This is a genomic window from Streptomyces sp. NPDC059247 (assembly GCF_042754005.1).
In the GTDB taxonomy this organism is placed as follows: domain Bacteria; phylum Actinomycetota; class Actinomycetes; order Streptomycetales; family Streptomycetaceae; genus Streptomyces.
In genome coordinates, this window is sequence record NZ_JBHYZW010000009.1 from 1 (window position 1) to 115,343 (window position 115,343).

The 115,343-nt window shown below is 72.6% G+C and carries 85 protein-coding genes and 3 tRNA genes; 43 read left to right on the plus strand and 45 right to left on the minus strand.

Features of this window, described 5'->3' with window-relative positions; genetic code table 11:
* Positions 1 to 168: 168 nt before the first annotated feature.
* Positions 169 to 1,695: a PQQ-binding-like beta-propeller repeat protein gene (locus ACFXGN_RS18030; protein WP_384859829.1), complete on the minus strand. Its 1,527-nt coding sequence runs from the start codon at positions 1,693 to 1,695 to the stop codon at positions 169 to 171.
* Positions 1,696 to 1,746: 51 nt separating this feature from the next.
* Complete coding sequence (locus tag ACFXGN_RS18035; protein ID WP_384859832.1) at positions 1,747 to 2,241, minus strand: DUF3145 domain-containing protein; 495 nt, start codon at positions 2,239 to 2,241, stop codon at positions 1,747 to 1,749.
* Positions 2,242 to 2,501: 260 nt separating this feature from the next.
* On the opposite strand from ACFXGN_RS18035, the gene ACFXGN_RS18040 reads away from it, so the two are divergent.
* Positions 2,502 to 3,383 carry an SGNH/GDSL hydrolase family protein gene (locus tag ACFXGN_RS18040; RefSeq protein ID WP_384859835.1) on the plus strand — a complete coding sequence of 294 codons (882 nt, stop codon included), beginning with the start codon at positions 2,502 to 2,504 and terminating at the stop codon, positions 3,381 to 3,383.
* 172 nt (positions 3,384 to 3,555) lie between these two features.
* Here ACFXGN_RS18040 and ACFXGN_RS18045 read toward each other — a convergent pair whose 3' ends face one another.
* Complete coding sequence (locus ACFXGN_RS18045) at positions 3,556 to 6,033, minus strand: beta-glucosidase (RefSeq protein WP_384860374.1); 2,478 nt, start codon at positions 6,031 to 6,033, stop codon at positions 3,556 to 3,558.
* 152 nt (positions 6,034 to 6,185) lie between these two features.
* On the opposite strand from ACFXGN_RS18045, the gene ACFXGN_RS18050 reads away from it, so the two are divergent.
* The gene (locus tag ACFXGN_RS18050) at positions 6,186 to 6,797 is read left to right on the plus strand and encodes a TetR/AcrR family transcriptional regulator (RefSeq protein ID WP_384859836.1); all 612 of its coding nucleotides are present in this window, start codon (positions 6,186 to 6,188) and stop codon (positions 6,795 to 6,797) included.
* Between the two features lie 184 nt (positions 6,798 to 6,981).
* Entirely contained in the window at positions 6,982 to 7,695 is a 714-nt protein-coding gene (locus tag ACFXGN_RS18055) for a carbon-nitrogen hydrolase family protein (RefSeq protein WP_384859839.1), read from the plus strand.
* A gap of 201 nt (positions 7,696 to 7,896) precedes the next feature.
* On the opposite strand, the gene ACFXGN_RS18060 is transcribed toward ACFXGN_RS18055, so the two are convergent.
* Positions 7,897 to 10,083 carry a M4 family metallopeptidase gene (locus ACFXGN_RS18060; protein WP_384859842.1) on the minus strand — a complete coding sequence of 729 codons (2,187 nt, stop codon included), beginning with the start codon at positions 10,081 to 10,083 and terminating at the stop codon, positions 7,897 to 7,899.
* Between the two features lie 146 nt (positions 10,084 to 10,229).
* On the opposite strand from ACFXGN_RS18060, the gene ACFXGN_RS18065 reads away from it, so the two are divergent.
* Positions 10,230 to 11,192: a LysR family transcriptional regulator gene (locus ACFXGN_RS18065; RefSeq protein ID WP_384859845.1), complete on the plus strand. Its 963-nt coding sequence runs from the start codon at positions 10,230 to 10,232 to the stop codon at positions 11,190 to 11,192.
* 354 nt (positions 11,193 to 11,546) lie between these two features.
* Here the strand turns inward: ACFXGN_RS18065 and ACFXGN_RS18070 are convergent, their stop codons facing one another.
* The 3 genes from ACFXGN_RS18070 to ACFXGN_RS18080 form a co-directional block, all read right to left on the minus strand.
* Entirely contained in the window at positions 11,547 to 12,377 is an 831-nt protein-coding gene (locus tag ACFXGN_RS18070) for an EI24 domain-containing protein (RefSeq protein WP_384859848.1), read from the minus strand.
* Positions 12,378 to 12,789: 412 nt separating this feature from the next.
* Complete coding sequence (locus ACFXGN_RS18075; protein WP_384859851.1) at positions 12,790 to 13,212, minus strand: organic hydroperoxide resistance protein; 423 nt, start codon at positions 13,210 to 13,212, stop codon at positions 12,790 to 12,792.
* A gap of 63 nt (positions 13,213 to 13,275) precedes the next feature.
* Entirely contained in the window at positions 13,276 to 14,295 is a 1,020-nt protein-coding gene (locus ACFXGN_RS18080; protein ID WP_384859854.1) for an NADP-dependent oxidoreductase, read from the minus strand.
* A 117-nt stretch (positions 14,296 to 14,412) separates the two neighbouring features.
* Between ACFXGN_RS18080 and ACFXGN_RS18085 the strand changes: the two genes are divergently transcribed.
* Positions 14,413 to 14,847: a MarR family winged helix-turn-helix transcriptional regulator gene (locus ACFXGN_RS18085; RefSeq protein WP_384859857.1), complete on the plus strand. Its 435-nt coding sequence runs from the start codon at positions 14,413 to 14,415 to the stop codon at positions 14,845 to 14,847.
* 38 nt (positions 14,848 to 14,885) lie between these two features.
* Here the strand turns inward: ACFXGN_RS18085 and ACFXGN_RS18090 are convergent, their stop codons facing one another.
* Together ACFXGN_RS18090 and ACFXGN_RS18095 are read right to left on the minus strand one after the other, a co-directional pair.
* Positions 14,886 to 15,158: a hypothetical protein gene (locus ACFXGN_RS18090; protein WP_384859860.1), complete on the minus strand. Its 273-nt coding sequence runs from the start codon at positions 15,156 to 15,158 to the stop codon at positions 14,886 to 14,888.
* A gap of 86 nt (positions 15,159 to 15,244) precedes the next feature.
* Positions 15,245 to 21,367, minus strand: coding sequence for an RHS repeat domain-containing protein (locus tag ACFXGN_RS18095; RefSeq protein WP_384859862.1), 6,123 nt, complete (start codon positions 21,365 to 21,367; stop codon positions 15,245 to 15,247).
* Between the two features lie 396 nt (positions 21,368 to 21,763).
* On the opposite strand from ACFXGN_RS18095, the gene ACFXGN_RS18100 reads away from it, so the two are divergent.
* From ACFXGN_RS18100 to ACFXGN_RS18120, 5 genes are all read left to right on the plus strand, one after another.
* Complete coding sequence (locus ACFXGN_RS18100) at positions 21,764 to 24,883, plus strand: VCBS repeat-containing protein (protein ID WP_384859865.1); 3,120 nt, start codon at positions 21,764 to 21,766, stop codon at positions 24,881 to 24,883.
* Between the two features lie 759 nt (positions 24,884 to 25,642).
* Positions 25,643 to 26,704, plus strand: coding sequence for a rod shape-determining protein (locus ACFXGN_RS18105; RefSeq protein WP_384859868.1), 1,062 nt, complete (start codon positions 25,643 to 25,645; stop codon positions 26,702 to 26,704).
* A 131-nt stretch (positions 26,705 to 26,835) separates the two neighbouring features.
* The gene (locus tag ACFXGN_RS18110; protein WP_384859871.1) at positions 26,836 to 28,635 is read left to right on the plus strand and encodes a GAF domain-containing protein; all 1,800 of its coding nucleotides are present in this window, start codon (positions 26,836 to 26,838) and stop codon (positions 28,633 to 28,635) included.
* 276 nt (positions 28,636 to 28,911) lie between these two features.
* The gene (locus ACFXGN_RS18115; RefSeq protein WP_384860376.1) at positions 28,912 to 30,105 is read left to right on the plus strand and encodes an MFS transporter; all 1,194 of its coding nucleotides are present in this window, start codon (positions 28,912 to 28,914) and stop codon (positions 30,103 to 30,105) included.
* A 194-nt stretch (positions 30,106 to 30,299) separates the two neighbouring features.
* Positions 30,300 to 31,769, plus strand: a complete 1,470-nt coding sequence (locus ACFXGN_RS18120; protein WP_384859874.1) for an acyl-CoA synthetase — start codon at positions 30,300 to 30,302, stop codon at positions 31,767 to 31,769.
* Positions 31,770 to 31,926: 157 nt separating this feature from the next.
* On the opposite strand, the gene ACFXGN_RS18125 is transcribed toward ACFXGN_RS18120, so the two are convergent.
* The 4 genes from ACFXGN_RS18125 to ACFXGN_RS18140 all read right to left on the minus strand — a co-directional run bounded on the left by ACFXGN_RS18125 (position 31,927) and on the right by ACFXGN_RS18140 (position 39,202).
* On the minus strand, positions 31,927 to 35,610 hold the full coding sequence (locus ACFXGN_RS18125) for a S8 family serine peptidase (RefSeq protein ID WP_384859877.1): 3,684 nt from the start codon (positions 35,608 to 35,610) through the stop codon (positions 31,927 to 31,929).
* A gap of 330 nt (positions 35,611 to 35,940) precedes the next feature.
* A complete protein-coding gene (locus ACFXGN_RS18130; RefSeq protein ID WP_384860379.1) occupies positions 35,941 to 37,179 on the minus strand; it encodes an MFS transporter in 1,239 nt (412 codons plus the stop codon).
* 59 nt (positions 37,180 to 37,238) lie between these two features.
* Entirely contained in the window at positions 37,239 to 37,685 is a 447-nt protein-coding gene (locus ACFXGN_RS18135; protein ID WP_384859880.1) for a GNAT family N-acetyltransferase, read from the minus strand.
* Positions 37,686 to 37,804: 119 nt separating this feature from the next.
* Complete coding sequence (locus ACFXGN_RS18140; RefSeq protein ID WP_384859883.1) at positions 37,805 to 39,202, minus strand: cytochrome P450; 1,398 nt, start codon at positions 39,200 to 39,202, stop codon at positions 37,805 to 37,807.
* Between the two features lie 871 nt (positions 39,203 to 40,073).
* Here ACFXGN_RS18140 and ACFXGN_RS18145 point away from each other — a divergent pair.
* Entirely contained in the window at positions 40,074 to 40,571 is a 498-nt protein-coding gene (locus ACFXGN_RS18145) for an NUDIX domain-containing protein (protein ID WP_384859885.1), read from the plus strand.
* A 162-nt stretch (positions 40,572 to 40,733) separates the two neighbouring features.
* Positions 40,734 to 42,398 (plus strand): prenyltransferase/squalene oxidase repeat-containing protein, encoded by a 1,665-nt coding sequence (locus ACFXGN_RS18150; protein ID WP_384859887.1) that lies wholly within the window; start codon positions 40,734 to 40,736, stop codon positions 42,396 to 42,398.
* Here ACFXGN_RS18150 and ACFXGN_RS18155 read toward each other — a convergent pair.
* Complete coding sequence (locus ACFXGN_RS18155) at positions 42,353 to 42,853, minus strand: MarR family winged helix-turn-helix transcriptional regulator (protein ID WP_384859890.1); 501 nt, start codon at positions 42,851 to 42,853, stop codon at positions 42,353 to 42,355. The genes ACFXGN_RS18150 and ACFXGN_RS18155 overlap by 46 nt on opposite strands.
* A gap of 230 nt (positions 42,854 to 43,083) precedes the next feature.
* Between ACFXGN_RS18155 and ACFXGN_RS18160 the strand changes: the two genes are divergently transcribed.
* Positions 43,084 to 43,500: an organic hydroperoxide resistance protein gene (locus tag ACFXGN_RS18160; protein ID WP_384859892.1), complete on the plus strand. Its 417-nt coding sequence runs from the start codon at positions 43,084 to 43,086 to the stop codon at positions 43,498 to 43,500.
* Positions 43,501 to 43,801: 301 nt separating this feature from the next.
* Positions 43,802 to 45,856: a phosphocholine-specific phospholipase C gene (locus tag ACFXGN_RS18165; RefSeq protein WP_384859895.1), complete on the plus strand. Its 2,055-nt coding sequence runs from the start codon at positions 43,802 to 43,804 to the stop codon at positions 45,854 to 45,856.
* A gap of 62 nt (positions 45,857 to 45,918) precedes the next feature.
* Here the strand turns inward: ACFXGN_RS18165 and ACFXGN_RS18170 are convergent, their stop codons facing one another.
* From ACFXGN_RS18170 to ACFXGN_RS18190, 5 genes are all read right to left on the minus strand, one after another.
* Positions 45,919 to 46,899, minus strand: a complete 981-nt coding sequence (locus tag ACFXGN_RS18170; protein ID WP_384859898.1) for an aldo/keto reductase — start codon at positions 46,897 to 46,899, stop codon at positions 45,919 to 45,921.
* A 109-nt stretch (positions 46,900 to 47,008) separates the two neighbouring features.
* Entirely contained in the window at positions 47,009 to 48,724 is a 1,716-nt protein-coding gene (gene cmlS / locus ACFXGN_RS18175; protein WP_384859901.1) for a chloramphenicol-biosynthetic FADH2-dependent halogenase CmlS, read from the minus strand.
* 136 nt (positions 48,725 to 48,860) lie between these two features.
* Entirely contained in the window at positions 48,861 to 50,267 is a 1,407-nt protein-coding gene (locus tag ACFXGN_RS18180; RefSeq protein ID WP_384859903.1) for a class I adenylate-forming enzyme family protein, read from the minus strand.
* Positions 50,268 to 50,957: an SDR family NAD(P)-dependent oxidoreductase gene (locus ACFXGN_RS18185; RefSeq protein ID WP_384859906.1), complete on the minus strand. Its 690-nt coding sequence runs from the start codon at positions 50,955 to 50,957 to the stop codon at positions 50,268 to 50,270.
* Between the two features lie 26 nt (positions 50,958 to 50,983).
* On the minus strand, positions 50,984 to 51,289 hold the full coding sequence (locus ACFXGN_RS18190; protein WP_384859909.1) for a hypothetical protein: 306 nt from the start codon (positions 51,287 to 51,289) through the stop codon (positions 50,984 to 50,986).
* Between the two features lie 308 nt (positions 51,290 to 51,597).
* Between ACFXGN_RS18190 and ACFXGN_RS18195 the strand changes: the two genes are divergently transcribed.
* From ACFXGN_RS18195 to ACFXGN_RS18230, 8 genes are all read left to right on the plus strand, one after another.
* Complete coding sequence (locus tag ACFXGN_RS18195; RefSeq protein WP_384859912.1) at positions 51,598 to 52,617, plus strand: diiron oxygenase; 1,020 nt, start codon at positions 51,598 to 51,600, stop codon at positions 52,615 to 52,617.
* Entirely contained in the window at positions 52,614 to 53,813 is a 1,200-nt protein-coding gene (locus ACFXGN_RS18200; protein WP_384859915.1) for a hypothetical protein, read from the plus strand. Before ACFXGN_RS18195 ends, ACFXGN_RS18200 begins: the two co-directional genes overlap by 4 nt.
* Positions 53,788 to 56,628: an AMP-binding protein gene (locus ACFXGN_RS18205; protein WP_384859918.1), complete on the plus strand. Its 2,841-nt coding sequence runs from the start codon at positions 53,788 to 53,790 to the stop codon at positions 56,626 to 56,628. Before ACFXGN_RS18200 ends, ACFXGN_RS18205 begins: the two co-directional genes overlap by 26 nt.
* A gap of 22 nt (positions 56,629 to 56,650) precedes the next feature.
* A complete protein-coding gene (locus ACFXGN_RS18210) occupies positions 56,651 to 58,243 on the plus strand; it encodes an MBL fold metallo-hydrolase (RefSeq protein ID WP_384859921.1) in 1,593 nt (530 codons plus the stop codon).
* A gap of 192 nt (positions 58,244 to 58,435) precedes the next feature.
* Positions 58,436 to 60,496, plus strand: coding sequence for an aminodeoxychorismate synthase component I (gene pabB, locus ACFXGN_RS18215; RefSeq protein ID WP_384859923.1), 2,061 nt, complete (start codon positions 58,436 to 58,438; stop codon positions 60,494 to 60,496).
* A 65-nt stretch (positions 60,497 to 60,561) separates the two neighbouring features.
* On the plus strand, positions 60,562 to 61,431 hold the full coding sequence (locus tag ACFXGN_RS18220; RefSeq protein WP_384860382.1) for a prephenate dehydrogenase dimerization domain-containing protein: 870 nt from the start codon (positions 60,562 to 60,564) through the stop codon (positions 61,429 to 61,431).
* Complete coding sequence (cmlD, locus tag ACFXGN_RS18225; protein WP_384859926.1) at positions 61,428 to 61,739, plus strand: 4-amino-4-deoxychorismate mutase CmlD; 312 nt, start codon at positions 61,428 to 61,430, stop codon at positions 61,737 to 61,739. Before ACFXGN_RS18220 ends, cmlD begins: the two co-directional genes overlap by 4 nt.
* A 70-nt stretch (positions 61,740 to 61,809) precedes the next feature.
* Positions 61,810 to 62,988, plus strand: coding sequence for a 3-deoxy-7-phosphoheptulonate synthase (locus ACFXGN_RS18230; RefSeq protein ID WP_384859929.1), 1,179 nt, complete (start codon positions 61,810 to 61,812; stop codon positions 62,986 to 62,988).
* 106 nt (positions 62,989 to 63,094) lie between these two features.
* Here ACFXGN_RS18230 and ACFXGN_RS18235 read toward each other — a convergent pair whose 3' ends face one another.
* The gene (locus ACFXGN_RS18235; RefSeq protein WP_384859931.1) at positions 63,095 to 64,306 is read right to left on the minus strand and encodes a Cmx/CmrA family chloramphenicol efflux MFS transporter; all 1,212 of its coding nucleotides are present in this window, start codon (positions 64,304 to 64,306) and stop codon (positions 63,095 to 63,097) included.
* A 419-nt stretch (positions 64,307 to 64,725) separates the two neighbouring features.
* Between ACFXGN_RS18235 and ACFXGN_RS18240 the strand changes: the two genes are divergently transcribed.
* Both ACFXGN_RS18240 and ACFXGN_RS18245 read left to right on the plus strand, forming a co-directional pair.
* Complete coding sequence (locus ACFXGN_RS18240; RefSeq protein WP_384859934.1) at positions 64,726 to 66,039, plus strand: cation:proton antiporter; 1,314 nt, start codon at positions 64,726 to 64,728, stop codon at positions 66,037 to 66,039.
* Positions 66,040 to 66,047: 8 nt separating this feature from the next.
* The gene (locus ACFXGN_RS18245; RefSeq protein ID WP_384860385.1) at positions 66,048 to 66,800 is read left to right on the plus strand and encodes a 4'-phosphopantetheinyl transferase; all 753 of its coding nucleotides are present in this window, start codon (positions 66,048 to 66,050) and stop codon (positions 66,798 to 66,800) included.
* Here the strand turns inward: ACFXGN_RS18245 and ACFXGN_RS18250 are convergent.
* Complete coding sequence (locus tag ACFXGN_RS18250) at positions 66,768 to 67,754, minus strand: transcriptional regulator (RefSeq protein ID WP_384859937.1); 987 nt, start codon at positions 67,752 to 67,754, stop codon at positions 66,768 to 66,770. The genes ACFXGN_RS18245 and ACFXGN_RS18250 overlap by 33 nt on opposite strands.
* Positions 67,755 to 68,363: 609 nt before the next feature.
* Between ACFXGN_RS18250 and ACFXGN_RS18255 the strand changes: the two genes are divergently transcribed.
* Genes ACFXGN_RS18255 through ACFXGN_RS18265 form a run of 3 tightly spaced genes read left to right on the plus strand, consistent with a single transcriptional unit; the run spans position 68,364 to position 70,758 of the window.
* Positions 68,364 to 68,861, plus strand: a complete 498-nt coding sequence (locus ACFXGN_RS18255) for a hypothetical protein (RefSeq protein WP_384859940.1) — start codon at positions 68,364 to 68,366, stop codon at positions 68,859 to 68,861.
* A 41-nt stretch (positions 68,862 to 68,902) separates the two neighbouring features.
* A complete protein-coding gene (locus ACFXGN_RS18260; protein WP_384859943.1) occupies positions 68,903 to 69,424 on the plus strand; it encodes a hypothetical protein in 522 nt (173 codons plus the stop codon).
* The gene (locus ACFXGN_RS18265; protein WP_384859946.1) at positions 69,418 to 70,758 is read left to right on the plus strand and encodes an MAB_1171c family putative transporter; all 1,341 of its coding nucleotides are present in this window, start codon (positions 69,418 to 69,420) and stop codon (positions 70,756 to 70,758) included. The genes ACFXGN_RS18260 and ACFXGN_RS18265 overlap by 7 nt, the downstream gene beginning before the upstream one ends.
* 231 nt (positions 70,759 to 70,989) lie before the next feature.
* On the opposite strand, the gene ACFXGN_RS18270 is transcribed toward ACFXGN_RS18265, so the two are convergent.
* Positions 70,990 to 71,472, minus strand: a complete 483-nt coding sequence (locus ACFXGN_RS18270) for an NUDIX domain-containing protein (protein ID WP_384859949.1) — start codon at positions 71,470 to 71,472, stop codon at positions 70,990 to 70,992.
* Between the two features lie 697 nt (positions 71,473 to 72,169).
* Here ACFXGN_RS18270 and ACFXGN_RS18275 point away from each other — a divergent pair.
* On the plus strand, positions 72,170 to 72,982 hold the full coding sequence (locus ACFXGN_RS18275; protein ID WP_384859952.1) for a phosphotransferase: 813 nt from the start codon (positions 72,170 to 72,172) through the stop codon (positions 72,980 to 72,982).
* Positions 72,983 to 73,029: 47 nt separating this feature from the next.
* Positions 73,030 to 73,833 (plus strand): leucine-rich repeat domain-containing protein, encoded by an 804-nt coding sequence (locus ACFXGN_RS18280; protein ID WP_384859954.1) that lies wholly within the window; start codon positions 73,030 to 73,032, stop codon positions 73,831 to 73,833.
* Between the two features lie 746 nt (positions 73,834 to 74,579).
* On the opposite strand, the gene ACFXGN_RS18285 is transcribed toward ACFXGN_RS18280, so the two are convergent.
* The 3 genes from ACFXGN_RS18285 to ACFXGN_RS18295 form a co-directional block, all read right to left on the minus strand.
* Positions 74,580 to 74,653, minus strand: a tRNA-Ile gene (locus ACFXGN_RS18285).
* 165 nt (positions 74,654 to 74,818) lie between these two features.
* Positions 74,819 to 74,891 (minus strand) — tRNA-Asn (locus ACFXGN_RS18290).
* Between the two features lie 5 nt (positions 74,892 to 74,896).
* A tRNA-Asn gene (locus tag ACFXGN_RS18295) sits at positions 74,897 to 74,969 on the minus strand.
* Positions 74,970 to 75,126: 157 nt separating this feature from the next.
* Here ACFXGN_RS18295 and ACFXGN_RS18300 point away from each other — a divergent pair.
* From ACFXGN_RS18300 to ACFXGN_RS18315, 4 genes are all read left to right on the plus strand, one after another.
* The gene (locus ACFXGN_RS18300; RefSeq protein ID WP_384859956.1) at positions 75,127 to 75,438 is read left to right on the plus strand and encodes a YtxH domain-containing protein; all 312 of its coding nucleotides are present in this window, start codon (positions 75,127 to 75,129) and stop codon (positions 75,436 to 75,438) included.
* Between the two features lie 29 nt (positions 75,439 to 75,467).
* Complete coding sequence (locus tag ACFXGN_RS18305) at positions 75,468 to 76,931, plus strand: FGGY family carbohydrate kinase (RefSeq protein ID WP_384859959.1); 1,464 nt, start codon at positions 75,468 to 75,470, stop codon at positions 76,929 to 76,931.
* Positions 76,932 to 77,027: 96 nt separating this feature from the next.
* Positions 77,028 to 78,761: an ABC transporter ATP-binding protein gene (locus ACFXGN_RS18310; RefSeq protein WP_384859962.1), complete on the plus strand. Its 1,734-nt coding sequence runs from the start codon at positions 77,028 to 77,030 to the stop codon at positions 78,759 to 78,761.
* Positions 78,761 to 80,686: an ABC transporter ATP-binding protein gene (locus ACFXGN_RS18315; protein WP_384859965.1), complete on the plus strand. Its 1,926-nt coding sequence runs from the start codon at positions 78,761 to 78,763 to the stop codon at positions 80,684 to 80,686. Before ACFXGN_RS18310 ends, ACFXGN_RS18315 begins: the two co-directional genes overlap by 1 nt.
* Positions 80,687 to 80,761: 75 nt before the next feature.
* Here the strand turns inward: ACFXGN_RS18315 and ACFXGN_RS18320 are convergent, their stop codons facing one another.
* From ACFXGN_RS18320 to ACFXGN_RS18340, 5 genes are all read right to left on the minus strand, one after another.
* Positions 80,762 to 81,778: an RNA polymerase sigma factor gene (locus ACFXGN_RS18320; RefSeq protein ID WP_384859968.1), complete on the minus strand. Its 1,017-nt coding sequence runs from the start codon at positions 81,776 to 81,778 to the stop codon at positions 80,762 to 80,764.
* Between the two features lie 118 nt (positions 81,779 to 81,896).
* Positions 81,897 to 83,786 (minus strand): DNA primase, encoded by a 1,890-nt coding sequence (gene dnaG, locus ACFXGN_RS18325; RefSeq protein WP_384859971.1) that lies wholly within the window; start codon positions 83,784 to 83,786, stop codon positions 81,897 to 81,899.
* A 13-nt stretch (positions 83,787 to 83,799) separates the two neighbouring features.
* Positions 83,800 to 85,062, minus strand: coding sequence for an NAD(P)/FAD-dependent oxidoreductase (locus ACFXGN_RS18330; protein ID WP_384859973.1), 1,263 nt, complete (start codon positions 85,060 to 85,062; stop codon positions 83,800 to 83,802).
* 164 nt (positions 85,063 to 85,226) lie between these two features.
* On the minus strand, positions 85,227 to 86,699 hold the full coding sequence (locus ACFXGN_RS18335) for a deoxyguanosinetriphosphate triphosphohydrolase (RefSeq protein ID WP_384859976.1): 1,473 nt from the start codon (positions 86,697 to 86,699) through the stop codon (positions 85,227 to 85,229).
* A 243-nt stretch (positions 86,700 to 86,942) separates the two neighbouring features.
* The gene (locus ACFXGN_RS18340; protein WP_384859979.1) at positions 86,943 to 87,629 is read right to left on the minus strand and encodes a hypothetical protein; all 687 of its coding nucleotides are present in this window, start codon (positions 87,627 to 87,629) and stop codon (positions 86,943 to 86,945) included.
* Between the two features lie 80 nt (positions 87,630 to 87,709).
* Between ACFXGN_RS18340 and ACFXGN_RS18345 the strand changes: the two genes are divergently transcribed.
* Both ACFXGN_RS18345 and ACFXGN_RS18350 read left to right on the plus strand, forming a co-directional pair.
* Complete coding sequence (locus tag ACFXGN_RS18345; protein WP_384859982.1) at positions 87,710 to 88,432, plus strand: aquaporin; 723 nt, start codon at positions 87,710 to 87,712, stop codon at positions 88,430 to 88,432.
* 51 nt (positions 88,433 to 88,483) lie between these two features.
* Positions 88,484 to 89,173: a vancomycin high temperature exclusion protein gene (locus tag ACFXGN_RS18350; RefSeq protein WP_384859985.1), complete on the plus strand. Its 690-nt coding sequence runs from the start codon at positions 88,484 to 88,486 to the stop codon at positions 89,171 to 89,173.
* Here ACFXGN_RS18350 and ACFXGN_RS18355 read toward each other — a convergent pair.
* Genes ACFXGN_RS18355 through ACFXGN_RS18375 form a run of 5 tightly spaced genes read right to left on the minus strand, consistent with a single transcriptional unit; the run spans position 89,153 to position 94,330 of the window.
* Entirely contained in the window at positions 89,153 to 89,545 is a 393-nt protein-coding gene (locus ACFXGN_RS18355) for a gamma-glutamylcyclotransferase family protein (RefSeq protein ID WP_384859988.1), read from the minus strand. The two genes, ACFXGN_RS18350 and ACFXGN_RS18355, sit on opposite strands and share 21 nt — an antisense overlap.
* Complete coding sequence (gene cutA, locus ACFXGN_RS18360) at positions 89,542 to 89,868, minus strand: divalent-cation tolerance protein CutA (protein ID WP_384859990.1); 327 nt, start codon at positions 89,866 to 89,868, stop codon at positions 89,542 to 89,544. The genes ACFXGN_RS18355 and cutA overlap by 4 nt, the downstream gene beginning before the upstream one ends.
* Positions 89,869 to 89,909: 41 nt before the next feature.
* Complete coding sequence (locus ACFXGN_RS18365) at positions 89,910 to 91,961, minus strand: ABC transporter ATP-binding protein (RefSeq protein ID WP_384859993.1); 2,052 nt, start codon at positions 91,959 to 91,961, stop codon at positions 89,910 to 89,912.
* The gene (locus ACFXGN_RS18370; protein WP_384859996.1) at positions 91,958 to 93,691 is read right to left on the minus strand and encodes an ABC transporter ATP-binding protein; all 1,734 of its coding nucleotides are present in this window, start codon (positions 93,689 to 93,691) and stop codon (positions 91,958 to 91,960) included. The genes ACFXGN_RS18365 and ACFXGN_RS18370 overlap by 4 nt, the downstream gene beginning before the upstream one ends.
* A gap of 12 nt (positions 93,692 to 93,703) precedes the next feature.
* The gene (locus tag ACFXGN_RS18375) at positions 93,704 to 94,330 is read right to left on the minus strand and encodes an NADPH-dependent FMN reductase (RefSeq protein ID WP_384859999.1); all 627 of its coding nucleotides are present in this window, start codon (positions 94,328 to 94,330) and stop codon (positions 93,704 to 93,706) included.
* A 228-nt stretch (positions 94,331 to 94,558) separates the two neighbouring features.
* On the opposite strand from ACFXGN_RS18375, the gene ACFXGN_RS18380 reads away from it, so the two are divergent.
* The 3 genes from ACFXGN_RS18380 to ACFXGN_RS18390 all read left to right on the plus strand — a co-directional run bounded on the left by ACFXGN_RS18380 (position 94,559) and on the right by ACFXGN_RS18390 (position 96,991).
* Complete coding sequence (locus ACFXGN_RS18380) at positions 94,559 to 95,326, plus strand: aminotransferase class IV (protein WP_384860002.1); 768 nt, start codon at positions 94,559 to 94,561, stop codon at positions 95,324 to 95,326.
* A 342-nt stretch (positions 95,327 to 95,668) separates the two neighbouring features.
* Positions 95,669 to 96,232, plus strand: coding sequence for a hypothetical protein (locus tag ACFXGN_RS18385; RefSeq protein ID WP_384860005.1), 564 nt, complete (start codon positions 95,669 to 95,671; stop codon positions 96,230 to 96,232).
* Between the two features lie 141 nt (positions 96,233 to 96,373).
* Positions 96,374 to 96,991 (plus strand): class F sortase, encoded by a 618-nt coding sequence (locus tag ACFXGN_RS18390; RefSeq protein WP_384860008.1) that lies wholly within the window; start codon positions 96,374 to 96,376, stop codon positions 96,989 to 96,991.
* Between the two features lie 73 nt (positions 96,992 to 97,064).
* Here ACFXGN_RS18390 and ACFXGN_RS18395 read toward each other — a convergent pair whose 3' ends face one another.
* The 3 genes from ACFXGN_RS18395 to ACFXGN_RS18405 all read right to left on the minus strand — a co-directional run bounded on the left by ACFXGN_RS18395 (position 97,065) and on the right by ACFXGN_RS18405 (position 99,958).
* The gene (locus ACFXGN_RS18395) at positions 97,065 to 97,850 is read right to left on the minus strand and encodes a sulfite exporter TauE/SafE family protein (RefSeq protein ID WP_384860010.1); all 786 of its coding nucleotides are present in this window, start codon (positions 97,848 to 97,850) and stop codon (positions 97,065 to 97,067) included.
* A gap of 37 nt (positions 97,851 to 97,887) precedes the next feature.
* Positions 97,888 to 98,169 carry a hypothetical protein gene (locus ACFXGN_RS18400; protein WP_384860013.1) on the minus strand — a complete coding sequence of 94 codons (282 nt, stop codon included), beginning with the start codon at positions 98,167 to 98,169 and terminating at the stop codon, positions 97,888 to 97,890.
* A gap of 196 nt (positions 98,170 to 98,365) precedes the next feature.
* Positions 98,366 to 99,958 (minus strand): ferric reductase-like transmembrane domain-containing protein, encoded by a 1,593-nt coding sequence (locus ACFXGN_RS18405; RefSeq protein WP_384860015.1) that lies wholly within the window; start codon positions 99,956 to 99,958, stop codon positions 98,366 to 98,368.
* A gap of 474 nt (positions 99,959 to 100,432) precedes the next feature.
* On the opposite strand from ACFXGN_RS18405, the gene ACFXGN_RS18410 reads away from it, so the two are divergent.
* The 3 genes from ACFXGN_RS18410 to ACFXGN_RS18420 all read left to right on the plus strand — a co-directional run bounded on the left by ACFXGN_RS18410 (position 100,433) and on the right by ACFXGN_RS18420 (position 103,478).
* A complete protein-coding gene (locus tag ACFXGN_RS18410; RefSeq protein ID WP_384860017.1) occupies positions 100,433 to 101,017 on the plus strand; it encodes a TetR/AcrR family transcriptional regulator in 585 nt (194 codons plus the stop codon).
* Between the two features lie 99 nt (positions 101,018 to 101,116).
* Positions 101,117 to 102,610 (plus strand): MFS transporter, encoded by a 1,494-nt coding sequence (locus ACFXGN_RS18415; protein WP_384860019.1) that lies wholly within the window; start codon positions 101,117 to 101,119, stop codon positions 102,608 to 102,610.
* Between the two features lie 103 nt (positions 102,611 to 102,713).
* Positions 102,714 to 103,478 (plus strand): SDR family NAD(P)-dependent oxidoreductase, encoded by a 765-nt coding sequence (locus ACFXGN_RS18420; RefSeq protein ID WP_384860022.1) that lies wholly within the window; start codon positions 102,714 to 102,716, stop codon positions 103,476 to 103,478.
* 11 nt (positions 103,479 to 103,489) lie between these two features.
* On the opposite strand, the gene ACFXGN_RS18425 is transcribed toward ACFXGN_RS18420, so the two are convergent.
* From ACFXGN_RS18425 to ACFXGN_RS18435, 3 genes are all read right to left on the minus strand, one after another.
* Positions 103,490 to 103,903, minus strand: coding sequence for a VOC family protein (locus ACFXGN_RS18425; RefSeq protein ID WP_384860025.1), 414 nt, complete (start codon positions 103,901 to 103,903; stop codon positions 103,490 to 103,492).
* Between the two features lie 110 nt (positions 103,904 to 104,013).
* Positions 104,014 to 104,475: a group III truncated hemoglobin gene (locus ACFXGN_RS18430; RefSeq protein WP_384860028.1), complete on the minus strand. Its 462-nt coding sequence runs from the start codon at positions 104,473 to 104,475 to the stop codon at positions 104,014 to 104,016.
* A gap of 216 nt (positions 104,476 to 104,691) precedes the next feature.
* Positions 104,692 to 105,783: a hypothetical protein gene (locus ACFXGN_RS18435; RefSeq protein WP_384860031.1), complete on the minus strand. Its 1,092-nt coding sequence runs from the start codon at positions 105,781 to 105,783 to the stop codon at positions 104,692 to 104,694.
* 219 nt (positions 105,784 to 106,002) lie between these two features.
* On the opposite strand from ACFXGN_RS18435, the gene ACFXGN_RS18440 reads away from it, so the two are divergent.
* A complete protein-coding gene (locus ACFXGN_RS18440) occupies positions 106,003 to 107,160 on the plus strand; it encodes an alkaline phosphatase PhoX (RefSeq protein WP_384860034.1) in 1,158 nt (385 codons plus the stop codon).
* Between the two features lie 59 nt (positions 107,161 to 107,219).
* On the opposite strand, the gene ACFXGN_RS18445 is transcribed toward ACFXGN_RS18440, so the two are convergent.
* The 3 genes from ACFXGN_RS18445 to dusB all read right to left on the minus strand — a co-directional run bounded on the left by ACFXGN_RS18445 (position 107,220) and on the right by dusB (position 113,169).
* Positions 107,220 to 108,233: an ArsR/SmtB family transcription factor gene (locus ACFXGN_RS18445; protein WP_384860037.1), complete on the minus strand. Its 1,014-nt coding sequence runs from the start codon at positions 108,231 to 108,233 to the stop codon at positions 107,220 to 107,222.
* Positions 108,234 to 108,965: 732 nt separating this feature from the next.
* Positions 108,966 to 111,677 carry a pyruvate, phosphate dikinase gene (gene ppdK, locus ACFXGN_RS18450; RefSeq protein ID WP_384860040.1) on the minus strand — a complete coding sequence of 904 codons (2,712 nt, stop codon included), beginning with the start codon at positions 111,675 to 111,677 and terminating at the stop codon, positions 108,966 to 108,968.
* A 355-nt stretch (positions 111,678 to 112,032) separates the two neighbouring features.
* A complete protein-coding gene (gene dusB, locus ACFXGN_RS18455) occupies positions 112,033 to 113,169 on the minus strand; it encodes a tRNA dihydrouridine synthase DusB (protein WP_384860043.1) in 1,137 nt (378 codons plus the stop codon).
* 52 nt (positions 113,170 to 113,221) lie between these two features.
* On the opposite strand from dusB, the gene ACFXGN_RS18460 reads away from it, so the two are divergent.
* Positions 113,222 to 114,664 (plus strand): MFS transporter, encoded by a 1,443-nt coding sequence (locus tag ACFXGN_RS18460; protein ID WP_384860046.1) that lies wholly within the window; start codon positions 113,222 to 113,224, stop codon positions 114,662 to 114,664.
* 213 nt (positions 114,665 to 114,877) lie between these two features.
* On the opposite strand, the gene ACFXGN_RS18465 is transcribed toward ACFXGN_RS18460, so the two are convergent.
* On the minus strand, positions 114,878 to 115,153 hold the full coding sequence (locus ACFXGN_RS18465; RefSeq protein ID WP_384860047.1) for a DUF6243 family protein: 276 nt from the start codon (positions 115,151 to 115,153) through the stop codon (positions 114,878 to 114,880).
* Positions 115,154 to 115,343: the final 190 nt, after the last annotated feature.

Below are 115,343 nucleotides of genomic sequence, written 5' to 3' on the forward strand. Positions count from 1 at the left end.
ACCACCCCACCCCGCAAACCACTATCGCGGCTTGTAGGGTGCGAGTTGTTTTTTTTATATCGCCCCGCGGCCCGCCCCCCCCCGGAGACGAACTCCCCGGGGGCGGGCCTTCCGCATGTGCGCGGCGCGGGCCGGAGGCCTCCCCTGAGGGAGGGCCTCCCGCACGGGTCAGCTCAGACCGAAGGCCGAGGGTTCGGTCTCCATCAGGGTGTGGTTGACGACCACGTGGTGGCCGCCGGAGGTGACGAGGAGTTCCGGGTAGATGGAGACCACCGCCTTCGGGTCCTCCGGGTCGCGCACCCGGCCCGGTCTGCCGGTGCCGGGGTCGAGCAGGACGACCCGCGCGTCGCTGTGGCTCTCCAGGACCGCCACGCGGCCGTCGGAGTGGGCCGTCAGCGCGGCCGTCTGCTGTTCGGAGGCGTACTCCCAGATCCTCCGGCCGTCCTTGAGGGAGTAGGCGGCGACCCGGTCGGGCACGAGTTCGCCGCGCTCGACCAGGGTGATCAGCCGCCCGTCACGGACGACGGGCTCGGCCGTGCGGCCGTCGCCCACGCCGCCGGGGGCGGAGAGCAGGCCCTCCGGCCTGGAGAGCGGGACGGTCACCGTCGGCGCGCCGGTGTCGTCGAAGCCGAGGAACGCGTGGGTGCCGCGCTTGTCCTCCTCGTCGACCGCGAGGACGACCGGGGAGACGGAGACCACGGACGCCTCGGCACCGGACTCGACGGGCAGCTCCCTGAGCCACTTCCGCGCGCCGGTGGGGGTGTCCAGGGCGACGAGCCTGGCGGCCTTGCCGCACTGCTCCACGACGAGGGTGCGGGTGGCGTCGGCGTCCACGGCGAGCACCGCACAGCCCGGGTCGAGCACCCGCCGCCAGCGCTGTTCGCCGGTCGTGGCGGACCGGCCGCGCACGGCGCCGTCCTCGGCGGTGACGGCGGTCCCGCCGCCGACCGCGATGCCCCGCTCGGTGAGGCCCTCACCGGTGAGGCCGGTGCGCCACAGGACCTTGCCGTCGGAGGCGCGGACGGCGAGGAGGGTCGCGCAGGGCTTGTCGTGGCGGCCGTACGCGATGAGGCCGATGCCCTGTTCGATGCCGGGAGACATTCCACAGAGGGCCTCACGGGCGGGCGCGGAAACGCTCCAGCGTACGGCCCCGTCGGCGGCGCCGTACGCGAAGAGCCCGTCGAGCCTGCCCTGTGCGACCGTGTCGCCGAAGGCCCAGGCGCCCACACCCGTGTCGTACTTCACTCCGACGGCGGGGACGGACCAGGCCAGCCGGGACTTCTCCCGGGCCGGTGGAGCGGACGCCTCGGGCGTCCGGTCCCCTTCGGCCCTGCCACCGCCGCCCTCGTCGTCGTCCATCGTCGAGATCCCCCAGGACCCGGCGGCCACGACAGCGAGCAGCCAGGCGACTCCCGCCGCCACCACGGAGGTCCGGCCGGAGACCGGCTTGCCGGAAGGCACCTTGTCGGGCTTGACGAGCCCGGGGGCGTCCCGCGGTGCCGTACGGTTCCCCCGCCCGGCGGCCAGAGCCGTCGCTCCCAGCGCCGCCAGGACCAGGGCACAGACCAGTGCCGCCCAGCCCTTCGGCCAGGCTCCGGCGAGGACCCCGGCCCCCAGGAAGACGGCGGCGGCGCCGAACGCGGCGCCCGCCAGCAGAACGGCGGCCGTCACCGGCGCCGAACGGTCTTGCGTCATCTTTCTCCCACCCGGCGCGCCCCCTGCCCGCCCGAGCGGAATCTACCGCTGTCAGACGACCTGGTGCAGCCAGCGGACGGGGGCGCCCTCGCCCGCGTACCGGAAGGGTTCGAGTTCGTCGTCCCAGGGCTTGCCGAGGAGCTTGGCGACCTCGTCCTCCAGTCGGGTCTCGCCCTGCGCGGAGCGCGCGAGGGCGGCCCTCAGCCGGTCCTCGGGGACCAGGATGTCGCCGTGCGGGCCGGTGACCGCGTGGAAGATCCCCAGGTCGGGGGTGGCGCTGTAGCGCTCGCCCTCGGCGGTGGCGCAGGGTTCCGCGGTCACCTCGAAGCGGAGCATCTGCCAGCCGCGCAGCGCGGAGGCCAGCTCGGAGGCGGTGCCGGTGCGGCCCTTCCAGGAGAACTCGGCTCTCCAGGTGCCGGGGGACGCCGGCTGGCGGATCCAGTCGAGCTGGACCCTCGCACCGAGGACACCCGCGACCGCCCATTCGACGTGTGGGCACAGCGCGCGCGGTGCGGAGTGTACGTACAGGACTCCACGTGTCGTCACCGGGACCTCCAGTGTGGGACGAGGGTCGCCTTTCCCCAGCGGCCTCAGTAAACAGCATCAGGAGCAGAACATCGCAAACCGTCAAAAAGGGGACAGCATGTGACGTGATGTAATTTACCGGAGCCGGTCGGCAAAGGTGCCTCTGGTTCGACGGGGGAAAAGCTACCGTGCCGCACCGTCATCGGTGTGACGTACGGTCGGTCCGGGGGCGGGTGCACACGAAGCTTTCACCCGCCAGGACGTCGAGGGAGGGGCCAGGGATGCGCGGCCGACGCCGATTCCGCACCACCGTCGCCGCCGCGACGGCGGCACTGCTGAGCGCGGGGGTGCTCTCCGGCTGCACCGCGGGGGAACCGTCGCCGGTGCGGTCCGCCACGAGACCCGCGCCGAGCCCGACGCCGCCGTGGGACGTCTCCCCGTCGTCCGTGGCCGCCGTCGGGGACTCCATGACCCGCGCCTTCGACGCCTGCGCGGTCCTGGCGGACTGCCCCGAGGTGTCGTGGGCGACCGGCACGGACGCCGCCGTGAACAGCCTCGCGCTGCGGCTCCTCGGCCCGGAGAAGGTGACCGCCCGCAGCTGGAACCTGGCCAGGACGGGCGCCCGGATGGCGGAGCTGCCGGAGCAGATGGCGGGGGCGGCGGCCCGGCGGCCGGAGCTCGTGACGGTGATGATGGGCGCCAACGACGCCTGCCGTCCCACCCCGGACCTGATGACCCCGGTCGAGGAGTTCCGGGCGTCCTTCGAGACGGCGCTGTTCCGGCTCCGGAAGGGCGCGCCGAAGGCACAGGTGTACGTGGCGAGCGTGCCGGACCTCAAGCGCCTGTGGTCCACCGGGCGGGTCAGTCCGGTGGGACGGCAGGTGTGGAAGCTGGGGATCTGCGGCGCGATGCTGGCGGACGCGGAGGACCTGGGACCTGCGGCGGAGCGGCGGCGGGCGGCGGTGCGGGACCGGGTGGTGGCGTACAACCGGGTGCTCAAGGAGGTGTGCGCCGGGGACGTGCGCTGCCGGTACGACGGCGGGGCGGTCTTCGGTTTCCGCTTCGACGGCGGGCAGCTGAGCCCGTGGGACTGGTTCCACCCGAGCAAGGACGGCCAGGCACGGCTCGCGGAGCTGGCGTACCGGCGGATCACCGCGGCGTGAGGGGCCCTGGGGAGCCCTCGTACCGGCGGCTCACCCACCGCGTGAGGGGCCCCGGGGCGGCTGTCAGGTGCCGCCCCGGGGCCGTCCGGGGGTGCCTCGGGAGGCCGGACCTTCCGGGGCTGGGGCCGGTAGGCCGGGGCCCGGGGGCGGGCCTCCGGCGGCGACCGGGAGGTCAGACCTCCAGGGTGGTGCTCAGGCGCGCGTCCGCGAGGGAGTGCGCGGCGACGACCTCGTAGGTGCCGGGGACGAGCGTCCAGTCGTTCTTCTCCTCGTCCCAGATCTCGAAGGCGCGGCGGGGCAGCGCGATCTCGGCCTCGACGGTCTCGCCGGGGCCCGCCTCGACGCTCGCGAATCCGGCGAGCCAGCGGGCCGGGCGCTCCACCGGGTCGTCGGCGGGGGCCAGGTAGAGCTGGACGGTCTCGCGGCCCGCCCGGCCGCCGGTGTTGGTGAGGCGGACGGTCGCGGTGCCGGGGCCGGTGCTCAGCTCCTCGTACGACCAGGTGGTGTAGCCGAGGCCGTGGCCGAAGGCGTACGCGGGGACGGCCGGGCCCCGGTCCCAGGCCCGGTATCCGATGAACAGGCCCTCCTCGTAGGCGAGTTGGCCCTCGACGGGGGTGACGTCGGTGACCGGGGCGTCGGCGAGGGTGCCGGGCCAGGTGGTGGGGAGGCGACCGCCGGGCTCCTCGGCGCCGGTGAGGACGTCGGCGAGGGCGGCGCCGCCCTCCTGTCCGGGGAACCAGCTGAGGAGGACCGCGGCCACGTCCTCGCGCCAGGGCAGGGCGACCGGGGAGCCCGCGTTGACCACGACGACGGTGTTCGGGTTGACGGCGGCGACCGCCCGTACCAGCTCGTCCTGACGTCCGGGGAGGGCGAGGTCCTCGCGGTCGAAGCCCTCGGACTCGACCCGTTCGGTGGTGGCCACGACCACGACGGCGGTGTCGGCGGTGCGGGCCGCCTCGACGGCCTCGGTGATCAGTTCGTCGGGGTCACGGCGGGGCCCGAGGTGGACGAAGGAGAACATGACGGCCGGGAGCGGGGCCGCGAACTCCTTGTCCAGGGTGTGCAGCAGGGAGACCTCGACGGTCTCGCCCCCGGTGAGCGTGACCCTGGCGCGCTCGACAGGGGAGCCGAAGAACGCCTCGAAGGGGTCGGTCTCGGGGCCCATCGTCTGGACGCCGTCGAAGACGGTGGTGCCCGCGACGGCGAGGGTGAAGGCGCCGAGCCCCCGGGTGCCGAAGGAGTGCTCCCCGGACTCGCGCGGGGTGAAGGTGCCGACGACCTCGATGGAGGCGAGGTTCTCGTGACTGACGCCCGCCGGGAGGTCGTCGCCGATCCACTGGACCTGCCCGTTGGGCAGGGAGCCCTCACCGAGGAGCCGTCCGGCGGCGTCGCGGCAGCGGGCGCGGAGGGTGAAGCCCTGGTCGGCGGGGGCGAGTTCGCCACTGGGGTCGGCGCCGACCGTGTAGGAGAGGCTCCCGGCGGGCAGGGCGGCGGTGAGGCCGTCGAGCGGGGAGACGACGTGCTCGGGGAAGACCTGCGCGGAGCCGCCGCCGAGGACCCGGGCGTCGCGGGCGGCGGCGCCGGAGAGGGCGACGGTTCCCGCCCGCAGGGGCAGGGCCGCGTTCTCGTTGCGGACCAGGACGAAGCCCCGGCGGGCGATCTCGCGGGCGAGGGCGTCGCCGTCGAGGGCTGCGGGGGGTTCGGCGACGACCGGCGGGGCGCCTTCGAGGGCGCCGACGCGGGCGGCGAGCCGCAGGACGTTGCGGACGGCGGTGTCCACGGCGGACTCCCCGACCTCTCCGGCGCGCACGGCGGCGGCGAGGGCCTCGCCGTAGACGGTGACGGGGCCGGGCATGGCGACGTCGAGACCGCCCAGGATGTCGCCGGTGGTGGAGCGGGCGGCCATCCAGTCGGAGACGTTGAAGCCGTCGAAGCCCCATTCGCCGCGCAGCACCTCGTTGACCAGGTGGTGGTGCTCGGTCATCGTCACGCCGTTGACCTGGTTGTAGGCGGTCATGATGCCCCAGGGGCGGGCGTTCCTGACGATGGCCTCGAAGGGCGCGAGGTAGAGCTCGCGGAGCGGGCGCGGGGCGATCCGGTTGTCGACGGTGAAGCGGTCGGTCTCGGCGTCGTTGGCGACGAAGTGCTTGACGGTGGTGCCGACGCCGCCGTCCTGGACGCCCTGGACGTAGCCGGTGCCGATGGCGCCGGTGAGCAGCGGGTCCTCGCTGTAGGCCTCGAAGTGACGGCCGCCGAGGGGCGTGCGGTGCAGGTTGACCGTGGGCGCGAGGAGGACGTGGACGCCCTTGCGGCGGGCCTCCTGGGCGAGGAGGCGGCCGGCCCGGCGGGCGAGGGCAGGGTCCCAGGTGGCGGCGAGCGCGGTCGGGGAGGGCAGGGCGACGGACGGGTCGTCGGCGGTCCAGCGGACGCCCCGGACACCGATGGGGCCGTCGGACATGACCAGCGACGCCAGGCCGATCTCCGGGAGGGCGGGCAGGGACCACATGTCCTGGCCGCCGAGCAGCCGCGCCTTGGTGTCCAGGTCGAGCCGGGCGAGCGCCGCTTCGACGGCCGCCTCGCGCACGGCGTCCTCGTCGCGCACGGCGTCCTCGTTGTTCACGATGCCCTCGCGCCCGGCGTCCTCGTTCACGTCCGTCACGTCCGTTACCTCCGCGTTGAAGTGCTGGTGGGGCCATCATGGACCCGCTTATCTGTAAACCGGTAGGTAACGTGACCTTTTCGTTATTTTCATGATGGCGTACGGTCCAGGGAGACGAGGACCTGCGGAAAGGGGCCGGGCCGATGGCACGGGCGAGGAGCGAGGAGCGCCGGGCGGAGATCCTGCGCGCCGCCCTGGAGGTGATCGCCGAGCGCGGCTACCGGGGCGCCGCCCTCGGCGCGGTCGCCGAGCGCGTCGGCCTGACCCAGCAGGGGCTGCTGCACTACTTCCCCACCAAGGAGTCGCTGCTCGTCGCCGTCCTGGAGGAACGCGACCGCTGGGACACCAGCGGTGGCCGCGACCGCGAGAACTGGCGGCTCGACCTGCTGGACTCCCTCGTCGAGTACAACGCGATGCGGCCCGGGATCGTGCAGACCTTCTCCGCGCTGCTCGGCGAGAGCGTCACGGACGGGCACCCGGCCCGGGAGTTCTTCACCGAGCGGTACGCGCAGGTGCGGGAGAACATGGCGCAGGTGCTGCGCCTGGAGTTCGGCGACCGGCTGCCGGGCGGCCTCACCCCGGAGCGGGCGGCACCGCTCCTCACCGCGGTGATGGACGGCCTCCAGTACCAGTGGCTCCTGGACCCCTCGGCGGTCGACATGCCGGGCGCCTTCCGGGACTTCCTGGCGCTGCTCGGCGGGGACGGGACGACGGAGGACGCCCCGGGACGGCCGGGGGCGGACCGGGCGGGATGAGCCTCCGCCTTCGGGCCGGGCACGGGACGAGGGAGGCCCCGGCTCCCCTCGCGGGGCCGGGCGGGACGAGCCTCACCCTTCGGGCCGGGCACGGAGCGAGGGAGGCCCCGGCTCTCCTCCCGGGGCCGGGCGGGACGAGGGAGGCCCCGGCTTCCGTCACGGGGCCGGGCGGGATGATGGGGGCATGATCATCGCCGCCACCCAGTTCGCCCCGGTCGCGGGGGACCTCGACGCCAATGTCCGGACCGTCGCCGACCTGGTGCGGGCCGCCGGGGCCGAGGGCGCCCGCGTGGTCGTCTTCGCCGAGCTCTGCCTCACCGGCTACGAGCCCTCCCTGATCCGGGACTCCCCCGCCCTGGTCCTCACCGAGGACGACCCCCGGCTCGAACCCGTACGGGACGCCTGCCGCGCGGTGTCGGCGGCGGCCGTCGTCAACGGGCCGGTGCGGACGGACGACGGACGCCCTGCGGTCACCTCGCTGGTGATCGGCCCGGACGGCTCGCTCCTCACCCGCTACGACAAGCGGCACCTGTACGGGATCGAGCGGGAGGTGTTCGCGCCCGGCGCCACCGACGGGCGGTTCACCCTCGACGGGCTCCGGTTCGCCACCGCCACCTGCTACGACAACCGCTTCCCCGACCTGGCCGAACGGGCCGCCGCCGACGGCTGCACGGCCTATCTGGCCAGCTCGGTGCTCGGCGCCGGAAACGACTCGTTCGAGACGGTCTATCCCGTACGGGCCCGGGACTTCGGCCTGTACGTGGTGCTGGGCAACGTCCTCGGCGCCAACGAGGACGGTACCGGCTGCGGCCGGGCCGGGGCCTGGGGCCCGGACGGCGCCCGCCTCGCGGACGCGGGCGGCACGGAACCGGGCTTCGTGCTGACGGAGATCGGCTGAGGCCCCACCGGACGGTCCGGGGAGGGCCCGGCACGGTGTCCGGACGTGGAGGAGCCCGGCGTGGACGTGGAGGAGCCGGGCCGCCGTGGGACATACGGCGGCCCGGCTCCATGGGAAGACATCACGGAACCCCCGGTCCGCGGTGCCTCCCCGCCCCCTTGAGGGGCGGTCTTCCGGGGGGCGTCCCCTGGGGGACGTTCCCTACGGGGCCGTCAGGCCCAGCGTGTAGGCGCCCGAGCCGCTGTACGCGTGGACCACGTACCGGTAGTAGCCCGCGGTGCCGTAGTAGCTGGTGTTCTCGTCGGCGGTCTCCGTGCCGCCCACCGCCACGTCCACCCAGCTCGCGCCGTTCCACTTCTGCAGGTACAGGTCGAAGTCGGCACCGGCCGGGCCGCGCAGGCAGCCCACGTGGGTGCCCGGGGCCGCCGCGTAGTAGTACGAGCCGTCCGGCTGCGCCTGGGCCTGACCGGAGGCCAGGGTGCCCTGGTAGGTCTTCTGGGTGTTGCCGCAGCCCGTGGGCGGGTTCGTCGAACCGACCGACAGCTGGTAGGTGACGGTGTGGGTGGCGGAGCCCGTACCGGTCACGGTGATCGGGTACGTGCCGTTGGCCGTGCCCGCCGCGACCTGCACGGTCATCGTCGACGAGGAGCCCGAGGTCACCGAGGAGGGGCTGAAGGAGACCGTGACCCCGCTCGGGGCGCCGCTCGCGGAGAGCTGGACGGTCTGCGCGCTGCCGCCGGTGGTGCTGGTGTTCACCGTGGAGGTGACCGAGGCACCGGCCTGGACCGAGCCCGAGGAGGGGTTCAGGGCGAGCGAGAAGTCCGGGGTGCTGGTGCCGCCGCAGTCGGTCTCACCGGACTGGGCCGGGACGCCGATCGCGTTCCAGGCGGTCCTCACCGCGATGCACTCGGCGCTGCCGTAGGTGTTCTTGGCGCTCGTCAGGGTCGCCTTGCGGGCGGCCAGGTGGTTCCAGGAGGACGTCTTCATGAGCAGGGCGCCCATGAAGATCTTGCCCGCCTTCTGGATGCCGATGCCGGTCACCGAGGACGGACCGCCGGAACATATGGGGCTGTTGGGCTTGCCGCCGCCCGGGCTGGAACCCTCGGCGAGCAGGTAGAACCAGTGGTTCTGCGGACCGGCCGCCGCGTGCACCTCGGTGCCCGAGCTCAACTGGGTGTAACAGTTGGGGTCGTTGTTCGCGAGGGACGGGTTGTACATGTACCGGATGGGCTTGTTGTCGCCGAGGAAGTTCAGCTTCTCGCCGACCGTGTAGTCCGGGGTGTCGTTCGGGTTGTTGGCGTAGTGCTCGGTGAGCGCGCCGAAGATGTCGCCCGTCGACTCGTTCATCCCGCCGTTCTCGTTGGACGAGCCCGCGCTGCCCGGCGTCCGGTCGAAGATCTCGTGGCCGTACTCGTGCGCCACGACGTCGATGCCGGTGAGCTGCATGGTGCCGTTCTGGTTACGGCCGTACGTGGTCTTCGTACCGTCGTAGTACGCGTTGACCTCGCTCAGACCGGCGCGCGCCGGGACCATTCCGCCCTGGCCGTTCTGGCCGTTGTAGCCGAACCACTCCTTGAGCATGGAGTGTTCCTTCTGCGCCGCGTACATGATGTCGACGCAGGCGGTCACGAGGTCGTTGGCGCCGCTGTTGCCCCACGGCGAGGAGCCCGTGTACGCGCTGCCGTTCTGGCCGCCGCACTTGAAGGAGCCCCGGGTGGTGTCCGTCATGGAGCCCGCGGCGGTGTCGATGGTGACGTTGCCGTTGTGGTAGCCGCGCCCGTCGGCGTGCAGGATCTTGTCGGTCGACCGGGCGACGGCCCCGGTGTTCGCGTCCACATAGGTGTCGAGGGCGCTCGGCGCGTTCTTCGCGGTGCGGCCGACGACCCGGGTGTGCCAGGTCAGCACGGCCTTGCCGCCCTTGAGCAGCACGGTCAGCTCGGGGGCGTCCGCGCTCTCCACGGACGCCAGCTGCGCGCGGGCCGTGGCCAGGGCGGCGGCGGAGGTCACCTTCGCCCGGGTGGAGAGCCGGAGGGCGGGCGCCGGGGCGCCGGTGACCTCGCGGACCTTCCCCGTGCTGTCCGAGACGACGACCGCGTCACCGCCGACGACCGGGAGGCCCCGGTAGGTGCGCTCGTAGGAGGCGTAGTACAGGCCGTTCGCCCACGGGGTGACGGACGTGCGGACGAGCTCCTCGTCGGCACCGTGCCGCAGCTCGTCGAGACCGCTCTCCGCGGCGTCGTCGGCGGCGGCGAGAGCCAGGGACTTGCCGTGGCCCGGGGGCACGGGCTGTGCCTGCGGGGCCGCGACGGCCGGAGCGACGAAGGCCGTCGCGAGGCTCGCCGAGAGCGCGAGGGCGGCCACGGCCGCCGTCAGTCTGGTGGGGTGCACGTCTGCTCCGATCGGGGGGTGGATCGTGGTGGGGGAGACGGTTCGTCGCGCCGAGTATGGGCGTGGACATGGCTAGTTCGGGACATCTCACGCGGCATAAGACGCGGGTTATGGTGCGCCCGCACGGCCCTGCGTACGCTGCTGAAATGCAGCTGGAGTTGAGGCATCTTGAGGCCGTCTGCCGGATAGCGGAGGCGGGCAGTCTGGGCCGGGCCGCCGGGCGGCTCGGGGTGTCGCAGCCCGCGCTCTCCGCGCAGCTCCGCCGCATCGAACGCGTCGCGGGCGGGGAGCTGTTCCTGCGCGGCAGGCACGGGGTGGAGCCCACCCCGCTGGGCGAGTTCGTCCTGTCGAAGGCCCGGCTGGTGCTCGGCGAGATGGACGCGCTCGCCGCCGGGGCGCGGGCCGCCGCCCCGGGCACCCCGCTGCGCCTCGGCTGCATCCTGCTCGTCCTCGTCGACGGGCTGCTCGGACAGCTGGAGCGGGTGATGGCCGGGCAGGACATCTCGGTGACCGTGGAGCACTCGGCGACGACACTGACCCGGCAACTGGGCGCGGGACGGTACGACGCCGTGCTGTACGGGGAGGTCAACGACCACGAGGTGACCCTGCCGGAGGGCACCACCGCGCGGACCGTGATCGCCAAGGAGCCGTTCTGCGTACGGCTGTCGGTGGCGCACCCGCTGGCGGCCAGGGAGCGGATCGCCCTCGCCGAGCTGGCCGGGGAGGACTGGATGACGCTGGTGGAGGACGACGACGGCGGTCCCGAGGCGCTGGTCGCCGCGTGTGCCCGGGTCGGGTTCGCCCCGGCGCTGCGGCACCGGGTGCCCGACCGGAAGATGCACTACGACCTGATCGCCTCGGGGCGGGCGGTCTCCCTGAGCCAGCCGACCGCCCCGCAGGCCCAGGGCACGGTGCTGCGACCGCTGGAGGGCGATCCGATCATGGGCCGTATCCGGCTGGCCTGGAACAGGGCCGCGGTGTCCGCCCGGCACGCGGAACTGCTGTACCGGGCGGCGGTCGCCGGCTATCTGGCGAACGTCGACAACAACGCGTTCTACCGGACGTGGTGGGACGCCCGCCCGGAACTGCACCCGGTAATGGAGGTCTGAGCGGGGGGGGCGGTACGGGTTCGAGTCCGGTACGGGTTCGAGTCCGGTACGGGCCTGGTCGGGTCCGGTACGGCCCCGGTCAGGTCAGGTCCGGTACTGCCCGGCCCCGGTCCGGGCGGGGTCCGGGCGGGGTCCGGTTCAGTCCGGTACGGCCCCGGTCCGGGCGAGGTCCCGTCGGGCGAGGGCGGAGCCGCCGGGACGGCGGGCCGAGCGGTGACGGCTGGGTGTCCGTACCCGGCCCGGTCCGGTACGGGCCCGGACGCGCACGGTGCGGGCGGGCCCGGGGGCCCGTCGGGCGGGCCGGGACCGGTTCGGGTCCGGTACGGGCCCGGCCCCGGTCCGGGCGGGGTTCCGTCAGGTGCGGGCGGGGCCGTCGACGGCGGGCCGGGTGGTGGCGGCCGGGTGGCCGTCGACGGCACGGTTCCGGTCGTCGTCCCCGTCGCCGGAGGTCTCCCCGCACAGGTCACGGGCCATCAGGGTGGCTCCGGCGACGGCGCCCGGCATCAGGAAGACGGCGACGAAGGGCACCAGGAAGGCGAGGGTCAGCGGAACGCCGAAGCCGAGGACGGCCGCCCGGCGCCCCCGGAGCAGCCGCAGCCGCTCCTTCAGCTCGACGCCTCTGCGCTGGAGCGCGACGGCCGCCAGCTCCTCGGTGAGGAAGAAACCAGAGACGCAGAAACCGATCACGGGCACGACGGTCTGGCCGACGACCGGGATGAACCCGCAGGCGAAGAGGAGGAGGCCGTAGAACGCCACCCTCAGCAGGACGCGCAGGCTGTCGCGGGCCGAGATCCACAGATCGCGCCAGAGCGGCAGCCCGGACTCGGGGACCTCGCCGCCCTCGCTCCGGTCGACCTCCTCGGAGAGCGACTCGTAGAACGGCTGGCCGACCAGGAGCGTGACGGCGGTGAAGGTGATGACCGCGAGGAACAGACCGAAGACGAAGACGAGGGCGGTCAGGGTGCCCCGGAAGATCCCGATCCAGGGCGAGGTCCAGTCGTCGGCGAACGGGGTGACCCAGGCGACCAGGTCGTCGGCGCCGTAACCGAGCCCGACGAGCGCCCCCGCGTACAGCACCAGGGTCACGAGTCCGGGCAGCAGCCCGAACCCCAGCCAACGTCCGTGCTGCCCGACCCACTTCTGGCCCCGCAACAGATATCTGAAACCCACCCCGAGATCACGCATGGAGGTCACTGTAGCGGTGGGACCCGAAGGCCCCCGAAGCCGTCCGACCAGCGGCCCGGGGACGGACGCCCGGCCCCGGCGAGACCACCCACGGGCCCCTGGAACCCCGGACCCGGCGAGGGCCGGAGCGAGGCCCGGCACTTCGACGCGGCGGACGACACGGTGTCCGGCCGTCCGGCCATCCGCCCGTCCGGCTGTCCCGTACGGGTCCGGGCGCCGGGACCTCGTCGGCCGGACCGTGCCGGGCCCGCGTCCGGACGCGGCGGAAGAGCCGCGCCCGCCCTGGCCCCGGCGGGAGGTCCGGGCACTCCCCCGGACGCGGCGAGGGCCGCACCCCGGGTGAGGTGCGGCCCTCGCCGGTACCGCGCGTCCGGAGCCGGACGACCGGCTCGGTTCAGACGGCGGGCTCGGTTCAGACGGCCAGCTCGACCGTGATGTTGCCCCGGGTCGCCTTGGAGTACGGGCAGACCTGGTGGGCCTTCTCGATCAGGTCCCTGGCGGTGTCCGCGTCCACGTTCGGGATGCGGGCCGAGATCCTGACGATGATGCCGAAGCCCTCGTCGTTCTTGCCGATGCCGACCTCGGCGGTGACCGTCGAGCCGGAGATGTCGGCCTTCTCGTTGCGGGCGACGACGCCGAGCGCGCCCTGGAAGCAGGCGCTGTAGCCCGCCGCGAAGAGCTGCTCGGGGTTGGTCCCCTCGCCGGAACCGCCCATGGCCTTGGGCGGGTTCACGACGACGTCGATCTTGCCGTCGTCGGTGGAGACCCGGCCGTCCCGGCCGCCCTCGGCGGTGGCGACGGCGGTGTAGAGGACCTCGGAGTGCTGGATCGGCATGACTGGTACTTCCTTCATGGTTCGCCGCGACTCGCGCCCACGATCGCGGCGGCTGAGGGAAGACTAACGCGCCAGCGAGACGATCATCTTTCCGGTGTTGTCCCCGCGCAGCAGTCCGAGGAAGGCGTCCACACCCTGCTCGATGCCCTCGGCGAAGGTCTCGCGGTGCTTGAGCTCGCCCGAGGCGAGCCAGCCGCCGACCTCCTGGACGAACTGCTTCTGGAGGCCGTAGTGGTCGCCGACGAGGATGCCCTGGAGCCGCAGCCGCTTGCCGATGATCATCGCCATGTTGCGCGGACCGGGCACCGGCTCGGTGTCGTTGTACTGGGCGATCATGCCGCAGAGGGTGGCGCGGCCGTGCACGTTGAGCGAGGAGATCGCGGCTTCGAGATGGTCACCGCCGACGTTGTCGAAGTAGACGTCGATGCCGTCCGGGGCGGCGGCGCGGAGCTGCTCGTCGACCGGGCCGTCCTTGTAGTTGAAGGCGGCGTCGAAGCCGAGCTCCTCCACGAGGAACTTCACCTTCTCGTCGGAGCCCGCCGAGCCGATGACCCGGGAGGCGCCCTTGATCCGCGCCATCTGGCCGACCTGGCTGCCGACCGCCCCGGCGGCGCCGGAGACGAAGACCGCGTCGCCCTCCTTGAAGGAGGCGACGTCGAAGAGGCCCGCGTAGGCCGTGAGACCGGTCATGCCGAGGACACCGAGGTACGCGGAGAGGGGGGCCAGCTCGGGATCGACCTTGGTGGCCTGCTGCGCGGGCACGTCCGCGTACTCCCGCCAGCCGAGGCCGTGCAGGACGTGGTCGCCGACCGCGAACCCCTCGGCGGCGGAGGCGACGACCACGCCGACGGCGCCGCCGTCCATGGGGCGGTCGAGCTGGAACGGCGGGATGTACGACTTGGTGTCGTTCATCCGGCCGCGCATGTACGGGTCGACGGAGAAGTGCAGGTTGCGCACGAGGACACGGCCCTCGGCGGGCTCGGCGACCGGTACCTCGCGCAGGGCGAAGTCCGCGGGGACGGGCCAGCCGTGGGGACGGGCGACGAGGTGCCACTCACGGCTGGACGCGGGAAGAACGGACATGAGCACGGCCTCCGGGGAGAAGCTTCGGGAAGCTTCGGATCAGAAAAGCTTCATTGACTGAAACAATCATGCGCCTGGATATTTCATGTTGTCAAGTATCTGGGTAGACTGGTGCCCATGGCCACCTCACGCACGGACCCACTGACCCTCGAAGTCGTCGAGCTGATCGGCACGGTCGTCGCGCGCTACTACGAGGAGTACGAGCAGGCGGCTGCGGAGCACGCGCTGACCGGCGCGCAGGCGCGGGTCCTCGGCCTGCTCTCGCTCGACCCGCTGCCGATGCGGCGCATCGCCCAGAAGCTGAAGTGCGAGCCGTCCAACATCACCGGGATAGTGGACCGCCTGGAGGCCCGGGGGCTGGTGGAGCGCCACCCGGACCCGGCCGACCGCCGCGTGAAACTGGCCGTCCCCACGGAAGAGGGCCGCGCCACGGCCCACCACCTCCGCGACTCCCTCAACTTCGCCCGCGAACCCCTCGGCGAACTGACGGAGATCGAACGAGCACTACTGAGGGACCTGCTGAGGCGGATGCTGGGAGAGGGCGGGACGTAGAGAAGGGAGCGCCCACCCGGGTGAAGCTCGCGACAACGTCACCCAAGAAACGCGACCACTTCAGTGACCACTCCGATGAAGCCGAGAACCGCCATCACCGAACCCACCAGCCGAATGGTACGAGGGGTAGCCATGCCACCACCCCCGGGCATTACGCCGGAAACGAATCGATAGAACGTTTCGGCACATCCCTTGAGATCGATGGCCAATGAAATTCCGATCAAAAAGAAGAGGAGAAAGAATAGCGCGGAATAAAAATCACCTCCTCCTGAATTAGATCCACCAATCGCCAACGCAAGGGACCCACGCATGTCAACCACCCAACTGCCGGTGCGAGGAGCATCACCCCTCGCACCGGCACTCAATTTCCGGAATTGAATGTTCTTTCAGAGTCGGATCAGCCTATGGTGAAGAGCCTACCCACCTTGGTTCCGTAGCTTGAGGTGAGCCCGAACTCGGCGCCTACTCCTGTACCAATACCCAAGCTTGTGGTACCGACGGCTTCCCCTCGACCGTTCCGGGTATTAATGGCCCTCTCATGCGCCGCGGAGACCGCGACCCCATAGGCCAGTGTGCCCGTTGCTCCCCAACCGTCTCCCCGCAGGTTCTCGAAGTCGGTGGCGTTACTCCCCATCATGCTGAGTGTGGTGTTGCCGCCGAAAGACGGAGCCTCGGGCCCCTTGCTCAAGCTCAGCCCCACGTCCCTCTTCCCATCCATGCGGGAAGTCGACACGATGCAGCCGCTAACCGAGACGCCCACTCCGAGTCCCACAGACCCGCTCACGCACAGCCCAGTCGTGTCCGGGTTGACGAACGGGTCCACCACCTTGTGCACCTTGTCCCCGATCTCGCTTTTGATCTTGCCCCAACGGCTCTCGCTCGCTCGCCGCTGCGCCTCGGCTTTGGCTCGGCGTTCCGCCGCTCTCTTCGCTGCCTGGGCCTTCGCCGCCGCTGCCTTCTTCTCGTCGTAGTGGAAGACCTTGTAGTTCGCGGTGTCCGCGCGGTACGACTTGTACCGCTTTCGGGATTCCGGGTCCTTGCGGGGGGTCTGGTGCCAGATCCAGTTGCCGCTCTTGTAGGTGTAGCCGACCGACATGCCTCGGTCGTCGCCCCAGCGGGTGTCGTTGTACGAGGCTCCGCCCGCCGGGCCGTCGGGGCGCAGGCCCGTCGGGTCGGCCTTGGTCAGCGGGTTGTTGTGGCCGTAGGCGTAGGCGTTCATCTGGGCCGGGTCGCCGAAGTCGATGACCGGGTCGACCGAGAGGAAGCGGCCGGTCGTCGGGTCGTACTCACGGGCACCGAGGTGCGTGAGACCCGTCGGGTCGTTCGTGCCGCCGACGAAGCCCCGGGGTCCGAAGGTCCCCGCCTGGGCCGTGCGCAGTCCGCCGAAGGGGAGCTGCTTGCGGTAGGTCACCGCGAGAGTGGCGGCGTCGATGGCGGTCAGTGCCGTGCCCTGGTGGTCGCTGACCAGGTAGGAGACGGTCGTTCCGGTGCGGACCGCGACCGTCTCTCCGCCGTGGGTGTAGTAGCGGGTGGCGGTCGTCGTCCCGCCTTCCGTCCTCTTGAGTTCGTCACCGTTCGGCAGCGTCAGCACCGTGCTCTTGTCGGCGTTCTTGGTGACGAGCCGGCCGCCGTCGGCGCCGTACAGGTAGGAGGTGGTCGCGCCTCCCTCGGTGAGGGTGGCGAGGTGGCCCTCGGCGTCCCAGGTCAGGTCCTGGACCTTGGTGCCGATGGTCCGGTTGGTGGTGTTGCCGGTGGCGTCGTAGGCGAAGGTGCTGACCCGTCCGTTGTCCGGGCCGCCGGTGACGGTGGCCTGCTGGACGGCGTGCGGGCGGTCGGCCTTCTCCGCCGGGTGGGTGTAGTCGGTCGTGGCCCCGGCGAGCTTGTCGCTCTGCTGGGTCCTGTTGCCGAGCTTGTCGTAGCCGTAGGTGAGCCAGTACGCGTCGGAACCGCCGACGCCGGTGGCGGACGGCGCCGTCGCGCAGTCGGTGGTCGCCGTCCACGCCTCGGTCAGCCGCCCGAGGCCGTCGTTGGTGAAGCACTGCCGGTCGGTGGCCGCGGTGGCGCCCTGGCCGGTGGTGCTGGTGACACCGGTGACATTGCCCGCCGGGTCGTAGGCGTACAGGGACCGGTCGACCCGCTGCGGGGCGAGGAACCTGTCCGTGGTCCGCTCGATCAGACGCCCGGTGTGATCGTCGTACGCCTGGGTCCGGAAGACCTTCTTGTCGAGGTCCTGTCCGAACTCGGTGCCGACGGGACGCCCGTAGACGTCGTACTGGACGTTGGCGACGAGGAGGACTCCGGCACGGGTGGTCCGGTAGGGCTGGTCGTCACTGTTGTAGTTGGTGACGACCCGCTCGGAGGGGATGTCGCCGACGGCCGGGTGGAGCGTCCAGTCGAGCGCCCCGGTCTGACTGTTGTAGCCGTGTGTCCAGGTGTAGGTGTCGGTCGGGGCGGTCCCCGTCCCGGGCACGGTGAGACTGGTGGACGTCGGCTGGTAGCGGTCGTTGTACCCGCCGGTCGCGGTGGTGTACTGGTCGCCGCCGTCGAAGCGGGTGCTGCTGGTGAGCTGCCCCTTGGCGACGGTGTCGTAGGCCCACTTGGAGAGCGTGGTCGTGCCGTTCTTGACCTCGGTCTTCCGGCCGAGCTTGTCGTAGACGGTCGTCAGGGTGACGTCCCTGGCGTCCTTGCCGGTGACGACCTGGCCGTTGGCGTCGTACGTCAGGACGGTCAGGCCCTTGTCGGGGTCGTCGACCTCGGTCTTCTGGCCCCGGTTGTCATAGGTGTAGCTCCAGCTGTTGCCCGACGGGTCGGTGACCGAAGTGGGCTCGTCGAACTTGCCGTAGGCGTAGTCCGTCGTCTGGGGCTGGGTCTGCCCGGCCCCGGCGTACTGGATGAGCTGGGTCGTCCGGCCGTTGGCGTCCGTCACCTTGGTGGTGGCGGTGCCGCCCTTCGGCGGGAGGACGGTGACGCGGTCGCCTTCGTAGACCGTCCTGGTCCGCCACTTCTCCTCGCCCCGGAACATCGAGACGGCTTCGGTGACGCGGCCCAGACCGTCGTAGGTGTTCTCGGTGACGTTGTCGACCTGGTGCTCCTGCTTGGCCGTGTACAGGGTCGCCGACGGGGCGACCTCTCCGTAGTACGGCGCGAAGCTCTTGTCGACCCAGCCCCGGGAGTCGTAGCGGGTCTCCGTCAGGATCGTGTGCTGGGTGCCGCCGGCGGGGGCCTGCGACTGGCGCTCGCGCAGCAGACCGTCGTACAGGGCGTACGTGGTCCGGTAGGTGCCGTCCTGCTTGAGGGTCCTGGTGGTGACGGCGTTGGGCTGGGTGGTGGAGATCCGGTACTCGTACTGCGCCGAGGGCACGGTCTCGTGGCCGGTCTTGGACCAGCCAGGCTGCCACATCTGGATCACACGGCCGAGGCCGTCGTGGACCGCGTCGGTGCGCTTGCCGTTGGCGTCGACGGACGCGACGGCCACTCCGCGCACCGGGTCGTAGGTCGTGGTCGAGGCGTGACTGAGGGCGTTCGTCACCTTCATCGAGGTGGGAATGCCCGTGTCCGGGGTGTAGGCGGTCGTGGTGGTGTTCCCGAGCGCGTCGGTGTCGGTGAGTTCACGGCCGTGCTGGTCGTAGGTGTGCTTCGCCGTGGTGAGGTACCCGGTGCCCGCCGCGTCCTGCTCGTCGATGCGGGTGACGTCGCCCTTGGTCGGCGCCGTGGTGAGCGAGGCGGCACCGTCGTAGTAGCGGCGCTCGACCGAGATCAGGTCGGCGGGCAGCTTCGGAGTCGTGCCGCAGGGCTTGGCGACGGTCCTGACCTCCGAGGGCAGCCCGAGGAGGGCGCCGGGGGCGTAGGTCGTCGTGGTGCACTCCTCGTCGCCCGGCTTCGCCGTGTCGCCGAGCCGGGACTCGGTGAGGACGTGGCCGTCGGCGTCGAAGGTCCGCTTCGTCTCGGTGGCGCGCCAGCCCTGGCCGACGGCGGTGCGGGTCTTCTCCTGCTCGCCCCCCGTGACGTACGCCTTGCGGGCGGGCAGTCCTTCGCCGCGCGTCTCCGTCGCGGTCGGCGCGGAGACCGAGGGGATGAAGCTGCTGGTCGCCTCCAGACGTCCGCCGTCGCCGTTGAACGTGGCCTCCTCGCGGGTCATGCCCGCGAACGCCTCGTGGTCGGTCGCCGGGATTCCCTCGCTGTCCTTCACCACGGCTCCGGGGATGCCCCGGAAGTAGCGGTACTCCTTCAGCGTGCGCGGAACGGGATAGGCGCCGGTCCGCACCTGGACCAGGCCGAAGCCCTTGCGGTCGCTGTAGGTGAGGTGCTGGGCCTTGGTGAACTCGTCGTCCTTGGCCTTCGTCCAGGCCATGCCCTCGGGGTAGGTGTACTCGGTCCGCTTGGCGGGCTGCCCGCCGGTGTTGTCGTTCTCGACGATCAGGTTGACCGCGTAGGCGTGGAACCAGTCGAGGTAGGGCTCGTAGTTGGCGGCCGGGGCGTCCGGCGGGGACCACTTGACCGGGTAGCAGCGCCGGGTGTTCGACGCCGGGGACGGAACGCTCGTGGCGGAGCAGTCCTGCGGCGTGTAGCCGATGCCGATGGTGCCGCCGGACTCCGTGTTGACGGCGGCGATCCGGTAACGCCACATGCCGGGCAGCGGGTCCGGCTCACCCCCCGTGGTGGCACCTACGACGCGGTTCGGGAGAGAGATCCCGCTGAAGCCGACCTGGGGCATGGTGACGGCACCCGTGCCCGTGTGGCCGGTACGCCTGATCGACTTGAGCCAGAGCGGGGCGGCGCCGCCTCCCGGTGAGGGGAAGTTCGCGTCCAGGGCCCAGCTGTCGACGGGCTTCCAGGCACTGGCGGACCAGACGTGGGTGGCGATGGTGGTGAGCTTCAGACGCGTCCAGAAGGACGGCGAGTAGCGGTTCTTGCACTCGGTCCCGGTGGCGCAGTACTGGTCGAAGGGCACGTCCGGCCAGTTCTTCGCGTTGGTCGCGTCGAAGGTGGCGCAGCCGGTGACACAGCGTTCGGAGTAGGTGAACTCCACCTTCGCGGACGGCTGGCCGTAGGGGTTGGTGTCGCGCAGCCCGTACTCGATGCGCTTCAGGTAGCCGCTGCGGTCGTACGGGGTGGACGTGGAGGCGCCGGTGTTCGGATCGACGTTGCGGCCGTAGGAGTTGGCTTCCTCGCCCCAGTAGTACGTCATGGCGTCGCCGTGCGGGTCGACGACGTGGTCGAGGTTCCAGCGCCATGCCTGCTGGCACCAGGCGTCCTTGAACGTCGCGTTGTAGCAGGGCTCGCCGGTGTGGTTGCCGAAGACGGGCACGGTCCAGGTGGAGCGGGTCTCCGTCTTGCCGGTCACCCAGGTGTCCAGCCGGTTGGCGCCGAAGTAGTACCGGGTGCCGTCCGGGGTCGTCACCTTCCAGTACTCGCCGTTGTCGTCACCGTTGTTGTCGCCGTAGTTGTCGGCGGAGGTACTGACGGCCTTGACGATCTTGGTGCCGTCGTCGGCCTCCAGGGTCCACGCCCCGGTGGCGGTGTCGCGGACGAGCTGGTTGGTACGGCCGCCGAGGTTGAGGACCGCGTTGTCCTTCTTCCAGCACAGGTCGCCGACCTTGGCGGTGGTGTTGTTGCTCCCCGCCTTGTCGTCGGTGCAGGGGATGTACTGGCGCTCGATGTAGCCGGGCTCCATCGACCAGCCGTCGCCGATGCCGCCCGGCTGGTTGTTCGTCGCGGCCGTCCGGCCGTCGAGGGACTGCGATCCGTAGGACAGCTTGAGCTGGGGGCTGACATCGCCGGGAACGTCCGGGACATCGATGTCATAGTTCCAGGAGAAGCCGCCGTTGGCGCCGCCCGCCGACCATGAGGCGGAGGGGGCGAGGGAGGTGGCCCTGAAGTCACCGGCCGAACCGGCGGCCGCGGCGGTGGCCGCGAGGACGGTGGCCCGGCCCGCCGTGGCGGACAACTTCAGCGGCGCGGTGAGGGTTCCCGCCTCGGTGTCGTTGGCCGTCGGCAGTTCCGTGCCGATGCCGCAGCCCTCCGCCGCGGGGGTGGTCAGCGCACACTCGGGCAGCGCCCGCAGCCGCAGCCGGGAGGCCCAGTCACCGCCGTACGCGTCGCGGAAGGCGTCGTAGTCCAGCTCGACGCGCACCTCGCCCGTCGAGCTCTGGAGGGGCCGCACGGAGAGCACGACCCCGTCGACGCCCAGGCGCTCGGCCGCGCCCCGGCCGAGCATGTTCACGCGCGTGCGGTCGGCGGCCTTCGCGTTCCGCTTCCACACGCGGACGCCCGGGACGCCCTCGTCGACGAGCGGTGACACCGCTCCGGCCGTTCTCGCCGACAGCGCGACGGCGGACGACCCTGCGAGGGACAGGTCCGCCGACGCTTCGGCGGGCCAGGTCGCGCGGGGCGCACGTCGCTCCGGCGCGGCCGAGGCCCGCTGCCGGTCGGCCAGCCGATTCGGAGCGACCGGCTCGACCTCCACCGGTTCGAGCCGCTTCGGAGCACCCGGCCTCCACTCGTCGACTGCCGCAGCCACGGGTCCCCCCAGCAGACCGACGGAGAGGAACCCCGCGGTCAACACCGAGACCGTTTTTATCCTTTTTCTACCTATGAGAGCCCTGCTCCCCTTGAGTGCACTCACGTGCGTTTTCTCCCCACCCCTATGGACATATGAGTCGCATAAACATCACGAACCGACGAAATCTAACAGCCGAGGTTTACTTTCTGGCCAAGTAGCTTGAAATCGCCCATGAATCAGTCAGGTCCCCATCGATATAGGGTCGAAAATGGGTCAAAGTGAAAGAAAAAACCAGGTTGATCTTCGAGAATGGAGACTGAATCAAGCCAACGGATAGTCGACTCAGATACAAAACTGCATGTTGACCAAAAACGATCTACTGTGCAGATCGACCGAATCCTGGGAGGGGACCACATGAGGAATCGGACCATCAGAAAGAGATCCGGAAGATCCGCCACCGCCGTCGTGGCCGTCGTCGCCGCCGCCGCGCTCGGCACCACGCTCATGCCTCAAGCGTCAGCTTCGAGCCCGGCCGGGGGGCCGGGGTCAGACGCGGCGACAGTCGCTGAAAGAACCGCCTCACCTGCACCGACACCCGACGAGGAGGCCAGCAGGAAGGCCAAGGAGACCGGACGGCCCGTCGAGGTGCTGGCCGACCGCACCGAGACGTCGCAGCTCTTCGCCAACCCGTCGGGCAGCTTCACGCGCGAGCAGTACGCGCTACCGCGCTGGACCCGGCAGGACAACAAGCTCGTTCCCATCGACACGGAACTGTCCTCCACCCCGGAGGGGCGGATCGCCCCGAAGGCCACCACCGTCGGCCTCTCGTTCTCCGGAGGCGGTTCCGGACCTGCCGTGAGCATCCTTCGCGATGGCCGAAAGCTTTCGCTCACTTGGCCGAATGAACTGCCGAAGCCCCGGACGGACGGCGACACCGCCACCTACCCCGAGGTGCTGCCCGGGGTCGACCTCGTGCTGCGCGCGGGCGACAACGGGTTCGGTCAGCTCCTGGTCGTCAAGACGCCCGAGGCCGCCGCGAATCCGGCGCTCGAGAGCGTCCGGTTCGCCATGGCCACGGACGGACTCAGAGTCTCCGCCGACACCCACGGCAACCTGACCGCCGTCGACCCGGCGGGCCAGGAGGTCTTCGTCGCCCCCACTCCCCGCATGTGGGACAGTTCCGCCCCGGCAGCAGCCGCCAGGTCGTTCTCCACCGCCGGAACACCGGCGCCCCCGACCGACGCCTTCGAACCCGGCCCAGGTGCCAAGGCCGCCGACCTGGGTGTCTCCCTCGACAAGGGCTCGCTCACCCTGGCCCCCGACCAGCCGCTGCTCACCGGCCGGAACACCACCTACCCGGTGTTCATCGACCCGACCTTCGCGGCCCCCGGGGCCCGCGAGGCATGGGCCCTGGCCTACAAGGCCACGCCCGGCACGGCGTACTTCAACGGCGCAGGGTGGCGGAACCCGAACGGGAGCACGGGCACCAGCGAGGCCCGTGTGGGGTACGAGAACATCACCGACGGTCTGGGCCGCTCCTTCTTCCGCATGGACTCCAACAACCTCTGGAACACCCGGAAGAAGATCAAGACCTCGACCTTCAGGATCAAGAACACCTGGTCCTGGTCCTGCGAGAACAGGCCGGTCGAACTCTGGCTCACCGGGGGAATCTCCACATCAACGACCTGGAACAGCCAGAACAACAGCACCATGTGGGCCCGGAAGCTGGACCAGCGGAACGAGTCCCTCGGCTGGGGCTCGGGCTGCCCGGCGGGCAACCTCGCCTTCGACGTCACCTCCGCCGCGACCGAGGCGGCGACGAAGAAGTGGAACAACATCACCCTCGGGCTACGGGCCACCAGTGAGACCGACGTCTACGGGTGGAAGAAGTTCGACGTGGGGACGGCGGCGCTCTCCACGGAGTACAACACGTACCCGAACGCGCCGACGAACCTGGGGAGTTCTCCGGACACCAGCACCGACGCCTGCACTTCGGGGATGGGCGTCTGGGGCATTCCGACGATCGGCTACACCGACCTCACCCTCTCGGGCACCTTCTCCGACCCGGACAAGGGGTTGGTCAAGGCGCGGTTCGGCCTCTGGCCCACCGGGTACGGCGGTCCCACCAATGAGGTCAACCAGGTGGTCGACGTCCCCTCGGGCAAGGGGGCGAAGCTGCCGATTCTCAAGGAGACCCTGAAGAAGCTCCTCGACGACGTGGGCAAGAACGGCTCGGGCAGCTTCTCCTGGCACGCACGGGCGGAGGACGGCGAACTCGTCAGCGCCTGGAGCCCCACCTGCATTTTCAAGTTCGACTCCAGCAAGCCCAGTACACCGCCGTCTGTGAAATCCGAGCTTTTCCCCGACGGCACGGAGGGCTGGCCCGAGACCACCGGGATGGCTCGCTCCGAAGGCAAGTTCCGTATGCAGAACCAGGCGGCCGAGTCGGTGTCGAGGTTCGAGTACTGGACCGACTGGGACCCCACTGTCCGCACCAGGCCAGCCGGCGGCGGGGCCATCTCCGACATCAGCCTCACTCCCCCCAGCGCAGGCAGGCACACCCTGAGCGTCCGCGCCGTGGACGCGGGCGGCAACATCTCGGACACCACGCGCTACACGTTCTACGCCAACGGAACCGGTGTTCCCGACAAGCTGGGTGACCTCAACGGGGACGGGATCGCCGACTTCTACGGCGTGCGCGCCGACGGCGAGCTGTGGTTCTACGGCGGTAGCGGCGTGGGAACGGTGGCACCCGCCGTCGTGGCGTCCGACGAGGACTTCAGCGGTGCCGCCATCACCCGGCGGGGCGACTGGACCCAGGACGGGTACGAGGACCTCCTCTCGCTCGACGCCGGAAGCGACGGGAAGACGCTGACGGTCCGCCCCAACAACGGCTTCGGTCACGCCTGCTCCGCACGTGACGAGCAGGCCGACGGCGCCTCCAAGTCCTGCCAGTACGACAAGATCGAACTCAAGGTGTTCGACAACGACAACAACAACCACTGGGCCAACGCCTCGGAGATCCTCGCCGTCGGCGACGTGGACGGGCCACTGGACACGAACGGCGACGGCACGGTCGATGTACCGGGACACCCGGACCTCCTGGTCAAGGAGGGCAACCTGCTCTGGCTGTACTTCGGGGCGGCCAACCACTACCTGGACAACCGGGCTCCCGTCCTCGTCGGTACCGGCGGCTGGGCCAACTACACCCTGGCGGCCCCGGGCGACCACGACAAGAACGGCCGCGTCGACCTGTTCGCCCGGAACAACGCCACGGGCGAACTCCGCTTCTACCCGGGCAGCGGGCCGAACGGTGAGGGTCTCGGGACCGGTTCCACGTCCTCCGTCATCGGTACCGGCTGGACCCCGGCCAACCGGCCGCTGTTCACGGCGGTGCCCGACGCCAACGGCGACGGCACCCCGGACATCTGGTCCACGACGGGCGACGGCACCCTGCACTTCTACCCGAACTCGCTGGGTTCGGGTCGCATGGTGGGCACGGGCGGCTGGAGCGGTTTCCAGGACCTGAGCTGATTCGACAGCCCCTGTCCGCAGAAGGGCAGCGGAGACCCGTAGCAGTCCCTGAACACCTATGACGGCAGGGGTCCCCGGCATCCGTGGATGCCGGGGACCTCTGCTGTTCCCTTGCCCGCACCACCACAGGAAAGGGGTGCGGGTCGGGGTGGGGGCGGTGTCGGCGGGGGCGCGGGCTCCTCAGGCTCCGGGGATGCCGGGGAGCGCTCCGGAGGGGCCGTCGTCGCCGACGTTCCCTCGGAGCACTCAGCGGCGGACGGCTCGCTCCGTCCCCGGACCCGGGCCCCCGTGCGCGGCCGGACGGCGCGGCGGCCCGACGGCGTCCAGTTCGTAGACGTGCTCGCAGTCGGGCCGTGTCGGCTCCGCCGTGCCCGGGAGGTCCGCCGGGGCGGCGGGGCGGACCGGGCCGTCCCGGGGCCGGGTATGTGGGGTTTCTCGTGGCGCAGTTGCTCGGCCGGGGGCCCGCGCGCGGTACGGGCGCGGGGGTCGTCGAGGTGGTGTCGGTACGGGTGGCAGTGGTCCATGGGGCCGCGGGCCATGTCGGGCCGTACGCCCGAAGGGAGGAAGCGGCGTGCGGATTCTGTGAGGAAATCGCAGGTCGGCGGCGGTGCGTCGTGATTCTCTCGCTTCGGTGCCCCTCGCCCCCGACGCCCCGGGCGGCTCATCCCAGCGCGCGCCGCGCGCCGGACCGCCGGACGATGCCAACAAGGACCGCGCATCACCTCGCCCGTGCCAGCACCGCACTCCGGAGGAACCGTCGTGACCGTCAGCCTTGAGCAGCTGCGTCGTTGCCATGTCGCCGTCGACCTGGGTGCCGCCCGCACCCGGGTCTTCGTCAAGGGCGTCGGACTCGTCGTCGACGAGCCGAGCGTCGCCGCCGTCAACACCCGTACCGGAGCGCTCATCGCCGTCGGCGCGCTCGCCGAGAAGATGACCGGCCGCACCCCCGACTACATCCGGGTCGTCCGCCCGGTCTCCGGCGGCACGGTCGTCGACATCGAGATGGCGCAGCGGATGCTCCGCCACCTCCTCGGCGAGAAGCTCCGCCGTCAGCTGCGCCGCAAGCCCCGGCTGCGGGCCGCCGCCTGCACCCCGCACGACAGCGACCCGCTGGCGCAGCGCGCCGCCGTCGAGACCCTCGTCGGGCTCGGGGCGCGCCGGGTGGAGCTGGTGGACACGCTGATCGCGGCGGCGGTGGGCTGCGGGCTGCCGGTCGAGCAGCCGACCGCCACCATGATCCTGGTGTGCGGGGCGGCGACGACGCAGGTCGCGGTCCTCTCGCTCGGCGCGATCGTGACGGCGGAGCGGATGCCGGTCGGCGGTGACGCCATCGACCACGCGATCATCCAGCACCTGCGCCACCACCACGAGCTGATGCTGCCCAGCCAGTCGGTACGGCCGCTCCAGCTGGCCCTCAGCGGCAACGGACTGACCCCGCAGGGCCCGGCGTGGACCGAGATCCACGGGCGGGACGTCGCCACGGGCCTGGCCCGGTCGGTGACGGTCGACACCGCCGCCGTGCGGGAGGCCATCCACACCCCGCTGACGGCGGTCCTCGACGGCATCGGGAAGGTGCTGCGGGACTGCCCGCCTGACCTGGTGGCCGATCTCGCGGACCGGGGGATCATGATGGTCGGCGGCAGCGCCCTGCTGCCGGGGCTCGACCAGATGCTGCGCGAGGCGACCGGGATGCCGGTGCACATCGCCGAACGGCCGGACGTGTGCGCGGTCCTGGGACTCGGCGCGATGCTGGAGGGCAAGGTCCAGCCGATGATCCTCGACCCGCTGGCGGAGCGCGACCCGCTGGCCGACGACGACTGAACTCCCGGCGCGGGCCCGCCCGTCGGGCCGCCCGCGGCCTCCCCCGGAGCCTCCCAGCCCCCCCTCCCGGGCCCTCCCGAGCCTCCCGGACACTCCAGGCGAAAGCTCACCATCCGCACGACAATGGGATCATGACGATCACGGACGAGGACACGGACGCGGACGCGCCCCCGGAGGGGGACACCGGCACGTCGACGGCGACGCCAGTGCCGACGCCGACGCCGACGGAAGAGCCCACGGCCGCCGAGGCCGGTCCGGCTGCCCCGCCCGCACCCGGAGGAACCACGGACACGGCACGCGACACGGCGTCGGCCACCGCGCCACGAGACGCCGCGCCCGGAGCAGCCGCGCCCAGGGAATCCGTACCCGGAGCGCCCCGGGAAGCCGTACCCGGAGTCCCCCGGGACGGCGTCGCCGACGCCGGCTCCTCCCGTCTGCCCGCGCTGCTCGAAGCCGTCCTCGGCGTCGGCACGGACCTCGAACTGCGCACCACGCTCCAGCACCTCGTGGACTCCGCCACCGAGCTGACCGGGGCCCGTTACGGCGCCCTCGGGGTGGTCGACCCGGAGGGCCCCCGGCTGACCGGACTCTTCACCTCCGGCATGACCGACGAGCAGCGGAGCCGTATCGGCCGCCTCCCCGACGGTCGCACCGGGCTCCTCGGCGCCCTGGTCCGGGACCCCCGGCCGCTGCGCCTGGACGATCTGACGGCCGACCCCCGCTCCTCCGGCGTCCCCGAGGGGCACCCGGAGATGCGGTCCTTCCTCGGCGTCCCGGTCCGGGTGCACAGCGAGGTCTTCGGGAACCTGTACCTCACCGAGAAGCGGAACGGCGGCTTCACCGAGGAGGACCTCGCGCTGCTGCGGGTCCTGGCCTCGCAGGCGGGCATCGCCATCGGCAACGCGCGCCTGTACGAGACGGCCCGGCAGCGGGAACGCTGGATCGAGGGCGCCGCTGCGGTGACCACGGCCCTGCTGACCGGCCAGTCCGCCGAGAACGCGCTGACGGCCGTCGCCGAACAGGCCCGTGTCCTGTCCGGCGCCTCCGCCGGGGTGGTCCTCCAGCCCACCCCCGAGGGCGGTATGGAGATCGTGGCCGCGTCCACCACGGACGACCCGGGCGACCTGGTCGGCACCACCATCGAGCCCGGTTCGCCCGTCCTGGTCCAACTCCTGGGCGGGGAGCCCGTCTTCATCGAGGACTCGGCGACCGATCCCCGGATGACCACCCGCGTACGGTCCCGGTTCGGCCCGTCGATGATGCTGCCGCTGCGGAGCGGCGGGCGGCTCATCGGCACCCTCGCCCTCCCCCGGCGGCGCGGCGGACCGCCCTACTCGGCGGTGGAGCGGCTGCTCGCCTCGCAGTTCGCCTCGCAGGCGGCGCTCGCCCTGGTCCTCGCGGGGGCGCGGCAGGACCGGGAGCGGCTCGCGGTGTTCGAGGACCGGGACCGGATCGCGCGCGACCTGCACGATCTGGTGGTGCAGCGGCTGTTCGCCACCGAGATGATGCTGGAGTCGACCCGGCGGCGGGCGGCCGGTTCCGCCGAGGACGACGCGCTCCTCGGGCGGGCGGTGGACGAACTGGACTCGACGATCCAGGAGGTCCGTACGACCATCTTCGCGCTCCAGCAGCCGCCCGCCGACGCGCCGACGTCCTTCCGGGGGAAGGTGCTGCGGGAGACCGGCGGGGCCTCCGCCCTGCTCGGGTTCCAGCCTTCGGTGCACTTCTCCGGCGCCGTGGACACCCTCGTCGGGGAGGCGGACGCGGGAGAGATCCTGGCGGCGCTGCGCGGGGCGCTCGCCTCGGCGCACCGGCGGCCCGGGGTCGGCGCGATCACGGTCGAGGTCTCGGTGGGCGCGGGGGGCGCGGTGGGCGCCCGGCTGCGGGTCACGGACGACGGCGCACCGCCGACGACGGTGGCCTGGCCGTAGGCCGTAGCGGCGCTCTCGCCCGCCGGGCGCGACCCCGCCACCCGCCGCAAGCCCGCCGCCGGAGGTCCGTCGCTGGAGGCCCGCCGCCGGAAGCCCGCCGCTGGAGGCAGCGACACCGGAGGCCCGTCGCCGGAGGCAGCGGCGCCGAGGACCCGTGCCGTCCGTGCTCACCCCTACGGAGCAGCCCCGCGCGCCCCGGCCCCTCCCCCGGCCTTGACTGGACGCGTGGACACCGACACCGCGCCGCCGACCGCCGCGGCCTACCGCAATCTGGTGATGGCCACCGTCGGCTTCGCGCTGACCTTCTGGGCGTGGGACCTGATCGCGCCGCTGGCGAGCTGGTACGGCGACCGGCTCGCGCTCAGCTCCTTCGAGCAGTCGCTGCTCGTGGCGGTGCCCGTCCTCGTCGGCTCGCTCGGCCGGGTCCCGGCGGGCGCGCTGACCGACCGGTACGGCGCCAAGGTGATGTTCCCGCTGGTGTCGGCGCTGACGATCGTGCCCGTGCTGCTGTTGATCGTGGTCAAGGACAGCTACGGCCTGATGCTGGTCGTCGGCTTCCTCCTGGGGCTCGGCGGCACCACGTTCGCCATCGGCGTTCCGCTGGTCAACTCCTGGTTCCCGCCCGCCAAGCGGGGGCTGGCGCTCGGGGTGTTCGGCATGGGCATGGGCGGTGTGGCGCTCTCCGGCTACTTCACGCCCAGGATCGCGAAGCACGGCGAGAACCTGCCGTTCGTGGTGGTGGCGGTCGCGCTCGCGGTGTACGCCGTGCTCGCCGCGTTCCTCATCACGGACCGGCCCGGCCGGCCGGTGCCCACCGCGTCCCTGGCGAGCAGGCTCGGCGCGGCCGGGCGGCTGCGGGTGACGTGGGAGCTGTCGGCGCTGTACGCGATCGGCTTCGGCGGGATCGTCGCCTTCGGCGTCTACCTGCCGACGTACCTGAAGACCTGGTACGAGCTGGACCCGACGGACGCGGGCACCAAGGCCGCCGGGTTCGCGCTGGTCACCGTGGTCTTCCGGCCGATCGGCGGCTGGCTCTCGGACCGGGTCCACCCGGCGCTCGTGACGGCCGCCGCGCTCGGCACGGTCGCGCTGCTCGCCATCGTCCAGGCCTTCGACCCGCCGCTGGACCCGGGCGGCACGGTCGCCCTGCTCGTCATGGCGGCCGGTCTCGGCACCGCGAGCGGTTCCGTCTTCGCCCTGGTCTCCCAGGTCACCCCGCAGGCCAAGGTCGGCTCGGTGACGGGCATCGTGGGCGCGATGGGCGGGCTGGGCGGCTTCCTGCCGCCCCTGGTGATGGGCGCGATCTACAGCGCCAAGGGCTCGTACTCGATCGGCTTCATGCTCCTGTCCGACCTGGCGCTCGCGGGCTGCGTGTACGCGTACGGGCGGATGCGCGGGATCCGCCCGGAGGGCGAGGAGCGGCCACCCGCGCCGAAGACACCGGCGGGCACACCGAGCGGGGCCGGGTAGCCCCGGGTAGACGCCCACCGTGCCCCTGTCGCCCCAGCCACCTCTGCCACCCCAGCCACCCCAGTCATCCCAGCCGCCCCGACCGCCCCGTCGAACGGCGGCCCGCCCCGCCCGCCCCGCCCGCTCCGCGACCCGCCTCCCGGCAGAATGCCTTCCGGCGACCTTCGCCCTCGACGAACCGAGGAGTACGAGCGGTGAGTGCGTTCTTCCCTGCCCTGACGGCCGGAGCCGATCCCGGCCGGATCGCCGTGCGCTGCGGCGCGGACACCCTGACGTACGGGGACCTCGCGCGGGCCGCCAGGGCCCTGGCGGACCGGATCGCGGGAGCGGACCGGGTCGCGGTCTGGGCGACCCCCGGGGCGCACACCGTGGTCGCCGTGGTCGCGGCCCTGCTCGCGGGCGTGCCCGCCGTACCGCTCAATCCGCGCACCGGTGAGCGGGAGCTGGCGCACGTCCTCGGGGACAGCGCGCCCTCCGCCGTACTGGCCGGGCCCGACGACGTCCTGCCCGCCGGGCTCGACGGGGTCCCCCGGACCGATGTGGACCTCACGTCCGCCGGTGCCGGGTCCGGTCCCGTTCCGCTGCCCGACGGGCCGGACGATCCCGAGGCCCCCGCCCTCGTCGTCTACACCTCGGGCACCACCGGCCCCCCGAAGGGCGTGCTGCTGTCCCGCCGGGCCGTCGCCGCGTCCCTCGACGCCCTCGCCGGGGCCTGGTCCTGGACGGCCGACGACGTCCTCGTGCACGCGCTGCCGCTGTTCCACGTCCACGGTCTCGTCCTCGGGGTGCTCGGTCCGCTGCGGCGCGGCGGTGAGCTGCGGCACCTGGGCGCGTTCTCCGTCGAGGGCGTGACCCGGGAACTGGGCGCCGGGGGCGGCACGATGCTGTTCGGCGTACCGACCATGTACCACCGGCTCGCGGACGCGCTCGCCGGGGACCCGGCGCTGACCGGGGCGCTGGCGGGGGCCCGGCTGCTGGTGTCCGGGTCGGCGGCGCTGCCGGTCCACGACCACGAGCGGATCACGGCGGCGACGGGCCGGACCGTCGTGGAGCGGTACGGGATGACGGAGACGCTGATGAACACCAGCGTCCTGCCGGGCGGCGGGCCGCGCCCGGGGACGGTCGGGGTGCCGCTCGCGGGCGTGGGGCTGCGGCTCGTCGACGACGACGGGTCGGTGCTCGGGGCGTACGACGGGGAGACCGTCGGCGAGGTGCAGGTGCGCGGCCCGAACCTGTTCTCCGGGTACCTCGGGCGGCCGGAGGCGACGGCGGCGGCCTTCGACGGCGACTGGTTCCGCACCGGCGACATGGCGGTACGGGACCCGGACGGCGCGGTGCGGCTGGTGGGCCGGAGGGCGACCGACCTGATCAAGAGCGGCGGCTACAAGATCGGGGCGGGGGAGATCGAGAACGCGCTGCTCGACCACCCCGGGGTCCTGGAGGCCGCCGTCACCGGCGAGCCCGACCCGGACCTGGGCGAGCGGATCGTGGCCTGGGTGGTTCCGGTGGACCCCGGGAACCCGCCGACGGACGCGGAACTCGCCGCCCATGTGGCGGAGGCGCTGGCCCCGCACAAGCGGCCCCGGGTGGTGCGCCACCTCGACGCGCTCCCCCGCAACGACATGGGCAAGATCCTCAAGAAGGCGCTTCCCGGGGCGGGTTGAGCCCGCCACGCCCCCCGGACCACCGCCCGCCGCCCGCCGCCCGCCTTCCGCTCCTCGCCGGAGAGGTCCGGGCCCCTCCGGAGAGGTCCGGGCCCCTCCGGCACGACGGAGGGGCCCGGACCCGGTGAGCGGCGGACGTGCGCGGTGCGCGGGGGCGCTACCTCACGCCGACCGCGCGGATCAGTTCCTGCTTCACCGAGCCGCCCCGGTCGTCGCGGGCCCCGGCCCGCAGCGAGACGGAGGCGGCGCCGGACGGTACGCGCAGTTCGCCGTTCCAGGCGGCGCCGTGCCGGGACTTCTCGAGGGTGACCTTCCGCCAGGTCGTGCCCTCGTCGTAGGAGACCTCCAGGGTGCCGGTGGCGATGGCGCCGGTGCCGGTGGCGCCCTCCACGTACTCGGCGAAGATCCCGACGGGGAGGGTCCGTCCGGCGCGGACGTCCCCGTTCAGGTCGGTGTCGACGTCGAAGCCGAGGTTGAGCATCGGCAGCCGGGTGGTGCGGCCCTGCGGGGTCTCGGCGGACCGGAAGGTCCATTCACCGCGGCCCTGGGTGGCGAGCCGCCAGCGCTCCGGGTCGAGCTTGGTGTCGGTGACCACCTTGTACGTGGCCTCTCCTGCGGGCGCGTCCCACGCGTAGGCGCCGGAGCTCATCCTGCGGTCGACGCGGACGCCGTCGACGTACACCTCGGTGTACTGGCTCATGGTGTCGTCGCCCCACACGTCGCCGAAGCCGGTGTGGTCGGTGCCGGAGTCGCCCCAGCCGGGGGTGTTGAACCGCAGGTCGTTGCCGGTGCGCTCCTGGCCCCAGCCGAGGCCGGTGCCCAGCCAGGGGTGCCAGACGGGGCCGAACCAGTCGAGGTCCACCCGGCTGCCGCCCCGGTAGGACGGGGTGCCGCCGCGCTGTTCGAGGGAGTCGCCGAGGTCGACGGACTCGTGCCAGCGCTGGCCGGTGCCGGTGGAGACGTACTCGGTGCGGCGGGCCGGGAAGGAGACGTACTCCTTGAATCCGAAGCCGATCGGGAAGGCGTCGGTGATCGAGTAGCGGAACTCGCCGCCCAGTTCCTTCCGCTTGGTCGGCATGTGGAACGTGGAGTCGACGGTGGCCAGTTCGTCACGGCCGGGCCGGAAGACGAGGTCCTTCCCGATGGCGCCGGGGTGCCCCTCGGAGAGGTCGTAGGTGTACGGGGTGAAGCGGGTGCCGGTGAGTTCGACGCGCTTTCCCCGGGCCGCCGCCTCGGCGAGCCGCCGGGCGTCGGCGGCGGCGACGGTGGCGACGGACAGCGGGCGCTCCTGGTAGCCGTCGGTGCCGAACCACCTCATGAGGCGGCCGGGCCGGTCGTCGGTGACGAACAGGGCCCTGGCGCCCGCGTCCTGCGCGGTCTGGGCGAGCCGTACCGGGTCGGCGCCGCCGGTGAGGCGGACGAGGACGGCCTTGCCGGTGACGTTCCTGCCGGTGTACTCGGCGGGGGTGCCGGTGCCCGCGTCGACGAGTCCGAGGCGGTGGTCGCCTTCGAGGAGGGCGGTTCCGGCCTGCGGGGTGGTGTCGGAGAGCCGGGCGCCGTCGACGCCCGTCTCCAGGAGCGGCTTGCCGAGGCGCCAGACGGTCCGGTACTCGAAGGTGCCGGTGGCGGGCCTGCGGGTGGGCGCGGCGAAGACCGAGTCGTAGGTGGCCGGGACCTGGACGGCTCCGCCGTACGCGGCGCCGTTCGCCTTCCGGTCGAACTCCATGAGGAGCTGCCGGGTCTCGGTGCGGCGGCCGACCTCGGCGCGGATCTCGCGCAGCCCCCGCCCGTCGAGGGTGATCTCGCGATCGCGGTCGAGGCTGATCTCCGGGTCGGTGAGGAAGCCGAGGCCGAGGGAGTCCGCGCCGTGGGAGCCGCGTACGTCGAGGAAGGTGTCGACGGCGTACGTGCCGGGCTTGAGCCTCAGTTTCAGGGTGCCGGACCCGTCGACCTGGGCGGGGAAGGGGTCGACGCCCTCGGTGAGCTGCTGGACGGTGAGGGAGGCGGCGGCGGGGGCGCCGTCGCGGTCCTTCACGTGGACGGTCAGGGTGTGGCGCTCCTCCTCCTTGACGAGGCCGAGGGCCGTGTGCGCGACCGGTGTGCCGTCCGCGGCGGCGGTGATCCGGCCGGTCGACCGGCCGACCGGTGCCTTCGTCCCGTCACCGGTGACGGTGGTGCTCGCGGTGCCCCCGGCGGGGACGGTGAGGGTGGTGTCGGCGAGGGTGGCGGTCCCGGCGGGCATTCCCTCCACGGCGAGGTCCAGCCGGACGGCGCTGTCACCGGAGTTGGCGTAGGTGACGGTCCGGGTGACCGGCTCGTTCCGCTCGTACGGCCAGGAGACGAAGCCGAGGTCGGCGGAGCCGGTCGCGGTGAGCCGCGCGGAGATCGCGGCGGGCACGTCGACGCGTCCGGCGCCGAGCGCGTACGGGGAGGCGTCGAGGGTCTTCGAGGAGGACATCAGCGCGTCCTTGAGGCGGGCGCCGGTCCAGTCGGGGTGCCGCTCGGCGAGCAGGGCGGCGACGCCCGCGATGTGCGGGGTGGCCATCGACGTCCCGCTCATGGCGGTGTAGAGGCCGTCGCCGGGGGCGAGCTGGGAGCGGGCCGCGAGGATGCCGACGCCGGGCGCCGACAGATCGGGCTTGAGGGCCTGGTCGCCGTAGCGGGGGCCCTGGCTGGTGAAGTACGCGGCCTCGTCGGCGGAGTCGACGGCGCCGACGGTCAGCGCGGAGTCGGCGGCGCCCGGCGAGCCGATGGAGCCGGGCGCGCCGGAGTTCCCCGCGGCGATCACGAAGAGGGCGCCGGTCTCGGCGCTGAGGGTGTTGACGGCCCGGGCCATCGGGTCGGTGCCGTCGCTGGGCTCCCGGGAGCCGAGGCTCATCGAGACGATCTTCGCGTCGATGTCCTTCGCGGCCCACTCCATGCCCGCGATGATCTGGGACTCCGAGCCGGAGCCCTCGTCGCTGAGGACCTTGCCGACGGCGAGGACGGCGCCGGGGGCGACGCCCTTCTCCTTGCCGTCGGAGGCGGCGCCGCTGCCGCCGACGGTGGACGTGACGTGGGTGCCGTGCCCGTCGCGGTCGGCGACCTCCTGGCCCTCGATGAAGGACCGCGACTCGGCGACCCGGCCGGCCAGGTCGGGGTGGGTGAGGTCGGCGCCGGTGTCGAGGACGGCGACCTTGACGCCCTTGCCGGTGAGCCCTGCCTCCCAGGCCCTCGGGGTGCCGATCTGGGCGTTGGAGTCGGCCATGGCGGCCTCGACCCGGCCGTCCAGCCACACCTTGCCGGGGGCGGCGGCGGTCCGGGCCGCCCCGGTGGCGGTGAAGGCGTCCCAGAAGGCGGCGGGGTCGGTGACGGTGACGGCGGCGCCGCCGACGCTGGGCAGCGGGCGGACGGTCTCGGTGCCGCGCGGGGCGGCGGCGCGGGCGCCCCTGCCGTAGGTGACGATCAGCGGCAGATCGCCCGTCACGCCCTGCTCGACGAGACCGGTCACGTCGAAGAGGCGCGGGTCGAGCGCTCCGGAGGCCAGGTAGGGGCGGGCCTCGTCGGGGACGACGGTGACCCGGCCGTCCGTGATCCGGCTGCGTATCGCGCCGGTGGCGCCCTCGGCCCGGTCGACGGTGACGGTCCGCCGCCCGTCGCCGAGTTCGGTGAGGGTGACGCGGTCGCCGGTGACGAGGGTGACGGTGGCGCTGCTCGCCGCCGCCCTCTTGAAGGTGTCCGGTACGGAGGGGGCGGTGGTCCCGGCGGCGGCGGTCTGCCCGGCCGAGAGCATCACGAGGGAGACGCCCGCGGCGAGCAGGGCGGCCCTGCCTCTGCCGAAGGGTGTGGACCTCGACGTCATCGTTCGAACTCCTCGCGGACCCGGGGTCGGGGGTGTTTCCGGGTGCCGCGAGGAGTCTTGGCCAGCGGGGCGGGAGTTGACGCCTGTCGCCCCTGGCGGTTATGTGCCGTGGCGGTCAACCGCCAGACGGGGAAGGGCGGTTCGGGCCGTACGGGGGTTTTCGGGGCCGCACGGGACCGTCCGGGACCATACGGCCGCCGAGCCGGACGCCCCAGGCACGGCCTGCCCGCCTGCCCACCCACCTGCCCGCCCGCCTGCCGGGTGCCTCACGGGGCCGGGTGCCTCACGGGGCTGGGGCCGGGGCCGGGCACGCCGCGACCGGTCCCGCCGTCACGGAGTCGGGTCGAGCGCGTCGTACCGCCGGAAGCCGCGCGCGTACAGGGAGAGGGCCCCGACCGCGAGGACGCAGGCGATCCCGCCGCCCGTGATCGCCACGGCGGGCGAGGTCAGACCGGCGACGGAGCCCGCGAGGAAGTCCCCGAGCCGGGGCCCTCCCGCGACGACCACGATGAACACGCCCTGGAGTCTGCCGCGCATCTCGTCCGGCGCCGCGACCTGCATCATCGTGTTCCGGAAGATCATCGAGACGGTGTCGGAGTAGCCCGCGACGGCGAGGAACAGCAGCCCCAGCCACAGGTTCCGGGTGAGCCCGAAGACGGCGATGGCGGCGCCCCAGCAGGCGACGGCGATCAGGATCGCCTGCCCGTGGTGGCGGACGCGGCCCTGCCAGCCGGAGAGGACCCCGCCGAGCAGCGCGCCGAACGCGGGCGCGGCCACGAGGAGTCCGGCGGTCCTGGCGTCCCCGCCGTACCAGAGGACGGCGATGGCCGGGAACAGGGCGCGGGGGTGGGCGAGGATCATCGCGCAGAAGTCGGAGAAGAACGTCATGCGCAGATTGGGGCGGGTGGCGAGGAAGCGCAGCCCGTCGAGGACGGAGGCCCGTCGCCCGCCGGTCCGTTCGGGGAGCATCGACGGCAGCCGCCACATCGCGTACAGGCTCGCGGTGAAGGCGACCGCGTCGATGAGGTACGCGGTCTGGTACCCGGCGAGGCCGACGATCAGGCCGCCGAGGCTGGGCCCGACGAGGGTGCCGAAGGTGGTGACCATCGAGTTCAGGGCGTTGGCGGCGCGCAGCTGCTCGGGCGGCAGCAGCCGGGGGATCATCGAGGAGCGGGCGGGTGCGTTGAGCGCGGCGCAGACCGCCTGGAGGGCGACGATCCCGTACAGGAAGCCGACGTGGTGGAATCCGGCGAGCGCGGCGGCGGCGAGCGCGACCGACAGGACGGCGGAGCCGCAGGCGCTGGAGAGGCCGAGCTTGCGGCGGTCGACGGTGTCGGCGACCGCCCCGCCGTACAGCCCGAAGACGACGAGCGGGACCAGCGAGAACAGACCGACGAGCCCGACGGAGAAGGTCGAGCGGGTGATGTCGTAGACCTGGAGGGAGACGGCGAGCGTCGTCATCCCCTGGCCGACCCAGGAGGCGGCGCTGCCGAACCAGAGCCTGCGGAAGTCGGGCGAGGTCCGCAGCGGGGTGAGGTCGGCGAAGAGCCTGCGGCGGCCGGGGTCCACGGGTTCCGGGACGGGCCCCTCCGGCCGGGAGCCGGGTCCCGGGGGCGGCTGGGTGGCGGTCACGCGATGTCGTACCGCAGCTCGGGGCGGTCCCAGTGGACGTGTCCGGTGGGTCGTACCGTTCCGGTGCGGACGGCTCCGGTGCGCAGGTAGAACTCCTCGGCGGGCGGGTGCGCGACGACCCGTACGGTACGGAGTCCGGCGGCCCTGGCCCGGTCGGTCATGTGCTCCATGAGGAGCCGTCCGACGCCGAGGCCCTGGACGCCGTCGGCGACGAACGCGAGGTCCAGCTCGGCGTCCTCGACGAGCAGCGCGTAGAACCCGACGACCCGGCCGTCCGCGTCGGTGGCGACGAAGACGTGGTGGTGCTCGATGTAGGTGCCGCCGACCTGGTACCCCTCGACCATCGAGGCGTAGTCTCCGCGATAGGCGCCGGAGGTCCGGACGAGCCGGGTGAGCCTCGGCGCGTCCTCGGCGGTGGCGCGCCGGACAGTGAACTCGGACATGGGGCGAGTATAGGGGCGTTCTGGGATTTTGATCCTTACGTTTTGATGAACGCGGGGCCCTGACCTGCCGCTGTACGGCCACCGGCCCCCGCTGTACGGGCCTGGCGCCGATGCCCCGGCTACCCGGCGGACCGCCCCTCCGGCTCCCGCTCCCGTCCGGGCTTCCCCGTTCTGGCGGTGAGCAGCATCCGCTGGGGGCCCGGGGAGAGCACGATGCGCGGGACCGGGCGGGGCGGGCGGGCGGAGACCGGGGTCAGCCGCCAGCGGGCGGCGACGGCGGCGAGCGCGAGGGTGGCCTCGGCCGTGCCGAAGGCGTCGCCGACGCATTTGGTGGCGCCGAGCCCGAACGGCAGGAAGGCCTCGCGCGGGACCTCGCCCGCGCTCCACCGGTCCGGGTCGAAGCGCGCCGGGTCACGGTGCAGATCGGGCCGCCGGTGGACCAGGTACAGACAGCACAGGACCGTTCCACCGGCCGGGACGGCGACTCCGGGAGCGAGTTCCACCGGGCGGACGGCGGTCCGGGCGACGGCCCAGGCGGGCGGGTAGAGCCGCAGCACCTCGCGGACGACGTCACCGGCGTACGGCAGCCGGGGCAGATCGGCCCCGGTGGGCGGACGGCCGCCGAGCACCGCGTCGGCCTCCGCGCGCAGCCGGGCGCGGGGCCCGGGGTGGTCCGCGAGGAGCCGCAGTCCCCAGGCGACGACCGAGGAGGTGGTCTCCGCACCGGCCAGGACCAAGGTGGCGGCCTGGTCGCCGAGTTCGCCGTCCGAGAGCGGCCGTCCCCGGTCGTCGCGGGCGGCGAGGAGCAGCGAGAGGGCGTCGTCGCGGTCGGTCCCGGCCGCCCGGTGGGCGGTGACGAGGGCGCCGACCCCCGCCCGCCAGACGGCGAGGGCGCGGCGGTAGCGGCGGCGGGCCGGGGAGGGCACCAGGTCGACGGCGGGGGCGACGACCCGGGTGTAGACACCGCGCAGCAGGACGTCGAGGGCGGCGCGCAGTTCCTCGGCGGCGGCGGGGGCGAGACCGGCGGAGAACAGGGCGCGCAGGGCGACGGCGGTGGTGAGCCGGAACGCCTCCTCGGTGACGTCCACGACCGCGCCGGACCGCCAGCGGTCGGTGAGGGCCCGGATCTCGGCGGTCATGACGGCGGTGTGGCGGTCCATGAACCGGCGGTGGAAGGCGGGTTGGAGGGTCCTGCGCTGCCAGAGGTGTTCGGCGTGGGGGCAGGTGGCGAGTCCGTTGCCGAGGACGGCGCGGACCTTGTCGTAGAGGACGCCGTCCCGGTCGAAGCCCCGGTGGTCGGTGAGGACCCGGCGGACGAGCGCGGGTTCGCTGACGACATGGACGGTACGGGGGCCCATGCGGACCCGGACGACGTCCCCGTGCGCGGGGAGCGAGCCGAGGAAGTCCAGGGGGCGGGTGACGAGGTACGGGAGGTGCCCGAGGAGCGGCCAGGCGCCGGGGGCGAGGGGCCCTTCGCCCCCCGAACACCCTTTCCCCTCAAGCCTCTTGGAGCTCACCGGATGCCCCCGGCTCCCCCTGCGGACACCGGGGCGCCGAAGCCCCGGGAAGGGTCTGGAGATCGCACGGGACGCTACGATACGTCATCATGCGATTGCGAAGTGTGACGGTCGGTGTGTCGGGGGGTACGCCGACGGGCCCGGCCGGTGACACGCGGGGCCGTGGCCACGGGGGCGTGGCCGACCCCTTGCGCGGCGGTACGCCGAGCGGTGGCCCCGGCATACCGCCGCTCGGCGTAGGGCCCGGCGGAACCCATGGCGCGATGCCGCCTGGCGGTACGTCCGGCGGAACCCATGGCGTGCTGCCTGGCGGTACGTCCGACGCCCTGTCCGGTCGCGGGCCCGGCGGGACCCACGACGGCGAGTCCTGCGGCCCGCCCGGCGGAACCCGTGGCGTGCTACCTGGCGGAACCCGTGGTGTGCTGCCTGGCGGTACGCCCGACATCCCGTCCGGTCGCAGGTCCGGCGGGACCCGCGACGGCAGATCCGGCCGTACGCACGGCGGACCCCACAGCGTGACGCCCGGCGGTACGTCCGGCACCGTGTCCGCCGACGCGCCTCCCGGTTTCCCCGGTGGTGGTGCCGTGGTGGCCCGGGGTGTCTCCGGAGGGCCTCCGGACCGTCCGTCGTCGCGGCCGACCCCCGCCCTGGGGCGGTTCACCGGATTCCGCCGGGGCGGACGGGACGCGGCACCGGCCACGGAGCCCCGCCGGACGCGCGGGGCGCCGGACCCGGGGGGCGGCCGGTTCGCCGAGCGCCCCCACCGGGCCCGGCGACCGGCCGACGCCGGGAGGACGGCCGCCGGGGGCGTCCCGGTGTACGGCACCGGCCCTCGCCCCGCGCGTCCCCGCCCGCGCGTGCGTGCGCGGACGTGAACGCGCACGCCCACGAGTGGATCGACTACGTGGACCCCGGGGACCGGGTCGTCGCCCAGGGCCGCAGGACCGCCCAGCCGCCCGGACTGCTCCGCCGGTACGCGGCCACCGTCTGCACCGACCGCGCGGGCCGGGTCCTCCTCTACCGCCGGATGCCCACGGCCGAGGCCTACCCGGACCACTACGACGTACTGGTCGGCGGGGCGGTGCGGACCGGCGAGGGATACCGGGCGGCGGCCCTGCGGGAGTTGCGGGAGGAGCTGGGCTGGGAGCCGGTGGACGGTCTCGCCGAGGCGTACCGGGTGCGCGTGGACGACCCGCACGGCGCCTGCTTCCTGACGGTCCACCGCTGGGTGGCCGACCGGCCGCCCCGGCCCGCCCCGGACGAGGTCGCCTGGTGCGGTTTCGTCGCCCCCCTCACGATCGCCACGGGCGGCTACGCGCCCCTGGTCCCGGCCGGAGCGGACGCGGTGAGACGCCTCTTCCCCCTCTGACCCGCCCCCTCACCCCGTACGGGCGAAACGCCCGCGAACCACACCGGCCACCGCAGACCGCAGACCGCAGACCGGCCACGGCACCGCACCGCATCCCCGCACCCCCGCACCCCGCGAAGAACACCCCCACGAAGAACACCCGCACATGAAGGACACCCGCACATGACGCACTGCGCGCCACCCTTGGCGGGGGCACCCCTCGCCGTCCCCGGGACCCGGTCGGGGACGGTGGCCGCGGACGGCCGCCTCGACCGCGCGCGGGCCCGGCTCGCCGGACGCCTGATGGCGGCGGCGGGAGCCGACGGGCTGCTCCACGCCCCCTGCGACAGCCGCCTCCTGGAATCGGCGCTCGCGCTGCGGCTGCTCACCGTGACCGGCACCGACCCGGACGCCCAGGAGCGCCTGACCCGTCGGCTCAAGACCGCCCTGGACGAGGGCGCGCCGGACCCGCTGCAGGAGGCGGCGGCCCGCGCGGCGATGGGCGAGTACGTGGACGGGCCGGCCGCGCTGACCCGGCTGCTCGGCGGTTTCGACCACTTCACGGCCGGGCGCAAGCGTCTGATGTTCCAGATCGTCCTGGCCGAGCTGGGAGCGCACCCCTTCCCTCGGCTCCCCTCCCCCGGCCGGGCCTTCGACGCGCGCGGTCAGCAGCACTGGCTGATCACGGAGATGGCCGCGCTGAAGGTCCTCCACGCCTTCGGCACCGGTTCGCCCCGGCTCGTCACCGAGGACGACTGGCGGGCGCTCGCCCCCTCCGCGCTGCCGGGCCCTCCCCCGTACGGCAACCATCTCGCCCGGATGCTCGCGCTGCTCGCGCTGCGGCACCGGTCCCGGTACGCGGCGGCGGTACGGGCGCGGGCGCGGGACCTGTGGAGGGAGCTGCGCGCGGACGGCGGGCTGCCGTTCATCACCGGCATGGACGTCTTCGCGACGGCGACCGGCGGGCTCGCCCTGGCCGGGGCGGGAGCGCCCGCGCCCACCCTCCGGGCCCTGGCGTCCGCACTGACGAGCCATCAGAACCATGACGGGGGCTGGGGGTTCGAGCGGGGCGTCACCCAGAGCGACGTGGACGACACCTCGTACTGCGTGGAGTTCCTGCGAGCGACGGCCCCGGAGCGGTGCGGCGCGGAGGTGGTGGCGGGCGAGCGGTACCTGCTGGCGCGGCACGGCGGGGACGGCGGCTTCCCCACCTTCGAGCCGGGCACCGCGTCGGAGGTGGCGATGACGGCGGCGGCGGTGAACGCGCTGGCTCCCGAACCCGCGTACCGGCGGGTGGTGGCGGACGCGGTCCGGTTCATCACGGACCGCCAGGAGGCAGCCGGGCCCTTCGAGCGGAGCTGGAGCCTCAACGAGAGCAACGCCCTGTTCCGCGCGGTCCTCGCGTACGACTCCTTCCTGGCCGCCGCGCCGGGCCACCCGGCGCTCGCCGGGGTCGCGCGGGCCCGGACGCGGGCGGTGGCGCGGCTCGTGGACACCCAGAACGCCGACGGCGGCTGGGGGCACGTGCCGAGCGACCCGAGCGACCCGATCAGCACCGCGTACGCGCTGATCGGGGTCGCCAGGACACCCGCACTGCCGTCGGCGGTGGGTGCGACGGAACGGGCGGTGCGCCACCTCCTGGACCGGCAGCTCCCCGACGGCGGGTTCGTCTCGCGTCCCGACCAGGCCGGTCCGAGGCCCCTGGCGTATCACGTGCCGCTGCTCACGGACGTCTGCGTACTGCTCGGCCTGAACCACGCGCGCGCGTCCGTCGCACCGGCCGGTCCACGACGGTGGGCCGGTCAGCCGCCCGAGGCGCAGGGGGCGGGGCCGTCCGGGGCGGAGTGATCGGAGCGGTCCAGCCGGGCGGTCAGCTCGTCGAGGCGGTCGCGCAGGTCACGGACCTCTTCGAGGCGCAGACCGGTGGCCGCCGCGATGCGGCGGGGGACGCCGAGGGCCCGCTCCTTGAGGGCGGCGCCCTCTGCGGTGGGGCGGACGGTGACGGACCGCTCGTCCTCGGGGCTGCGGCGGCGCTCGACGTGTCCGGCCGCCTCCAGCCGCTTGAGCAGCGGCGACAGGGTGCCGGAGTCGAGGCGGAGGCGTTCGCCGATGCCCTTCACGGGCAGTTCGCCGTGCTCCCAGAGCACCAGCATGACGAGGTACTGGGGGTAGGTGAGCCCGAGGTCCTTGAGGGCGTCGCGGTAGACGCCGTTGAAGGCGCGGGTGGCCGCGTGCAGCGCGAAGCAGATCTGGTGGTCGAGCCGGAGGAAGTCCTCGTCCGGGACCGTGGCGGGCGTCTCCATGCCGCCAGGATACGCGAGACCCTTCACCCACGATTGAGTTGTGCACAATTGAATTGTGCGCTATCAATAGAGGGCGGGCACGACAGAGGGCCACCGCGACCGAGGTCACCGCGCGGGCGGGCCACCGCACCGGAGGGTCACCGCTTTCCGGACCTCCCGGACCTCACGGACCTCACGGACCTCACGAATCTCCCGAACCTTCCGGACCTCCCGAGGACAGGACGAGAACCATGGACGCCATCTACACCGCCGTCGCCACCGCCAACGGCCGCGAGGGCCGCGCCGTCAGCTCCGACGGCCACATCGACCTCGCCCTCGCCCACCCGCGGGCGCTCGGGGGCGACGGCCGGGGCACCAACCCCGAGCAGCTCTTCGCCGCCGGATACGCGGCCTGTTTCGCCAGCGCCATGCAGCTGATCGCCCGCCAGGAGAAGATCGACGTCACCGACGCCTCGATCACCGCGGAGGTCACGATCGGCAAGGACCCCGCCGACGGCGGCTTCGGCCTCGCCGTCGTGATGCGCGCCGAGTTCCCCGAGCACCTCCAGGGCGAGGCGGGCCGCGCCCTCCTGGAGAAGACCCACGCCTTCTGCCCGTACTCGAAGGCGACCCGGGGCAACATCGCGGTCGAGCTCGTCGTCGAGTAACCCTCCCCGCAGCCGCCCCCGTTCGTACGAGAGCCCCGACGCGCCCCCGCGCGCCGGGGCTCTCCGGGGACCGGAGGCCACGGAGGCCCCGAGAAGGGACGAGACGCGAGGGGCGGGAGGGAGCAGGAGAGGCGGGAGGGGCGGGCGCACGAGGGGTTCGTCCGCCGTACGCCGGGCAGTCATGGGACGGCCGCCGGGCAGTGGCCCACGGGCGCTGTCCTTGGGGCGCCCGCCGGGCAGACGCCCGGCCGTCCCGCGCGCACCCGCCCCGTACCCGTACCCCCTCCGGAGGAGTCCCCCCATGGCCGCACTCGACCGTCGCCGCTTCCTCCAGCTCGCGGGCGGAACGGCCGCGTTCACCCTCCTGTCGGAGAGCATCGCGCGGGCCGCCGCGATCCCGGCGCAGGGCTCCACCGGCACGATCCAGGACGTCGAGCACATCGTCGTCCTGATGCAGGAGAACCGTTCCTTCGATCACTACTTCGGCGCGCTGAAGGGCGTGCGCGGCTTCGGCGACCCCCGGCCGGTGACCCTGCCGAGCGGGAACCCGGTGTGGCACCAGTCCGACGGCAAGAAGGTCACCCTCCCCTTCCGCCCCCCGAGCGACCGCCTCGGCATGGAGTTCCTCCAGGGCCTCAACCACGACTGGGCGGGCGGCCAGAAGGCCTTCAACAAGGGCCGCTACGACCAGTGGATACCCGCCAAGACCCCGGCCACGATGGCGTACCTCACCCGCGAGGACATCCCCTTCCACTACGCCCTCGCCGACGCGTTCACGATCTGCGACGCCTACCACTGCTCGTTCATCGGCTCGACCGACCCGAACCGCTACTACCTGTGGAGCGGTCACACCGGCAACGACGGGACGGGCGGCGGCCCGGTCCTCGACAACGCCGAGGCGGGCTACGGCTGGAAGACCTACCCCGAGCGCCTGGAGGCGGCCGGGATCTCCTGGAAGGTCTACCAGGACATCGGCGACGGCCTGGACGCGGCCGGTTCCTGGGGCTGGATCGACGACGCCCACCGGGGCAACTACGGCGACAACTCGCTCCTCTACTTCACCAGTTACCGCGACGCCCGGCCCGGCGACCCGCTGTACGAGAAGGCCCGCACCGGCACGAACGCCAAGGCGGGCGAGGGCCTCTTCGACCGGCTGCGGGCCGACGTCCAGGGCGGAAAGCTGCCCCAGGTCTCCTGGATGGCCGCCCCCGAGGCCTTCTCCGAACACGCCAACTGGCCCTCGAACTACGGCGCCTGGTACATCGCACAGGTCCTGGACGCGCTCACCTCCGACCCGGACGTGTGGGCCCGTACCGCCCTGTTCCTCACCTACGACGAGAACGACGGCTTCTTCGACCACGTCGTCCCGCCCTACGTCCCCGGCTCCGCCGCCCAGGGCCTGTCCACCGTGGCGACCGGGCTCGACCACTTCCCCGGGAAAACCGGCCGCGTCGCCGGACCGTACGGCCTCGGCCCGCGCGTCCCGATGATCGTCGTCTCCCCCTGGTCCACCGGCGGTTACACCTGCTCCGAGACCTTCGACCACACCTCGGTCATCCGCTTCGTCGAGCAGCGCTTCGGTGTCCGCGAGCCCCAGATCTCGCCCTGGCGGCGGACCGTCTGCGGCGATCTGACCTCGGCGTTCGACTTCACGCGCACGGACACCTCGGCCGCCGTGCTGCCGCCGACCGCCGGTTACCGCCCGCCGGACGGGAACCGGCACCCCGACTTCCCCGCCACCGCCCCCGCGACCGGGTCCATGCCCCGGCAGGAGCCCGGCGCCAAGCGGACCCGCCCCCTGAAGTACGCGCCGTACGCCGACGGCGCCGCCGACACCACGGCGGGCACCTACCGCCTCACCTTCTCCGGCGGCCCCTCGGCGGGCGCGCAGTTCCACGTGACCTCGGCGAACCGCACGGACGCCCCCTGGACGTACACGACGGAGGCGGGCCGGACGATCACGGACACCTGGAACACCACGTACTCCAAGGGCCTCACCGACCTCACGGTCCACGGCCCCAACGGCTTCCTCCGCCGCTTCCGCTCCCCCGGGAGGACGGCGGTCCCCGAGGTCACCGCCCGCCACGACGCCACCACCGGCGACCTCGGCCTGACCTTCACCCACACGGGCCCGGCCACGACCGTGACCGTCACCCACGCCTACGCGAACGACCGGTGGACCCTGCGGATCCCCCAGGGCGGGACGGTCACCCACACCGTCCCGCTGGCCTCCTCGTCCCGCTGGTACGACGTGACCGTCACGTCCCCGGCGGCCCCGGACTACCTCCGTCGCCTCGCGGGCCACGTGGAGACGGGCGCGCCGGGCACGACGGACCCGGGAATCCTCACGTACTGAGGGCCGGGCCCCACGAGACGTACTGAGGGCCCGGCCCTACGAGACGGGCTGAGGGCCCGGCGCTACGAGCGGTCCATCATCAGCATCTGCTCCTCCGTGTGGTGCCCGCCCTCGGCGGGCGGGAGGGCGTCGAGCCGGGCGAGCAGTCCGGGGTCCAGCCGGACCCCGGTGGCCGCCGTGTTCTCCTCGACGCGGGCGGCCCTGCGGCTGCCGGGGATGGGCACGACGTCCTCCCCCCGGGCGAGCAGCCAGGCGAGGGCCACCTGCGCCGGGGTGGCACCGGCCTCGGCGGCGACGGCCGCGATCTCGTCGGCGATCCGCAGGTTCCGGGGGAGGTTCTCCGCGGTGAAGCGCGGATTGTCCGCCCGGAGGTCGGAGGCGTCGAAGCTCCCGGCGGAGCGGACCGCGCCGGTGAGGAAGCCGTGGCCGAGCGGCGAGTACGCCACGAACCCGATGCCCAGTTCCCTCAGGACCGGCAGCACGGCCTCCTCCGGGTCCCGGGTCCACAGGGAGTACTCGGACTGGACCGCGGCGACCGGGTGGACGGCGTGCGCGCGGCGGATCGTGGCGGGCCCTGCCTCGGAGAGGCCGATGTGGCGGACCTTGCCCTCGGCGACGAGGTCGGCGAGGGCCCCGACCGTCTCCTCGATCGGGACGCCGGGATCGACGCGGTGCTGGTAGCAGAGGTCGAGGTGGTCGGTCCCGAGCCGCCGCAGCGAACCCTCCACGGCCGCGCGGACGTTCGCCGCACCGCTGTCGAGCCTTCCCGGGCCGCCGCCCGCGTGGGAGACCAGGCCGAACTTCGTGGCGAGCACCACCTGGTCGCGCCGGCCTCGGACCGCCCGGCCGACGAGCAGTTCGTTGGTGTAGGGCCCGTAGATCTCGGCGGTGTCGAGGAAGGTCACCCCGAGGTCGAGGGCCCGGTGCAGGGCGCGGACGGATGCCGCGTCGTCGGTGCCGGATCCCGTGTAGCCGAAGGACATGCCCATGGTCCCCAGGCCGATCCTGGAGACCTTCAGGCCCCCTATGCTCGTGTGCTTCACCGGGCCGCCTCCTTGGGGCGCGAGGGTGGATGGGACCGCCGGGGCACCGGCCCCTCCGGCCGGAGGGGGCCGGTGCGGAGGGGCGGTGCCCCGGCGGCGGCGGGGGGCGTCAGACCTCGTACTCGACGCCGACGCCGCCGAAGTGGAGCCGGCCCTGGACGAGGACCCGGTCGCCCCGGTCGTCGTATCCGGTGAGGAGACCCGACTCCATCAGCCGGACGACGATCTGGGTGCTCAGCTCCTGCCTGCCGACGGCGCCGAGGCGCTTGACGAGGGTCTTGTAGCCGAACTCCTCCTCGGCGAGGTCCTGGAAGACCTGCCGGGCCTCCTCGTCCATCGGGTACTGGGCCATGTCGGTCCCGTCCCCGTTGGCCAGGACCTCCCGCTGCTCCAGCCGGAAGCCGAGCGGCTCGACCCGGTAGTGCGGCTTGAGGACGGCCTTGCCGCCGGTCCACCGGAAGCGGCTGATGCTGTTCAGCTGCTTGGTGAGGTCGCTGATCCAGCGGACCCGCGCCGGGTTCAGCTCGCTCTCGCTGAACTCGTCGCTGAGTTCGGGGCGCTGGTGGCGGCCGATGGAGATCATCGTGGACGCCCGGTCCCGGAAGGACGTCACCGTGCCGCCGGAGTCCTCGGGGCCGTTGCCCACCAGGCTCTCGAACCACGTCCTGCGGGTCAGCCGGTCGTCGTCGGACTCGGTGATGCGGCGCTTGCGCCAGAACTCCGAGTCGGGCTCGGTGAAGGAGGCGAAGGTGTAGAAGGAGGCGAGGAACTGGTGGTACTGCTCGTACGCCTCGCGGTAGGTGCGGTTGTACCAGGCGTGCACCGCGTCCCGCTCCTCCCCGTGGTGGGTGATGCGGTCGATGGCGGCGGCGGCGGAGACGGCCGACTGCGAGGCCAGGTGCACGCCCTGCGAGAACAGCGGGTCGGTGAAGCAGGCGGCGTCACCGCAGAGGAAGAAGCGGTCGGCGGAGAACACCTCGGTGTCGTAGGACCAGTCCTGGACGATCCGCACCTCGTCGACCTGCTCCGCGCCGTCGAGGATCTTCATGGCCTTGGCGCACTTCGCGAGCGTGGCCGAGTAGAAGGCGTCGGCGCCCTGTTCGCGCACCTCGGCGGACTTCGAGCGGTCCACGACGAGTCCGACGCTGTACAGGTCGCCCTTGAGCGGGATCATCCAGACCCAGCCGTCCTCGAAGGTGATCGAGTACGTGGTGCCCTTCAGGTCCCCCTCGAAGGGGTCCTTCAGCTTGAAGTACGACCAGACCGCGAAGTTCCGGTAGAACTCGTCGTACTGGCGCACGCCGAGCTTGCGGGTGAGGGGACCTCCCGAGCCACCGGCGTCGATGACGAAGTCGCTCTCGACGACGACGCTCTCGCCGCCCTGCCGCACCGTCAGGACCACCCGGTCCGGGTCGGACAGGTCCACGTCGGTGACGGGGGTCTCCTCGTGCACGGTCACGCCCCGGCTGCGGGCCTCGTCGAGGAGGAGCTTGTCGAACTGGCCGCGGTTGACCTGGACGGCGTGGTCGAAGACCCAGGGCGTGACCTTGGGGGCGGCGAAGGAGAAGGTCCAGGGTGCCTGGTCCTGGCCCCAGAGGAAGGTCGCCGAGGGCTTCTTGACGTAGTTCTGCGCGTCGATCCGCTCCTGGAGACCGAGCCGGTTGAGGATCGACATCGTGCCGGGCAGCAGCGACTCACCGATGCGGTACCGGGGGAAGGCGGACCGCTCGTAGATCGTGACGTCGTGGCCGAGCTTGTGCAGGGTGAGGCCCGCGACACTGCCGGCCGGCCCTCCACCGATGATCGCCACCTTCGATCGTGCCATCACGTACTCCTTGGGACGGGGACGGGCTGACGGGACTCCGGGCCGGGGCGGCACGGAGCCGGTTGGGAACGGGGCGCCGCCGGACGGGACCGGCGCGCGGGTGCGGACGGGGGGAGGACGCGGACGGGGAGGGTGTTCACTCTCCGTCGGCGCTCGGCCGGGACCGCAGCTTCTTCATGCGGTCCGACATCCCGATCGTGTCGACCACATTGATCTTCGAGGGCATCTTGAACGGTTCGACCCGGCCGGAGAGGAACTCCGTCACGTGCCTGCGGAGCTCCGCACGGGTGAGCGGGCCCCGGGGTTTGACGTCCACGCAGACGGACTGGCCGGTGATCGCGTTCGGGCTGCCGTACACGACGCAGTCCTCCACGAGGGGACTGCCCATGAGGACCGACTCGAGTTCGAGCGGGAGGAGCTTCTCGCCGCCGACGTTGATGATCTCCTTGGCGCGTCCCTTGATCCGGAGGTAGCCGTCGGCCGCCTCCTCGACCAGGTCGCCGGTCCTGAACCAGCGGTCCTCGGTCAGCGAGTCGTCGTCGTAGTTCAGATAGCCGAGGAACTGCGTCCGGCTCCTGAGCTGGAGTTCGCCGTCGACGACCCGGTGCTCCACCCCGGCGCCGGAGATCTTGAAGTACGTGCTGCTCGACGACTCGCTGGTCGTGGTGGCGATGCCGGTCTCGCTGGTCCCGAAGGTCTGGAGGAGCCTCACCCCGGGGAAGGTCCGGTGGACCCGTCGGAGCAGTTCGTCGGACATCGGCTCGGTGCCGTACGTGATCAGCCGCAGGCTGCTGAGGTCGTACGTGCGGTGGTAGCCGCCGACCATCATCAGGTTGAGGTAGGTCGGGCTGGTGGGCAGGACGAGGATCCGGTGGCGTTCGATCAGGGCGCAGATCTCGTCCGGGGTGCGCTGCCGGGGAAGGACCGCGGTCCCGCCGACGAGGAGGGTGCTGAGCAGCGAGTTGATGCCCCCGATGTGGTCGAACATCAGCACCATGAGGATGTTGAGGGCGTTCTCCCGGCGGCGGGGCCGCTTCTCCAGCTTCTGGTCGACGAGGACGTCCAGGTTGTGGAGGATGACCTTCGGCGCGCCGGTGCTGCCGCTGCTGAGCAGGACGAGTCCCGCCGCTCCCGGGTCGCCGAGCCTGTCGTGCACGGTCCCGGGCCCTTCGGCGGTGTCCGGGCCGGTGGTGGCCGCCGGTTCCGCGAGGTCCTGGATCTCGACGCCGCTCTCGGTCGTCCTGACCAGGTGTCCCGGACGGCAGTGCTCGACGAGGGTGTCGAGGGTCGTGCCGGTGAGCGTCACCACCGGCACGACGACGTTCCTGCCCAGGTGGAGCGCGAACAGGGTCGCCACGGAGTCCAGCGAGTAGTCGCCGTGGACGACGACGGTCTCCCGGGGCCTCACCCCGTGCAGCGCCAGCCGCTCCCTGAGGGCGCGGATCCGCTTCAGGAGCTGCGCGTACGTGACGGCGGTCCCGTGGTCGAACAGCGCCGTGCGTGTGCCGAAGTCCTCGAACCTCCGCACCAGTTCGTCACGCATTCAGTGCACACCCCCAAGGTAGAGCGTCTCGCCGGTGATGAACTCCGACTGCCGGCCGATCAGGAATTCCACCGGCCCCACGATGTCGGCCGTCGTGCACTGCCTGGATATCGCCTGGCGCTCGATCAGCACATCGATCTTGGACCGGGGGACCGTTCTCGTGAGGACGGTGTGGACGGGCGGAAGCCCTATTCCGTTCACCCTGATCCCGAACGCGGACAGCTCCTTGCTCATCACCCGTACGAGCTGTTCGACCGCGCTTTTGCTTGCTGAATAGGCGAGCTGTCCTTCGAGGGCCCAGGGAACGGCGACCGTGGAGACGTTCAGGATCGCGGAACTCTGCTCCGTCGATTTCCGTAACAGTTTGACGGCCTCTCGGCAGCAGTTGAGGACCGCGAAGAAATTGATGTCGAAAATCTTCCGGGAGGTCTCGTCGGGCATCGTCATGAAATGGTTCATCGTCGACGTCCCCGCGTTGTTGACCAGCGCGTCGAGCCTGCCCTGCTCCCGCCGCACCCGCCGGAACATCTCCCTCGTCGCGCCGGGGTCCGCGAGGTCCGCCTCGTGGTGCCGGTACCGGGGGTGCTCGATGGTCGCGGGTCTTCTGCTGCACCCGACGACCTCGTGTCCGGCCTCCAGGAAGTGCTCCGCGAGGGCCTTGCCTATGCCGGTCCTGGTACCGGTGATCATGAGGATCATCAGAGTGATGACCTGCGCTAACCGTGTACGCCGGCGAGTTCGAGCTCCTCCTCGACGAAGCCGATCAGCCTGCGGACGCTGCTGAACGGGCTCACCCGGCGGGACACCGCCTTCTCCGACGTGAGCGAGACGTCCGCGCCGAACTCGTCCTCGATGTTCTCCTCCACCAGCGAGAGGAAGGCCACCAGGTACATCGACTCGAAGACACCGGAATCACCGTACAGACACAAGTCGAGCACATGATCGGTGGGAATCTTCTCCTCACGTGTCAGATTGATCTCGTCGAGCGCCGCCACGACGACCTTCTGGATTCGATCCGTCACTTTCAGACCTCCGCCCAGCATTGAAGAAAGAGCCGATCCGGTCGGCAGCCGGTCGGCACTCCGACCCGACGCCTGGATTTTTATGTCATAGGCCCTTGGTCGGCGCAAGGCCGTTCAGACCTGCCGGACCACGGTGAGTCCTGCGAATCCCCCTCACCTCTGAGGGTGTTCAACTGTCCCGCTCATTCAGTTGCACACCGCGAAGGACTGCACACCCTTGCGGGTGGCGGTGGATGTCCACAGACTTCACCAACGCCGGTCCCGGAAAGGGCCGAGCCCGCAAAGGGAAGAGATGGAAGGGATGGGCCATGCGTGACCACACGGACGAGAAATCCGGCGCGGCCAGGCACGACGAAGGGCACGTCCGGATCGGCGGGCTGCCGGCCTTCGACCCGGACGACCCCGCCGAGAACGCGGTCATCGACCGGCTCGTCGGAAACTGGCACCGACGCGCGGCCGTGAAGCGCGAGGAACCCGACGTCTACGCCCTGTTCGACCCCGAGCGCCCGGACTTCCGGGACGACATGGTCCCCTTCCGGGCCCACCCGGTCTGGGAGCGCCTCTCCGACGAGGCCCGGTCGCGCCTGCTGAGCTGGGGCTGGGTGGCCTACAACCGGAACACGGTGCTGATCGAGCAGCGGATCGCCAACCCGGCGTTCGAGCTGGTCATCGGCGGCGCGTACCCCGGTCTCGGCGGCCAGCAGCTGGAACTCGCCGTCGCGCAGGCCATGGTGGACGAGCAGTACCACACGCTCATGCACATCAACGGCAGCGCGGTGACCCGCCGGATGCGCCGGAGCGACTTCTCCGACCGCGTGCTGCCGGACTCCCACATCACCCTGGTCCACCAGGAGCACCTGGACCGCTGCGAGGAGCCGTGGCAGCGGAACCTCACCACGCTGGGCTTCGCGACGGTCGCCGAGATCTCCATCAACGCCTACCTCGACCTGCTCGCCGACGACCAGCGGATCCAGATCGTCAACTCCACCACGGTGAAGCTGCACAACCGCGACGAGTACTGCCACGCCTCCATCTCCGGGGAGATGATGAAGCAGGTGTACGAGGCCCTCCCGGCCGACCGCCGCCGCTTCCTCCTGGAGAAGGTCGTGGCCGGTCTGGAGGCGTTCGTCGCACCCGACTTCGCCACCTGGGAGACGATCGCCGCGTTCGAGGGCGTCCCCGGCTGGGAGAAGGCCGCCGCCGAGGTGCGCGAGGCCCAGGGCGGCACCCATCTCGTGCAGGACCACTCGGGGATCCACACCCTCCTGACGGAGATGGACGTCCTCGGCGAGGTCGAGTTCGGCTGGGGAACGACGGTGACCCCGTGACCTCCGGCTCCTCCGGCACCACCGTCCGCGCAGGTCTGCGCCCCGGCGCGGTCGCCGTCCGCGACATCTACGGATTCCTCGCCGACCTCGGCATGGACTGCGACGTCAACCCGTGCACGGCCTTCGCCGGGACCGTGGACCCCGGGCGGATCTCGGACGCCGCGGGCTGGCGGGAGTTCGTCGCCCGGCTCGGTCTCACCCGGGCGCTGTCGGACCTGGTCGAGGTGGCGGAGGAGGACGTGGCCGTCACCCTCGAAGCGGGGCCGGGGCCGGTCGGGGGCGCCCCCGACGACCTGGCCGACCTGGCCGACCTGGTCACCGCCCACCACAACAGCCGTCCCCTGGCGCTCGACGAGGCGGTGCACCTCGCGTACTGGCCGCGGGCGAACGGCGAGTACGTCGTCTTCGTGAAGTTCAGCCATCTGATCGTCGACCTGATCGACGTGGTGGACCTGCTCCAGCGCATCAGGGCGTATCTGCGCGGCCAGGCCCCGCAGGCCAGGACCGGCTCCCGCTACCGTCACCACGAGCGGACCACGAAGCAGTACGCGGCCCTGCCCGCGGCCGACCCCGAGGAGGTCACCCGGGCCCTCGGCGAGCTGCCCACGCCGGGCCGCAAGGGCATCCCGACGATCTCCGCGTCGGTGGAGGAGTGGCTCCCGCTCCGTGAGGGCGTCACCTTCGACGAACTGCTCAGCGCCGTCACCGCCGCCCTGCTGCCCACCCTCGGCGGCGGAATGGTCCTGCAGTACCCCTACTCCCGCTGGGAGTTCGCGACCAAGGGCGGCTACTACGTCGAGATCAAGCCGCTCGTCGTACCGGCCGGGCCCGCCACGGCGTACACCCCGGAGCACTTCGCGGAGACCCGGCAGGCGCAGGAGTCCCTCGGCCGGTTCACCATGTCCGACCTCGGCACCTTCGCCAAGGCGTTCGCCAGTGGCCGGATGCCCCGGATCGTCGTGTCCGACACCACGTTCATGCGTCCGGAGCCGGACCTGTGGCGCTGGGTCCCGGTCCGCAGCGCGCGCGTCTTCGAGGACCTCAAGTTCCTCGCCGACCGGTCGTGGCCGGGCCCGCCGCTGTTGCGTATGCAGTACAAGCGCGGCTTCCTCACCCCGGAGACCGCGGCCGACATCCTCCACCGACTCGACCAGCGAATGGGAGCACGTGGTGAAACTGCCGGATCTGCTGACTGACCTCTTCCGGCGCCATGGTGGACGGACCGCGCTGCGGACCGCCGGGCGGAGCTGGACGTACGAGGAACTCGACCGGGTCACGGGCGCGCTCGCCGACCGGATCGACCGCGAGTGCCCCGCGGGCCGCCGGGTCCTGGTCGCCGGGGAACACACCGCGGAAGCCGTCGTCTGGGCCCTCGCCGTGATGCGCAGCCACGCCGTCCACACGCCGATGAACCCCGGCCTGCCCGCCGACCGGTTCGAGGAGTTCGCCCGGGTCTCGGACGCGGCGCTCCTCGTCTGCTTCGACCGCGAGGCGCTGGTGCGGGCGGAGAAGGCCGGTGTCCCGGCCCTGCACGCCGGTGACGTGGGCTGGCCCACCGGTCCCGGGCCGGTGGACGACCCCGCCGGACCGGCCGGGGAGGGCCGCTCCCGCGTCGCGTACTCCATCTTCACCTCGGGCTCGACGGGCGACCCCAAGCTGGTCGACGTCGGACACGGCGGTCTGCTCAACCTGTGCCGGTCCCTGCGGCGGCTGCTCGACATCACACCGGACGACGAGGTCCTGCACTTCGCGTCGCTGTCGTTCGACGCCTCCATCAGCGAGATCCTCGGCACCCTGTACGCCGGGGCGACGCTGGTCGTCCCGGTCCGGGACCAGGCCTCGTGGCTGGGGTCCGTCTCACGGCACCTCGCCGCCCACGGCTGCGACCTGGCCATGCTGTCGCCGTCGGTCTACGCGCGGCTCGACGAGGAAGCCCGTCGGCGCATCCGGAAGGTGGAGTTCTGCGGCGAGGCCCTCGGCGAGAACGAGTACCACAAGGCGGCCCGGTACAGCCGGGTGTTCAACGCGTACGGCCCGACCGAGGCCACCGTCTGCTTCTCCCTGGCCGAACTGACCGAGTTCACACCGAGCATCGGCACTCCCGTCGACGGCTTCCGCGCCCTGGTCCGCGACCCTGACACGGGCGCCCTCGGCACCACGGGCACCGGTGAACTCGTCGTCGTGGGCGACGGGGTGGCGCTGGGCTACGCGGGCGGGAGTCCCGACGAGAACAAGGTGTTCGAAACGGTGGACGGTTCCCCCGCCTACGCCACCGGGGACGTCGTGGTCCTCGCCGACGACGGCCACCTCGTGTACGTCGGGCGGACGGACGAGCAGGTCAAGCGCCTCGGACACCGGGTGAACCTCGCCCATGTCGAGTCCACGCTCGCCCACCGTCTGGACCGGGAGGTGACGCTGGTCCGGCAGGGCGCCACGATCCTGCTGGTCACGGCCGTGGGCGGCGACGTCACCGAGGAGTCGCTGATGGGCCGGATCAGGACCCTGGTCCCCGTCTGGGAGGTGCCCGACCGGGTCGTGCTGGTCGACGCGCTCCCGCTGACCTCCGGCGGCAAGCCGGACCGCCGGGCCCTGCGGGAGCGGCTCGCGTCCCCCGTGGCCGCCGCTGACGGGGACACGGCGGAGCTGCGGAGGGTGCTCGACGTCGTGACCGCCGTCCTGGGCCAGGAGATCGGCCCGGACACCTCGATCTTCGACGCGGGCGGCAGCTCCCTCGCCATGATCCAGATCCAGGTCAAACTCTCCGAGACGTACGGCGAGGAGGCCGTCGAGGCCGCGTTCGCCGCGATGGACTACGACTTCGCTCCGGCCGCCTTCCTGCGCCATCTGCGCGGCGAGGCCGCCGCCCCGGCGGAGTCCGCCGTCGAGACACTGCTGCGCCGGGTGGTGTCCGAACGCGACGCCCTGCGCGCCGAGCTTCCGGCGCTTCTGCACGACACCCGGCACGAGCCGGCGCCGTGGGCCGGGGACAGCGGCCGGATCGTGCTCCTCACCGGCGCGTCCGGCTTCATCGGGGGGCACGTCCTCGACCGGCTGCTCTCCGTCGGCCGTCCCGTCCTGGTCGTCAGCACCGGCTCCCCCGACGGGGTCCTCGCCGGGCACCGCACCCGGTTCGGGCGGGAGGCGGCCGACTACGCCGGGGTGCGGGGGATCACCTACGAGGAGCTGGCCCGGTGGGTGGACCGGCGGCGCGGCCCCGTCCTCGACGCGGTGGTGCACTGCGGCTACCAGGTCAACCACCTGCTGCCGCTCGACAGCCAGATGGGCGGCAGCGTGCGCAACACGGCGCTGGTCGTCCGGGCCGCCGCGGCGCTGGGGGCCCGCTCCTTCGCCTTCCTCTCGGCCGCTTCGGCCGGGACGGAATTCCTCCCCCTGTCGGCCGGGACCCTCACCTCGGTGGGCGACCCCTACTCGCGGTCGAAGCTGATCAGCGAGGAGTACATCGACACCCTGACCGCCCTGGGGTGCGCGGTCTCCCACTACCGGCCCGGCCTGGTCTACGGACACCGGCCCGAGGACCACGACCACCTCAAGGACGACTGGTTCACGGCCCTGATCGAGACCGCGCGCCGGATCGGTACGATGCCCCGGCTCAGCGGCCACGTGCCGGTCTGCGACGTCGGCGCGCTGGCCGGGACCCTGCTCAGGGGTCTGGACACGGCCCCGGGCAGGGACGCCGGATCCTCGGTCGTGGTCCACCGCACGTACGCGCTGGACGAACTGCTGTCCCACACCGGGCTCACCGAATCGGACGTCCTGGAGCCCGCGGAGTGGTTCGAGCGGGTGCGGAGCGCCGGAGAGGTCCCGGCGCCGCTGCTCGCCGCCATGCAGGCGGCGCTGAGCGGGCCGGGCTGGCCCTCCGCCCGTCACGAGGTCGACCACGACATCCTCGGCCTGCTCCTCGGCTCCGTGCGGGCGCCCCGCGCCGGGGACGGCGCGGAGAGCGCCGTGGGGGCCGGGAACCACGTCGTCCACCCGTCGTCGTCGCGCTAGCGGGAACGGAGCCCTTGCCGACATGCGCTACTCGCTGCGTCAGGACGTCGCCGTCGAGCCGGTCATCGCCGGCTGGTACGGCTGGTCGTACCTGCTGCCGCCCCAGACCCTCGCCCGCTTCGTCCACAACCGGTTCACCCGCATCGTCGAGAGCTACCTCGACGCCCCCCAGGTCCACGCGGCGGCCGTCCGGCAGCGCCGGATGCACGGCGGCCCCTGGATCCACGCCCACGAACACCGCGAGGCCATCGAGACCTGGTACCGGGACACCGCTCCCCGGCGGGCGCTCCTCGATGAACTCTTCGAGGCGATCCGGCAGTTGGAGGAGGACATCCTGCCCGGCCGGAACGGCGAGTGCCTCGATCCCGTCTACCAGGAGCTGCCCCGGGCGCTCGCCGGACGGGTGGAGGTGTTCTACGGCAGGGACAACCGCACCGCCGACTACCGTTTCATCGAACCCCTCATGTACGCGTCGGAGTACTACGACACCTCGTGGCAGCAGGTGCGCTTCCGTCCCGTCACGGAGGACGCGCGCGAGTTCGCCCTCACGACGCCGATGCTGGAGTACGGCCCGGAGCAGTTGCTGGTGGATGTCCCCCTGGACTCCCCGCTGCTCGACGAGGTGTTCCGGGGCGGTCTGACGGGAGCCGCGCTCGACGCCCTCGCGGCGTCGTTCGGCCTGGAGGGCGAGCGGGCCGCCCGGTTCGCCTCGTACTTCGAGCCCGACCCGCGCCCCGCCACGGAACCGGAGCCCCCCGCGGATCACGACGTCCTCGAATACGTGGGCCACGCCTGCGTGTTCGCCCGCCACCGGGGGACGACCTTCCTGGTGGACCCGGCCCTGAGCTACACCGGCTATCCCGGCGGGGCGGAGAACCGGTTCACCTTCGCCGATCTGCCGGAGCGCATCGACCACCTCCTCATCACCCACAACCACCAGGACCACATGCTGTTCGAGACCCTGATCCGGATCCGGCACCGGGTCGGCAGGGTCCTGGTCCCCCGGTCCACCAACGCCAGCCTGGTGGACCCCGGGCTCGGCGGCATCCTGCGCCGGCTGGGCTTCACCGACGTCGTCGAGGTCGACGACCTGGAGACCCTGTCCTGCGGCCCGGCCGAGGTCGTCGCCCTGCCGTTCCTGGGGGAACACGGCGACCTGCGGATCCGCAGCAAGACGGGCTGGCTGCTGCGGTTCGGGGAGCGGTCGATCCTGTTCGCCGCCGACTCCACGAACATCTCGCCGTCGATGTACGCCAAGGTGGCGGAGGTGATCGGCCCGGTCGACACCGTCTTCATCGGCATGGAGAGCACCGGCGCGGCGGCCAGCTGGATCTACGGCCCCCTCTACGGGGAGCCGCTGGACCGCCGGAACGACCAGAGCCGACGGCTCAACGGCTCCGACTTCCCGCAGGCCCGGCAGATCGTCGACGTGCTGGAGCCCGACACGGTCTACGTGTACGCGATGGGCCTCGAACCCTGGATGGGCATCGTGATGGCCATCGACTACGACGAGAGCCATCCCGCCATCGTGGACAGCGACCTCCTGATCCGGCACGTCCAGGACAAGGGCGGGACCGCCGAGCGGCTGCACCTGCGCGGGACGCTGCCCCTCTGAGCCCGCCGGGGCCGTGGGCGCGGGCCCGGTCCCGCCCCGCGCCCACGGCCCCCGCACCCGCACCCGGCGTCCGACGTCCGACGTCCGGCCATGCCCGTCCCCGTCCCCGCCCCCGTCCCCCGGCGTTCCCTGCTCCCCCGGCCCGTCGGCCCCGCGCCCCTCGGCGAGCCCTTCGAGACAAGGTGCCCCACCATGCGCACGCTCCTCATCGACAACTACGACTCGTTCACCTACAACCTGTTCCAGTACATCGGCGAGGCCACCGGCCGGTCCCCCGTCGTCGTGACCCACGACGCCGACTGGTCGCGGCTGCGCCTCGACGACTTCGACGCGATCGTCGTGTCGCCGGGGCCCGGCAGGCCGGACCGGGCGAAGGACTTCGGAATCAGCCGCCGGGCCATCGCCGACAGCGGTCTGCCCGTCCTCGGCGTCTGCCTCGGCCACCAGGGCATCGCCCAGCTCTTCGGCGGAACCGTCTCCCTCGCCCCTGAGCCGATGCACGGCCGGGCCTCCGAGGTGCGCCACACCGGCGAAGGCGTCTTCAAGGGCATCCCCTCGCCGTTCACCGCCGTGCGGTACCACTCCCTGGCGGCCACCGACCTCCCCGCCGAGCTGGAGCCCCTCGCCTGGAGCGACGACGGCGTCGTCATGGGGCTGCGGCACCGCGAGAAGCCCCTGTGGGGCGTCCAGTTCCATCCGGAGTCGATCGGCAGCGACTTCGGCCGGGAGATCATCGCCAACTTCCGCGACCTCGCCCTCGCCCACCACCGGGCGCACCGGGACCGGGCGGCCTCCCCGTACGAGATCCGGGTGTGCCGCGTCGGCGTGCTGCCGGACGCCGAGGAGGTGCGCCGGGCCTGCCTGTCCGGTGACGACACGTCGTTCTGGCTGGACAGCAGCGCCGTCCTCGAAGGCGCGTCGCGCTTCTCCTTCCTCGGCGACGGCCGGGGCCCGCTCGCCGAGTACGTCACCTACCAGGTCACCGAGGGCGTCGTCTCCGTGCGCGGCTCCGACGGCCGGACGACGCGGGTCCGGCAGCCCTTCTTCACGTACCTGGAGGAGCAGCTCGCCCGTCGGCGCGTTCCCGCCGTCCCCGGGCTGCCCTTCGACTTCCACCTGGGCTACGTCGGATACCTCGGCTACGAGCTGAAGGCCGAGACGAGCGGCGAACCCGCGCACCGCTCCCCGCATCCCGACGCCGCGCTGCTCTTCGCGGACCGGGTGATCGCGCTCGACCACCAGGACGGCTGCTGCTACCTGCTGGCGCTCGACCGGCGCGGGCAGGACGACGGAGCCGGGGCCTGGCTGCGGAAGACCGCCGAGATCCTCACCGGTCTGGCCGCCCACGCCCCGCGGGACCGGACCCCCGTCATGAGCTTCGGCGCCCCCGAGGCGGCGGCGTGCTTCGGCGCCTCGGCCCGGGCCCGCCACGACAAGGACGCGTACCTCAAGCGCATCGACGAGTGCCTGGAGGAGATCCGCAACGGCGAGTCGTACGAGATCTGCCTGACCAACATGGTCACGGCGCCGACGGACGCGGCGGCCCTGCCGCTCTACTCCGCGCTGCGCGCGATCAGTCCGGTCCCCTACGGCGCCCTGCTCGAATTCCCGGAACTCTCGGTGCTCAGCGCCTCGCCGGAACGGTTCCTCACGATCGGCGCGGACGGTGGCGTCGAGTCCAAGCCCATCAAGGGCACCCGTCCCCGGGGCGCCACGGCCGAGGAGGACGAGCTGCTCCGGGCCGACCTGGCCGGCCGGGAGAAGGACCGGGCCGAGAACCTGATGATCGTCGACCTGGTCCGCAACGACCTCAACAGCGTCTGCGCGATCGGCTCCGTCCACGTGCCCCGGCTCTTCGAGGTGGAGACCTTCGCCCCCGTGCACCAGTTGGTGTCCACGATCCGGGGGACGCTGCGGCCCGACACGAGCACCGCCGCCTGTGTGCGTGCCGCCTTCCCCGGCGGTTCCATGACCGGCGCGCCCAAGAAGCGCACCATGGAGATCATCGACAGGCTGGAGGAGGGCCCCCGGGGCGTCTACTCCGGCGCCCTCGGCTGGTTCTCGCTGAGCGGCGCCGCCGACCTGAGCATCGTCATCCGCACCATCGTGCTGACCACGGGCCGGGCCGAGTTCGGGGTCGGCGGGGCGATCGTGTCCCTCTCCGACCAGGAGGAGGAGTTCACCGAGACCGTGGTGAAGGCCCGTGCGATGGTCTCCGCCCTCGACGGCGTCGCCGTGGCGGGCGCGCGGTGAGCGGCTTCGCGCGGAACGGCTTCGCGCGGAGCGTCGTCGTCGGCGGGAGCGGAGCGGTGGGCGGCATGTTCACCGGGCTGCTGCGGGAGGCGGGCGGCCGGACGCTCGTCGTGGACGTCGTACCGCCGCCGGAGGAGCGGGGCCCCTGTCTGGTGGCCGACGCCACGGCGCCGGGGCCCGAGCTGGCGGCGGCCCTCGGCCGCGCGGACCTCGTGCTGCTCGCCGTCCACGAGGCGGTGGCCCTCGAGGCCGTGGCGCCGGTGACCCGGCTCATGCGTCCGGGCGCGCTGCTCGCGGACACGCTCTCCGTCAGGGCGGGCATGGCCGCGGAGCTCGCCACCCACGCCCCCGGGGTCGAACACGTCGGCCTCAACCCGATGTTCGCCCCGGCGGCGGGCATGGCGGGACGGCCCGTGGCGGCCGTGGTCACGCGCGACGGGCCCGGTGTGTTGGCGCTGCTGCGGCTCGTCGAGCGCGGCGGCGGCAGGCCCGTACGGCTCTCGGCGGAGGAGCACGACCGGACGACCGCGGCCACCCAGGCCCTGACGCACGCGGTGGTCCTCTCCTTCGGGCTCGCCCTCACCCGGCTGGGCGTGGACGTCCGGGCGCTGGCGGCGACCGCCCCGCCGCCGCACCGGGTCCTGCTCGCCCTGCTGGCCCGGATCCTCGGCGGCACCCCCGAGGTGTACGGGGAGATCCAGTGGTCCAACCCCGGTGCGGCGCCCGCGCGGCGGGCGCTCGCCGACGCGCTGCGCTCCCTCGGCCCCCTCCTCGGCGACGGCGACGGTCCCGGCGGGGCGGCCGAGGGACTGGACGGCGTCTTCGAGGAGCTGCGGCGCTTCATGGGGCCGGAGCTGGCGGCCGAACAGGACCACTGCCGGGAGCTGTTCCGCGTCCTCCACCGCACCGACGACGAAAGCGAGAAGGACCGATGACCGAACAGGACGAGCTGTACCGGCTGCGCGGGGAGCTGGACACCCTCGACGGGACGCTCCTGGACACGCTGCGCCGCCGCATCGACTGCGGCGTCCGCATCGCGCGGTACAAGTCCCGGCACGGCGTGCCGATGATGCAGCCCGGCAGGGTCAGCCTGGTCAAGGAGAGGGCCGCCCGCTACGCGGCGGACCACGGCCTCGACGAGACGTTCCTGGTGAACCTGTACGACGCGATCATCACGGAGATGTGCCGCGTCGAGGACCTGGTGATGGACCGGGAGAGCCCGATGTCCGAGGAGCGGCGCTGAGACCGTCCCGCCGGACCCCTGTGCGCGAAACCCACGACAGCCCCTTCCCGTGGGGGCGGAGGAGATCACGATGCACGCGACCATGACGCTCGCGTCCCTGACCGGACGGACGGCGGCGCAACAGCCCTACTGGCCGGACCCGGACGCCCTCGGCGCGGTGGAACGGGAGCTGGCCGGGCTCCCCGTCCTCACCACCGAGAACGAGACCGTCGACCTGATGAGCGGGATGGACCTGGTCGGCCGGGGCTCGGCGCTCCTCGTCCAGGGCGGCGACTGCGCCGAACGCTTCCACGAGGCCGTTCCGGAACTGGTCCGGCAGAAGGTGGACAACCTCCAGGGGCTGGCCGCGATCATGCGGGCGGGCAGCGGGCTGCCCGCGGTGACGATCGGGCGCATCGCCGGCCAGTACGGGAAGCCCCGCTCCTCGCCGTTCGAGACGGAGGACTCGGGCTCGGGGCGCCAGATGCCCAGCTACTGCGGCGACGCCGTGAACGAGCCCGAGTTCGAGACGGCGGGCAGGACCCCGGAACCCCGCCGGCTGCTCACCGCGTACACGTGCGCGCGTCTCGTCCTCGACGAGATCCGGCACTCCTGGCCGGGGCGGCCCGTCCTGGAACGGGTCTACACCTCCCATGAGTTGCTCCTGCTGCCCTATGAACGGCCGCTGGTGCGGAGGGGCGCGCACGGCGTCTACAGCGGTTCCGCCCACTTCGGGTGGATCGGTGAGCGGACCCGTCGGGAGGACGGCGCCCACGTCGCCCTCGCCCAGGCCGTGCACAACCCGGTCGGCGTCAAACTGGGGCCGACGGCCTCACCGGAGGAGGCGGTCGCCCTGAGCCGGTCGCTGAACCCGGAGGGTGTGCCGGGGCGGCTGACGTTCATCGTGCGCTTCGGCGCGAAGGACGTGGACCGGCTCCTGCCGCCGGTCGTCGAGGCGGTCGCCCGGCACGGCGCGCCGGTCGTCTGGCTCTGCGACCCCATGCACGGCAACGGGCTGAAACTGGCGGGTCACAAGACCCGGCTCATCGAACCGATGCGGGCCGAGGTCACGTCCTTCGCCCGGGCGCTGCGGGCGCACGGGCAGTGGCCCGGGGGCCTCCATCTGGAACTGACCCCCGATCCGGTCACCGAGTGCGTGTCGGAGCGGGACGAGCCGCCCCGGTTCACGGACTACCGGTCCACGTGCGACCCGCGGCTGAATCCCGAGCAGTCGGCCGAGATGGTCTCCCATTTCCTCTCCCTGCTCTGATCCCCGCTCTGATCTCCGCTCGGACGCGGGCGTCCCGCGCGTCGTGGTGTCCGGCCGGTCGCCCGCCCTCCGGGGAGGGCGGGCGACCGGACACGGGGAGCGGCGGTCAGGAACGGGCCTCCACGGGGCGCCCGGACGGCAGGTCCTCCACGGCGCCGGTGCCGGTCTTGCCGCCGGTGAGGCCGGTGACCCGGGCGACGCCCGCCAGGATCAGGGCGACGGCGACGAGCACGGCGCTGACCACCAGCGGCGAGCGGTAGCCGAGCTGGGTGCTCAGGGCGAGGCCGCCCAGGGCGGGCCCGACGGCGGCGCCCACGTTCAGCGCGGCGGTGGCGAAGCCGCCGCCCAGGGTGGGGGCTTCGGACGCGGTGTAGAGGGCCTGCGCGATCAGGGTGGAGCCCACGCAGAAAGAGAGCGCGCCCTGGAGGAAGACGAAGACCAGCGCCACGACCGGGTTGCCCGCCGTGAGGGCGAAGAGCAGCCAGCCCGCCAGCAGCGCCGTACCTCCGACCGCCAGTACCTGGCCGGGACGCGTGTCCGCCAGCCGGCCACCGATGTTGACCCCGACGAAGGACCCGACGCCGAACAGCGCGAGCGCCGCGGGCACCCACCCGGAACCGAGGTCCGTGACGTTGGTGATGACGGGAGTGAGGTACGTGAACGAGCAGAACGTCGCTCCGTTGACCAGCGCCCCGAGCACGAGGATGACGATCAGCCGGGGCCTGCGCAGCGCGCCCAGCTCGTGGCGGACGCTGGGGGCCGCGGGATCGACGGGCGCCGACGGCACGGACCGCAGCACCGCGAAGACCGCGGGGGCGGAGATGATCGCGACGCCCCAGAAGGCAGAGCGCCAGCCCCACGCCTCGCTCAGTACGGCACCGAGGGGGACGCCCGCGATACAGGCGAGGGTGACTCCGCTCAGGAGGACCGAGGTCGCCCGGCCCTTGGCCTGGGGTCCGACCATGCTCGCGGCGGTCGCGAGGCCGACGGCGAGGAAACCGGCGTTGGCCAGGGCGGCGATCACCCGTGTGACGAAGAGGACTTCGAAGCTGTGGGTGAGCGCGCCCACGACATGGGCGAGGAGGAAGGTGATCAGGAAGGCGAGCAGGGCCCGGCGGCGCGGCCACCGGAGGCTCAGCATCGCCACCAGCGGCGCGCCGACGACCATGCCGACGGCGAAGGCCGACGTCAGCGAGCCGATGGCCTGGAGGGAGACGCCGAAGTCGGCGGCCATGTCCTCCACCAGCCCGGACAGCATGAATTCCGACGTTCCCTGGGCGAATACGGCCAGCCCGAGAACGTAGATGGCGAATGGCATGAAAAAGCTCCAACTACATCGCAGAAAGGGGAGACGCGACGCATGGACAGAAGGTCATGCGGTCGCGTGGGAGCCGTCCCGGAGATGACTCAGGACGTGTTCCCGCGACGCGGTTGATCCGTGGCAGACGCACGACACGCTGCTCGACCGGAAGGCCGGGGAGGAGCAGGGTCGCCGGAGGTTACGCGATCAGCCACCGGATCACCGGTGGCTCGATTCTTTCTGCCTCGGGGCTCGACATACCTCTCAACATAGCAACGCCCGGATCGCCGTGTCTAACGCCTTGCGAAGCCCCGGCGCCCCCGGCATTTCCGCCGTTCCCGACCGCGTACGGCACCGCCGTCCCGGATCGGACGATCCGCGGGAATCCCCAGAATTCCGCAGAACTCCGTAGAACTCCGCAGAACCAAGGAGCGTTCATGAGCACCCACCAAACAGCCATGATCATGGTCGGTCTGGCGTTGATCCTCACCCTCGCCCATGTGCTGGGGCGCCTCGCGCGACGGTGCGGCCAGCCGGCCGTCGTGGGCGAGATCCTCGCCGGCATCCTGCTCGGTCCGACGCTGTTCCACGGCGCGCTCTCGGACGCGGTCTTCCCCTCGGACGTGCGGCCGATGCTCAGCACGCTCGGCAACCTCGGCGTCGCGCTCTTCATGTTCCTCGTCGGTCTCGAACTCGACCGGCGGCTGCTGCGCGGGACCGGGCGCGCCGCGGCGGGGGTGTCCGTGGGGTCGATCCTCTGCTCGTTCGGGCTCGGCACCCTGCTGGCGGTCTGGCTGTGGAACGACCACGCGAGCGGCGACCGGCTCGCCTTCGTGCTGTTCATCGGCGCGGCCATGTCCATCACCGCCTTCCCGGTCCTGGCCCGCATCCTCACCGACCGGGGCATCCAGCAGACCCGGGTAGGGGCGCTGGCGATGGCGAGCGCGGCCGTGGGCGACGTGATCGCCTGGCTGCTCCTCGCGGCCGTCCTGACCTTCACCGGGAGCCAGAACTCCTGGCAGGTGCTGCTGGTCGTGCCGTACGCCCTGGTCATGATCGTGGTGGTGCGCCCGCTGCTCGGCAGGTTCCTGGCCGCCCGGGAGCCCCGGGGGGCGGACGACGGCGAGCGGCACGCCGCGCCGCTGGGCGTGCTGGCGGTGCTGCTGCTCGTGTCCGGCGCCCTGAGCGAGTGGTTCGGGCTGCACTTCATCTTCGGCGCGTTCCTCGCCGGGGCGATCGTCCCGCGCCACGGCACGGAGCGGCTGCGCGCGGCGGTCGTCGTCCGCTTCGAGTCGATCACCTGGATGCTGTTGCCCGCGTACTTCACCGTGGCGGGTCTGAAGGTGGACCTGAGCACGGTGGACGGGGACGCGATCGGTCAGTTGGGCCTGATCCTGCTGGTGGCGGTCGTCGGCAAGTTCGGGGGCGCCTACCTCGGAGCGCGGGCCGCCGGTCAGCCCGGACGGTCGGCGACGACGCTGGGCGTCCTGATGAACACCCGCGGCCTCACCGAACTCATCATCCTCGGCGTGGGACTGCAGGCGGGGCTGCTCGACGCGGACCTGTACTCGCTCATGGTGGTCATGGCCCTCGTCACCACCGCCATGACGGCGCCGCTGCTGCGCTGGGCCTACCCGCGCCAGATGGTCGACGCGGACCTGCGGGAGCTGGCCGCGGAGTGGGAGGCGACGGTCCGGCACACCGAGCGCTCCGGGCGCGGTGACCGGCGGCCCTCGGAGGCGAAGCACTGATGTCCACGCTGCTGACCGGGCTGGTTCCCGAAGCGGTCCTGACCGCCGAGGAGTTCGGTGACATCCCGGACGCCTGGATCTTCCCGGAGGAAGCGGCCGTGCTGAGCCGGGCGGTGGACCGCAGGCGCCGGGAGTTCGCCACCGTACGGCACTGCGCGCGGCTGGCCCTGACCGACCTGGGGCGTCCGGCGGGGCCGATGGTCCCCGGGGAGAGGGGGGCACCGGTCTGGCCGGAGGGCGTGGTGGGCTCGATGACCCACTGCGACGGCTACCGCGCCGCCGCCGTGTCGCGGAGGATCGACGTGGCGGCCCTGGGCATCGACGCCGAACCGCACGCGCCGCTGCCGCCGGGCCTCCTCCGCCGGATCGCCTCGCCGTCCGAGCGGGACCGGCTGAGTGCGCTGCGCCACGCCCGGCCCTCGCTCCACTGGGAGCGGGTGTTCTTCAGCGCGAAGGAGTCCGTGTACAAGGCGTGGTTCCCGCTGACCGGGTCCTGGCTCGACTTCCGGGAGGCGGAGCTGGTCCTCGACCCGTACCGGCAGACCTTCCGCGCCCGTCTCCTGCGGACCGGTCACGACCACGAGGGGCGGGTGCTCCACACGCTCCGGGGGCGGTGGCGGGTCGGTCGCGGGCTCGTCGTCACCGCCGTCGTCCACCGTTCCCCGGCGCTCGTCCCGGTGGGCTCGGGCGCCGCCGGGGGAGCCTCCGGCTCCCCCGCGCGACGGGCGTCAACCGGTCAGGGAGTCCTCGACACACCGTAACTCCCGGGCCATCCCCTTGAGGTCGTCGGCGCAGGCGGACAGGATGTCGGCCACCGCCTCCCTTCCGTGCAGGGGGATGGTGGGGGCGAGGCGCTTCCATTCCTCGGTCGTCCGCAGCTGGGTGTGCAGCCGGTGCAGGACGAGCCGTCCGCTCTCGCTCAGCCTCAGCGAGGGATCGTTGCGCAGGCCGTCGAAGAGGGTGATGCGGCGGGCGAGGTCGTGGGCGGCGGCGCGCCCGGCACGGTGCTCGTCCGACGCGGGCGACGCGGTGGCGGCGGCCGGGTCCGCGGGGTCGTCGGACCGACGGCTGTCCGGCACCGCGGGGCGCCCCTGGGCCAGCCGGTGGCGCACGTCCCGGGCCGTCCCCACGGAGATCCCGGCCCGTCGGGCGATCTCGCGCAGGGAGGTGGCCGGGTTCTCCTCGATCACCTCGGCGGCCACCCGGCGTCCCTCCGCCGCCGTGGCCGGACGGATCCGGCCGTCCCGGCCGACGCGCGCGTCCGGCCGCGCGTCCGGGTCGGCGATGCTCCGGCGCAGCGCGCCCACTCCGGTGGCGTTCCAGCCGGTCCTCTCGGCGATGCTGCGGTCGGACCAGTGCGGGTGGGTCCGGATGATCCGCAGCGCGGCCTGCTTCCGCTCGTCGACCGAGAGCGGGAGTCCGTGCCGGGTGTTGGACTCCACGGCGAGCAGGAAGGCCGCGTGCTCGTCCCCGTCGAACCAGCGCGCGCCGATGGTGCGCCGGTTGCGCAGCTCCGCGGCCCGCACCCGGTGCATACCGTCGACGACGCGCAGGGTCGCCCGGTGCACCAGGATCGGGGGGAACTCCGCCTCGCTCTCCGCGAGGGCCCGTACGTGTGCCTGGTCGATCGTGAAGCGCGGCGAGTCCGCCGGTTGCAGGGTGCGTATGTCGATGTCGAAGGTGGACGTCTGCCGTTGATCCGACAGTGCGGACATCAATGCCTCCAGGAATGCACGTCATCCATGACGGAAAGGGTGGGACGGACCGCCGCCGCGAGCAGGGCGGAGCGCCGTGCGGGCGCACGGGCGGCGGGAGAGGGGGGGACCGCCGCGGCGGGGCGCGCGGGGATCACGGGTGGGGGGATGGGGGCGGGGAAAAGGGGGACGGGGGCGGGCACGGTGGGGAGACCGTGCGGGCGGAGCGCGTACGGGGCCGGTGCGAGGTGGGGTGCGCGAGGTGGGGGTGCGGACCTTCGCGGAGCGCGGAGGGGTCAACCACCGTGCCGGGGAAGGCCGTTTCTCGTCATGACACGGCGCCCGGCGGGAAGCCCGGCCTTCGGCGGCCCGCGCCTGGCCCGTTCACCCGTCGGTCCTGCGTGTCACGCGGCTGCACCATGCGATCGCGGTCCTTTCGGAGGGAGGGACGACGCCTCGCCCGGCGCCGAACGTAGCCGAAATGTGACGCTAAGCCAGCGGATGAAGAGCGTCAACACGTCCGCTGACGAGGACAGCCCTGTCCGTCTCCGCGCCTGTCCTGGATCACTCTTGTCCGCTCAGGAAAACAGGGATACACATGGGCTGTGTCTTCGGGAGGGGAGGGGCCGCATGGGCGAGGACCCTGGACGCCACGACGGAGTGCGTCCGTTGCTGCGGAAGTTCGACCAGCGGCTCGTCGAACTGATCCGCGCCGTCTACCCCGACGAGCAGCAGCGGCCGGGGTACGCCCGCCTCGCCCGGGAGATCAGCGCCGCGACCGGCGGCTCCATCTCCGGGACGTACCTGTGGGAACTCGCCTCGGGCAAGAAGCGCAACATCACGCTCGAACAGCTCGACGTCCTGGCCCAGTTCTTCGGAGTGCCCCCCGAGTACTTCCTCAACGAAGAGGTGTCCCAGCGGGTGAAGGCCCAGCTGGAACTCGCCACCGCCCTGCGGGACGCCAAGGTGCGCAGCCTGGCGATGCGGGCCTCGGGCCTCTCGCCCGCGAGTCTCGACTCCCTCCTCACCATCGTGAACGAGACGAGGAAGACGCAGAACCTCCCCGAGGTCGACCGCCAGGCACCGGGCGAGGACGCCGGAACGGACGGAGAGACGAGGGCCACGTGACGGGGCACCTCTTCGAAACCGACGCCAAGGAGCGGTAGCCGTTGCTCACCCCCACCCTGCACCGACGCTGTCGGAAGATCGCCGAGCGGGTCCGGCTCCCCCAGCCGTTCTCCATCCCCACCTTCCGCGAACACGTCGCGGAACAGCGCGGACGCCCCCTGCACCTCCACCCGTTACCCCGCGACGCGTCGCGGGCGGGCGCCTGCGGCCTCTGGCTCGCGACGACCACGGACGACCACATCTTCTACGAGCGGCACACCTCCGCGCTCCACCAGGAGCACATCGTGCTGCACGAGTTCGGCCACATGCTCTTCGAGCACGGTCCGCAGGCGGAGGAGACGGACGACGGCGACGCCCTGCGCAGCACCTTCCTGCCGGACCTCGACCCGCACATGGTGGGCCGCATCCTCGGCCGCACCAACTACTCCACCCGTCAGGAACGCGAGGCGGAACTGCTCGCCAGCATGTTGCGCACCGGGGCGGACCAGCCGCACCGGCACGCGCCACAGGGTCCGCTCGCCAGTCTGAGCGCGGCCATCGGGGTGGAGGACTCCGGGTGCTGAGCGCGCACCTGACCGCGATCGGCACCTGGCTCGCGTACCCCGGCTGTCTCTGCCTCTGCCTCGCCGCGCTCCTGCGCGCGGCGGCGTCCCTGCGCTCCCCGGAACAGCGCGGGCTGTGGCTGGCCGTGGCCACGGCGGGCCTGGCGATGACGCTCGACCTTCCGGCCGTCACCGGATCGGCGCGGCTCCTCGGCGCCGACCACACGGTCGACCTGGTGAGGAACCTGACCGGAGTGGTGTCGGCGGGCGCCGTGCTGTTCTTCGTGTCGGCCCCCAGCAGGAGCCGTCGGCTCCGTACCGGCCTGTGCGCCGCCGTCGGCGCGGTCCTGATCGTCCTGACGGTCCTCGACCTCTCCGCCCCGGCGCACACCGCCCACTCGGTGACCGCCGCCGGGGGGCCGACGCCGTCCTCCGCGTACTGGCTGACGCTCATCTCCACCCATGTGGTGTCCAATTCCGTGTGCGTGGTGGTCTGCTGCTGGTACGCCCTGCGCACCGACGACCGTCCTCTGGCCACCGCCCTGTGGCTGTTCGCCTCGGGCACCGCGCTCGCCGCGCTCTTCTGGATCGGCCGACTGCTCCTCCTCTCGTCCGACGTGCCGTGGGTACTGCCGTACCTCCCGCTCCTGATCAACCTGCACGCCCTCCTGCGAGCGGCGGCCATCCTCGCGCCCACCGCCCTCGCCCTCGCCAGGACCCTGGCCGACGCCCGTACCGTGTGGCGTCTCTGGCCCCTCTGGCGCGAGCTGGTGGGCGCCGTCCCCCATGTCGTCCTGACCCGGCGCGGGACGAGGCTCCTCGAACTCCTCTGGCCCCCGGTCCCGCGCGGACTGCTCGCCTACCGCAAGCTCATCGAGATCCGGGACGCGATGCTGGAGCTCGACCACTACGTGCCACCGGGGCTCCCCGTCCTGGCGCGCGAGCGCGTCCGGCCGCTGGGACTCCCCCCGGTCCAGGCGGACGCGATGGCCCTGGCCTGCGTGATGAAGGAGGCCCGCCGGGCGAAGCTCGCGGGCCGCCCTCGCTACGACTCCCCAGGAGAATCGTTTCCCTGTGACAAATCACCCGAGCCCCTCACTCTCCAGGAGCACGCGACGGCCCTGACGGCCGAGAAGACCCACCTGATCGCCCTGGCCCGCGCCTACACCTCGGCACCCGCCTTCTCGTTCCCCGCCCCCGGACGCGCGCCCGGCACGGGGACGACCGCCACAAGCGGCGGAAGCGGCGGAAGCGGCGGAAGCGGCGGGGCGGACGGGAACACCGGCGCCACCGGCACGGCCAAGACCGACAACCGACGCCACGACACCCACCCACCCCTCCGCACACCCGCCTGACCGGCGACCGAGCCCGCCGCCGCACGAACCTTCGACGCGGTGTCCGCGTGTCGAACACCACCCCGGGACAGCGAGGACCGGAGGTCCCGGCGAGGCGACCCGCGCCGCGGGCGCCGACCACCAGCCTCCGCTACGGCCCGGCGCCCGTGCCGGGCCCGCGCGAGTTCGCCGTCCGCGCGGGAGCCGTCCCCGCACGGCCGGACCGTCCGGCCCCGACGCCGAAGGGCCCGGTCACGGCGCGGGCGCGAACCAGGCGGACGGCTCGTCCTTCTCCACGATCGCGATGATCTCCCGCATCCGCTCGCTCATCGGCGGCAGGGCGTCCAGGGGGAACCAGCCGACCTCCGCCGACTCGTCGTCGCGGACCCGGGGCTCCTGCCCAGGGTCCGCCGGGCGGCAGGCGAACACGACCTCGAAGTACTGGGCCCGGTCTCCGTTGCCGTGCCGTACCGGCGGCGAGTGCGTCACCGCCGCGACCCGCTCCACCACCACCCGCACCCCGGTCTCCTCCTCCGCCTCCCGGGCCACCGCGACGGCCGGATGCTCACCGGGTTCCACGATCCCGCTCAGCGGTGTCCAGGGCCCGTCGGCGGACCGGCGCTGGAGCAGCACCCGCCGGTGCTCGTCACGGACGACCGCGACCACCCCCGGCAACCAGAGCAGGCAGTCGGAGCCGACCGTTTTCCGGAGATCCGAGACGAAATCAGGAATCATGCGCTCACCCTAGGGGGAGGCCCTGAGTACCGGCGGGGGTTCCGTGCTCCTGACGCCCGACAGGCGGCGTGCTCTCCGGACGCCCCTTCCCGGCGGCGCCGGGGCCGCCACGTCCCCGGCGGGGGCCCCTCGACCGCCCCGGCACCCTGGGGACACCCATGCACCCGGTCTCGCGGATCAGACCGAAGCCGTCCGGCTCACGAGGCGGTCGAGGTGCTCGTCGAGCAGGGACTCCGCGTCCGGCACGGAGGAGGTCAGGGCCACCATCGCCGTCACGATCACGGCACACAACTCCCTGTCGACGCCGGTCCAGCCGCGAGAGAGCGGCCTTCGCGCCGGTGGGCGCCCCTCGCACCGCGCAGGACCTCGGACTCCTCACCGACCTCTTCGGTGACCTTGAGGATGCGCCAGATCCGTACGCCCCCGAGCTCCGGCCCCGGACCCGTCCGAGAAGAACGACGACCACGAGCACGGCGCCGACCCGCCCGACGCCCCGCCGGACCTCGCCGGGTCGGGCGACGGCGGGCCCGCGAGGCCGCCCCTTCCCGGTACGACGCCGACGGCGCTCCCCGGCGGTCGGCCCTTCCGCCGAGCACCCGGCCGTCCGAGCACCCGCCCACGTCCGAGGGAACACCCGGCACACCCCGCCGGTGGCCGATCGCCGACTCGTCTTCCGTTCTGCACGAGGAGTAAGCAGGTGGACCGCACCGCATGGCTCGAACTCCCATCCGAGGCCCGTCGCGCCGTCGAGGCCTGCACCGGCCCCGTCGAGCACGCCGAGACGGCAGAGACCGGCGTCATGGCCCGCCTCGCCTGCACCCTCCACACCGCCACCGGGCCCGTCTTCGTCAAAGGCACCCGCAGCGACGAGCCCACGGCGTGGATGTACGACTACGAAGCACGCGTGACCCGCGTCGCACCCCTCGCCCCCTGCGTGCTCTGGCAGGTTGACGCCGGCGGGTGGCTGCTCACCGGGTACGAGTACCTCGTCGGCCCGCACCCGGACCTCAGCCCCGGCTCACCCGACCTCGGCCCCTTCCTCGACGCGCTCAGCACCATGTCCGAGACACCGTGGCCCGAGCAGGTCCGCAAGAAGCCCCTGCACATCCGCTGGTCCGGGTTCTTCCCTGCCGACCGCTCCCCCGATCTCGAAGGCCGGGCTCTCGTCCACTCCGACGTGTCGCCGCTGAACATGCTTGTCACCGGAGACGGCATCCGCGTACTGGACTGGGCTCTTGCCTGCCCCGGCCCTGCGTGGGCTGACGCAGCGTTCGCCGTCCCGCGGTTCATTCACGCCGGCCACACCGCGGAGCAGGCCGAAGCCCTCGCCCAGGCAGTGCCCGCCTACAGCAACGCCGAGCCCTCGGCCGTCGCCACCTTCGCAGCCACCCTGCGCGGTGTCTGGGAGAGCCGCGCCGCCAGCGACCCGGCGCCGCACCGCGCCCCCCTGATCGCTGCCGCCCGAGCCTGGACCATGCATCGCAACAGTCAGCACATGCACAGCCCTTAGTACCGAATCCGAGTGCGATCGTCCTACGGGGTTCCTATCTTGGCCGTATGGATGCCACCAGCCCTGAGCCCCGCCTGTTCGCGAACCGATGGCCCGAAGGAATCGGGCCGGACGGTCAGCCCATCCACCGGGAACGCTGCGCCTGTTTCAACCAGTACAAGGTGCAACCACGTGCCCGGGTCGGCTTCCACGGAGAGCAGCAGGACACGTCTTCGGCGGGTTGGCTGCGCCTTCTCGCGCTCGTCGAAGAGGCGGCTGCGGACGGCCGGGAGGAGTTCAACCCGCTCGTCGAGCTCAGCCCGCAAGAGCGGCGTGACGTCATCACTCTGCCCGCGAGCATCGCCCGACTGACCGAGGTCAAGCATCTGAGGCTCTACGGCAGCAATCTCGTGCGCATTCCGCCGGAGATCGGCGCGATGACGAATCTGGAGGAGTTCAGCCCGTACACGTCCCACCGGCTGCACTGGTTCCCTTACGAGATCACCCGGTGCTCGAAGCTGGCGAGGAGCACGGTCAGCACCCGCTCGCTGTTCGGCAACTCCAAGTACCGCCCGCCCTTCCCCCGGTTGCGGACGACAAGCGAGGTCCAGTCCGGCGGCCACCTCTCCGCACTGGACCCGAAGCAGTGGGGCACGACAGCAATCAGCACGTGCGGTGTCTGTGACGGGCCGGTGGAGGGACGAGAACTTCACCAGCGGTGGATCTCGCTCGTGGTCGCCACCGACGTCCTGCCGTTGCTCGTCCATGCCTGCTCGACCGCCTGCGTCGCCGCGCTGCCGCCCGGCGCCGCCAAGCACGCTCCTCTGCCTCACTCGGGCGGATGGGAAGCCGCCCAGCCGTCGGCTGACTGAGCCTGACGTCCGCCCTCACAAAGCACAGCTCCACCGATCGGCGGGGCTGTGCTCGCAGGGCGCACTCTGTCGGCTACGCATCGAGCTGCGCCGCTTCTCGATCGGCGAAGCGGGCAGCGATGGCGCTGCGCAGCCAGCGCCCCGCCGGGCCTCGGCGGGTCTCGCCGGGTCGGGCGACGGCGGGTGCGCGAGGCCGTCCCTTCCCGGTACGGCGCCGACGGCGCTCCCCGGTGGTCGGCCCTTCCGCCGGGCAACTGGCTGTCCGAGCACCCGGCCACCTCCGGGGGAACACCCGGCACACCCCGCCGGTGGCCGATCACCGACCCGGCTTCGCCGCCGCCGCCCGCGTACCGGCCCAGAGGGCTGCCCGCACGGCCCCCGCCCAGGACAAAGCCCGCATCAGCCAGCGCCCCGGGCCCTGGTGGGGCCTCGCTCCGCGCCGTCCGGATCACTCGACGGGGCGCCTTTCCCCTCGGGCGCAGGCGGAGCGATGCGCGGGAGGGTGCGAGACGGTCTCCGCGCGCCCCTCACGCGCCCCCTTGATCGTCACCCTTGCTCGGACAGTCGTTCGACCAGCCGGGGCGGTCCCGGCCTCCGGGGAGGCCCTGGCGGCGGCGCGGTCCCGCCCGGAGATCCGGGCGGTCATCGGGCGAGCCGATGATCCCGAAGACAGCGAAAAGGCCCCCTCCGCGGAGGGGGCCTCGCCGTTGCCGCTGGTCAAACGGGTGAACCTACGGCGTGTCATGTGGGGCGGGTGGGACTCGAACCCACGGCCGACGGATTATGAGTCCGCTGCTCTAACCGGCTGAGCTACCGCCCCCGACGGTGACGCGCGTACAAGTGTGCGCGCCGTCTGCCGCAGCATAGCCGCTCATACGATCTCCTGCTCCGGAAGATCGGCTCTGCTGACCATGAAGACCCCGGGGCGGTCCTCGCGGTTCCCGCAGACGCGAAAAAGGACCCCGAAGGGTCCTCTTCCGTTCCGCTCCCCCGGCTGGACTCGAACCAGCAACCCTCCGGTTAACAGCCGAATGCTCTGCCAATTGAGCTACAGGGGATCGCGCTCCCCCGACTGGACTCGAACCAGTAACCTGCCGGTTAACAGCCGGCTGCTCTGCCAATTGAGCTACAGGGGATTGCTGCGTCGCAGCGATCGTACCCAGTCCGGCTGAACCGGGAGGGCGCTCGCTCGCTGCGAGACATACATTAGCGCAAGCAGGGGGGTGCTCCGCCAATCGGTATCGCCGCGGGCACCGGGGACACATCAGTGAAGCTCAGGGAAGGATGGTGGCCGTGCGGTACAAGCTGACGTTCGTCGCGGGACTCGCCCTCGGTTACGTGATCGGCACGCGGGCCGGGCGCGAACGGTACGAGCAGTTGAAGAAGTCCGTGCGGGACTTCACACAGAACCCGGCGGTGCGCAACGCCGCCGAGTCCGCCGCCCAGACCGGCCGCCAGGCCGCGGGCAAGGCGGCGCACGTCGTCGGCGACAAGGTCGGCGACCGGCTGCCGTCCTCCGTGACCGTCCGCATCCAGGCACTGCGCGAGCGGAGCGCGGGCAACGGAAGGGTCGAGGACGACGACTGGGGCACCAGCAACACCTGAACCGTCCCGCGTGCGGCAGAATCGGGTGCATGGGGATAGTCGCCGGACTCGACAGCTCAGCGGAGTTCACACGCATCGTCGTCTGTGACGCGGACACGGGTGCCGTACTGCGGCAGGGATACGCCTCTCATCCGGGCGAACCCAAGGCCGTCGACGTCGACCCGCAGACCTGGCTGCTCTCGCTCGGGGAGGCCGCCACCGGCGGGCTCCTCGAAGGCGTGGAGGCCATCGGCGTCTCCGCGCAGCAGCACGGGCTCGTACCGCTCGACGCGCAGGGCGGCCTCGTCCGGCCCGCGCTCGTGCGCAACGACAAGCGGGCCCAGGTCGCCGCCGCCGACCTCGTCGACTCGCTGGGCGGACGCCAGGCCTGGGCCGAGGCCGTCGGCTCCGTGCCCGCCTCCGGGCAGGCCGTCGCCAAGCTCCGCTGGCTCGCCCGCACCGAACCCGAGCAGGCCCGCCGGATCGCGATGGTCCTCCAGCCGCACGACTGGCTGGTCTGGCAGCTCCTCGGCAGGCCCGCCCGCCGCACCACCGACCGGGGCGCCGCCTCCGCCACCGGCTACTGGTCGGCCCGCACCGGCACCTGGCGCCCCGACCTCGTCGAGCTGGCGCTCGGGCACCGGGCCGCGCTGCCCGAGGTCCTCGGCCCCTCCGCCGCGGCCGGCACCACGCCCGAGGGCCTCCTCATCTCCGCGGGCACCGGCGAGACCATGGCCGCCGCCCTCGGGCTCGGGCTCGGACCGGGCGACGCGGTCGTCTCGCTCGGCGCCTCCGGCTCCGTGATGGCCGTCCACCACGAGGCCCTCGCCGACCCCAGCGGCATGATCACCTCCTTCGCCGACGCCACCGGTATGCACCTGCCGGTCGTCCACACCTCGAACGCGGTACGGGCGCTGCGCGGCACCGCCGAGATGCTGGACCTCGCCTCCCTGGAGGAGCTGTCCGCGCTCGCCCTGAAGTCCACCCCGGGCGCCTCGGGGCTCGTCCTGCTGCCCTATCTGGAGGGCGAGCGGACCCCGGACCTGCCCGGGACCGCGGGCACCCTCAGCGGCCTCCGGCGGGCCTCGATGAAGCCCGAGCACCTGGCCAGGGCCGCGTTCGAGGGGATGCTCTGCTCGCTCGCCGACGCCATGGACGTGCTGCGCTCGCGGGGCGTCGAGGTGCGGCGGGTCTTCCTGCTCGGCGCCGCCGCCTCGCTCCACGCGGTGCAGGCCGTCGCGCCCGCCCTGTTCGGGGCGCAGGTCGTCGTCCCCCAGCCGGCCGACTACGCGGCGCTCGGTGCCGCCCGGCAGGCCGCCTGGGCCCTCGGGGTCGCCCGGGGCACCCTGTCCCCGTCCGCTCCCCCGGCCTGGCAGGGCGCCGCCACCCAGGTGCTCGAACCCGGCGAGGAGCTGGCGGTCGGCCGGGCGGTGCGCCAGCAGTACGCGGCGACCCGGGACCAGATCCACCCGGGCGCCTTCGGTCCTTCGAGGCCGGGCGCCTCCGGTTCGTAAAGGTTCGTCAAGGTTCCTACAAGTCTTTGCCAGGGCCGCGCCCGCACCCCGAAACGGAGTCGTAACGCCCCGGGGGTGCGGGCGATAGTAGGAGCCGTGCTCATAAGACTTCTCCGAACCCACCTCCGGCCCTATCGAAAACCGATCGCGCTGCTCGTACTGCTGCAGTTCCTGCAGACCTGCGCGAGCCTCTACCTCCCCACCCTGAACGCGGACATCATCGACAACGGCGTCGTCTCCGGCGACTCCGGCTACATCCTGCGGTTCGGCGCCCTGATGATCGGCGTCTCCGTGGTCCAGGTCGTCTGCAACATCGGAGCCGTGTACTACGGCGCACGGACCGCCGCCGCCCTGGGCCGGGACGTGCGCGGCGCGGTCTTCGACCGGGTGCAGTCGTTCTCGGCGCGGGAGCTGGGCCACTTCGGCGCTCCCTCGCTGATCACCCGTACGACCAATGACGTGCAGCAGATCCAGATGCTGGTCCTGATGGCGTTCACCCTGATGGTCTCCGCGCCCATCATGTGCGTCGGCGGCGTCGTGATGGCGCTCGGGCAGGACGTGCCGCTGTCGGGCGTGCTGCTCGCGGTGGTGCCGGTGCTCGGGATCTCCGTGTCGCTGATCGTGCGGCGGATGCGTCCGCTGTTCCGGACCATGCAGACGCGTCTCGACACGGTGAACCGGGTGCTGCGCGAGCAGATCACCGGCAACCGGGTGATCCGCGCGTTCGTGAAGGACGGGTACGAGGCGGACCGGTTCCGCGGCGCCAACGCCGAGCTGACCGACGTGTCGATGGCGACCGGCCGGCTGATGGCGCTGATGTTCCCGACGGTGATGACCGTCGTGAACATCTCCAGCGTGGCCGTCGTCTGGTTCGGGGCGCACCGCATCGACAGCGGCGGGATGCAGATCGGCGCGCTGACCGCGTTCCTCGCCTATCTGATGCAGATCGTGATGGCGGTCATGATGGCCACCTTCATGTTCATGATGGTGCCGCGCGCGGAGGTCTGCGCGGAGCGCGTCGAGGAGGTCCTGTCCACCGAGTCCAGCGTGGTGCCCCCGGCGGAGCCGGTGACCGCGCTCGACCGGCGCGGCCATCTGGAGGTGCGGGGAGCGGACTTCCGTTACCCCGGTGCGGAGGAGTCCGTCCTCAAGGACGTCGAGCTGGTCGCGCGGCCCGGTGAGACCACCGCGATCATCGGCTCCACCGGCAGCGGCAAGTCGACCCTCCTCGGTCTCGTCCCCCGGCTCTTCGACGCCACCGGCGGCCAGGTCCTGGTCGACGGCGTCGACGTGCGCACCCTCGACCCCGCGCTGATGGCGAGGACCGTCGGGCTGGTCCCGCAGAAGCCCTACCTCTTCTCGGGCACGGTCGCCACGAACCTGCGCTACGGCAAGCCCGACGCCACCGACGAGGAACTGTGGCACGCCCTCGGCGTCGCCCAGGCGGCCGACTTCGTACGGAAGCTGGAGCACGGTCTGGACGCCCCGATCGCCCAGGGCGGCACCAATGTCTCCGGCGGGCAGCGCCAGCGCCTCGCCATCGCGCGGACCCTGGTGCAGCGGCCGGAGATCTATCTGTTCGACGACTCGTTCTCGGCGCTGGACTACGAGACGGACGCCCTGCTGCGGGCGGCGCTGTCGGCGGAGACCGCCGACTCGACCGTGGTGATCGTCGCCCAGCGGGTCTCCACCATCCGTGACGCCGACCGGATCGTCGTCCTCGACGAGGGCCGGGTCGTCGGCACCGGGCGGCACCGGGAGCTGATGGCGGACAACGAGACGTACCGGGAGATCGTGCTCTCCCAGCTCACCGAGGCGGAGGCAGCCTGATGGCCGGTCCTGGCGGACGCATGATGGCCGGTGGCGGCCCCGACCAGCGGTCGATGGACTTCAAGGGCTCGGGCAAGCGGCTGCTGCGGCAGCTGGCGCCCGAGCGCGGCGCGCTCTGGGTGATGCTGATCGCCGGTGTGCTGTCGGTGGCGGCCTCGGTGGTCGGTCCGAAGATCCTCGGCAAGGCGACCGACCTCGTCTTCGCGGGCGTGATCGGACGACAGTTCGAGAGCGGTACGAAGACGGAGGCGGTCGAGCGGCTGCGGGCCTCGGGCGACTCCGGCATGGCGGACATGCTGTCCGGGGTGGACTTCACCCCGGGGCGGGGGATCGACTTCCCGTCCGTCGGCACGGTGCTGCTCGTGGTCCTCGGCGTGTACGTGGCGGCGGGCCTGCTGATGCTGGTCTCCACCCGCATGTCGATCAAGGTGATCAACCGGACGGTCTACCGGATGCGGGAGGACGTCCAGGCGAAGCTGTCGCGGCTCCCCCTTTCGTACTTCGACAAGGCGCAGCGCGGTGAGGTGCTGTCCCGGGCGACCAACGACATCGACAACATCTCGCAGACGCTCCAGCAGTCGATGGGCCAGCTGGTCAACTCGCTGCTGACCATCGTCGGCGTGCTCGCGATGATGTTCTGGATCTCGCCGCTGCTCGCCCTGGTGGCGCTGGTGACGGTGCCGGTGTCGGTGTTCGTCGCGGCGAAGATCGGCAAGCGTTCGCAGCCGCACTTCGTGCAGCAGTGGAAGTCCACGGGCACGCTCAACGCGCACGTGGAGGAGATGTACAGCGGGCACACGCTGGTGAAGGTCTTCGGGCGGCAGGAGGAGTCCGCGAAGGACTTCCGCGAGCAGAACGAGGCACTGTACGAGGCGGGGTTCAAGGCCCAGTTCAACAGCGGTGTGATGCAGCCGGTGATGTTCTTCGTCTCGAACCTCAACTACGTCCTGGTGGCCGTGGTCGGCGGTCTGCGGGTGGCGAGCGGCACGCTCTCCATCGGTGACGTGCAGGCCTTCATCCAGTACTCGCGCCAGTTCTCGATGCCGCTGACGCAGGTCGCCTCGATGGCGAACCTGGTGCAGTCGGGCGTCGCCTCGGCCGAGCGGATCTTCGAGCTGCTCGACGCCGAGGAGCAGGAGCCCGACGCGCCGATGAGCGAGAACCCGGTGGACCTCAAGGGCAAGGTGGCCCTGGAGGGGGTCTCCTTCCGCTACGAGGCCGACAAGCCGCTCATCGAGGACCTGTCGCTGAGCGTGGAGCCGGGCCAGACGGTCGCGATCGTCGGTCCGACGGGTGCGGGCAAGACGACCCTGGTGAACCTGCTGATGCGGTTCTACGAGGTGACGGGCGGCCGGATCACCCTCGACGGGGTGGACATCGCGAGGATGACCCGGGAGCGGCTGCGGTCCGGGATCGGCATGGTCCTCCAGGACACCTGGCTGTTCGGCGGGACCATCGCGGAGAACATCGCGTACGGCGCGACGCGCGAGGTGACCCGGGCGGAGATCGAGGAGGCGGCGCGGGCGGCGCACGCCGACCGGTTCGTCCGCACCCTGCCCGAGGGGTACGACACGGTCATCGACGACGAGGGCTCGGGCGTCAGCGCGGGCGAGAAGCAGCTGATCACCATCGCGCGGGCGTTCCTGTCCGATCCGGTGATCCTGGTGCTCGACGAGGCGACGAGCTCGGTGGACACCCGGACCGAGGTCCTGATCCAGAAGGCGATGGCGCGCCTCGCGCACGGGCGGACCTCGTTCGTGATCGCGCACCGGCTCTCCACGATCCGGGACGCGGACGTGATCCTGGTGATGGAGAACGGCTCGATCGTGGAGCAGGGCACCCATGAGGAGCTGCTGACGTCCGGCGGGGCGTACGCCCGGCTGTACGCGGCGCAGTTCGCGCAGGCGGTGGCGGAGGTCGACTGAGCCGCGGTCTCCGTGCGGCGGGGGCCGGACCGCGGCGGCGGTCCGGCCCCCGCCGTGCGTCCGCCGTCGGCCCGTTCAGTCCAGGTAGCCGCGCAGCTGGTCCGCGTAGGCGTGGTCGCGGAGCTTGCCGAGGGTCTTGGACTCGATCTGCCGGATGCGTTCCCGGGTGACGCCGAAGATGCGGCCTATCTCCTCCAGGGTGCGGGGCCTGCCGTCGTCCAGGCCGTAGCGGAGCTGGACGACCTTCCGTTCGCGTTCGCCGAGGGTGGAGAGGACGTCCTCCAGATGGCGGCGGAGCAGCAGGAACGCGGCCGACTCCACCGGGGAGGTGGCGTCGCCGTCCTCGATGAGGTCGCCGAGGGCCACGTCGTCCTCCTCGCCGACGGGGGCGTGCAGGGAGACGGGTTCCTGGGCGAGCCGCAGCACCTCGCCGACCCGTTCGGGCGGCAGGTCGAGCTGGGCGGCGACCTCCTCTGCGGTGGGCTCGTAGCCGCGTTCCTGGAGCATCCGGCGCTGGACGCGGATCACCCGGTTGATGAGTTCGACGACGTGCACGGGAACGCGGATGGTCCGTGCCTGGTCGGCCAGGGCGCGGGACATCGCCTGGCGGATCCACCAGGTGGCGTACGTGGAGAACTTGTAGCCCCGGGCGTAGTCGAACTTCTCGACGGCGCGGATGAGGCCGAGGTTGCCCTCCTGGACGAGGTCCAGCATGGTCAGGCCCCGGCCCACGTACCGTTTGGCGACGGAGACGACGAGGCGCAGGTTGGCCTCGATGAGCTTGCGTTTGGCGATCCGGCCGAGGACGACGATCCGGTCGAGGTCGCCCGCGAGCCGTGAGTCGAGGTCGGGGGTCCCGGTGAGCTTCTCCTCGGCGAACAGACCGGCCTCGACGCGGCGGGCGAGATCGACCTCCTCCTCGGCGGTGAGCAGCGGGATGCGTCCGATCTCGCGGAGGTACTGGCGGAACAGGTCCGAGGAGGGTCCGTTGCTCCCGGGGTCGGCGCGGCGGCGCGGGGGCGGCGGCGCGGCTTCCTCCTCCGCGTCCTCGCCGGGTTCGGCCGGTTCCTGCGACACGGTCTGGGTCTGCACGGCGGGCGACCTCCAGGGAGGGGCGGAACGGCTCCGTCACCCAGTGTGGGGTACGACACATCGCCGCCACGAGGGGCGTGCGGTGACTTTTTGCCAGTGGTGCGTGACGGAACGTGCGTCAGAGGGCGGCGGCGCCGTGCGTCTTGAGGGCCGTCTTGTACTGCTGGAGGACGAAGAGCTCCTGCTGCGCGGTCGCCTGCTGTTCCTGAGGCGCCCCGCCCAGCCGCTTCAGGGCGGAGTTCAGCTGATCGACGCGGCGGTCGACGGCGCGGAGCCGGACGGCGACGAGCTGCTCGGCGGCGTAGACCTCGTCGGCCGCCTTGGCGGCGAAGATGGCCTCCACCGCGAGCTCCGTGACGAGGGAGCGGACCGTGTCGTCGGGCGCGGCCCCACGGACGGCGTCGAGGTAGTCGGCGGGCGCGCCGTCGGCGCCTCCGGCGGCCTGCACGCACTGCCGGACGGCCGCGTACGGCGGTGCGGTGAACTCGTCGGCGCCGTACGCGTCGAAGTAGGGCGAGACCAGCTCGGGACGCTGGAGGGCCAGCTTGAGGAGCTCCCGCTCGGTGCGGTGGGCGGGGCTGCGCAGGTTGAGCGCGGGTCCGGAGGGCGCCGTGGGTGCCTGGACCTGCGGCATCTCGCGGCGGGTCGTGTCGGTGGCCGGTCCGCGTCCGCCGCGGTCGCGCTGCCACTGGGAGATCCGGCTCACCCGCTGGACGACGAACCGCTCGTCCATGATGCCGAGCATTCCGGCGAGCTTCACCGCCACGCCGTGGCGCACGGCCAGGTTCTTGAGTTTGGCGACGATCGGGGCGGCCTCGTCCAGGGCCGCGGCCTGTCCTCCGGCGGTGTCGAGGTCGTAGCGCTTCACGATCTGCCGGAGGGCGAAGTCGAACAGCGGGGTACGGGGCTCCGCCAGCTCCGCGACGGCCTCGTCGCCCTTGGCGAGCCGCAGGTCGCAGGGGTCCATGCCGTCGGGGGCGATGGCGATGTACGTCTCGGCGGCGAACTTCTGGTCGTCCTCGAAGGCGCGCAGGGCGGCCTTCTGTCCGGCGGCGTCGCCGTCGAAGGTGAAGATGACGCGGGCCGAGCCGTTGTCCATGAGGAGCCTGCGGAGGATCTTGATGTGGTCGCCGCCGAAGGCGGTGCCGCAGGTGGCGATGGCGGTGGTGACCCCGGCGAGGTGGCAGGCCATGACGTCGGTGTAGCCCTCGACGACGACGGCGCGGCTGGCCTTGGCGATGTCCTTCTTCGCCAGGTCGATGCCGTAGAGCACCTGGGACTTCTTGTAGACCGGGGTCTCGGGGGTGTTGAGGTACTTGGGGCCGTTGTCGTCGTCGCGGAGCTTGCGGGCGCCGAAGCCGACGATCTCGCCGCCGACGTCCCTGATCGGCCACATGAGGCGGCCCCGGAAGCGGTCGATGGGACCGCGTCGGCCGTCCTGGGAGATCCCGGAGAGAAGCAGTTCCTTGTCGGTGAAGCCCTTGCCCCGCAGGAAGCGGGTGAGGTGGTCCCAGCCGGCCGGGGAGTAGCCGACGCCGAAGTGCGCCGCCGCGGCCTGGTCGAAGCCCCGTTCGGCGAGGAACTTGCGGCCGATCTCGGCCTCGGGCGAGTCGAGTTGGTCGATGTAGAACTGGGCGGCGGCCTTGTGCGCCTCGATCAGGCGGATGCGCTCGCCGCGCTGGTGGCCGGGGTTGTAGCCGCCCTCCTCGTACCGCAGGGTGATGCCCGCCTTGGCGGCGAGGCGCTCGACCGTCTCCGAGAAGGAGAGGTGGTCGATCTTCATCACGAACGCGATGGTGTCGCCGCCCTCCTGGCAGCCGAAGCAGTGGAAGAGTCCCTTGCCGGGGCTGACCTGGAAGGAGGGCGACTTCTCGTCGTGGAAGGGGCAGAGGCCCTTGAGGTTCCCGCCGCCCGCGTTGCGGAGCTGGAGGTACTCGGACACGACGGCGTCGATCGGGACCGCGTCCCGTACCGCCTTCACGTCGTCATCGTTGATCCTGCCTGCCACGCACAGAGTCTACCTACCGGACGAGGTCCTCCAGGGGGACGGAGGCGTCGGCGAGGGCTTCGGCGTCCACGCGCGTGCGGGAGCGGATGAGCCGCTGGATCGGCTCTGTGACGTCCCACACGTTCACGTTCATCCCGGCGAGGACCCGGCCCTCCTTGAGCCAGAAGGCGATGAACTCGCGCTTGCCGGTGTCGCCCCGGACGACGACCTGGTCGTACGAGCCGGGGGGCGCCCAGCCGGAGTACTCCATGCCCAGGTCGTACTGGTCGGTGAAGAAGTAGGGGACGCGGTCGTAGGAGACCTGCTGCCCCAGCATGGCGCGGGCGGCGACGGGCCCGCCGTTGAGGGCGTTGGCCCAGTGCTCGACGCGGAGCCGGGTGTGCAGCAGCGGGTGGTGGGCGGCGGCCACGTCCCCGGCGGCGAACACGTCGGGGTCGGAGGTGCGCAGCGACTCGTCGACGGCGATGCCGCCGCCGTCGGCCCGGTCGACGAGGGCGAGCCCGGCGTTCTCGGCGAGGGCGGTCCTGGGGGCGGCGCCGATCGCGGCGAGCACGGCGTGCGCCGGGTGCTCCTCGCCGTCGTCGGTGCGGACGGCGAGGACCATGCCGTCCTGGCCGACGATCTCGGTGAGCCGGGCGCCGAAGTGGAAGCGGACGCCCCGGTCGGTGTGCAGATCGGCGAAGAGCTGGCCCAGCTCGGGCCCGAGGACCCGGTGCAGCGGGGTGGGGTCGGACTCGACGACGGTGACCTCGGCGCCGTAGCCGCGGGCGGCGGCGGCGACCTCCAGGCCGATCCAGCCCGCTCCGGCGATCACCAGGTGTCCGTTGTCCCGGCCGAGGCCCGCGAGGACCTGCCGGAGCCGGTCGGCGTGGGCGAGCCTGCGCAGGTGGTGGACGCCCGCCAGCTCGGTGCCGGGGACGTCGAGGCGGCGCGGTTCGGAGCCGGTGGCGAGGAGCAGCTTGTCGTAGCGGATGACGGTGCCGTCGCCGAGCCGTACGGTGCGGGCCTCGCGGTCGACGGCGGTGACGGGCTGCCCGAGGTGCAGCTCGATGTCGTTGCGGGCGTACCAGGCGGCCTCGTGCACGAAGACCGTGTCGCGTTCCTTGGCGCCGGTGAGATAGCCCTTGGAGAGCGGCGGGCGTTCGTAGGGGTGCTCGCGTTCGTCGCCGATGAGGATCACCCGGCCGTTGAACCCCTCGGCGCGCAGGGTCTCCGCCGCTCTGGCCCCCGCCAGGCCCCCGCCGACGATGACAAAGGTCTGATCTGCGTCGACCACGTCTTTCCTCCTCTTTGCGACCGGTTCCAACCTACGCCCCCGGGCGGGCGTCGGGCCGTACCGCCCCGGGGCGCGCATGTGAGCGTCCCGCACCGGGGGTGGCAGCGGAAGAGGGCCGACCGGGGGCGCGTTCCGCCGAACGGCCCTGGCCCGGGAGGCGCGGTTCAGCCGTGGTGCGGGCGGATCCTGGTGTGGAGGGCGCGGGCGGAGGCGTCGGTGAGGGAGGCGATCTGGTCGATGATCACCCGCTTGCGGGCCCGGTCGTCGCGCGCCGCGTCGAAGAGGGACCGGAACTGCGGTTCGAGGCCGTCGGGGGCGCGGGCGACCAGGGCTTCGGCCAGTTCGGCGACGACGATCCGCTGGTCGGCGCGGAGCGCCTCCTGTTCGGCGCGCTGCATGACGTACCGGTCGGCGACCGCCTTGAGGACGGCGCACTCGTTGCGCGCGGCGCGGGGGACGACCAGTTCGGCGCCGTACCGGGTGAGCGGCCCGGTCCCGTACTCCTCCCGGGTGGCGGTCTCGGCGGCGAGGCAGAAGCGGCCGATGAGCTGGCTGGTGGCGTCCTTCAGCCGCGCCTGGGCGACGGCGGAGCCGTCGTAGCCGTGCGGCCACCACTCCTGGTCCATGAGCCGGTCGAGGGCCTCGGCCAGTTCCCCCGGGTCGGTGTCCTCCGGTACGTAGCGGCCGATGGCGACGGCCCAGATGTCGGCCCGCTCGGGCTCGGCGAGGAGGAGGTTGGGGTCGATGTGCCCGGCGTGCAGCCCGTCCTCGAAGTCGTGCACCGAGTAGGCCACGTCGTCGGACCAGTCCATGACCTGGGCCTCGAAGCACTTGCGGTGGGCGGGGGCACCGCGCCGGATCCACGCGAAGACCGGCAGGTCGTCCTCGTAGACGCCGAACTTGGGCGAGCCGGGGTCCTCGGGGTGTCCGCCGCGCGTCCACGGGTACTTGGTGGCGGCGTCGAGGGTGGCCCGGGTGAGGTTGAGTCCGAGGCCGACCGGTTCGCCGTCGGCGTCCCGTACGAAGTGCTTGGGTTCGATGCGGGTGAGGAGGCGGAGCGACTGGGCGTTGCCCTCGAAGCCGCCGCAGTCCTGGGCGACCTCGTTGAGCGCCTGCTCGCCGTTGTGCCCGAAGGGCGGGTGGCCCATGTCGTGGGAGAGGCAGGCGGCTTCGACGAGGTCGGGGTCGCAGCCGAGGGCGGCGCCCAGTTCGCGGCCGACCTGGGCGCACTCCAGGGAGTGGGTGAGCCGGGTGCGGGGGCTGGCGTCCCAGGCCTGGCCCCGGGTGCCGGGGGTGACGACCTGGGTCTTCCCGGCGAGCCTGCGGAGCGCGGCGGAGTGCAGCACGCGGGCGCGGTCGCGCTGGAAGGCGGTGCGCCCCGGCCGTTTGTCGGGCTCGGCGGCCCAGCGCTCGGTGGCGGCGGTGTCGTAGCCGGGGGTGGCGGAGCGGCTCTCGGTGGCGGCGGGGGCGGCGCCGGGGGTGCGGTCCGCGTGACCCGCGCGGTCCTTGCGGTCCGCGTGACCCGCGCGGTCCTTGCGGTCCGCGTGACCCGCGCGGTCCTTGCGGTCCGCGTGATCCGTGCGGTTCGTGCGGTCCTCGTGGTCCGTGCGGTCCTTGCTGTGCTCGTTGCCTTCCATGCACCGAAGGTAACCGGCGGGGCCGACAGAAGGGGCCGCGCGGCGGAGGGTGGTCGCGGGGGCCGAGGGGTCCAGGGGCGGGGTGACCCGGGGGGGCGGGGCAGCCAGGGGCGCGGGGCGGCCGGGGACGCGGGGCGGCCGGGTCCGTACGGCGGCCGGTCCCTGTCGCGCGGGGCCCGCGCGCGTACACCGCTGCCCCCGCCTCTCTCCCTCCCCCTCCCGTCCCCCGGCCCCGGGCCGCTCTCAGCCGTCCAGCCAGACCCTCAGGGGTCCCGTCCTCTCGAAGCCCGTCGCGAGGGCGGGGGGCAGGTCGTCGCCGGACTCGTAGCCGACGACCGGCTTCGCCGGGTCCGTGAGGGCGAGGCAGCCGGCCCACACCCCGGCCGGGCCGGTGCCCTCGGCCGCGAAGAGGTTGGAGACCCCGGTCACGGCGGTGCTCGCGCTCAGGACGGCGCCGCCGAGGAGGCGCCCGTCCGGGCCGTGTCCCGCGACGAGGGTCGTCGCGGGGTGGTCCAGGAGTCCGGGGCGGAACAGCGCCGCCTCCTCCGGGTCGCCGCCGCTCCACGCGAGCGCCCAGTCGGCCAGCTCCCGAGGGGTGGTGACGGGCCGCCAGTCGCCGTCCGCCGGGGGCAGCGGGAGACCGGCCGGACGGTGGATCCAGTCGGCCTCGAAGAGGAGGCGGAAGCCCTCGGCCGTGAGGTCGAGCCGGGCGTGGCTGTCCTTGACCGAGGCACCGGGGGCCGTGCGGTCGATTCCGGCCAGGACGTCCTCGGCGGCGGCGTCCTGAGTGAGCGTCACCGCGTCGGGGTAGTACAGCGGGGTGCGGCGGGCGCTGCTCCAGGCCCGGGGCCCGAAGGTGCCGGAGATTCCGTGGGCGGCGCACATCGCCTGGCACCACTCGGCGTTGTTGAGTACCGCATCGTCGATCATGGCGGGATCGTACGATCCTGTTCGATTTCCTTGCTCGCTGTTTACTCCCCGATTCCATTGCGCGGAATACCTTTTCCGCCATGAGAATGTCTCCGCCCGCGCTCCACCAGCGCGTCCTGGCCGAGTTCGTCGGTACCGGCGCCCTCGTCGCCGTCATCGTCGGCTCCGGCATCCGCGCCGACCTCCTGAGCCACGACCTCGGCGTCCGGCTGCTCGCCAACGCCGCCGCGTCCGCGATCGGCCTCGGGCTGATCATCGCGCTCCTCGGGCCGCTCTCCGGCGCCCATCTCAACCCCGTCGTGACGCTCACCGAGTGGTGGACCACCCGGCCCGAGGGCGGCGGCCGGGACGTCGCCGCCTATGTCGCCGCCCAGTCCGCCGGGGCCGTCGCGGGCGCGCTGCTCGCCGAGGCGATGTTCGGGCGGCGGCCCGTCACCTGGTCCGGCGCCTCGATGTCGGCGCCCCATCTGCTCCTCGGCGAGTTCGTCGCCACCGCCGGACTCGTCCTCCTCGTGCAGGGCCTGCGGCACATCGGGCGCTCCTCCCTCGCCCCCGTCGCGGTCGCCGGATACATCGGCGCGGCCATCTGGTTCACCTCCTCCGGGTCCTACGCCAACCCGGCGGCGACCGTCGGCCGCGCGTTCACCGACTCGTTCACCGGCATAGCCCCCTCCTCGGTCCCGGGCTTCGTCGGCGCGCAACTGCTCGGGGGCGTCGCCGGGGTGCTCCTCGCCGGTGTGTTGTACGGAACAAGCCGGGCGTCCGGCGAACCGAATCCGGCCGGATCACGTCGGACCGGGTGACAGCACCCCCGTCGAACATGTCGAGCATGTCGAACACCAGGAGGCTCCTCCATGCCGGTCCGGCTCCCCCGGCTCCTCCCCCGTACCGTCCGGGCCAGGCGCCGTACCGTCCAGGCCGTGATGGCGGCCTCGGTCCTCGCCCTCCTCCCGGTCACCTGGCTTCACACCACCGCCGCCGGGAAGCTGCGGACGACCGCCGACGTGCCCGCCCGGGACGTGGGCGTCGTGTTCGGCGCCGGGCTGTGGAAGGGGCGCCCCACCCCGTACCTCGCGCACCGGCTCGACACCGCCGCCGAGCTGTACCGGACGGGCAAGGTGCGGGTCCTCCTGGTCACCGGCGACAACAGCAGGACCTCGTACGACGAGCCCAGCGCGATGCGCGTCTACCTGACCGCGCGCGGGGTGCCCGACGACCGGATCGTCAGCGACTACGCCGGTTTCGACACCTGGGACTCCTGTGTCCGCGCCCGGAAGGTCTTCGGGGTCGACCGGGCCGTGCTCGTCACCCAGGACTTCCACATCAAGCGGGCGGTGGCGCTCTGCGGCCGGGCGGGCGTCGACGCCCTGGGGGTCGGGGTGCCCGAACCCCACGACGACACCTGGTACTACGGCACCACCCGGGAGCTGTTCGCCGCGGGCAAGGCGGCCCTGGACGCCGGCCTGCGGCCCGACCCGCACTTCCTCGGACCCGAGGAGAAGGGCGTCACCGAGGCGCTGGCCTCACCCGCCGCCCGGCCCTGAGCGCCGGAACCAGTCGCCGGAGGCGATGAGCGGGCCGAGCGGGGTGCCGGGGGCCGCGAGGTAGACCCACGCGCGGGTGCCGCCCCCGTCCCGGACCCGCAGCACCTCGCGGGCGACCCGCTCGTACCCGGCGTCGCCCTCCATCCGGTCCAGCGCGTCGAGCAGTCCCGCGTACGCCCCGGGCCCGGCCGTCACCAGGGTGCCGACGACGGTTCCCGCGCCGGGCACGGCGTACGGGTAGCCGGGACCGTCGTGCAGCAGCGCCCCCGGCAGCCGGGCCGCCTCCTCCGCCCCGGTGCGCCCGAGGAGGAGCCGGTCGTGGTTGTACGCGCCCGGACGCAGCGTCCCGTAGACGAAGAACGGCAGGGTCACGGGGCGCTGGTCTCCTCGGCGAGCCAGGCCAGATAGGCGGCGGAGGCCCGGACGACGGGGGTGGCGAGGATCTCCGGGGTGTCGTAGTCGTGGGCGGCGAGGAGATGGGCCTCCAGGGCCTCGTACCGGTGCTCCGTGGTCTTCAGGAGGACCTGCCACTCCTCGGCGGTCTCGATGGCCTTCCGCCAGTGGTAGACGGAGGTCACGGGGCCCGAGACCTGGCCGCAGGCGGCGAGCCGGGCCTCGACGGCGCCCCGGGCGAGGGCCTCGGCCTTCTCGCGGCTGTCGGTGGTCGTGAGGACGGTGAGGGCGTGTGTGGTCACGTCCTCACCGTAGCCCGCGCGCGGCTCCCCGCGCGGTTGCCTCACACCGTCGCGAACTGGGCCTCGTGCAGGCGGGCGTAGGCGCCCCGGGCCGCGAGGAGTTCCTCGTGGGTGCCCTGCTCGGCGATCGAGCCGTTCTCCATCACCAGGATCACGTCCGCGTCCCGGACCGTGGAGAGCCGGTGGGCGACGACGAAGCTGGTGCGGCCCGCGCGGAGCGCGTTCATGCCCTGCTGGACGAGGAGTTCGGTCCGGGTGTCGACGGAGCTGGTGGCCTCGTCGAGGACGAGGATCACCGGGTCGGAGAGGAACGCGCGGGCCAGGGTGACCAGTTGCCTCTCGCCCGCGCTGAGGCCCCCGCCGTCCTCGTCGAGGAGGGTGTCGTAGCCGTCGGGCAGGGTGCGGACGAACCGGTCGGCGTGCGCGGCGCGCGCCGCCGCCACGATCCGTTCCCGCGAGACCTCGCCGGGTGCCCCGTACGCGATGTTGTCGGCGATGGTCCCGCCGAACAGCCAGGTGTCCTGGAGGACCATGCCGATGCCGGAGCGCAGTTCCTCCCGGGTCATCGCCGCCGTGTCGACGCCGTCGAGGGTGATCCGGCCGCCGGTCACCTCGTGGAACCTCGGGAGCAGGTTGACCAGGGTCGTCTTGCCCGCCCCCGTGGGGCCGACGATCGCGACCGTGCTGCCGGGCTCGACGGTGAGCGAGAGGTCCTCGATGAGCGGCCTGCCCTCCTCGTACCGGAAGGCCACCTTCTCGAAGGAGACCTCGCCGCGGAGTTCGGCGGGCCGCCTCGGCGCGGCCGGGTCCGGGCTCTCCTCGTCGGCGTCGAGGAGGTCGAAGACCCGTTCGGCGGAGGCCACCCCGGACTGGAGGAGGTTGGCCATCGCGGCGACCTGGGTGACCGGGCCGTTGAACTCGTACGAGTACTGGATGAAGGCCTGTACGTCACCGACGGACAGGGTGCCGCTCGCCACCCGCAGTCCGCCGACGACGGCGATGGCGACGTAGTTCAGATTGCCGACGAAGGTCAGCGCGGGCTGGATGAAGCCGGACACGAACTGGGCGCGGAAGCCCGCCCGGTACAGCTCCTCGCCCAGTTCGTCGAAGCGGCGCACGGCCTCGTCGCGGCGGCCGAAGACGACGACCTCGGTGTGCCCGGTGATCATCTCCTCGACATGGCTGCCGAGCTTGCCGGTGACCGCCCACTGCTTCACGAACTGCGGCTGGGCGCGGCGCCCGACGAAGGCGGCGACGGCGACCGAGACGGGCACAGTGGCGAGGGCGACGAGGGCGAGCAGCGGCGAGATCCAGAACATCATCGCGAGGACGCCGAACAGGGTCAGGACGGCCCTGATCATCTGGCTGAGGGCCTGCTGGAGGGTCTGGGTGACGTTGTCGATGTCGTTGGTGGTGCGGGAGATGACCTCACCGCGCGACTGCCGGTCGAGGTAGCCGAGGGGAAGCCTCGCCAGCTTGTGCTGGGCCCGCTCGCGGAGCCGGTGCCCGGCCCGCTGGACGACGGTGGTGGCGATCCGGAGCTGGATCCAGGTGAAGAGGGCCGAGCCCGCGACCACCAGGACGGAGAGGGCGAGGACCCGGCCGACGGCGGCGAAGTCGACCCCGGCGGGGCCGGTGGCCCCGGAGACGACGAGGTCGGTGGCGCGGCCGAGGAGGAGCGGGCCGAGGACGGAGAGGAGGACGGCCGTGGCGCCCGCGGCGAGGGCGGCGAGGAGCAGGGCCCGGTCGGGGGCGAGGGTACGGAGGAGGCGGAGCCCGGAGGCCCGGAAGGAGAGGGACCGTTCGGGGATGTCGGCGGCGGGGCCGCGCCGCTGGTCGGTGGTGTGGTCGTCGGTGGTGTGGTCGTCGGTGGTGTGGTCGTCGGTGGTGTGCTGGTCGGTCGGCCGGACGTCGGTGGCGCGGTCGTCAGTAGTGCGGTCGTCGGTGGTGCGGTGGCCGGTCGGACGGTCGTCAGTAGTGCGGTCGTCGGTGGTGTGCTGGTCGGTCGGACGGTCGTCGGTGGTGCGGGTGGGGGCGTCGTCCCGGCCGGGGGGTTCCTCCGTCGTCGGGTTCTCCGTGGTGGATGTGCTCATGCCGCTTCCTCCTCGGTGAGCTGCGAGAGGACGATCTCCCGGTAGGTGGCGTTGTCCCGCATCAGGGACGTGTGGGTGCCGGTTCCGGCGTTCCGGCCCCGGTCGAGGACGACGATCCGGTCGGCCTCGCGGACGGTGGAGACCCGCTGGGCGACGATCACGACGGTCGCGCCCGCCGTCTCCTCGCGCAGGGCCTCGCGGAGCCGGGCGTCCGTGCGGGGGTCCAGCGCCGAGAAGGAGTCGTCGAAGAGGTAGAGCCGGGGGCGGGCGACGAGGACCCGGGCGATGGCGAGGCGCTGCCGCTGCCCGCCGGAGAAGTTCGTCCCGCCCTGGGAGACCGGCGCGTCGAGCCCGTCCGCCGACTCCCGTACGAAGTCGGCCGCCTGGGCGACCTCCAGCGCGTGCCAGAGTTCCTCGTCGCTCGCGTCGGGCCTGCCGTAACGCAGGTTCGTGGCGACCGTGCCGGAGAAGAGGTACGGCTTCTGCGGGACGAGTCCGACCGTCCTCGCCATCTGCGCCGGGTCGAGCCGCCGGACGTCGACGCCGTCGATCAGCACCTCGCCGCCGACCGCGTCGAAGAGCCGGGGCACGAGCCCGAGGAGGGTCGATTTGCCGCTGCCGGTCGAGCCCACGATCGCGGTCGTCTCACCGGGCCGGGCGACGAGACCGACGTCCGTGAGGACCGGCTCCCGCGCGCCCGGGTACCGGAAGCCCGCGCCCCGCACCTCCAGCTCCCCCCGGCCGTCCGCGGTCCGCACCGGATCGGCCGGCGGGACCACCGAGGAGCGGGTGTCGAGCACGTCGCGGACGCGCTCGGCGCCCGCCTCGGCCCGGGGCATGTTCATGAGGAGGAAGAGGACCATCATCACGGACATCGCGGTCTGGAGCAGATAGCCGAGGAAGGCGACGAGCCCACCCGGCTGGAACGTGCCGGAGTCGATGCGGTGGGCGCCGACGTACACCAGGGCGACGGTCGCGAGCTCCCAGACGATCAGCACCGTCGGGTACATCAGGGCCTGGAGCCGGCCGGCCCGGAGGCCGACGGAGAGCAGTTCGTCGTTGGCGGCGCCGAACCGCTCCCTCTCGTACCGGTCGCGGACGAAGGCACGGACCACCCGGACGCCGGTGATCTGCTCGCGCAGCACCCGGTTGGCGCCGTCGACGCGCTCCTGCATCCCCCGGAACAGCGGCCTCATCCGCAGCACGATCGTGCCGACGGCCCCGGTCATCACGGGCACGAAGAGCAGCAGGACCAGGGCGAGCGGCACGTCCTGGCGCAGGGCCATGGCGATCCCGCCGACGCAGAGGAGCGGCGCGGCGACCAGCATGGTCAGGACCATGACGGTGAACGTCTGGATCTGCTGGACGTCGTTGGTCGTACGGGTGATGAGGGAGGCCGCGCCGAACCGGCCCCGTTCCCGCGCGGAGAACTCCTGGACCCGGCGGAAGACCTCGGAGCGCAGGTCGCGGGCGACGCCCATGGCGATCCTCGCCCCGGTGTAGGTGGCGGCGGCGGCGACCACGGCCTGGAGGAGGGTGACGGCGACCATCACGGCGCCGCCGCGGAGGACCCGGTCGGTGTCACCGCGCAGGACCCCCTCGTCGATGACACCCGCGTTGAGGGTGGGCAGGGCGAGGGAGGCCAGCGTCTGGACGAGCTGGAGGACGACCAGCAGGAGGAGGAGCCGCCGGTGGGGCCGGAGGCGGGGCACGAGCAGCCGCAGCAGCATCGGACCGGCCCCTCACGCGCCGTAGGGGCGGACGGCCTTGGCGTCCCTGAGGGCGTGTCCCCACCAGGCGAGCTGGTCGAGGAGGGCCTTGGCCGCGGCCTCGGCGCCCGCCGGGTCCTTGTGCCGTCCGTCCTCGTCGAACTGGCTGTGGGCGTGCGGGAAGGAGACGGTGTCGCGGATGGTGACGGAGTGCATCTCGGCGTAGACCTGGCGGAGCTGCTCGACGGCCCGCAGACCGCCGGAGATGCCGCCGTAGGAGACGAAGGCGACGGGCTTCGCCTGCCATTCGGTGTAGTGCCGGTCGATCAGGTTCTTGAGGGAGGCGGGGAAGGAGTGGTTGTACTCGGGGGTGACGACGACGAAGGCCTCGGCGGCGGCCAGCACGGGGCTGACCTTGGCGAGTTCGGCGAGGACGGCCGGGGAGGGGTTGTACGAGAGGGCGGTGGGGAGGTCGAGGTCGGCGAGGTCGACGACGGTGACGGTGAAGTCCTCGCGTTCGGCGAGGTGGGAGCGGAACCAGTCGGTGACGACCGGGGCGAAGCGGCCTTCGCGGTCGCTGGCGACGACGAGGGCGAGCGCGAGGGGCGCGGGGGCCGTGGCGGGGGCGGTGGATGCCGTGACGGCGTTGGTGATGTCCATGTCGAGGATGGTGGTACCTCAAGTTTGGTTGAGGTCAAGCCCGGATCTTCCGGCCCCTCCCGAACGGCCTTCCGGCGGAGGCGTGGTGGGGGACACGGCGGTACGGGAAGGGTCCCCGGCGGTACGGGAGGCGCCCCGGCGGACGGATCGCGCACCGGCCGCGAGGGGTCCCCGCCCCGGCTTCCGACGTCCCGGCCGCGCGGGGAACGGCGGCCTTACCGTGGGGGCATGACGACTCCGCCCGAACACATCGAGATCGACGGCGCACCGGCGGCCGACCCCGAGCTGCTCGCCACCCTCATGAACGGTTTCGGTCACTTCACGGCGATGCAGGTCAGGGACGGGCGGGTGCGGGGCCTCGGCGCGCATCTCGCCCGGCTCGACCGCTCCACCCGCGAGCTGTTCGGCCGGGAGCTGCCCGGCGGGCGGGTCCGCGAGCTGATCACCAGCGCCCTGACGGCGGCCGGGCGGCGGGACGCCTCGGTGCGGGTGTACGTGTACGGGGGCGCCCGGGTCGCGGTGACCGTCGCCCTGCCCGCCGCCGACGGACCGGGCGCGCCGCAGCGCCTGACGGCCGTGGACTACTGGCGTCCGGCCGCGCACATCAAGCACCTGGGCGGCTTCGGGCAGGCCTACCACCGGGCGGAGGCCCTGCGGGCCGGTTACGACGAGGCACTGCTCACCTCTCCGGGCGGCGAGGTCTCCGAGGGGGCGATCGCCAACATCGCCTTCTGGGACGGGACTTCACTGGTCTGGCCGTCGGCTCCCTGCCTTGAGGGAATCACCATGACCCTGCTCTCGGGCGTCCTGGAGTCGGTCAGGCGCCCGGTGACCCGGGCCGATCTGCCGGGCTACCGGGCCGCTCTGGTGACCAACGCCCGGGTCATCGCGCCGGTGACCGCGATCGACGGGGTCGGGTACGCGGTCGACGAGGAGCTGATGGCCCGGGTGCACGCGGCCTACGACGCGGTGGAGGCGGAGGCGGTGGAGGGCTGACGCGGGGGCGGGCCGACTCCGTCACGACCGCCGCTCCTCCGGGAGCCGGGAGCCGGGAGCCGGGTGTAGGGGTCTGAGCCGCCCCGCCCCACCCCGCAGGGATCCCGAGCGCGGTCACCCGTTCGGCACCGCGTGTCGCCTGACGCCTCGAAACCCGCTCCGACCTGCGAGGACTCCGGGAATCCAGCCGACACACCGCACCGGACGGCCCAATCCTGACGCCTCATCAGCAGGCGCGGGGCGCGCCACGGCTCTTATCTCGGTCATATGAAGGTCGCTGCCGGGAAGTCCCTCCCGGCAGGACCGCCGGCATGACCGCTCGCGCGCCCCGGAGGCTCCCCTATGCGCACCCCTGTCCGCCTGCTCACCGGTACCGCGCTGACGGTCGTCGCGCTCGGGGCGTTCGCCGCCCCGGTCGCGTACGCCAACAACGGCAACGAGAACGAGAACGACCGCAACTACAACAACAACCATCACAACAACGGCCGCCCCGAGTCCCTGGAGATCTACCCGTCCTCCGCCGAACCCGGTACGACCGTGACCGTCAGCACCCTCGCCTGCGGTGAGCACGGGCACGGCGTCGGTGACGCGAACTCGCTCGGCGCGGGCGAGTTCCAGCTGAACCCGGGCACGCACAAGGAAGTCGTGGTCGGACGGTTCCACGTGCCGGAGCACGCCAGGTCCGGCACCCACGGCATCAGCGTGGCCTGCGACAACGGCAGGACGGCCCGGGGCGACCTGACCGTCAGGCACCGGGGTCCGAGCGGGCACGTCCAGACCGGTGTCGGGGGCAGCGTGGGCCCCGACACCGCCCAGGTCACGGCAGGTGCGGCGGTGCTGGCCGCGACTGCCGTGGGCGGGGTCTGGCTCCTGCGCCGCCGGGCGAGCGGCGCGCAGGGCCACTGACGGGAGCACGTCCGAGTAGCGACGCCCCGGCGTGACGCTCCGGACGCCTCCCGAGGACCACCGCCCGCCCCGCCCCCGCCGCCCGTCGCACGGGCCCGGCGGGGGCGGGGCCACCTCCACGAACCGACAGGGGGAACCCAGGTGAGCAACAGGAGCAAGGGCTGGGGCCTGGCCGTCGCCGCCTGCGTCGGGCTCTGGCTCGTCCAGAACGGCTCCGAGCAGGTCACTCCGCCCGTGCCGTCGGCGGCCCAGGCCTTCGCCGCCGGTCCCAGCGTGCACACCGACGCCGCCGCCGACCCGCTGCCGCCGTCGCCGCCGGTCCGGCTCCGCATCCCGGAGACCGACGTGGACACCCCGATGGCACCGCTCGGGCTCGCGGCGAACGGCTCGCTCGACGTGCCGCCCGCCTCGGACCGGAACCTGGCCGGCTGGTACCGGGACGGCACCACGCCCGGCGCCAAGGGCACGGCGATCGTCGCGGGCCATGTCGACAACGCCGAGGGACCTGCCGTCTTCTACACGCTCGGCGCGCTGCGCAAGGGCCACCGGATCGAGGTCGACCGGCAGGACGGGCGCACGGCGGTGTTCACCGTCGACGCGGTCGAGGTGTACGAGAACAAGGACTTCCCCGACCGGAAGGTGTACGACGAGGCGGGCCGGGCCGAGATCCGGGTGATCACCTGCGGCGGCGGCTTCTCGAAGAAGAACGGCTACCAGGGGAACGTGGTCGCCTTCGGCCACCTCATCGGGGTGAGATGACCCGGGGCCGTGCCCCGGAGCCGGAAGCCCGTGTTCTGGAGCCCGGGGCCCGTTTCCCGTGTCCCGTCCGGGCTCACGCCCACTGGTCGAAGGCGAGCTTCGCGACCAGGGACAGGACCACGACGAGCAGCACCCCGCGCACGAACTCGGCGCCCCTGCTCAGGGCCATCCGCGCCCCGACGGTCCCGCCCACCAGGTTGAAGACCGCCATGACGGCGGCCAGCTGCCAGTACACGCTGCCCTGGTGGGCGAACATGACGAGCGCGCCCGCGTTGGTGCAGACGTTGACGATCTTCGCGGTCGCGGAGGCCGTCACCAGGTCGAGGTGGAGCACCGCGGTCAGCGCGAGGACCAGGAAGGTACCGGTGCCCGGCCCGAACAGGCCGTCGTAGAAGCCGATGCCGCCGCCCACGACGACGATCGCGGTCACGATCCGCGCCCGGGTCAGCGGCGCCCGGTCCGCCCCCTCCGGCTTCGCCCCGAACGACGGCCGCAGCACCACGAAGGCCGCCACCGCGAGCAGCACCACCATGATGACCGGGCGCAGCACGTCACTGCTGATCCCGGCGGCGAAGAAGGCCCCGCCCATGGAACCCGTGAGCGCGGCGAGCCCGATGCGGACCGCCGTCCACACCTTGACCGGCGCCTTGCGGACGTAGGTGACGGCGGCCCCCGTGGTCCCCACGATCGAGACGGCCTTGTTGGTGCCGAGGATGTGGGCGGCGGGGACGTTCGGGAGGCCGAGCAGCAGGGCGGGCAGCAGGAGCAGGCCCCCACCGCCGACCACGGCGTCGATCCAGCCCGCCACGAGCGCGGCGAGGCACAGCAGGACGAGGGTGGTCAGCGATATGTCGGGCATGGCCGTGAGCCTAGGGAGACGGTCGTTGCCCCGTCCATCAATCCCCGGATAGTTGAGCTACGTCTGAGCTTGCGGCGCCCGGCTCCCGGTCCGGGGCGGGCGGGGCGGCCGGGCTGACGGCGGCGGTGAGCAGGGTCGCGGCGATCGCCCCGGCGCCGACGAGGGCGGTCGCCAGCCGCCGCCGGGCCCGCTCGACGGAGACGGCCGCGAACGGGGCCCGGGGCGCGCCGTGCCTGCCCCGGCGGGCCCGCGCCCCGGACGGCGGCGCGCCGCGCCCGTCCACCGCGCCGTGTACGTGCACCGCTCCGTGTACGTGCACCGCTCCGTGTACGTGCACCGCTCCGTGTGCGTCCACCGTTCCGTGTGCGTACACCGCTCCATGTGCGTACACCGTCTCCCGTACGTCCGCGGCTCCCCGGGTGTCCAACGCCTCCCGTGCGTCCGGCCCTCCTCCTCCGTCCGCCGGTCCCCGGGCGTCCGCCGTACCCCGTCGTGCGTCCGGTCCGCTCGTCTCGCTAGGCATGGTCGAAGTCCTCGCTGTGGATGCGGGAGGCCGGTACTCCGGCCCGGATCAGGTTGGCGGTGGCGGCCCGTGCCATCGCGGGCGGCCCGCACAGATAGACGTCGTGGACGGCGAGGTCCGGCACCAGTTCGCGCAGGGCGCGCGGGGCGAGCGGGTCGAAGGAGGCGTCCGAGGGGCCGAGGAGGAAGTGCAGCGCGGCCCGGCGTTCGCGGGCGATGCCCTCCAGTTCGGCGCGCAGGACGAGCCCGGCGGCGTCGGACGCCCGGTAGAGGAGGGTGACGTCGCCGGGCCCGCCGGGCAGCGTCTCGAAGAGGGCCCGCAGCGGGGTGATGCCGACGCCCCCGGCGAGCAGCAGGACCTTGCGGCGGGTGCGGCGGTGGGCGGTGAGCGCGCCGAACGGGCCCGAGGCCAGGACCCGGGTGCCGGGGCGCAGCCGCCGGATGCGCCGGGTGTGGTCGCCGAGCGCCTTGACCGTGATCCGCAGGGTGTCGTCGCGGACCGGCGCGGAGAGGGAGAAGGGCAGCGCGGTCGCCCAGAGGCCGCGCCGCAGGAACCGCCAGCGGAAGAACTGGCCGGGTTCGGCGCGGAGCCGGGCCACTCCCCTGCCCCGGACGAGGACGGAGACGACCCCGGGCCCCTCGTCGCGGACCTCGACGACCCGCAGGTCGTGGCGGAGGGCGGCGCGGACGGGGACGACGAGCCGGTACCAGACGAGGAGGACGGCGACCGTGCCGTGGGCCATCGACCAGAGCCAGCGGGTGAGGAGGCTGCCCGCGAGGTCGGGCCCGGCGAGCTGGTGCACGAAGCCGAGGGCGGCGGCGAGCAGACCGCCGAGGTGGACGGCCCGCCAGGTCTCGTGCCGGACCCGGCGGCGGACTGCCCGCGCGGAGGTGACGCCCACGGCGACGAAGAGGGCGGTACCGGCGGTGGCGGCGGCGAGCGCCGGGTACGACAGGAGGTGCCCGGTGGCGATGACCAGGTCGGTACGGGTGTGGGCGGCGTAACCGCAGAGGGCGAGGAGCGCGTGCGCGCCGATGAGCCCGAGGACGTACCGGCCGCCGAGGGCGTGCCAGCGGGCGAGCCGGTCGGCGCCGACGCCGTGCTCGACGGCCGGGACCCGGGCCATGAGCAGCAGCATGACGAGGACGCCGTATCCGGCGAGGAGGCCGGTGAGGTGGGCCCCGGTGGCGAAGAGGGCGTCGAGCCGGGCGGACGGCCGGGCCTGGACGCCCCACAGCAGGGTGACCGCCCCGGCACCGGCGAGGATGCCGGTCCGCAGCCGGTCGGGGGCGAGTCGGAGCGGGGGGACGTCGGGGTGGGGGTGGGGGGCGGGGGCGTGGACGCCCGGGGTGGGGTGGACGCGGCCGGTGGGGTGGGGCGTGGCTGTGGGGTGAGTGTGACTGGTGTGGTGAGTGTGGTGCGTGGGGTGGAGCGGGGCAGTGGGACGGGTGTGGCCCGCAGGTCGGGGCGGGCCGGAAGGCGCGGGCGGGGCGGCGGGCGGGGCCGGGACCGGTGGGGCGGCGGGCGAGGGCGGGGCGGCGGGCAGGGACACGTACAGGGGGTGGGGGCTGGACTCGGGGGTCACATCCGGCACCCTAGGTCCGCCTCCGGACGCGAATCCGCTGCTCGGGCCCGTCCGCCTGATCCTTAAGGCAGGCTTGAGCCGAGGCTGACCACGGGTTAACCCCGGGTGGCGGAGCCACCGCCGGACGGGACACGGGACCGGCGGCCGGAGGGCGGTGCCGGATACGGAAGTGCCCGACAGGGCCCGGCGGACGGGCGGAGGTGCCGGATCACGGAAGTGCCGGACAAGGCCCGCCGGACGGGCGGACGGGCGGACAGACGGAGGTGCCGGACAAGGCCCGCCGGACGCCGGATTCCCCCATTCCCCCCGTCCTCTGTGCGGACAGGGGATCGTCGTGAGCGGACGCCCGGCCGACCCGCGAGCACCCGGCGGCCCGGCCCGTACGCGTCCCCCGGCCCAGCCAGGGCCGCCTCCTTGACCGATCGTTCCGGAAATAGCTTGACCGCTCGTTCCAGAAAGCCGTACGGTCCTCTCGTGGCCAGGACCAAGGAATTCGATCCCGACGCCGCGCTCCAGGCAGCGCTCGACCTGTTCTGGGCGCGCGGCTACGAGGCGACGGCGATGTCGGACCTCGTGGAGCACCTCGGCATCGGCCGGGCCAGCCTCTACGCGACCTTCGGCAACAAGCACGAGCTGTATCTGAAGGCGATGGACCGCTACCTGGAGACCCGCGACCCGGACCTCATCGAGGAACTGTCCGCGCAGGGTCCGGCACTGCCCGCCGTCCGCGCGCTCGTCCGCCGTTTCGCCGCCGAGGCGTCGACCGAGGGGCAGCGCCTGAACGGCTGTTTCGTCACCAACTCGGCGGCGGAGCTGGGGCCGCACGACACGAAGGTGGCGCGCCGGGTCGAGCTGAGCTGGGAGCAGATCGAGACGCTCCTGCACGCGTCGCTCGCACGGGCGCGCGCCGGGGGCGAACTCCCGGCCGACCGCGACCCACGGGCGCTCGCCCGGATGCTGCTCGTCCTGATGCAGGGCATCCGGGTGGTCGGCAAGGTGTCGAGCGACCCGGCCCGGGTCCGCGACGCGACGGAGCAGGCACTGACCCTGCTGGACTGAACGACCAGGAGAAGGCGCCCACGGGGGAGGCGCCTTTTCTTCGGCACTCATACTGGAACGTACGGTCAAATATAACGGGGGGGGGTGGCCATGTCGTCGATGACGGCGAGAAGCACCGACGAGGGCACGGAGGGGTGCGGGACGGAGGGCGGGAGCACGGACGGGGGCGCGAGTACGGGGCGGGGCGCGGGTACGGCCCCGGGCGCGACGGCAGCCGGAGACACGGGCGCGAGGCACCACAGTACCCACGCCACCAGCACCACCAGCGTCCGCCGCGCCCGCGCCGCGTTCCTGCTGCTCGGAGCCGTGCAGATGACGCTCGTCTTCACCCTCGCCTCGCTCGCCGTACCCCTCCCCCGCATCGGCGTCGAACTACGGCTCGACCGGCCCCAGTTGATCCTGCTGAGCGCCGCTTACGGGCTGACCTTCGCGGGGCTGCTGCTCCTCGGCGGACGGCTCGCCGACCGGTTCGGCGGACGGCGGACGCTCACCGTCGGGCTGCTGCTCTTCGGCGCCGCCTCGGCCCTCGCCCCCCTCACCCAGGGGTACGGGGCCCTGCTCGCGGCCCGGTTCGGGCAGGGCGTCGGCGCCGCGCTGGTCGCCCCGGCGGCGATGGCCGTGCTCCGGGACCTGTTCCCGGCGCCGGGCGCGTACGGCAGGGCGATGGGCACCTGGGGCGGGCTCTCCGTGCTGGGCGCGACCGCCGGGAACCTGCTCTCCGGAGTGATCGCGGCGGTCTCCTCCTGGCGCGGCACCTTCGCGGTGCCGGTCGCGGTGGCCGTCGCCGCCCTGCTCCTCGCGCCCCGGCTGCTGCCGCCCGCGCCGCGCGCCGGTACGGCCGGGCGGCGCTCCCTCGACCTGCCCGGCGCGCTGCTCGCGACCGGCGGCATCGTCCTCGCCAGTTATGGACTGGTCCTCACCGACGCCCACCCGTGGACGTCCGCCCCGGTCCTGGTCCCGCTGCTCGCCGGAGTCGCCCTGCTCGCCGCCTTCGGGGCGGTGGAGCGGCGGACGGCCGATCCGCTCCTGCCGCCGGACTTCCTGCGCGACCGGCGCCGCGCCCTGGGTCTGGCGGCGATCGGGCTCACCGCGGCGGGCACGGCCACCGTCTTCGTCCTGCTGTCCCTCGCGCTCCAGCGGGAACGCGGCTGGGACGAACTGCGCACCTCCGCCGCCTTCGTGCCCTTCGCCGTCGCGCTGCTGGGCGCGGGCCGGCTGACGGGCCCGCTGATCGCACGGTACGGCCCCGGCCGGGTGACCTCGGCGGGCCTCGGGACGGCGGCCGTCGGCCTGGGACTGCTGGCGGCGACCGGCTTCGGGACCTCGGTCCCGTACGCGTACGGGCTGCTGCCGGGGCTCGTCCTGCTGCCGCTCGGCGGCGCCCTGTCCTTCTCCGGCGCCGCCGTCCTCGCCACCGAGGGCGTCCCGGCACACCGTGCGGGACTGGCCGGAGGCGTACTGAACACGGCGATGGAACTCGGTCCGACCGTCGTCTTCGCCGTACTGCTCACCCTCGGCGGCGACGCCGTGTCCCTGGCCGGGGCCGCCGTCCTCTTCACGGCCCTCGCGGTCGCCGCGACCCGCACGGAGTGACCTCACCCGCACCCCGCACCCCGCACCCCGCACCCCGCAGACCACAGACCACAGACCACAGACCACAGACCAAGCAGCAACCGTCACAGGGGAGTTGGCCCACATGTCCGCATCACGTTTCACCGGCCGCGTCGCGCTCGTCACCGGAGCCGGTTCCGGTCTCGGCCGGGCCGTCGCGCTCGCCTTCGCCGCCGAGGGCGCGAAGGTCGTCGTCGCGGGCCGCACCCCGGGCCCGCTGGAGGAGACGGTCGCGCTGATCGAGGCCGCCGGGGGCACCGCCTCGGCCGTCACCGCCGACGTGGCGTCCGCCGAGTCCGTACGGGAACTGGTCCGCGCCACGGTCCAGCGCTTCGGCGGGCTCGACGTGGCCGTGAACAACGCGGGAATCTTCCGGGGCGGACACAGCGCCGCCGACTTCCCGCTGGAGGACTGGCAGGAACTTCTCGACATCAACGTCACCGGGGTCCTGCACGCCCTCCAGGCCGAGGTGGCCCACATGCGGGCGCACGGCGGCGGGGCGATCGTGAACATCTCGTCGAACCTGGGCCCGCACGTGCGCGTCCCCGGGGTCTTCGGCTACCAGGTGTCGAAGGCGGCCGTGTCGGCCCTGACCAGGGCCGCCGCCCTGGACCACATCGCCGACGGGGTCCGCGTCAACGCGGTCAGCCCCGGCGCCTCCGAGTCGTCGATGTCGCTGCTGCCCGGGGAGACGGAGGCCGAGCGGGAGGTCCGGATGAAGCAGGACTCTCCCCTCGGCAGGATCTCCTCGGCCGCCGAGGTCGCGGCGGCCGTGCTGTACCTCGCGTCGGACGGGGCGGGTTCCGTCGTCGGCACGGATCTGGTGATCGACGGCGGCGTCTCCGCCTGACGCGCCGGGGCTCAGCCCTGGACGGCCGCCGGGTCCATCCAGAAGATCTCCCAGTGGTGGCCGTCCAGGTCGGTGAAGGAGCGGCCGTACATGAAGCCGTGGTCCAGCGGCTCCTTCGCCGGGGTGCCGCCCGCGGCCAGCGCCGCCTCGGCCAGCGCGTCGACCTCCTCACGGCTCTCGGCACTCACCGTGACCAGCACCTCCGTGGTCCGGGTCGCGTCGGCGAGCTCCTTGCCGGGGGCCATGAAGTCGCGGAACTTGGGCGCCTCCAGCAGCATCGCGAAGATCGTGTCGCTGATGACGACACACGCGGTGGACTCGTCGCTGAACTGCGGGTTGATCGTCCAGCCGAGCTTCTCGAAGAAGGTCCTGCTGGCGGCGACGTCCTCGACGGGCAGGTTCACGAAGATCATCTTCTGGGCCATGGCGTGCTCTCTTCCCTCGGTGCGTACGCGCGCTCGCTGTTCTCGCGCTTTCAAGAGGTAGGACGGGTGCGGCGCCCCGAACTCATCGCTCTCCCGAGATCTTTTTCCGCTCAGGAGGCGGTACGCAGCTCGAAAGCGGCCAAGGGGATGAATCCACCGGACGTACCGCCGGTCGCCGCCCCCGCCACCGCGTCGGGCCCGGCGAGCCGCCGCAGCAGCGCGAGGGCGATCCGCTCGCCCTGCGCCTTGGCCCGGTCGGCGAGCGGCCCGGCGTACAGTCCGTCGACGCTCGCCCGCCACAGTTGCGCCCAGCGGCCGAAGTGGGCGGCGGTCAGCGGCCGTGCGGAGTGCAGGGCCCCGTGCGGGGCGAAGGCGTCGCGCCGGTACGGGGCGCTCCGCAGCAGGGCCCGCTCCCAGAAGTCGGTGATGTGCGGCAGATGGGCCTCCAGGTCCGTCCCGGCGACCTCCGTGAAGAAGGGCCCGATGAGGGGGTCGGCGAAGGCGGCGGTGTAGAAGCGGCGCAGGAGCACGTCGAGATCGGCACGGTCGCGGATGTCCCGGGTGGCACGCATGGCCCCAGTCTCCCCGCCACCGGCCCGCCCGCCCAAGTGCCGAAGGTCCCCGGCACCGGCCGCCCGCGAGGGCCCGCCCGGCTCCCTCCCGGCCCCACCGCCGGTCCGGCCCCTCTCCGCCCGTAGTCCACCGCCGGTCCGGTCACCCGCCCGGCCCTCCGTCCCCGCCCGGCCGCCCGTCCCCGCTCAGCCGCCCGTGCGGCCCTCCGTCCCCGCTCAGCCGCCCGCCCGGTCGTTCCCGGCCGTCCACCGGCTGAGCGTCCCGCCGTCCGCCTCCGCGTCGTACGTGAGCCAGCTCCCGTCGCCGAGCGGGCGGACCGGGCTGTCGACGGGGCCGCCGGGGTACGTGACGGGGCCCCGTATCTCCAGGGTGCGGGCGTCGAGGAGCCAGTGCCGGGGGCCCGAGTCGTCCACGTCGTACTCGACGCCCGTGGAGACGACGACCGTGTCCGCGTCGACGAAGCCGGGCGCGTGGTCCCACGGCAGCTCGTCCGCGTCGCTCCCCTCCGCCGCCGGGAGCTGGTCGCGCGCGGCGAGGACCGTACCGTCCAGGGCGTGCAGCCGCAGGTCAGAGCCGTAGTGCTCGACGGTGAGGAAGCCCCCGTGCGCCGGGTGGACGTCGACGAGGATGCGGTCGAGGGCCCCGTCGAGGTCCCGCACGGTCGGCCGGGTGCCGTCCCAGCGCGCCCAGAACAGCAGGACGCCGTCCTGGCCCATGCCGACGCAGAGCCCCATGTGGACGCCGTCGGGGTGGGAGAAGTGCTGCGAACCGCTGGCCTCGCTGTCACCGAGCGGAATCCGGGCGAGCTCCCGGCCGTCCCGCGCGTCCAGGACCGACCAGACCTCCTGGTACTCCTCCCCCGGGGCCAGGACGTGCGCCCAGACGAACCGGCCGTCGTCGGAGACCCGGCAGGAGCCGTGCTCGTACCCCTGGCAGGGGCCCCGCCCGGCCGCCGGGTGCGGATGGCCGAGCGGGGACCCCCAGCAGGTGTGCCCGTACTCCCAGAGCGTCCCGCCGTCGGCGGTCACCGCCCGTACCGCCCGCTGTCCGGCGAACACGGCGAAGCTCCCGTCGGGGCTCACCGACGCCCCGCCCCGGGCGAAGTCCGGCCAGGGCAGCGGGAAGAGGGCGGCGGGCGCCTGCTCCCCGGCGAACAGGGCGTCCAGCTCGTGGACCTCCAGGTCGTCGCCGTGGAGCAGCAGGGCGCGGTGCGGACGCCCCGCCCGGTTCTCCCAGACGGAACCGTGGACCAGGGCCCGCCCCTCCGGCAGCCGGAGCGAGTCGAGCAGATGCGCGGAGATAGACATGATCCGAAGCTAACGGGTGCCACCGACAGTGGAGGGGCGCCCCGGAGGAGGAAGGCCCCTCCGATCGCGGCCGAAGGCGCCCCGCCCGGTGCGCGCCGTCTCCGCTTCATCGCTCGTTGACGTCCGGTCAACTCCGTACTCCTAGGTTCCGGAGACGCGCGACCCCGTCGCCCGACCGGCGCGGCGGGGCGGATCACCATCCTTTCTCGGGAGTGAGACGTGGAGCGACGCGGTTTCCTGCGTGGAGCGGTCATCGGCACCTCGGCCGCCGTCTTCGGCGGCAGTCTGTGGCACGGGGCGGCGTTCGCCGCCCCCGCGCAGCCGGGCGCGGGCCCCTACGGGGCGCTGGGCGCGGCCGACGCCAACGGCATCCTGCTGCCCGCCGGGTTCACCAGCCGGGTGATCGCCCGGTCCGGACAGCAGGTTCCCGGCACCTCGTACAGCTGGCACAGCGCCCCCGACGGCGGCGCCTGCTTCGTCGACGGCACCGGCTGGATCTACGTGTCGAACTCGGAGGTCAACCCGAGCGGCGGCGCGAGCGCGGTGCGCTTCGACGCGGCGGGCACGGTCACCGGCGCGTACCGCGTCCTCTCCGGCACCCGGCAGAACTGCGCGGGCGGCGCGACCCCGTGGAACACCTGGCTCTCCTGCGAGGAGGTGTCCCTCGGCTACGTCTACGAGTCGAACCCGTGGGGCGGCACCGCCCACCGCCGGGACGCGATGGGCCGGTTCAAGCACGAGGCCGCCGCCGCCGACCCGGTCCGCAAGGCGGTCTACCTGACCGAGGACGAGACCGACGGCTGCTTCTACCGCTTCCTCCCCACCACCTGGGGCGACCTGTCGGCGGGCACCCTCCAGGTCCTCAAGGCGTCCACGGCCACCTCGGGCGGCTTCACCTGGCAGAACGTGCCGGACCCGGACGGCTCCCCGACCACCACCCGCAACCAGGTCCCGGGCGCCAAGCGCTTCAACGGCGGCGAGGGCTGCCACTACGCGGACGACACCGTCTGGTTCACCACCAAGGGCGACAACCGGGTCTGGCAGGTGAACCTCGCCGCGGGCACCTACGAGCTGGCCTACGACGACTCGCTGGTCCCCGGCGGCGCCGCCCCGCTGACCGGCGTCGACAACATCACCGGCAGCGCCTCCGGGGACCTGTTCGTCGCCGAGGACGGCGGCAGCATGGAGATCTGCCTCATCACCCCGGACGACGTCGTCGCGCCGTTCCTGCGGATCAACGGCCAGTCCGGCTCGGAGATCACCGGCCCGGCCTTCTCCCCCGACGGCGGACGGCTGTACTTCTCCAGCCAGCGCGGCACCAGCGGCAGTTCCTCCGGCGGCATCACGTACGAGGTCAAGGGCCCCTTCCGCACCTGACCCGGGACGCCCCGGGCGGCCGTCGCGGCACCGCGCGCCCCGGGGCGCGGGTGCCCGCGTCACCGGCCCGTCCGGGCGTAGCACCGCCCGTCCGCCGACCGCTGGGCGCCGCCGAGGAGGGCGGCGCCCAGCGGTGTCAGGGTGTGCAGGACCGCGTTGCCGTTGCGCAGGGTCGCGATGAGCCCGGCTTCGCGCAGGACGCCCGCGTGCTGGCTCGCGGAGGCCAGTGACACCCCGGCCCTGCGGGCCAGCTCGCTGGTCGTGCCGCCGTCGCCGATGGCGTGCAGGACCACCGAGCGGGTCTGTCCGACCAGTTTGCCGAGCGAGGAGCCGCCGGGCGCGCGGACGGTCGGCGCCTCGCCGTGCGTGACCGGGTAGACGAGGACCGGCGGCAGCGCGGGATCGCGCAGCACGACGGGCGTCCCCCGGCAGAAGTACGAGGGCTGGAGCAGCAGCCCCCGCCCGTCCAGGTGGACGTCCCGGTCGACGGGGTAGTCGGCCTCCAGGACGGGTGCGCGCCAGCGCAGCATCGGGGGCAGCGAGTCGAGGAGTTCCTCGGCGCCGCCGTCCAGGAGGGCGCGGCCCCGGCGCGCCCGGTCGGCCTCGACGCTGGCGCGGATGTGCGGCCAGTACGGCTCGACGGCCGCCCGGTGATAGCTCCGCAGGGCCCCCACGAGCCGGTCGAAGGGCTGGGCGGCGCCGTCGGCGAGGGCCCGCAGCGAGTGGGGCACGGTCCGGCCGCCGGAGCGGTCGGCGGCGAGCAGGGCGAGTTCGTCGTGGAGCCGCAGGGGGTCGGTGGCCCGGATCGCCTGGAGTCCCTCTTCGAGCCCCTGGATGCCTTCCGCGGGTGTCAGGAAGTCGGGGAAATATCCGCGGCCGGGTACGAGCGCCGCGAGGATGCGGGTCTCACCGCCGAGCCGCATCCGTGTTTCGGAGCGCCATTCCCCGTAGACCACGGGGCCGCGCCGGTCCCGTAAACGATGAAAACTCAGAATCGTTTCCCACAGAACGTCCGGCCGGGCGGCCGTCCGCACCCCCGCCAAGTCGATTCCGGTGAAATGAATCCGCAGCATGACGTCCCCACCTGTGCACGATCAACCACCCCCGACAACGAGTATGCACAGCATCACAGCACGTTACCAGGGTGTTTCAGCCACAGTTGAAAAGCATCGCGGCGATCAGGGCGGAAACGAAAAGCTGTACGGGTCGGGCAGGAAACCTTCAGGACCGAGGTGACGGACCAAGACCGTGGGGGGCTTAGTCCGTCCGGCGGCGGTCGGCGAGGTTACGGCTCACCTGCCCGGCACCAGTAAAGGGCGCGGCCTCCGGGTGGGGATCCGGGGGTCGCGCCCGCCCCATTCTCCGTACCTCTTCACGCCTCTTCGCTTCTTTTCGGCCACACGCGAAGAAGTTCAACAACGAATAATTCAAACGGCCGAAATTGAACACCGACTCACGACCGCGCGAATGGCTTCCGTACGGCGTCCATACGGGATTCGTACGGCCCCGCCGCCGCCCCGCCGCCGCATCGCACCGCACGGCCTCCGGGACGGACGGCCGGGACTCGCGGCGGGACCGGCGGGACGGACGACGAGACCGGTGGGACGGACGACGGGACCGGTGGGACGGACGACGAGACCGGTGGGACGGACGACGGGACCGGTGGCGGGACGGACGACGGGACGGACACCTCCGCACAGAGGTGTCCGTCCCGTCTCTGGTTCCGGTGCCGCCGCCCGTCGGTGAGGGTGGAGGCGGCGGGGGCCGCACCGGAGGTCCCGCGGGGGCGCCGGGCCCCGGCCGGTTCAGCGGCTGTCGCTGCCCTTCGCCTCGGCCGCCGCGCGGCCGGCCTCGAGGCGGGCCACGGGGATGCGGAAGGGCGAGCAGGAGACGTAGTCGAGGCCGACCTCGTGGAAGAAGTGCACCGACTCCGGGTCGCCGCCGTGCTCGCCGCAGACGCCGAGCTTGATGTCGGGGCGGGTGGCGCGCCCGGCCTCGACGGCGCTGCGGACCAGGGCGCCGACGCCGTCCTTGTCGATGGTCTCGAAGGGGCTGACGCCGAAGATGCCCTTCTCCAGGTACGCGGTGAAGAAGGAGGCCTCCACGTCGTCGCGGGAGAAGCCCCACACCGTCTGGGTCAGGTCGTTGGTGCCGAAGGAGAAGAACTCGGCGGCCTCGGCGATCTGTCCGGCGGTCACGGCGGCGCGCGGCAGCTCGATCATGGTGCCGAGGGCGAGCTTCAGGTCGACGCCGGTGCGGGCCCGTACCTCGGCGATGACCTGCTCGGCCTCCTCGCGGACGATCTCCAGCTCCTGGACCGTGCCGACCAGCGGGATCATGATCTCGACGCGCGGGTCGCCCTTGGCGTCGACGCGCTGGGCGGTGGCCTCGGCGATGGCCCGGACCTGCATGGTGAACAGACCGGGGATGACCAGCCCGAGGCGGACGCCGCGCAGTCCCAGCATCGGGTTCTGCTCGTGCAGCCGGTGGACGGCCTGGAGCAGGCGCAGATCGTTCTCGTGCGGCTCCTTGCGGGACTCGGCGAGGGCGACGCGGACCGACAGCTCGGTGATGTCGGGCAGGAACTCGTGCAGCGGCGGGTCGAGCAGCCGGACCGTGACGGGCAGTCCGTCCATGGCCTCGAACAGCTCCACGAAGTCCGTCTTCTGGAGCGGGAGCAGGGCTTCGAGGGCCTCGTCGCGCTCGGCGTCCGTGTCGGCGAGGATCAGGCGCTCGACGTACTGGCGGCGCTCGCCGAGGAACATGTGCTCGGTGCGGCAGAGGCCGATGCCCTGGGCGCCGAAGCGGCGGGCGCGGTTGGCGTCCTCGGCGTTGTCGGCGTTGGCCCGGACCCGCAGGCGGCGGACGCGGTCGGCGTAGGCCATGATCCGGTGGACGGCCTGGACGAGTTCGTCGGCGTCGTCGGCCCCGGCGTGCATCCGGCCCTCGAAGTACTCGACGACCGGGGACGGCACGACGGGCACCTCGCCGAGGTAGACCTTGCCGGTGGAGCCGTCGATGGAGACGACGTCGCCCTCCTCGACGACCTGGCCGTCGGCCGTGGTCATCCGGCGGCGCTTGGTGTCGACCTCCAGCTCCTCGGCGCCGCAGACACAGGTCTTGCCCATGCCCCGGGCGACGACGGCGGCGTGCGAGGTCTTGCCGCCGCGCGAGGTCAGGATGCCCTCGGCGGCGATCATGCCGTCCAGGTCGTCCGGGTTGGTCTCGCGGCGGATCAGGATGACCTTCTCGCCGGAGCGGGACCACTTGACGGCGGTGTACGAGTCGAAGACGGCCTTGCCGACGGCGGCGCCCGGGGAGGCGGCGATGCCGCGCCCGATCTGGTCGACCTTGGCGGCCTCGTCGAACTTGGGGAACATCAGCTGGGCGAGCTGGGCGCCGTTGACCCGCTGGAGCGCCTCGGCCTCGTCGATGAGGCCCTGGTCCACGAGCTGGGTGGCGATGCGGAAGGCGGCGCCCGCGGTGCGCTTGCCGACCCGGGTCTGGAGCATCCAGAGGTGGCCGCGCTCGATGGTGAACTCGATGTCGCAGAGATCCTTGTAGTGGGTCTCCAGCGTGTTCATGATCTCCATGAGCTGGTCGTACGACGCCTTGTCGATCGACTCCAGGTCGGCCAGCGGCACGGTGTTGCGGATGCCCGCGACGACGTCCTCGCCCTGCGCGTTCTGGAGGTAGTCGCCGTAGACGCCCTCGTGGCCGGAGGCGGGGTCGCGGGTGAAGGCGACGCCGGTGCCGGAGTCGGGGCCGAGGTTGCCGAAGACCATCGAGCAGATGTTGACGGCGGTGCCGAGGTCGCCGGGGATGCGCTCCTGGCGGCGGTACAGCTTGGCGCGGTCGGTGTTCCAGGAGTTGAAGACGGCCTGGATGGCGAGGTCCATCTGCTCGCGCGGGTCCTGGGGGAAGTCGCGGCCGGTCCCGGTCTTCACGATCTTCTTGAAGTGCTCGACGACCCGCTGGAGGTCGGCGGCGCCGAGGTCGGTGTCGCTGGCGACCCCCTTGACGGCCTTGGCCTCGTCGAGGGCCTCCTCGAACAGCTCGCCGTCGACGCCGAGGACGGTCTTGCCGAACATCTGGATGAGACGGCGGTACGAGTCCCAGGCGAAGCGCTCGTTGCCCGCCTGGCGGGCGAGTCCGGCGACGGACTCGTCGGAGAGGCCGATGTTGAGGACGGTGTCCATCATGCCCGGCATGGAGAACTTGGCGCCGGAGCGGACGGAGACCAGGAGCGGGTCGTCCGCCTGGCCCAGCCGCTTGCCCATCCGCCGCTCCAGGGCGTCGAGGTGCGCGCTCACCTCGTCGCGCAGCGCGGCCGGTTCCGCGCCGCTCTCGAGGTAGACCTTGCACGCCTCGGTGGTGATCGTGAACCCGGGAGGGACCGGCAGACCGAGGTTGGTCATCTCGGCCAGGTTCGCGCCCTTGCCACCGAGCAGGTCCTTCAGGTCCCTGTTGCCCTCGGTGAAGTCGTACACGAACTTCTGATCATTGTTTTCCGACACGGGTCCCGACTCCTCGATGACTCGGTTGGCTGCCCTGACGGCGAGGAACATACCCAGATCGAAGGCTTCTGGGGAGGTACGCCTAGCGGTCACGTGGCCTTAACCACCCGTCCGCCAGCACTTCGAAAGTAACCGACCGGTAGCTTCCGCTTTCAGGCCCCGAAGGCGGCATGACTCCCCACAGGGACAAGTCGCTCACATGAGCGTACATTCGAGCATCTGCGTTCACTCCTTGAATACAAAAAGGGTGGCACCCAGTGCCACCCTTCAGGGATTACAGCCTTTCCCAGCCTGCTCATCTGAGCACCACCCCCCTCAAGGGTGGCGAGGATCACTCCCCCGGAAAGGTCCGATCTCAGCCGCCGGACGTGTCCAGCTCGGCCTCCTCGCTCACGCCCGCGCAGTCGTACGGGTCCTTCAACCAGCCGTCCGGCAGGACGACACGGTTGTTTCCGGACGTACGTCCCCGAGGGCCGTCCGCGCCCACCGGCCACGGCTGCTCCAGGTCCAGCTCGCTCAACTGAGCGCTCAGCTCGTCCAGGGAGGAGGTGACCGCCAGCTTCTTGCGCATCTCGGAACCCACCGAGAAGCCCTTCAAGTACCAGGCCACATGCTTCCGGAAGTCGATGACACCGCGTGCCTCGTCGCCCAGCCACTCCCCGAGCAGCCGCGCGTGCCGCACCATCGCGTCCGCGACCTCCCGGAGCCCCGGCTGCGCGTAGGCGTCGGTGCCCTCGAAACCCGCCACGAGGTCGCCGAAGAGCCATGGGCGGCCCAGGCAGCCCCGGCCCACGACCACCCCGTCACAGCCTGTCTCCCGCATCATCCGCAGGGCGTCGTCGGCGGACCAGATGTCGCCGTTGCCGAGCACCGGGATCTCGGGCACGTGCTCCTTGAGGCGCGCGATCGCGTCCCAGTCCGCCGTGCCGCCGTAGTGCTGCGCCGCCGTCCTGCCGTGCAGGGCTATGGCCGTGACACCCTCCTCGACCGCGATCCTGCCCGCGTCCAGATAGGTGATGTGGTCGTCGTCGATGCCCTTGCGCATCTTCATGGTCACCGGGAGGTCGCCCGCGTTGGACACCGCCTCGTGCAGGATCGCGCGCAGCAACGGCCGCTTGTAGGGCAGCGCCGAGCCGCCGCCCTTCCGGGTCACCTTCGGCACCGGGCAGCCGAAGTTCAGGTCGATGTGGTCGGCGAGGTCCTCGTCCACGATCATCCGCACGGCCTTGCCGACCGTCACCGGGTCCACTCCGTACAGCTGGATCGAGCGGGGGCGCTCGGTCGCGTCGAAGCGGATGAGCTGCATCGTCTTCTCGTTGCGCTCGACCAGGGCGCGGGTCGTGATCATCTCGCTCACGAACAGCCCCTTGCCGCCGCTGTACTCGCGGCAGAGGGTCCGGAAGGGGGCGTTGGTGATGCCGGCCATGGGGGCGAGCACCACCGGCGGCTGCACGATGTGCGGCCCGATGGCAAGGGGGGAGAACGCGGTCATGGCGCCATTGTCGCGCACTGCGCCGGTCGCGGGTCGGCCGTACCATCCGCACATGCCCGAGCTCACACGCCCACCGCTCCCCCGGCGCAGGCAATTGCTCGTCCTGGCCGTCTGCTGCATGAGCCTGCTCATCGTCAGCCTGGACAACACCGTGCTCAACGTCGCCCTGCCGTCCATCCGCCGCGATCTGGGCGCCTCCGTCTCCGGACTCCAGTGGACGATCGACGCGTACACGCTGGTCCTCGCCTCCCTCCTGATGCTCGCCGGTTCCACCGCCGACCGCATCGGCCGCCGCAAGGTCTTCGTCACCGGACTCGTCGTCTTCGCGCTCGGCTCCCTGCTCTGCTCCCTCGCGCCGAACCTGGAGGCCCTGATCGCCTTCCGCGCGCTCCAGGCGGTCGGCGGCTCGATGCTCAACCCGGTCGCCATGTCGATCATCACCAACACCTTCACGGAACCCGCCGCACGCGCGCGTGCCATCGGCGTCTGGGGCGGGGTCGTCGGGGTGTCCATGGCCGCGGGACCGCTGGTGGGCGGACTGCTCGTGGAGACCGTCGGCTGGCGGGCGATCTTCTGGATCAACCTGCCGGTGGCCCTGGTCGCCCTGCTCCTCACCCTGCGGTACGTCCCCGAGTCCCGGGCTCCCCGGCCCCGGCGCCCCGACCCCGTCGGACAGTTCCTGGTGGCGGCGCTCCTCGGCTCGCTCACGTACGCGATCATCGAGACCGACCCGCTGTTCGCCGGGATCGCGGCCGGGGCGCTCGCCGGACTGCTCTTCTACGAGCCCAGGCGCCGCGAGCCCCTGATCGATCTGCGGTTCTTCCGCAGCGCGCCCTTCAGCGGGGCCACCGTGATCGCGGTCGCCGCCTTCGCGGCCCTCGGCGGCTTCCTCTTCCTGAACACCCTGTACCTCCAGGACGTCCGCGGCCTCACCCCGCTTCGGGCGGGCCTGTTCATGCTGCCGATGGCGGGCATGACCCTGGTCTTCGCGCCGCTGTCCGGGCGGCTGACGGGCGCGCGCGGGCCACGGCTCCCGCTGCTGTTCTCCGGAGCCGCGATGACCGCCGGGGCGCTGCTCTTCGCGGCCTTCGGCGCGGAGACGAACGACGCGCTGCTCTTCACCGGGTACGTGGTGTTCGGCATCGGCTTCGGTCTGGTCAACACCCCCATCACCAACACGGCCGTCTCCGGGATGCCCCTGGCGCAGGCGGGGGTGGCGTCGGCGGTGGCCTCGACGAGCAGACAGGTGGGGCAGACGCTGGGAGTGGCGGTCGTGGGCGCGCTGCTGGCGGCGGGGACCCGTGGCGGAGGCTCCCTGTCCGACTTCGCGGCGGCGGCCCGGTCGGGGTACTGGGTGGTGACGGTGTGCGGACTCGTGGTGTTCGTCGCGGGGGCGCTGACCAGCGGGAAGTGGGCCCGTGGAACGGCGGAGCGGACGGCCCGCCGACTGTCGGCGGAGAATCCGGACCCCCCGGCGCGGATGCCTTCGGCCTGAGATGCCTTCGGCCTGAACGGAGGGCTTGGCCCGAGCGGGAGGGGCCGGGGCGGGCCGGGGCGGGGCGGGATCGGGAAGGGCTGGGGGCGAGGAGAGGCGGGACGAGGAGGGGCCGGGGCGGGAAAGCCCCCGACCCCTCATGCGGCGCTGGTCGGTCCCGACCGGTGGAGGTCAGGGGCCGACCGGTGGAGGTCCGCCTCCGACCGGTGGAGGTCAGTCCCGGCCGGTGGCGGTGTGGTCCGCGGGGCCGGTGGTGCCAGTGGTGCCGGTGGGTTCAGCGGCGGCCGGGTGTCCGGCGTCCTCGGCCGGGTGTCCGGTGGTGTCGGCCGTCTGGGCGCGCTCGCGCATCTTCCTCAGGAGTTCCCGCTTCTGGTCGTCCGCCGTGCGGCGGGCGGCCGAGCGGCCCTGGGGGTTGCCGTGCTGGTCGGCGCGGGACAGCTTCTTGCGCTGCCCTCCGACGCCGAGGAGGTTGTTGCGGCTCTTGGCCACGGTGTTCTCCAGTCGATGAGGTGGGTGATGGTCCGACGCGGTCCGCTGATGACGGCGCTCACTCGTAGATCTGGAAGAACGAAGACATGCCGATGACGCTACCGGCGCCCTTCCGGCGAAGGCATCCGGTTTTCCCTCGGACCACTCGATCGAATGACAGATATTGAAATCTGTCATCGCACATGCCATG

Excerpts from the sequence above, each read along its gene's own strand:
- ACFXGN_RS18210 (WP_384859921.1), top strand. The coding sequence starts at position 56,651 with ATGCGCTACTCGCTGCGTCAGGACGTCGCCGTCGAGCCGGTCATCGCC.
- ACFXGN_RS18395 (WP_384860010.1), bottom strand. The coding sequence starts at position 97,850 with ATGCCCGACATATCGCTGACCACCCTCGTCCTGCTGTGCCTCGCCGCG.
- dusB (WP_384860043.1), bottom strand. The coding sequence starts at position 113,169 with ATGACCGCGTTCTCCCCCCTTGCCATCGGGCCGCACATCGTGCAGCCG.
- ACFXGN_RS18030 (WP_384859829.1), bottom strand. The coding sequence starts at position 1,695 with ATGACGCAAGACCGTTCGGCGCCGGTGACGGCCGCCGTTCTGCTGGCG.
- cmlD (WP_384859926.1), top strand. The coding sequence starts at position 61,428 with ATGACCGAACAGGACGAGCTGTACCGGCTGCGCGGGGAGCTGGACACC.
- ACFXGN_RS18430 (WP_384860028.1), bottom strand. The coding sequence starts at position 104,475 with ATGCGTGCCACCCGGGACATCCGCGACCGTGCCGATCTCGACGTGCTC.
- ACFXGN_RS18340 (WP_384859979.1), bottom strand. The coding sequence starts at position 87,629 with ATGATCGACGATGCGGTACTCAACAACGCCGAGTGGTGCCAGGCGATG.
- ACFXGN_RS18040 (WP_384859835.1), top strand. The coding sequence starts at position 2,502 with ATGCGCGGCCGACGCCGATTCCGCACCACCGTCGCCGCCGCGACGGCG.
- ACFXGN_RS18135 (WP_384859880.1), bottom strand. The coding sequence starts at position 37,685 with ATGTCCGAGTTCACTGTCCGGCGCGCCACCGCCGAGGACGCGCCGAGG.
- ACFXGN_RS18445 (WP_384860037.1), bottom strand. The coding sequence starts at position 108,233 with ATGCTGCGGATTCATTTCACCGGAATCGACTTGGCGGGGGTGCGGACG.
- ACFXGN_RS18080 (WP_384859854.1), bottom strand. The coding sequence starts at position 14,295 with ATGTCCGTTCTTCCCGCGTCCAGCCGTGAGTGGCACCTCGTCGCCCGT.
- pabB (WP_384859923.1), top strand. The coding sequence starts at position 58,436 with ATGCGCACGCTCCTCATCGACAACTACGACTCGTTCACCTACAACCTG.
- ACFXGN_RS18055 (WP_384859839.1), top strand. The coding sequence starts at position 6,982 with ATGATCATCGCCGCCACCCAGTTCGCCCCGGTCGCGGGGGACCTCGAC.
- ACFXGN_RS18270 (WP_384859949.1), bottom strand. The coding sequence starts at position 71,472 with ATGATTCCTGATTTCGTCTCGGATCTCCGGAAAACGGTCGGCTCCGAC.
- ACFXGN_RS18350 (WP_384859985.1), top strand. The coding sequence starts at position 88,484 with ATGCCGGTCCGGCTCCCCCGGCTCCTCCCCCGTACCGTCCGGGCCAGG.
- ACFXGN_RS18385 (WP_384860005.1), top strand. The coding sequence starts at position 95,669 with ATGCGCACCCCTGTCCGCCTGCTCACCGGTACCGCGCTGACGGTCGTC.
- ACFXGN_RS18115 (WP_384860376.1), top strand. The coding sequence starts at position 28,912 with ATGGCCACCGTCGGCTTCGCGCTGACCTTCTGGGCGTGGGACCTGATC.
- ACFXGN_RS18155 (WP_384859890.1), bottom strand. The coding sequence starts at position 42,853 with ATGGAGACGCCCGCCACGGTCCCGGACGAGGACTTCCTCCGGCTCGAC.
- ACFXGN_RS18075 (WP_384859851.1), bottom strand. The coding sequence starts at position 13,212 with ATGCCGATCCAGCACTCCGAGGTCCTCTACACCGCCGTCGCCACCGCC.
- ACFXGN_RS18150 (WP_384859887.1), top strand. The coding sequence starts at position 40,734 with ATGACGCACTGCGCGCCACCCTTGGCGGGGGCACCCCTCGCCGTCCCC.
- ACFXGN_RS18165 (WP_384859895.1), top strand. The coding sequence starts at position 43,802 with ATGGCCGCACTCGACCGTCGCCGCTTCCTCCAGCTCGCGGGCGGAACG.
- ACFXGN_RS18070 (WP_384859848.1), bottom strand. The coding sequence starts at position 12,377 with ATGCGTGATCTCGGGGTGGGTTTCAGATATCTGTTGCGGGGCCAGAAG.
- ACFXGN_RS18185 (WP_384859906.1), bottom strand. The coding sequence starts at position 50,957 with ATGATCACCGGTACCAGGACCGGCATAGGCAAGGCCCTCGCGGAGCAC.
- ACFXGN_RS18280 (WP_384859954.1), top strand. The coding sequence starts at position 73,030 with ATGGATGCCACCAGCCCTGAGCCCCGCCTGTTCGCGAACCGATGGCCC.
- ACFXGN_RS18380 (WP_384860002.1), top strand. The coding sequence starts at position 94,559 with ATGACGACTCCGCCCGAACACATCGAGATCGACGGCGCACCGGCGGCC.
- ACFXGN_RS18090 (WP_384859860.1), bottom strand. The coding sequence starts at position 15,158 with ATGCGTGGGTCCCTTGCGTTGGCGATTGGTGGATCTAATTCAGGAGGA.
- ACFXGN_RS18195 (WP_384859912.1), top strand. The coding sequence starts at position 51,598 with ATGCGTGACCACACGGACGAGAAATCCGGCGCGGCCAGGCACGACGAA.
- ACFXGN_RS18415 (WP_384860019.1), top strand. The coding sequence starts at position 101,117 with ATGACGGCGAGAAGCACCGACGAGGGCACGGAGGGGTGCGGGACGGAG.
- ACFXGN_RS18125 (WP_384859877.1), bottom strand. The coding sequence starts at position 35,610 with ATGACGTCGAGGTCCACACCCTTCGGCAGAGGCAGGGCCGCCCTGCTC.
- cmlS (WP_384859901.1), bottom strand. The coding sequence starts at position 48,724 with ATGGCACGATCGAAGGTGGCGATCATCGGTGGAGGGCCGGCCGGCAGT.
- ACFXGN_RS18100 (WP_384859865.1), top strand. The coding sequence starts at position 21,764 with ATGAGGAATCGGACCATCAGAAAGAGATCCGGAAGATCCGCCACCGCC.
- ACFXGN_RS18335 (WP_384859976.1), bottom strand. The coding sequence starts at position 86,699 with ATGGAAGGCAACGAGCACAGCAAGGACCGCACGGACCACGAGGACCGC.
- ACFXGN_RS18370 (WP_384859996.1), bottom strand. The coding sequence starts at position 93,691 with ATGCTGCTGCGGCTGCTCGTGCCCCGCCTCCGGCCCCACCGGCGGCTC.
- ACFXGN_RS18220 (WP_384860382.1), top strand. The coding sequence starts at position 60,562 with ATGTTCACCGGGCTGCTGCGGGAGGCGGGCGGCCGGACGCTCGTCGTG.
- ACFXGN_RS18085 (WP_384859857.1), top strand. The coding sequence starts at position 14,413 with ATGGCCACCTCACGCACGGACCCACTGACCCTCGAAGTCGTCGAGCTG.
- ACFXGN_RS18240 (WP_384859934.1), top strand. The coding sequence starts at position 64,726 with ATGAGCACCCACCAAACAGCCATGATCATGGTCGGTCTGGCGTTGATC.
- ACFXGN_RS18345 (WP_384859982.1), top strand. The coding sequence starts at position 87,710 with ATGAGAATGTCTCCGCCCGCGCTCCACCAGCGCGTCCTGGCCGAGTTC.
- ACFXGN_RS18435 (WP_384860031.1), bottom strand. The coding sequence starts at position 105,783 with ATGTCTATCTCCGCGCATCTGCTCGACTCGCTCCGGCTGCCGGAGGGG.
- ACFXGN_RS18315 (WP_384859965.1), top strand. The coding sequence starts at position 78,761 with ATGGCCGGTCCTGGCGGACGCATGATGGCCGGTGGCGGCCCCGACCAG.
- ACFXGN_RS18425 (WP_384860025.1), bottom strand. The coding sequence starts at position 103,903 with ATGGCCCAGAAGATGATCTTCGTGAACCTGCCCGTCGAGGACGTCGCC.
- ACFXGN_RS18460 (WP_384860046.1), top strand. The coding sequence starts at position 113,222 with ATGCCCGAGCTCACACGCCCACCGCTCCCCCGGCGCAGGCAATTGCTC.
- ACFXGN_RS18110 (WP_384859871.1), top strand. The coding sequence starts at position 26,836 with ATGACGATCACGGACGAGGACACGGACGCGGACGCGCCCCCGGAGGGG.
- ACFXGN_RS18255 (WP_384859940.1), top strand. The coding sequence starts at position 68,364 with ATGGGCGAGGACCCTGGACGCCACGACGGAGTGCGTCCGTTGCTGCGG.
- ACFXGN_RS18050 (WP_384859836.1), top strand. The coding sequence starts at position 6,186 with ATGGCACGGGCGAGGAGCGAGGAGCGCCGGGCGGAGATCCTGCGCGCC.
- ACFXGN_RS18230 (WP_384859929.1), top strand. The coding sequence starts at position 61,810 with ATGCACGCGACCATGACGCTCGCGTCCCTGACCGGACGGACGGCGGCG.
- ACFXGN_RS18235 (WP_384859931.1), bottom strand. The coding sequence starts at position 64,306 with ATGCCATTCGCCATCTACGTTCTCGGGCTGGCCGTATTCGCCCAGGGA.
- ACFXGN_RS18065 (WP_384859845.1), top strand. The coding sequence starts at position 10,230 with ATGCAGCTGGAGTTGAGGCATCTTGAGGCCGTCTGCCGGATAGCGGAG.
- ACFXGN_RS18180 (WP_384859903.1), bottom strand. The coding sequence starts at position 50,267 with ATGCGTGACGAACTGGTGCGGAGGTTCGAGGACTTCGGCACACGCACG.
- ACFXGN_RS18420 (WP_384860022.1), top strand. The coding sequence starts at position 102,714 with ATGTCCGCATCACGTTTCACCGGCCGCGTCGCGCTCGTCACCGGAGCC.
- ACFXGN_RS18305 (WP_384859959.1), top strand. The coding sequence starts at position 75,468 with ATGGGGATAGTCGCCGGACTCGACAGCTCAGCGGAGTTCACACGCATC.
- ACFXGN_RS18160 (WP_384859892.1), top strand. The coding sequence starts at position 43,084 with ATGGACGCCATCTACACCGCCGTCGCCACCGCCAACGGCCGCGAGGGC.
- ACFXGN_RS18250 (WP_384859937.1), bottom strand. The coding sequence starts at position 67,754 with ATGTCCGCACTGTCGGATCAACGGCAGACGTCCACCTTCGACATCGAC.
- ACFXGN_RS18365 (WP_384859993.1), bottom strand. The coding sequence starts at position 91,961 with ATGAGCACATCCACCACGGAGAACCCGACGACGGAGGAACCCCCCGGC.
- ACFXGN_RS18375 (WP_384859999.1), bottom strand. The coding sequence starts at position 94,330 with ATGGACATCACCAACGCCGTCACGGCATCCACCGCCCCCGCCACGGCC.